The 114,563-nt window shown below is 48.2% G+C and carries 114 protein-coding genes and 1 tRNA gene (2 of these 115 only partly in view); 50 read left to right on the top strand and 65 right to left on the bottom strand.

Annotation, left to right across the window (positions count from 1 at the left end):
- The 7 genes in view from CWE22_RS01845 to CWE22_RS01815 are tightly spaced (at most 40 nt apart) and all read right to left on the bottom strand, a layout consistent with a single transcriptional unit that may run on beyond the window.
- Positions 1-1,170, bottom strand: the 5' portion of a protein-coding gene (locus CWE22_RS01845) for an SAM-dependent methyltransferase (RefSeq protein ID WP_169929700.1). The gene continues 69 nt to the left of window position 1, outside the view; only the first 1,170 of its 1,239 coding nucleotides appear in the window; the start codon lies at positions 1,168-1,170; its stop codon lies beyond the left edge, outside the window.
- 15 nt (positions 1,171-1,185) lie between these two features.
- Positions 1,186-1,938 carry a DUF1365 domain-containing protein gene (locus CWE22_RS01840; protein WP_169929699.1) on the bottom strand — a complete coding sequence of 251 codons (753 nt, stop codon included), beginning with the start codon at positions 1,936-1,938 and terminating at the stop codon, positions 1,186-1,188.
- On the bottom strand, positions 1,938-3,263 hold the full coding sequence (locus CWE22_RS01835; RefSeq protein WP_169929698.1) for an NAD(P)/FAD-dependent oxidoreductase: 1,326 nt from the start codon (positions 3,261-3,263) through the stop codon (positions 1,938-1,940). The genes CWE22_RS01840 and CWE22_RS01835 overlap by 1 nt, the downstream gene beginning before the upstream one ends.
- A gap of 15 nt (positions 3,264-3,278) precedes the next feature.
- Positions 3,279-3,995 (bottom strand): SDR family NAD(P)-dependent oxidoreductase, encoded by a 717-nt coding sequence (locus tag CWE22_RS01830; protein ID WP_169929697.1) that lies wholly within the window; start codon positions 3,993-3,995, stop codon positions 3,279-3,281.
- An 8-nt stretch (positions 3,996-4,003) separates the two neighbouring features.
- Positions 4,004-4,456, bottom strand: coding sequence for a nuclear transport factor 2 family protein (locus CWE22_RS01825; RefSeq protein WP_169929696.1), 453 nt, complete (start codon positions 4,454-4,456; stop codon positions 4,004-4,006).
- A gap of 40 nt (positions 4,457-4,496) precedes the next feature.
- Positions 4,497-5,912 (bottom strand): cryptochrome/photolyase family protein, encoded by a 1,416-nt coding sequence (locus CWE22_RS01820; protein ID WP_169929695.1) that lies wholly within the window; start codon positions 5,910-5,912, stop codon positions 4,497-4,499.
- Entirely contained in the window at positions 5,912-6,850 is a 939-nt protein-coding gene (locus CWE22_RS01815; RefSeq protein WP_169929694.1) for a YbgA family protein, read from the bottom strand. Before CWE22_RS01815 ends, CWE22_RS01820 begins: the two co-directional genes overlap by 1 nt.
- Positions 6,851-7,075: 225 nt before the next feature.
- On the opposite strand from CWE22_RS01815, the gene CWE22_RS01810 reads away from it, so the two are divergent.
- The 4 genes from CWE22_RS01810 (at position 7,076) to CWE22_RS01795 (ending at position 11,357) form a co-directional block, all read left to right on the top strand.
- Complete coding sequence (locus CWE22_RS01810) at positions 7,076-7,675, top strand: LON peptidase substrate-binding domain-containing protein (protein ID WP_244595928.1); 600 nt, start codon at positions 7,076-7,078, stop codon at positions 7,673-7,675.
- Between the two features lie 84 nt (positions 7,676-7,759).
- Positions 7,760-8,380, top strand: coding sequence for a sigma-70 family RNA polymerase sigma factor (locus CWE22_RS01805; RefSeq protein ID WP_169929693.1), 621 nt, complete (start codon positions 7,760-7,762; stop codon positions 8,378-8,380).
- Positions 8,373-9,044 carry a ChrR family anti-sigma-E factor gene (locus CWE22_RS01800; protein WP_169929692.1) on the top strand — a complete coding sequence of 224 codons (672 nt, stop codon included), beginning with the start codon at positions 8,373-8,375 and terminating at the stop codon, positions 9,042-9,044. The genes CWE22_RS01805 and CWE22_RS01800 overlap by 8 nt, the downstream gene beginning before the upstream one ends.
- A 153-nt stretch (positions 9,045-9,197) precedes the next feature.
- Positions 9,198-11,357 (top strand): S46 family peptidase, encoded by a 2,160-nt coding sequence (locus CWE22_RS01795; protein WP_244595927.1) that lies wholly within the window; start codon positions 9,198-9,200, stop codon positions 11,355-11,357.
- Positions 11,358-11,401: 44 nt separating this feature from the next.
- Here CWE22_RS01795 and CWE22_RS01790 read toward each other — a convergent pair whose 3' ends face one another.
- From CWE22_RS01790 to thrS, 7 genes are all read right to left on the bottom strand, one after another.
- Entirely contained in the window at positions 11,402-11,695 is a 294-nt protein-coding gene (locus tag CWE22_RS01790) for an integration host factor subunit alpha (protein ID WP_169929691.1), read from the bottom strand.
- A 5-nt stretch (positions 11,696-11,700) separates the two neighbouring features.
- Positions 11,701-14,088, bottom strand: coding sequence for a phenylalanine--tRNA ligase subunit beta (pheT, locus tag CWE22_RS01785; protein WP_169929690.1), 2,388 nt, complete (start codon positions 14,086-14,088; stop codon positions 11,701-11,703).
- 14 nt (positions 14,089-14,102) lie between these two features.
- Positions 14,103-15,083, bottom strand: coding sequence for a phenylalanine--tRNA ligase subunit alpha (pheS, locus tag CWE22_RS01780; RefSeq protein WP_169929689.1), 981 nt, complete (start codon positions 15,081-15,083; stop codon positions 14,103-14,105).
- 104 nt (positions 15,084-15,187) lie between these two features.
- Positions 15,188-15,541: a 50S ribosomal protein L20 gene (gene rplT / locus CWE22_RS01775; RefSeq protein WP_169929688.1), complete on the bottom strand. Its 354-nt coding sequence runs from the start codon at positions 15,539-15,541 to the stop codon at positions 15,188-15,190.
- 17 nt (positions 15,542-15,558) lie between these two features.
- The gene (gene rpmI, locus CWE22_RS01770) at positions 15,559-15,756 is read right to left on the bottom strand and encodes a 50S ribosomal protein L35 (RefSeq protein ID WP_169929687.1); all 198 of its coding nucleotides are present in this window, start codon (positions 15,754-15,756) and stop codon (positions 15,559-15,561) included.
- A gap of 85 nt (positions 15,757-15,841) precedes the next feature.
- Positions 15,842-16,384 carry a translation initiation factor IF-3 gene (gene infC, locus CWE22_RS01765; RefSeq protein WP_169930983.1) on the bottom strand — a complete coding sequence of 181 codons (543 nt, stop codon included), beginning with the start codon at positions 16,382-16,384 and terminating at the stop codon, positions 15,842-15,844.
- Positions 16,385-16,403: 19 nt separating this feature from the next.
- Complete coding sequence (thrS, locus tag CWE22_RS01760) at positions 16,404-18,320, bottom strand: threonine--tRNA ligase (RefSeq protein ID WP_169929686.1); 1,917 nt, start codon at positions 18,318-18,320, stop codon at positions 16,404-16,406.
- 143 nt (positions 18,321-18,463) lie between these two features.
- Between thrS and CWE22_RS01755 the strand changes: the two genes are divergently transcribed.
- Positions 18,464-19,369: a DMT family transporter gene (locus CWE22_RS01755; protein WP_169929685.1), complete on the top strand. Its 906-nt coding sequence runs from the start codon at positions 18,464-18,466 to the stop codon at positions 19,367-19,369.
- Between the two features lie 104 nt (positions 19,370-19,473).
- Positions 19,474-19,665 (top strand): CPXCG motif-containing cysteine-rich protein, encoded by a 192-nt coding sequence (locus CWE22_RS01750; RefSeq protein ID WP_169929684.1) that lies wholly within the window; start codon positions 19,474-19,476, stop codon positions 19,663-19,665.
- Positions 19,666-19,754: 89 nt separating this feature from the next.
- On the opposite strand, the gene CWE22_RS01745 is transcribed toward CWE22_RS01750, so the two are convergent.
- Positions 19,755-20,360: a riboflavin synthase subunit alpha gene (locus tag CWE22_RS01745; RefSeq protein ID WP_169929683.1), complete on the bottom strand. Its 606-nt coding sequence runs from the start codon at positions 20,358-20,360 to the stop codon at positions 19,755-19,757.
- A gap of 31 nt (positions 20,361-20,391) precedes the next feature.
- On the opposite strand from CWE22_RS01745, the gene CWE22_RS01740 reads away from it, so the two are divergent.
- The 6 genes from CWE22_RS01740 to CWE22_RS01715 all read left to right on the top strand — a co-directional run bounded on the left by CWE22_RS01740 (position 20,392) and on the right by CWE22_RS01715 (position 25,905).
- Entirely contained in the window at positions 20,392-21,447 is a 1,056-nt protein-coding gene (locus CWE22_RS01740; protein WP_169929682.1) for a DUF3080 family protein, read from the top strand.
- A 152-nt stretch (positions 21,448-21,599) separates the two neighbouring features.
- Positions 21,600-21,980: a DUF6746 family protein gene (locus CWE22_RS01735; RefSeq protein ID WP_169929681.1), complete on the top strand. Its 381-nt coding sequence runs from the start codon at positions 21,600-21,602 to the stop codon at positions 21,978-21,980.
- Positions 21,981-21,992: 12 nt separating this feature from the next.
- Positions 21,993-22,850 carry an AAA family ATPase gene (locus tag CWE22_RS01730; RefSeq protein WP_169929680.1) on the top strand — a complete coding sequence of 286 codons (858 nt, stop codon included), beginning with the start codon at positions 21,993-21,995 and terminating at the stop codon, positions 22,848-22,850.
- A gap of 12 nt (positions 22,851-22,862) precedes the next feature.
- Entirely contained in the window at positions 22,863-24,065 is a 1,203-nt protein-coding gene (locus CWE22_RS01725; RefSeq protein WP_169929679.1) for a vWA domain-containing protein, read from the top strand.
- Positions 24,066-24,146: 81 nt separating this feature from the next.
- Complete coding sequence (locus CWE22_RS01720) at positions 24,147-25,703, top strand: AbgT family transporter (RefSeq protein ID WP_169929678.1); 1,557 nt, start codon at positions 24,147-24,149, stop codon at positions 25,701-25,703.
- 125 nt (positions 25,704-25,828) lie between these two features.
- Positions 25,829-25,905, top strand: a tRNA-Val gene (locus CWE22_RS01715).
- 14 nt (positions 25,906-25,919) lie between these two features.
- Here CWE22_RS01715 and CWE22_RS01710 read toward each other — a convergent pair.
- Both CWE22_RS01710 and CWE22_RS01705 read right to left on the bottom strand, forming a co-directional pair.
- Entirely contained in the window at positions 25,920-26,369 is a 450-nt protein-coding gene (locus CWE22_RS01710) for an energy transducer TonB (protein WP_169929677.1), read from the bottom strand.
- 98 nt (positions 26,370-26,467) lie between these two features.
- Positions 26,468-26,614, bottom strand: coding sequence for a lmo0937 family membrane protein (locus CWE22_RS01705; RefSeq protein WP_169929676.1), 147 nt, complete (start codon positions 26,612-26,614; stop codon positions 26,468-26,470).
- Between the two features lie 290 nt (positions 26,615-26,904).
- Here CWE22_RS01705 and CWE22_RS01700 point away from each other — a divergent pair, with 290 nt between their 5' ends.
- Complete coding sequence (locus tag CWE22_RS01700) at positions 26,905-27,567, top strand: Crp/Fnr family transcriptional regulator (RefSeq protein ID WP_244595997.1); 663 nt, start codon at positions 26,905-26,907, stop codon at positions 27,565-27,567.
- Positions 27,568-27,641: 74 nt separating this feature from the next.
- Here the strand turns inward: CWE22_RS01700 and CWE22_RS01695 are convergent, their stop codons facing one another.
- From CWE22_RS01695 to CWE22_RS01685, 3 genes are all read right to left on the bottom strand, one after another.
- Complete coding sequence (locus tag CWE22_RS01695) at positions 27,642-28,475, bottom strand: BON domain-containing protein (RefSeq protein WP_169929674.1); 834 nt, start codon at positions 28,473-28,475, stop codon at positions 27,642-27,644.
- A gap of 82 nt (positions 28,476-28,557) precedes the next feature.
- Positions 28,558-28,893 (bottom strand): hypothetical protein, encoded by a 336-nt coding sequence (locus CWE22_RS01690; protein ID WP_169929673.1) that lies wholly within the window; start codon positions 28,891-28,893, stop codon positions 28,558-28,560.
- A gap of 119 nt (positions 28,894-29,012) precedes the next feature.
- The gene (locus tag CWE22_RS01685) at positions 29,013-29,291 is read right to left on the bottom strand and encodes a peptidylprolyl isomerase (protein ID WP_169929672.1); all 279 of its coding nucleotides are present in this window, start codon (positions 29,289-29,291) and stop codon (positions 29,013-29,015) included.
- 126 nt (positions 29,292-29,417) lie between these two features.
- Here CWE22_RS01685 and dbpA point away from each other — a divergent pair, with 126 nt between their 5' ends.
- From dbpA to CWE22_RS01660, 5 genes are all read left to right on the top strand, one after another.
- On the top strand, positions 29,418-30,809 hold the full coding sequence (gene dbpA / locus CWE22_RS01680; RefSeq protein WP_169929671.1) for an ATP-dependent RNA helicase DbpA: 1,392 nt from the start codon (positions 29,418-29,420) through the stop codon (positions 30,807-30,809).
- Between the two features lie 102 nt (positions 30,810-30,911).
- Positions 30,912-32,207, top strand: coding sequence for a flavin-containing monooxygenase (locus tag CWE22_RS01675; protein WP_169929670.1), 1,296 nt, complete (start codon positions 30,912-30,914; stop codon positions 32,205-32,207).
- The gene (locus tag CWE22_RS01670; protein WP_169929669.1) at positions 32,208-33,107 is read left to right on the top strand and encodes a bile acid:sodium symporter family protein; all 900 of its coding nucleotides are present in this window, start codon (positions 32,208-32,210) and stop codon (positions 33,105-33,107) included.
- Positions 33,104-34,039, top strand: a complete 936-nt coding sequence (locus tag CWE22_RS01665) for an SDR family oxidoreductase (RefSeq protein ID WP_169929668.1) — start codon at positions 33,104-33,106, stop codon at positions 34,037-34,039. The genes CWE22_RS01670 and CWE22_RS01665 overlap by 4 nt, the downstream gene beginning before the upstream one ends.
- Positions 34,036-34,836 (top strand): SDR family NAD(P)-dependent oxidoreductase, encoded by an 801-nt coding sequence (locus CWE22_RS01660; RefSeq protein ID WP_169929667.1) that lies wholly within the window; start codon positions 34,036-34,038, stop codon positions 34,834-34,836. Before CWE22_RS01665 ends, CWE22_RS01660 begins: the two co-directional genes overlap by 4 nt.
- Here the strand turns inward: CWE22_RS01660 and CWE22_RS01655 are convergent.
- Positions 34,833-35,279 carry a nucleoside deaminase gene (locus CWE22_RS01655; protein ID WP_169929666.1) on the bottom strand — a complete coding sequence of 149 codons (447 nt, stop codon included), beginning with the start codon at positions 35,277-35,279 and terminating at the stop codon, positions 34,833-34,835. The two genes, CWE22_RS01660 and CWE22_RS01655, sit on opposite strands and share 4 nt — an antisense overlap.
- 161 nt (positions 35,280-35,440) lie before the next feature.
- Between CWE22_RS01655 and CWE22_RS01650 the strand changes: the two genes are divergently transcribed.
- Both CWE22_RS01650 and CWE22_RS01645 read left to right on the top strand, forming a co-directional pair.
- The gene (locus tag CWE22_RS01650; protein WP_169929665.1) at positions 35,441-36,928 is read left to right on the top strand and encodes a protein adenylyltransferase SelO; all 1,488 of its coding nucleotides are present in this window, start codon (positions 35,441-35,443) and stop codon (positions 36,926-36,928) included.
- Positions 36,929-37,156: 228 nt separating this feature from the next.
- Positions 37,157-37,366 carry a cold-shock protein gene (locus CWE22_RS01645; protein ID WP_169929664.1) on the top strand — a complete coding sequence of 70 codons (210 nt, stop codon included), beginning with the start codon at positions 37,157-37,159 and terminating at the stop codon, positions 37,364-37,366.
- Positions 37,367-37,437: 71 nt separating this feature from the next.
- Here the strand turns inward: CWE22_RS01645 and CWE22_RS01640 are convergent, their stop codons facing one another.
- The 5 genes from CWE22_RS01640 to zwf are packed head-to-tail and all read right to left on the bottom strand — an operon-like array spanning position 37,438 to position 43,140.
- Positions 37,438-38,085 carry a bifunctional 4-hydroxy-2-oxoglutarate aldolase/2-dehydro-3-deoxy-phosphogluconate aldolase gene (locus CWE22_RS01640; protein WP_169929663.1) on the bottom strand — a complete coding sequence of 216 codons (648 nt, stop codon included), beginning with the start codon at positions 38,083-38,085 and terminating at the stop codon, positions 37,438-37,440.
- A gap of 13 nt (positions 38,086-38,098) precedes the next feature.
- Entirely contained in the window at positions 38,099-39,097 is a 999-nt protein-coding gene (locus tag CWE22_RS01635; RefSeq protein ID WP_169929662.1) for a glucokinase, read from the bottom strand.
- Between the two features lie 26 nt (positions 39,098-39,123).
- Positions 39,124-40,962, bottom strand: coding sequence for a phosphogluconate dehydratase (gene edd / locus CWE22_RS01630; protein WP_169929661.1), 1,839 nt, complete (start codon positions 40,960-40,962; stop codon positions 39,124-39,126).
- Positions 40,963-40,972: 10 nt separating this feature from the next.
- A complete protein-coding gene (gene pgl, locus CWE22_RS01625; protein ID WP_169929660.1) occupies positions 40,973-41,671 on the bottom strand; it encodes a 6-phosphogluconolactonase in 699 nt (232 codons plus the stop codon).
- Positions 41,668-43,140 carry a glucose-6-phosphate dehydrogenase gene (gene zwf, locus CWE22_RS01620; RefSeq protein WP_169929659.1) on the bottom strand — a complete coding sequence of 491 codons (1,473 nt, stop codon included), beginning with the start codon at positions 43,138-43,140 and terminating at the stop codon, positions 41,668-41,670. The genes pgl and zwf overlap by 4 nt, the downstream gene beginning before the upstream one ends.
- 112 nt (positions 43,141-43,252) lie before the next feature.
- Between zwf and hexR the strand changes: the two genes are divergently transcribed.
- The 4 genes from hexR to CWE22_RS01600 all read left to right on the top strand — a co-directional run bounded on the left by hexR (position 43,253) and on the right by CWE22_RS01600 (position 51,181).
- Positions 43,253-44,104 carry a transcriptional regulator HexR gene (hexR, locus tag CWE22_RS01615; RefSeq protein ID WP_169929658.1) on the top strand — a complete coding sequence of 284 codons (852 nt, stop codon included), beginning with the start codon at positions 43,253-43,255 and terminating at the stop codon, positions 44,102-44,104.
- Positions 44,105-44,262: 158 nt separating this feature from the next.
- The gene (gap, locus tag CWE22_RS01610) at positions 44,263-45,342 is read left to right on the top strand and encodes a type I glyceraldehyde-3-phosphate dehydrogenase (protein ID WP_169929657.1); all 1,080 of its coding nucleotides are present in this window, start codon (positions 44,263-44,265) and stop codon (positions 45,340-45,342) included.
- A 158-nt stretch (positions 45,343-45,500) separates the two neighbouring features.
- Complete coding sequence (locus tag CWE22_RS01605) at positions 45,501-48,158, top strand: glycoside hydrolase family 16 protein (RefSeq protein WP_169929656.1); 2,658 nt, start codon at positions 45,501-45,503, stop codon at positions 48,156-48,158.
- A 32-nt stretch (positions 48,159-48,190) separates the two neighbouring features.
- Complete coding sequence (locus CWE22_RS01600) at positions 48,191-51,181, top strand: TonB-dependent receptor (protein ID WP_169929655.1); 2,991 nt, start codon at positions 48,191-48,193, stop codon at positions 51,179-51,181.
- 120 nt (positions 51,182-51,301) lie between these two features.
- Here CWE22_RS01600 and CWE22_RS01595 read toward each other — a convergent pair whose 3' ends face one another.
- Together CWE22_RS01595 and CWE22_RS01590 are read right to left on the bottom strand one after the other, a co-directional pair.
- Positions 51,302-53,833: a glycoside hydrolase family 3 protein gene (locus tag CWE22_RS01595; RefSeq protein ID WP_169929654.1), complete on the bottom strand. Its 2,532-nt coding sequence runs from the start codon at positions 53,831-53,833 to the stop codon at positions 51,302-51,304.
- Entirely contained in the window at positions 53,833-55,065 is a 1,233-nt protein-coding gene (locus tag CWE22_RS01590; RefSeq protein ID WP_169929653.1) for a sugar MFS transporter, read from the bottom strand. The genes CWE22_RS01595 and CWE22_RS01590 overlap by 1 nt, the downstream gene beginning before the upstream one ends.
- 148 nt (positions 55,066-55,213) lie before the next feature.
- Here CWE22_RS01590 and CWE22_RS01585 point away from each other — a divergent pair, with 148 nt between their 5' ends.
- Genes CWE22_RS01585 through CWE22_RS01570 form a run of 4 tightly spaced genes read left to right on the top strand, consistent with a single transcriptional unit; the run spans position 55,214 to position 60,200 of the window.
- Positions 55,214-56,575, top strand: a complete 1,362-nt coding sequence (locus CWE22_RS01585) for a GH1 family beta-glucosidase (RefSeq protein WP_169929652.1) — start codon at positions 55,214-55,216, stop codon at positions 56,573-56,575.
- Complete coding sequence (locus CWE22_RS01580; protein WP_169929651.1) at positions 56,572-57,891, top strand: glycoside-pentoside-hexuronide (GPH):cation symporter; 1,320 nt, start codon at positions 56,572-56,574, stop codon at positions 57,889-57,891. Before CWE22_RS01585 ends, CWE22_RS01580 begins: the two co-directional genes overlap by 4 nt.
- Positions 57,892-57,911: 20 nt before the next feature.
- A complete protein-coding gene (locus CWE22_RS01575; protein WP_169929650.1) occupies positions 57,912-58,913 on the top strand; it encodes a LacI family DNA-binding transcriptional regulator in 1,002 nt (333 codons plus the stop codon).
- 27 nt (positions 58,914-58,940) lie between these two features.
- Positions 58,941-60,200 carry a DUF418 domain-containing protein gene (locus CWE22_RS01570; protein WP_169929649.1) on the top strand — a complete coding sequence of 420 codons (1,260 nt, stop codon included), beginning with the start codon at positions 58,941-58,943 and terminating at the stop codon, positions 60,198-60,200.
- Here the strand turns inward: CWE22_RS01570 and rluF are convergent.
- The 8 genes from rluF to CWE22_RS01530 all read right to left on the bottom strand — a co-directional run bounded on the left by rluF (position 60,197) and on the right by CWE22_RS01530 (position 70,239).
- Complete coding sequence (gene rluF / locus CWE22_RS01565) at positions 60,197-61,090, bottom strand: 23S rRNA pseudouridine(2604) synthase RluF (RefSeq protein WP_169929648.1); 894 nt, start codon at positions 61,088-61,090, stop codon at positions 60,197-60,199. The genes CWE22_RS01570 and rluF overlap by 4 nt on opposite strands.
- Before the next feature lies 1 nt (position 61,091).
- Positions 61,092-62,276 (bottom strand): 2-methylaconitate cis-trans isomerase PrpF, encoded by a 1,185-nt coding sequence (gene prpF / locus CWE22_RS01560; RefSeq protein ID WP_169929647.1) that lies wholly within the window; start codon positions 62,274-62,276, stop codon positions 61,092-61,094.
- Between the two features lies 1 nt (position 62,277).
- Positions 62,278-64,875 carry a Fe/S-dependent 2-methylisocitrate dehydratase AcnD gene (acnD, locus tag CWE22_RS01555; RefSeq protein WP_169929646.1) on the bottom strand — a complete coding sequence of 866 codons (2,598 nt, stop codon included), beginning with the start codon at positions 64,873-64,875 and terminating at the stop codon, positions 62,278-62,280.
- A gap of 38 nt (positions 64,876-64,913) precedes the next feature.
- The gene (gene prpC / locus CWE22_RS01550) at positions 64,914-66,038 is read right to left on the bottom strand and encodes a bifunctional 2-methylcitrate synthase/citrate synthase (RefSeq protein ID WP_169929645.1); all 1,125 of its coding nucleotides are present in this window, start codon (positions 66,036-66,038) and stop codon (positions 64,914-64,916) included.
- 119 nt (positions 66,039-66,157) lie between these two features.
- A complete protein-coding gene (prpB, locus tag CWE22_RS01545) occupies positions 66,158-67,036 on the bottom strand; it encodes a methylisocitrate lyase (RefSeq protein WP_169929644.1) in 879 nt (292 codons plus the stop codon).
- 1 nt (position 67,037) lies between these two features.
- Positions 67,038-67,733, bottom strand: coding sequence for a GntR family transcriptional regulator (locus tag CWE22_RS01540; protein WP_169929643.1), 696 nt, complete (start codon positions 67,731-67,733; stop codon positions 67,038-67,040).
- A 149-nt stretch (positions 67,734-67,882) separates the two neighbouring features.
- A complete protein-coding gene (locus CWE22_RS01535; RefSeq protein WP_169929642.1) occupies positions 67,883-68,734 on the bottom strand; it encodes a universal stress protein in 852 nt (283 codons plus the stop codon).
- 11 nt (positions 68,735-68,745) lie between these two features.
- The gene (locus CWE22_RS01530) at positions 68,746-70,239 is read right to left on the bottom strand and encodes a SulP family inorganic anion transporter (protein ID WP_169929641.1); all 1,494 of its coding nucleotides are present in this window, start codon (positions 70,237-70,239) and stop codon (positions 68,746-68,748) included.
- Positions 70,240-70,555: 316 nt separating this feature from the next.
- Between CWE22_RS01530 and CWE22_RS01525 the strand changes: the two genes are divergently transcribed.
- Positions 70,556-70,930, top strand: a complete 375-nt coding sequence (locus CWE22_RS01525) for a YchJ family protein (RefSeq protein ID WP_169929640.1) — start codon at positions 70,556-70,558, stop codon at positions 70,928-70,930.
- Here the strand turns inward: CWE22_RS01525 and CWE22_RS01520 are convergent.
- From CWE22_RS01520 to CWE22_RS01505, 4 genes are all read right to left on the bottom strand, one after another.
- A complete protein-coding gene (locus CWE22_RS01520) occupies positions 70,927-71,805 on the bottom strand; it encodes a mechanosensitive ion channel domain-containing protein (protein ID WP_169929639.1) in 879 nt (292 codons plus the stop codon). The genes CWE22_RS01525 and CWE22_RS01520 overlap by 4 nt on opposite strands.
- A gap of 99 nt (positions 71,806-71,904) precedes the next feature.
- Positions 71,905-73,092 carry a GGDEF domain-containing protein gene (locus tag CWE22_RS01515; protein ID WP_169929638.1) on the bottom strand — a complete coding sequence of 396 codons (1,188 nt, stop codon included), beginning with the start codon at positions 73,090-73,092 and terminating at the stop codon, positions 71,905-71,907.
- Positions 73,093-73,101: 9 nt separating this feature from the next.
- Entirely contained in the window at positions 73,102-73,683 is a 582-nt protein-coding gene (locus CWE22_RS01510) for a TetR/AcrR family transcriptional regulator (protein ID WP_169929637.1), read from the bottom strand.
- Positions 73,684-73,783: 100 nt separating this feature from the next.
- Positions 73,784-74,290: a fasciclin domain-containing protein gene (locus tag CWE22_RS01505; RefSeq protein ID WP_169929636.1), complete on the bottom strand. Its 507-nt coding sequence runs from the start codon at positions 74,288-74,290 to the stop codon at positions 73,784-73,786.
- 188 nt (positions 74,291-74,478) lie between these two features.
- On the opposite strand from CWE22_RS01505, the gene CWE22_RS01500 reads away from it, so the two are divergent.
- The 3 genes from CWE22_RS01500 (at position 74,479) to CWE22_RS01490 (ending at position 79,106) form a co-directional block, all read left to right on the top strand.
- Positions 74,479-75,066, top strand: coding sequence for a YceI family protein (locus tag CWE22_RS01500; RefSeq protein ID WP_169929635.1), 588 nt, complete (start codon positions 74,479-74,481; stop codon positions 75,064-75,066).
- Between the two features lie 5 nt (positions 75,067-75,071).
- On the top strand, positions 75,072-75,521 hold the full coding sequence (locus CWE22_RS01495; protein WP_169929634.1) for a GNAT family N-acetyltransferase: 450 nt from the start codon (positions 75,072-75,074) through the stop codon (positions 75,519-75,521).
- Positions 75,522-75,683: 162 nt separating this feature from the next.
- Positions 75,684-79,106, top strand: a complete 3,423-nt coding sequence (locus tag CWE22_RS01490; RefSeq protein ID WP_169929633.1) for a putative bifunctional diguanylate cyclase/phosphodiesterase — start codon at positions 75,684-75,686, stop codon at positions 79,104-79,106.
- Here CWE22_RS01490 and CWE22_RS01485 read toward each other — a convergent pair.
- The 6 genes from CWE22_RS01485 to CWE22_RS01460 all read right to left on the bottom strand — a co-directional run bounded on the left by CWE22_RS01485 (position 79,096) and on the right by CWE22_RS01460 (position 86,441).
- On the bottom strand, positions 79,096-81,132 hold the full coding sequence (locus tag CWE22_RS01485) for a BCCT family transporter (RefSeq protein WP_169929632.1): 2,037 nt from the start codon (positions 81,130-81,132) through the stop codon (positions 79,096-79,098). The genes CWE22_RS01490 and CWE22_RS01485 overlap by 11 nt on opposite strands.
- 71 nt (positions 81,133-81,203) lie before the next feature.
- Positions 81,204-82,559, bottom strand: coding sequence for an MBL fold metallo-hydrolase RNA specificity domain-containing protein (locus tag CWE22_RS01480; protein WP_169929631.1), 1,356 nt, complete (start codon positions 82,557-82,559; stop codon positions 81,204-81,206).
- An 11-nt stretch (positions 82,560-82,570) separates the two neighbouring features.
- Entirely contained in the window at positions 82,571-84,046 is a 1,476-nt protein-coding gene (locus tag CWE22_RS01475) for a phospholipase D family protein (RefSeq protein WP_169929630.1), read from the bottom strand.
- Positions 84,039-84,266 carry a hypothetical protein gene (locus CWE22_RS01470; RefSeq protein ID WP_169929629.1) on the bottom strand — a complete coding sequence of 76 codons (228 nt, stop codon included), beginning with the start codon at positions 84,264-84,266 and terminating at the stop codon, positions 84,039-84,041. Before CWE22_RS01470 ends, CWE22_RS01475 begins: the two co-directional genes overlap by 8 nt.
- On the bottom strand, positions 84,238-85,341 hold the full coding sequence (hemH, locus tag CWE22_RS01465) for a ferrochelatase (RefSeq protein ID WP_169929628.1): 1,104 nt from the start codon (positions 85,339-85,341) through the stop codon (positions 84,238-84,240). Before hemH ends, CWE22_RS01470 begins: the two co-directional genes overlap by 29 nt.
- Before the next feature lie 32 nt (positions 85,342-85,373).
- Positions 85,374-86,441 carry an alpha/beta hydrolase gene (locus tag CWE22_RS01460; RefSeq protein ID WP_169929627.1) on the bottom strand — a complete coding sequence of 356 codons (1,068 nt, stop codon included), beginning with the start codon at positions 86,439-86,441 and terminating at the stop codon, positions 85,374-85,376.
- Positions 86,442-86,617: 176 nt separating this feature from the next.
- Here CWE22_RS01460 and xthA point away from each other — a divergent pair, with 176 nt between their 5' ends.
- Positions 86,618-87,427, top strand: coding sequence for an exodeoxyribonuclease III (gene xthA, locus CWE22_RS01455; protein ID WP_169929626.1), 810 nt, complete (start codon positions 86,618-86,620; stop codon positions 87,425-87,427).
- 14 nt (positions 87,428-87,441) lie between these two features.
- On the opposite strand, the gene yfbV is transcribed toward xthA, so the two are convergent.
- The gene (gene yfbV / locus CWE22_RS01450; protein ID WP_169930982.1) at positions 87,442-87,843 is read right to left on the bottom strand and encodes a terminus macrodomain insulation protein YfbV; all 402 of its coding nucleotides are present in this window, start codon (positions 87,841-87,843) and stop codon (positions 87,442-87,444) included.
- Positions 87,844-88,079: 236 nt separating this feature from the next.
- On the opposite strand from yfbV, the gene CWE22_RS01445 reads away from it, so the two are divergent.
- The 4 genes from CWE22_RS01445 to CWE22_RS01430 are packed head-to-tail and all read left to right on the top strand — an operon-like array spanning position 88,080 to position 90,428.
- The gene (locus tag CWE22_RS01445) at positions 88,080-88,463 is read left to right on the top strand and encodes a Spx/MgsR family RNA polymerase-binding regulatory protein (RefSeq protein WP_169929625.1); all 384 of its coding nucleotides are present in this window, start codon (positions 88,080-88,082) and stop codon (positions 88,461-88,463) included.
- The gene (gene dapE, locus CWE22_RS01440) at positions 88,460-89,587 is read left to right on the top strand and encodes a succinyl-diaminopimelate desuccinylase (protein WP_169929624.1); all 1,128 of its coding nucleotides are present in this window, start codon (positions 88,460-88,462) and stop codon (positions 89,585-89,587) included. The genes CWE22_RS01445 and dapE overlap by 4 nt, the downstream gene beginning before the upstream one ends.
- A complete protein-coding gene (locus CWE22_RS01435) occupies positions 89,581-90,315 on the top strand; it encodes a M15 family metallopeptidase (protein WP_169929623.1) in 735 nt (244 codons plus the stop codon). Before dapE ends, CWE22_RS01435 begins: the two co-directional genes overlap by 7 nt.
- Positions 90,303-90,428 carry a DUF2897 family protein gene (locus tag CWE22_RS01430; RefSeq protein ID WP_169929622.1) on the top strand — a complete coding sequence of 42 codons (126 nt, stop codon included), beginning with the start codon at positions 90,303-90,305 and terminating at the stop codon, positions 90,426-90,428. Before CWE22_RS01435 ends, CWE22_RS01430 begins: the two co-directional genes overlap by 13 nt.
- Before the next feature lie 112 nt (positions 90,429-90,540).
- Here the strand turns inward: CWE22_RS01430 and purC are convergent, their stop codons facing one another.
- From purC to dapA, 3 genes are read right to left on the bottom strand one after another with little or no spacing between them, the layout of a single operon-like run.
- Complete coding sequence (purC, locus tag CWE22_RS01425; RefSeq protein ID WP_169929621.1) at positions 90,541-91,254, bottom strand: phosphoribosylaminoimidazolesuccinocarboxamide synthase; 714 nt, start codon at positions 91,252-91,254, stop codon at positions 90,541-90,543.
- Positions 91,255-91,281: 27 nt separating this feature from the next.
- The gene (bamC, locus tag CWE22_RS01420) at positions 91,282-92,349 is read right to left on the bottom strand and encodes an outer membrane protein assembly factor BamC (RefSeq protein WP_169929620.1); all 1,068 of its coding nucleotides are present in this window, start codon (positions 92,347-92,349) and stop codon (positions 91,282-91,284) included.
- Between the two features lie 13 nt (positions 92,350-92,362).
- Positions 92,363-93,238: a 4-hydroxy-tetrahydrodipicolinate synthase gene (gene dapA / locus CWE22_RS01415; RefSeq protein WP_169929619.1), complete on the bottom strand. Its 876-nt coding sequence runs from the start codon at positions 93,236-93,238 to the stop codon at positions 92,363-92,365.
- Positions 93,239-93,391: 153 nt separating this feature from the next.
- Here dapA and bcp point away from each other — a divergent pair, with 153 nt between their 5' ends.
- Complete coding sequence (bcp, locus tag CWE22_RS01410) at positions 93,392-93,856, top strand: thioredoxin-dependent thiol peroxidase (protein WP_169929618.1); 465 nt, start codon at positions 93,392-93,394, stop codon at positions 93,854-93,856.
- 21 nt (positions 93,857-93,877) lie between these two features.
- Here bcp and CWE22_RS01405 read toward each other — a convergent pair whose 3' ends face one another.
- Complete coding sequence (locus CWE22_RS01405; RefSeq protein ID WP_169930981.1) at positions 93,878-94,957, bottom strand: AI-2E family transporter; 1,080 nt, start codon at positions 94,955-94,957, stop codon at positions 93,878-93,880.
- A gap of 102 nt (positions 94,958-95,059) precedes the next feature.
- Between CWE22_RS01405 and bepA the strand changes: the two genes are divergently transcribed.
- A complete protein-coding gene (gene bepA, locus CWE22_RS01400; protein ID WP_169929617.1) occupies positions 95,060-96,499 on the top strand; it encodes a beta-barrel assembly-enhancing protease in 1,440 nt (479 codons plus the stop codon).
- Here bepA and CWE22_RS01395 read toward each other — a convergent pair.
- Positions 96,496-96,963 carry a TlpA family protein disulfide reductase gene (locus CWE22_RS01395; RefSeq protein WP_244595925.1) on the bottom strand — a complete coding sequence of 156 codons (468 nt, stop codon included), beginning with the start codon at positions 96,961-96,963 and terminating at the stop codon, positions 96,496-96,498. The genes bepA and CWE22_RS01395 overlap by 4 nt on opposite strands.
- Before the next feature lie 48 nt (positions 96,964-97,011).
- On the opposite strand from CWE22_RS01395, the gene arsC reads away from it, so the two are divergent.
- Genes arsC through CWE22_RS01380 form a run of 3 tightly spaced genes read left to right on the top strand, consistent with a single transcriptional unit; the run spans position 97,012 to position 98,355 of the window.
- Complete coding sequence (arsC, locus tag CWE22_RS01390) at positions 97,012-97,365, top strand: arsenate reductase (glutaredoxin) (RefSeq protein WP_169929616.1); 354 nt, start codon at positions 97,012-97,014, stop codon at positions 97,363-97,365.
- Positions 97,366-97,370: 5 nt separating this feature from the next.
- Entirely contained in the window at positions 97,371-97,952 is a 582-nt protein-coding gene (gene wrbA / locus CWE22_RS01385) for an NAD(P)H:quinone oxidoreductase (protein ID WP_169929615.1), read from the top strand.
- A 16-nt stretch (positions 97,953-97,968) separates the two neighbouring features.
- Positions 97,969-98,355 carry a DUF2069 domain-containing protein gene (locus tag CWE22_RS01380; protein ID WP_169929614.1) on the top strand — a complete coding sequence of 129 codons (387 nt, stop codon included), beginning with the start codon at positions 97,969-97,971 and terminating at the stop codon, positions 98,353-98,355.
- Between the two features lies 1 nt (position 98,356).
- Here CWE22_RS01380 and hda read toward each other — a convergent pair whose 3' ends face one another.
- On the bottom strand, positions 98,357-99,046 hold the full coding sequence (gene hda / locus CWE22_RS01375) for a DnaA regulatory inactivator Hda (RefSeq protein ID WP_244595924.1): 690 nt from the start codon (positions 99,044-99,046) through the stop codon (positions 98,357-98,359).
- Positions 99,046-100,131 carry a DUF2066 domain-containing protein gene (locus CWE22_RS01370; RefSeq protein ID WP_169929612.1) on the bottom strand — a complete coding sequence of 362 codons (1,086 nt, stop codon included), beginning with the start codon at positions 100,129-100,131 and terminating at the stop codon, positions 99,046-99,048. The genes hda and CWE22_RS01370 overlap by 1 nt, the downstream gene beginning before the upstream one ends.
- Before the next feature lie 168 nt (positions 100,132-100,299).
- Here CWE22_RS01370 and CWE22_RS01365 point away from each other — a divergent pair, with 168 nt between their 5' ends.
- Complete coding sequence (locus CWE22_RS01365) at positions 100,300-101,448, top strand: MFS transporter (protein ID WP_244595923.1); 1,149 nt, start codon at positions 100,300-100,302, stop codon at positions 101,446-101,448.
- A gap of 128 nt (positions 101,449-101,576) precedes the next feature.
- Here CWE22_RS01365 and pgm read toward each other — a convergent pair whose 3' ends face one another.
- Positions 101,577-103,217 (bottom strand): phosphoglucomutase (alpha-D-glucose-1,6-bisphosphate-dependent), encoded by a 1,641-nt coding sequence (pgm, locus tag CWE22_RS01360; protein ID WP_169929611.1) that lies wholly within the window; start codon positions 103,215-103,217, stop codon positions 101,577-101,579.
- Positions 103,217-103,729: a replication initiation regulator SeqA gene (locus CWE22_RS01355; protein ID WP_169929610.1), complete on the bottom strand. Its 513-nt coding sequence runs from the start codon at positions 103,727-103,729 to the stop codon at positions 103,217-103,219. Before CWE22_RS01355 ends, pgm begins: the two co-directional genes overlap by 1 nt.
- 102 nt (positions 103,730-103,831) lie before the next feature.
- On the opposite strand from CWE22_RS01355, the gene CWE22_RS01350 reads away from it, so the two are divergent.
- From CWE22_RS01350 to fur, 4 genes are all read left to right on the top strand, one after another.
- Complete coding sequence (locus CWE22_RS01350; RefSeq protein ID WP_169929609.1) at positions 103,832-104,617, top strand: alpha/beta fold hydrolase; 786 nt, start codon at positions 103,832-103,834, stop codon at positions 104,615-104,617.
- 70 nt (positions 104,618-104,687) lie between these two features.
- Positions 104,688-104,903 carry a DUF2788 domain-containing protein gene (locus CWE22_RS01345; RefSeq protein WP_169929608.1) on the top strand — a complete coding sequence of 72 codons (216 nt, stop codon included), beginning with the start codon at positions 104,688-104,690 and terminating at the stop codon, positions 104,901-104,903.
- Between the two features lie 63 nt (positions 104,904-104,966).
- Complete coding sequence (gene fldA / locus CWE22_RS01340; protein WP_169929607.1) at positions 104,967-105,491, top strand: flavodoxin FldA; 525 nt, start codon at positions 104,967-104,969, stop codon at positions 105,489-105,491.
- Positions 105,492-105,536: 45 nt separating this feature from the next.
- Positions 105,537-105,983, top strand: a complete 447-nt coding sequence (fur, locus tag CWE22_RS01335; RefSeq protein ID WP_169929606.1) for a ferric iron uptake transcriptional regulator — start codon at positions 105,537-105,539, stop codon at positions 105,981-105,983.
- Here the strand turns inward: fur and CWE22_RS01330 are convergent.
- Positions 105,980-106,228 (bottom strand): putative signal transducing protein, encoded by a 249-nt coding sequence (locus CWE22_RS01330; protein WP_169929605.1) that lies wholly within the window; start codon positions 106,226-106,228, stop codon positions 105,980-105,982. The two genes, fur and CWE22_RS01330, sit on opposite strands and share 4 nt — an antisense overlap.
- Positions 106,229-106,325: 97 nt before the next feature.
- Here CWE22_RS01330 and CWE22_RS01325 point away from each other — a divergent pair, with 97 nt between their 5' ends.
- Positions 106,326-107,609: a DEAD/DEAH box helicase gene (locus tag CWE22_RS01325; protein WP_169929604.1), complete on the top strand. Its 1,284-nt coding sequence runs from the start codon at positions 106,326-106,328 to the stop codon at positions 107,607-107,609.
- Positions 107,610-107,633: 24 nt separating this feature from the next.
- Here CWE22_RS01325 and glnS read toward each other — a convergent pair whose 3' ends face one another.
- The 7 genes from glnS to CWE22_RS01290 all read right to left on the bottom strand — a co-directional run bounded on the left by glnS (position 107,634) and on the right by CWE22_RS01290 (position 112,733).
- Positions 107,634-109,301: a glutamine--tRNA ligase gene (gene glnS / locus CWE22_RS01320; protein WP_169929603.1), complete on the bottom strand. Its 1,668-nt coding sequence runs from the start codon at positions 109,299-109,301 to the stop codon at positions 107,634-107,636.
- 124 nt (positions 109,302-109,425) lie between these two features.
- Entirely contained in the window at positions 109,426-110,379 is a 954-nt protein-coding gene (locus tag CWE22_RS01315) for a 5-oxoprolinase subunit C family protein (protein WP_169929602.1), read from the bottom strand.
- Entirely contained in the window at positions 110,372-111,061 is a 690-nt protein-coding gene (locus tag CWE22_RS01310) for a 5-oxoprolinase subunit B family protein (RefSeq protein WP_169929601.1), read from the bottom strand. The genes CWE22_RS01315 and CWE22_RS01310 overlap by 8 nt, the downstream gene beginning before the upstream one ends.
- Before the next feature lie 5 nt (positions 111,062-111,066).
- Positions 111,067-111,828: a 5-oxoprolinase subunit PxpA gene (locus tag CWE22_RS01305; protein WP_169929600.1), complete on the bottom strand. Its 762-nt coding sequence runs from the start codon at positions 111,826-111,828 to the stop codon at positions 111,067-111,069.
- 6 nt (positions 111,829-111,834) lie between these two features.
- The gene (locus CWE22_RS01300; protein WP_211618583.1) at positions 111,835-112,254 is read right to left on the bottom strand and encodes a hypothetical protein; all 420 of its coding nucleotides are present in this window, start codon (positions 112,252-112,254) and stop codon (positions 111,835-111,837) included.
- A gap of 25 nt (positions 112,255-112,279) precedes the next feature.
- Positions 112,280-112,564: a hypothetical protein gene (locus CWE22_RS01295; protein ID WP_169929599.1), complete on the bottom strand. Its 285-nt coding sequence runs from the start codon at positions 112,562-112,564 to the stop codon at positions 112,280-112,282.
- Complete coding sequence (locus CWE22_RS01290; protein WP_169929598.1) at positions 112,554-112,733, bottom strand: hypothetical protein; 180 nt, start codon at positions 112,731-112,733, stop codon at positions 112,554-112,556. Before CWE22_RS01290 ends, CWE22_RS01295 begins: the two co-directional genes overlap by 11 nt.
- Before the next feature lie 161 nt (positions 112,734-112,894).
- On the opposite strand from CWE22_RS01290, the gene CWE22_RS01285 reads away from it, so the two are divergent.
- Positions 112,895-113,836, top strand: a complete 942-nt coding sequence (locus CWE22_RS01285) for a pirin family protein (protein ID WP_169929597.1) — start codon at positions 112,895-112,897, stop codon at positions 113,834-113,836.
- Positions 113,833-114,300 carry a hypothetical protein gene (locus tag CWE22_RS01280; protein ID WP_169929596.1) on the top strand — a complete coding sequence of 156 codons (468 nt, stop codon included), beginning with the start codon at positions 113,833-113,835 and terminating at the stop codon, positions 114,298-114,300. Before CWE22_RS01285 ends, CWE22_RS01280 begins: the two co-directional genes overlap by 4 nt.
- Positions 114,301-114,303: 3 nt before the next feature.
- Here the strand turns inward: CWE22_RS01280 and CWE22_RS01275 are convergent, their stop codons facing one another.
- Positions 114,304-114,563 carry the 3' portion of an SDR family oxidoreductase gene (locus tag CWE22_RS01275; RefSeq protein ID WP_169929595.1) on the bottom strand. Its footprint extends 496 nt past the window's final position, so the window shows 260 of its 756 coding nt (coding positions 497-756); its start codon lies beyond the right edge, outside the window — the gene reads right to left on this strand; it ends in the stop codon at positions 114,304-114,306.

Raw genomic sequence — 114,563 nt, 5'->3', positions numbered from 1 at the left:
GCAATACGCTAAATAGTAGTTCCATAAACGACCGAAGCGGTCATCATAACCCGAAGCTTTTAATTCTGGATGCTTGGCATTAAATTGAACGCGCCAGTCTTTTAAGGTGCGCGCGTAATCAAAGCCAATATCGTCAATATGACGCATGACCATATCAGTGTGCTTGGTGAACATTTCTGACATCATCGTGATGGATGGCAAAAAGCCGCCCGGGAAAATATATTTCTGAATAAAATCGACCGAGTTTGCGTAAGATTTCATTCGCTGGTCAGCGATGGTAATCGCCTGCAACGCCATCTTGCCCTCAGGCTTCAACAACCGACTACAGGTCTTGAAGAATGTCGGCATGTAAGAACGCCCCACCGCTTCAATCATTTCAACGGAGACCAACTTATCGTAGGTTCCCGTCAAATCACGATAATCTTGCTTCAGTAGGGTGACTTGCTCAGTCAAACCTTCTTGCACCAACAAATCGCGGACGTAGTCATGCTGTTCGGTTGAAATGGTCGTCGTGGTCACCCGACAGCCATAATTCTTGGCTGCAAAAACAGCCAAGCCGCCCCAGCCAGTGCCGATTTCAATCAAATGGTCAGCCGCAGTAAGTTCTAGCGAATCACACAACCGTTTGAGCTTGTGTTCTTGCGCCTCGGCCAGTGTCGACTGAGCACTTGGATAAACTGCACTAGAATACTGCAGCCTTGGGTCGAGAAACGCCTGATACAAATCATTGCCCAGGTCATAGTGCGCTGAGATGTTTTCTTTGGCTTGTTGCTTACTATTACTGCGACGCCAATGCTGGAATTTCTGGAACGGCAATAGCAACCAACTGAATTTAGCTTCGAGCTCATCCAGTGCGCGAAGATTGCGCGCGAACACCTGAATCACCGCGGTCAAATCGGGGGTTTCCCAGGCTTGGTCAATAAATAGTTCAGCCGCGCCAATACTCCCTTTCAGCAACATCCGACGGTAGAACGAGAAATGAAGTACATTGACTTCCGCTACGAGCGAACTCGTTGCATCGCCAAAATCACCCAATAGTGTCCCCTGCTCTTTGATGACGAATCGGCCATGCCGAATACGACTCAGTAAATTTAAGACGAGTTTTCGAGCCATCCGGTCGAAGCTTGATTCTTGTTGTTGCTCTGCAAGCACAGTTTCACCCTTGTACATAACGCTTCCTGTGTATTAACTCGCTGGGTGGTCGTATATTGGTGTGCGTTTGAGGAATAGCTTTAACGCTTGCCAATAAATCGCCGCCACAGTCGTTACTGTGTTGATCGGATATCTAAGAAATACGGAACGAATTGCTCTTGGGTTCAATTCGACTCGTTGTAGTGCCAAACTGGCACGAAAATGTTTCGTCTCGCGCACCGCATCCAATTGAATCAGGGAACGTGCTTCAACGTGATTCAACGGTGGCTTGATACGCCATTGATAGCTCATTTCTAACGGATTAAACGGCGACACATGAAATGCTTTTGGATGCTCCGCACGCGTCGTTTCGGTCGCCGCATCAGCCATATCAATTGCATAATAATGCCGCTCATTCCACGGGGTATTACTGACTTCGGCAAGCATATAGCTGTAATGACCTGCTTCATCCTCGACGAAATAGCAGTTAATAGGACTGAAATATAATCCCCAAGTTCTTAAGTTACCGAGGAAAAATACCCGCCCTGTCACTTTATTTCCAGTCAGCTCAGTCAGCTTTTGGCGGACACAAGTAGCCAAGTCTCCTACCGAGCCACGTAAATAATCAGCCCGCCGGAACCACAAAGGCGCAAACCGTCTTGTTGACAGCAAATGGCTACATTGATGCAAGGTGTCTAACTCATCGAGAGCCAGCCACCATTGCGTCGTCGAATAATGGAATTGGTGTTCCGTCGGTCGGTAACGACGGTGAAATACCTGACCTTTCTGTAAGGCGCTACTGAGCATCAGGTTGTGGTTCCAGACTTTGGTTCCAAACCTGCACTGGTATCTAAATCAGTGCGCCAATCAGAACCCAGCATACGAGCGACGTCCACTGCACTGCGAACACCATCTTCATGGAACCCGTTATACCAGTACGCACCGGTAAAATAGGTTTGGCGATGACCATTGATTTCGTGACGACGTTGGCGAGCTGCCATCGAAGCGACACTGTAAACCGGGTGTGAATAGGCGTATTGACCAATAATTTTATCGGGTTGAATAGCCGCGGTATTATTCAACGTCACACAAAATGTGTGCGGTGACTCTACCCCCTGCAAAATATTCATATTATACGTGACTGAACTTGGCCGTGTCCGCGCCTGCTCGCCATGATGGAGCAAATAGTTCCAACTCGCCCAAGCTCGCTGCGCTCGCGGTAACAAGCGAGTATCCGTATGTAACACAACATCGTTCATCTGATATGGGATATTGGTGAGGACATCACGCTCAGCTGCATCAGGGTCTGCCAGTAAATCTAAGGCCTCATCACTGTGGCAAGCAAAAATAACCGCATCAAAGCTTTCGGGTTGACGATCGACAAACTCGATCAAAACCGAGTCCTGTTCTTGCTCGCGCCGCTGGACGCGTGAGATTTTACTGTTCAAACGAATCTGGTCAGCGAACCCGGCGGTTAACTTTGGAATATAAGCACTGGAACCACCGACTATCGTTGCCCACTGTGGTCGGTCCGAGATATTCAATAACCCATGATTATTGAAAAAGCGCAGGAAGAACCCTAACGGGAACTGCTCGGCTTCCTGTAAACTGGCCGACCAAATCGCCGCGACCATAGGCAACAAATAATAGTCTGAAACGTCTTGCGACAAATTCTGCTCAGCAATGAATTCACCCAACGTCACTGTATCTAACGCATCACCACCTTTCTCATACGCTGATTTTGCCGCTTTGTTGAACTGGACGATACCTGACAACAGACGATAAAAAGAAGGTTTAAACAAGTTACTGCGCTGGGCAAATAGTGTATTCAGATTATGTCCGTTATATTCAAGACCACTGAGTGGATCGCGAACACTGAAACTCATTTCGGTATCACGCCAATCTACCCCAATTTCCCGCATCAAAGCTCGAAAATACGGATAGGTTCTATCGTTAAAGACAATAAAACCAGTGTCGACGGCGTAGGCCTGACCATCTTTTTCTAAATCGATGGTATGAGTGTGTCCACCAATGTAGTCATTTTTTTCAAAGACAGTGACATCATGCTTGCGGTGTAGTAACCACGCGCTCGTTAATCCGGCTATTCCCGAACCAATAATTGCTATCTTCATTGCGCTCTTTCCGCCTTAGGCAATCCGTTTTGATACTGCAACTTGCCAGCTTTGTGGCAATCTGGAAAGTATTTTTAAAAACCAACCGAACACTCTCGGAAAGGTAATATCTGTTCGATTCGCTTTTATACCCTGCCGAATCGCTTTCGAGGCAAACTCCACACTTACGCGCATTGGCATTTCGAAGTCATTCGCGTCGGTCATGGGTGTTTCAACAAAACCAGGCGACACCGTCTGCACACGGATGCCTCTATCTGCCAGATCAACTTGCAGACTGCGTGCGATATATTGCAGCGCAGCTTTGGAACTACCGTAAGCTTCCGCTCTGGTGAATGGCAGCAAGCGTGCTGTACTGCCCACAAACACCAACTTGGCACCGCGCCGAAGATTTGGCAACAGTGCCTCGACACAGCGCAATGTACCGAAGATATTCACCTCATATACGCGCTCGAACATAGCTGTCGAGAAGGTCTCAATGTCGACATACTCACAGACACCTGCCGATAAAATAACGACGTCCAAGTCTAAATAAGTCTTCAATACATTTTGTGTGGCTTCAACATCAGTCACATCCAACTGTTGGCCAGCTATGTTGTTCGGGAATTGAGCAACCAATGCGGCTAAGGACTCTTGATTGCGCCCGCAGGCTACCACGTGGTGCCCAGCGGCTGCATAATCCAAAGCAACCTGCTTACCGATACCTGAGGTCGCTCCAGTGATTAAAATATTCATAGTGCCCCCTAGTCCTTCAGCACTAAACGTTGTTTCACTTTGTCGATCACAAAGCCAAGTAGTGCGATATGTTCGTAGAGCATGGCTCCGAGGTCGTAATAATCTTGTTGCTTGCGGATCTTATTATCCCGTATGTGTAATTCGCTAACACCAGGGACCACAATTTCTCGCCCTTTCGCTAACTTCGGATGGATGAGCCGCATTTGCCATGTTAAGAACTGCACTTCGTTGTCACCGCGCTGCTCGTCAAAGGCGAAATGACATTGAGATACACCGGCCATGGTATGCTTGAAATACGCTTTGAGATCGTCAAGGCCATTGGTTTGATGAATGGGGTCAATAAAAGTGACATCCTCTGTATAAATGTCACCTAACTTATCTAAACTACTTTCCGCAAATTCATCATAGAATTGTCGTAGCTTTTCGATGATAGGTGCGGCGTCTTTATTATTTGAACTCATATTCGCCTCCTTTACGTTGCATCAACGGTTACGTGCCTTATCAGAGTGCCTTGAATGCACTCAAAAATGCTTCTCTAGCCTCACTATGGTCGACCATGGGTGCGGGGTAATCACTGTTTCCGCTTGCTTGTAACCATAGCATGGGTGCATGAATCTGCTTGGTTGGACAATCCCTCAGTTCTGGAATCCATTTACGAATGTAGGATCCATCAGGATCAACCTTTTCGCTCTGGCGAGTGGGATTAAACACGCGAAAATAAGGGACTGCGTCGGTACCTGTTGAGGCGCTCCACTGCCACCCCCCGTTGTTGGCGGGGAAACTGCCATCTATTAGGTTCTGCATAAAGTATCGTTCGCCCTTGCGCCAATCAATACGCAGGTCTTTCACCAAAAAATTAGCAACAATCATACGCACTCGATTATGCATCCACCCCTCGTGTTTCAGTTGGCGCATACCAGCATCCACAATCGGAAACCCTGTTTGTCCGTCACACCAGCGCTGAAAATCATCTTTTGCGTCTCGCCACGGAAAGGCATCGGTATGTTGTTGAAATGCTTTGCCATAACTCAGCCGTGGAATATGACACATCAAGTGTTGGTAGAACTCACGCCACGCCAGTTCAGTGAGCCAAGTATCGGCACCCTGTTCCAAACCATATGGAAACTCTGGACTCAGTTTTTGGAGCGCACGCGCTGCCGTCACGGGTCCCAGACAACCTAATTCCCAATACGGTGATAACCGAGAGGTGGTATCTAGTGCTGGGAAATCACGCTCAGCATCATAGTCTTGGACATGTTCCTCGATATATCGTTGCAAAGCTCGTCGGCAATTTTCCTCCCCGACAACCCATGTGGAAGAATCTCGACGTGGTCCAGGACAGGTGGGCATCGGTTCTAACTGCAACGGCTGCGTAATCCGATTCCAACTTTTCAGAGGCGCGATGCCGGTAAGCGCCAGATGTTCGCGCCAAGCACGATTGAATGGTGTGAACTTTTGATAAACGTTCCCTTGCTGGGTTTTCACTACCGGTGGCACAAGTAATAGGCCGTGATGTAATTGCAGACTACATTCATTGTCAGTGAGCCATTTGCCAACAGCTCTATCTCGTCGTTGTTCATGCACTGGGTATTCAGCATTGGCGTGCACTTGACTGAGTTGATGACGTTGGCAGAATTGCAAAACCGTCTTCGGTGCGGCTCGCCAGTCATCCGCTATTTCAATATCAAGTAAAATTCCAAATTCAGCCAATTCCTGCCGAAATTGCTCAAGGTGACGCCACAACAAATCAATCTTGATGGGAGCCCAATCATGCAATTCCCATTGTTTCGGACACGCGATATACAAAGCATGCACTACAGCTTCAGAATCGTGTGCTCGCGAACTTTCAAGTGCAGCAGTAACAGCCGGATTGTCCAACCGCCGTAAATCACCTCGAAACCAAATACCTGTGTTCATTAGAGTGCATACCTTAGTTTTAAGTCGTTGGGATACGGGTCAATATATCGCTGTCTTGCCAAATAGGTGTTCGGATACTCACGCAGATAATGACGGATCAGCGTCAGTGGAGCTAACAACGGTTGTTCACCCTGTCGGTATGCCAAGATCAAGTCACTTAATTCCTGTTTTTGTGCGGCCGACAATTGGGATTTAAAATAGCCTTGGATATGTTGCAACACATTGGTGTGGTTGGCACGTGACGCCGGTTTACTCAGCGCCGTCATCACTTGCCTAATGTACGCTTCTGCGATGTCTTCTGTGATAGTTTGGCAATCGGCAACAAAACGTCCAAGTGCGCGATATAACGCTTGATCATGAGCTAACAGCAGCAGCTTTAAATCGGTGTGGAAATTTACCAAAGTTGCTTTATCAAGTTGTGTTTTAATGTTTTGCCATGCCGCATATACAAAAACACGTAATACAAAGTTTTCACGCAAATGGGAGTCATTGAGTCTGCCATCCTCCTCAATTGGTATTGCTGGGTGTAATTCCCGCAACCGGCGAACAAAAATCCCTTCGCCTTCTTTGCGGGCATGCCCCGTCTCAGGGTTATACAATTTCACCCGTTCCATGCCACAACTCGGTGATTTCGCGCACAGCACATAACCACTGATTTGGCGTAAGTGAGATTGCGCGCGGTCAGCAAAATCACGCAGCGCTTCAGTCACATCAGCTCCGGTTTTGGGGATGATGGCACGGATATCCTCGCCATGCTGTTCCAAACGAATGGTGGGTCGAGGAATTGGAAGTCCGATACCCACCTCAGGACAAAGCTTGATAAATTCGACATGTCGGCTCAATTCGTCCGCGCAAAATGCTGACTTTTTGTGACCGCCGTCGTAACGAACTAAATCACCGAGCAAACACGCACTGATTCCAACTTTAATCGCAGCCATAACATTCCTTGCCAACTGATCGTGACTTTCGACTTCAACAAATATAGACAGGTAACCATACCGCACATCCCAAGCCGTTTTAGCTTACGCAAAAATACCCGAAAAGTTCAGCTTTTCATTGAACCAAAGTCATTAAATCCGCGTAAGTTGGACAGTAAGTAATCAATTCGTTTGAACAGCTGCTGTATGAGTAGCTGTAACGCAGTACGAGTAGAGGCGTCATCTATGAGTCACGAACCCATGCAGGTTCCACTGTTTCCATTATCTGCGCATGTGCTGCCGGGCGGGCGGTTGCGTCTGCGAATCTTTGAAAGTCGCTATTTGCGGATGGTCAAAGAAGCTTGTTCAACTCAGCCTTCCGGATACATCGGAATGTGTATGTTTAACGACGCCGGAAGTGTAGAGCAAAATACGCACATTCATCCAATCGGAACATTGGCTCGCGTCATTGACTTCGAAACGCTCCCTGACGGTCTTCTTGGCATCACCGTTGAAGGCGAGCAATGCTTTAAATTGAGTGAAGTAACAACGGCCGCGGATGGATTGCGTATCGGTACCGTCGAAGCTCAAGCCTTGTGGCCGACGATGCCATTGACCCATGAAGACGCACTACTCGCAGAGCAGCTCGCGAAAGTATACGAGAGTTATCCTGAACTTGAGGGGAGTAAATGTCCCCAACAGATGCAGCAAGCGGATTGGATTTGTATGCGTTGGTTGGAGTTGTTGCCAATCTGTGCCAGTACCAAACAAGAACTTTTACAACAGAATGATTGTTCGGAAGCATTGAGTTTTTTACGCCAATTAGTTCAAGAAAGTGACCAATAAACATTTTTTTAAGCTATAGTGATCAAAGTTAGACAAGAAGGCGTAATAGACTTTACTTGAGGAAAAAATCAGCAGGTATAGACTATGCAGTCAGTGATTGAATCACCCACAAAACGGAAACCTATGTCCTCTGCGCAGCCAGATAGTGCTGAATACGCTGCTGAGCTTCTCTCTCGCATTGCAGCATCCAGAAGTCGTCAAGCTTTTGCGGAATTGTTCAAACATTTTGCCCCAAAGCTCCAGGCCTATGCTACCCGTCAGTTCGGTAATGAACAAACGGCCATGGACCTGGTTCAAGAAACAATGACGAATGTATGGCACAAGGCACACTTATTCAAACCAGATCGCGGTTCCGCTGCGACCTGGATTTTTACTATTGCACGAAACATTCGTTTTGATTTCTTACGCAAGAATAAACACCGGCAATATGATTTGAGCGCTGACGATTTATGGCCGGTATTAGCAGAAACAAACGAATCGCTAGATGACGACTACGCATTAGACGATGACCTGCTCTTGCAGCAGTTAGCTGTATATTGCGAAAGTCTCCCAATCGCCCAAAAAGAGGTGGTTGAACTCATTTATATCGAGGGCAAGTCGCAGCAAGAAGTCGCTGACGCACTCGAAATCCCGTTGGGTACAGTGAAGTCTCGTACTCGGCTTGCGCTTCAAAAACTGAAAGAGTTGATTAAGACTGATGATTAAATCACATCCTCACGAACAATTATTGGTGCAGTATGCTACAGGTGAATTGAACCCTGCCATGCTTGTAATGATTGGTACGCACGTTGATATGTGTCCACAGTGCCAGCAGCACGTTGCTGACATTGAAGAACAAATCGCGCTGAAAGTGCTCGGTGAACGAGTTACTGACGCTGCGTTGCCGAATACGGTGGTTGACTCCATGCTAGAGTCAATTATGAACTCACCTGCTCCGATCCAAGTCCGAGCAGAGGCAGCACGCGATTACATCTCTTTAGAAGGTAAGCGGTTTGCGCTACCAGCGACGTTAGCGCGTAACGAGCATCGCATTGGTCAATGGCACCACATGGTGAGCAAGTTGTGGCGTGCGCCAGTCGATATTGGTAACGGCGAAATGTTGAACTTAATCTACATGGCGGATGGTGCACAAGTTCCAGAGCACACGCACAAGGGTCGTGAAGCAACGCTAGTCATCAACGGTGTGTTCAATGACGAATTCAACGAGTATCGCGACGGTGACTTTATCTTGTTAGACGAACACCACAAGCATACTCCGCAAACACAAGGCGAAGATTGCTTAACGTTGGCAACGCTTGATGCTCCAATGCATTTTACAGCGGGTATCAGTCGCTTGTTGAATCCATTCAGCAGTCTATTCTTCCGCTAGACTGGTAACATATAAAACAAATGCCGACTCCACAGTGATGTGGCGTCGGCATTTTTGTTTCTGTATGTTTCTAGACCTGTGCTTTTGCTTTTCACACCCCAAGCAAATCGCTATAGTCGGAAGGTATTTACTAACCTTCCAGAGATAATAACTATGATCAAACGAACGCTTATCGCACTGGCGATTGTCAGTGCAACGGCTCATGCTAATGAAGGCATGTGGATGCCACAGCAATTACCTGAAATTGCCGCGGAATTAAAAGCTACAGGACTTGAACTTAACCCGAGTGATTTAACCAAACTCACTGAATTTCCGATGGGTGCGATTGTCAGCCTTGGTGGTTGTTCTGCGTCATTTGTATCACCACAAGGCTTGGTAGCAACCAACCACCACTGTGTTTATAACAGTATTGCGCACAACTCAACTCCAGAAAATGATCTGCTTGCGAACGGCTTTCTAGCAAGCACTATCCATGACGAATTACCCGCGGCTCCAGGCAGTCGTATTTATGTCACTAAAGAGGTGACACAAGTCACAGAACAAATTATTGATAGCGATACGGCTCAATTGGATGGTAAAGCGCGCTTAGATGCCATCGAAGCGAATCAAAAGCGATTAGTTGCCGAATGTGAAGCTGACGCTGGACACCGTTGTCGTGTGGCTGGTTACTATGGCAGCCTTGAATATTTTTTAATTAAACAACTGGAAATTAAAGACGTCCGTTTGGTTCACGCTCCAGCTGAGGGCGTTGGTAAATTTGGCGGCGATACCGACAACTGGATGTGGCCCCGGCATACAGGCGATTACAGCTTTTTACGTGCTTACGTAACTCCCGAAGGTGAGTCAGCTGAATATCACGAAGACAACGTACCTTATGCACCTGACTTTCATCTGGAACTCGCTTCAAGTCCATTAAATGAAGGCGACTTTGTCATGGCGCTCGGTTACCCGGGCAGCACCAATCGTCACCGCCTTCCTTCTGAAGTGGAATCAACCTTTGAGTGGAGTTACCCTAAAACGGTCGAGAATTTCACCACGCAGCTAGCGATTATTGATTCTGTAACAGCAACCAATAAGGATGCTGAACTGAAATATGCTAGCCGTGTTGCAGGCTTGAACAATTACCTGAAAAATCGTCAGGGAATGCTCGATAGTTATGGTGAAGGCGAAATGCTTGAGCGCAAGCGCGCAGAACATGCCGCGTTGACCGATTGGGTCATGAGCTCGGAATCAAATCGCGAAGCTTACGCTGATGATCTCGAAGCCATCGAATCGTTGCTCGCGGAGTCACAAGCACAGAGCCGCGCAGACTATTATTTAAATAACGCAAGCCCGCGACTGCTTGGTGTTGCGCGAGCATTGTATCGCCTCGCCGAAGAACAGCAGAAGCCAGATAGCGACCGTGACCTCGGCTATCAGGAACGCGACCTGCCGCGCTTTGAAGCGTTCTTGCGTGGTATGGAGCGCAACTTTGATGTTGAAGTCGAAAAAGCACTCGATTTTCATAACCTCAGTGCCTATGCAAACCTTCCAGAAGCAGAGCGGAATGCTGATTTTGATCAGCAAATGGGTATCAGTAATAACATGAGTGACGCGGATATTCGTAATCTCATCGATAGCTGGTATGCCAATACCACACTACTCGATCTTGAAGCTCGGTTAGAGCTACTGAAGCAATCACCCGCACAAATGGCGGATACCGACGATGCATTTGTACGCGCTGCAGTTGGGCTCTATGCATTTGATCGGGAACGCGAAGCGGAACGTGAAGAACGTGGCGGTAAAATTCAGCAAGCCTATGCTAGCTACATGCGCGCAAAAATCGCCTATATGAACAGCCAAGGTGAAGCCGTTTACCCAGATGCTAACAGTACTTTACGCGTTACCTTCGGAACTGTTGAAGGCCGCGGTCATGGTACCTATGACGGCACGGCCTGGACAGCTTTTACGACATTGCGTGGCATCACCGAGAAAGCTACTGGGGAGGGCGAGTTTAATGCGCCGGCCAATCAATTAGCTGCTATCGCTGCTAAAGACTATGGCGATTATTATGTCGAATCGCTTGATTCAGTTCCGGTGAACTTCTTGGCAACACTGGACATTACCGGCGGCAATTCAGGTTCTGCGGTGCTCAATAGTAAAGGCGAGTTTGTTGGGTTGGCCTTTGACGGCACACTCGACTCGATTATCTCAGATTGGGATTTCAATCTCGATAATACCCGCTCTATTCAAGTCGATTGGCGCTTTATGCTGTGGCAAATGAAGCACGTTGATAAAGCGGATAATTTACTCAAGGAACTTGGCGTCGAGTAACCTCGACGCCTTGCTTTTTGAGTTGAGAATAAAACGAGAGAGGATTAGTCAGGTTTAGCGCTACTCACGCGTTGTTTCAACTTTTGGCCGGGCCGAAAAGTCACAACGCGACGTGCTGAAATGGGGATGTCTTCTCCGGTTTTTGGATTACGGCCAGGACGTTCGTTCTTGGTCCGTAGCTCAAAATTTCCAAAACCAGACAATTTCACTGGTTCACCATTTTCTAACGAATGCCGAATGGCTTCAAAAAAATGCTCTACCAATTCCTTTGCATCACGTTTGTTGATACCGTGCTTGTCGAACAAACGCTCGGCCATTTCTGCCTTTGTTAGCGCCATAATGCTCACTCCCGTAGGGTTGCCCCAAACTCAGCTGTCAACATCTCCACCACTATTTTGATTGTGGCATTGATCTCTTGTTCTTCGAGGGTGCGCTCTGGGTGCTGTAATGTCAATGACAACGCAAGACTGCGATGCCCTTCTGCGACCCCAGGCCCCTGATAAACATCAAATAAGTTTAGGCCAACTAAATGATTTACGCCAATATTTTCAATGGCCGCAATCACTTCGCCTGCTGCAATCGATTGCTTCAACACTACCGCGATATCGCGTCGAATGGACGGGAACTTCGATACACCGACAGCCTGCGGTAAACGTCGCTCAGTCACCGCTGCTAATTCAAGTTCAAATACGTAAGTGCGACCATTCAGGCCAAGTTTCTTCTCGAACTGAGGATGAATAGCTCCCACCCAACCAATGCGCTTCTCGGCAGCAAAAATAGCAGCTGATTGACCTGGATGCAGCGCTGGGTGATGATCTTCAACAAAGCGGCACGTTCCTTCAATGCCTCGATTTGCCAACAGTGCTTCGACATCACCCTTGATATCGTAAAAGTCGACCGCCCGCTCACCTTCACTCCAATGTTCTGCCGCCGCTTTTCCCGCGCGAATACCGGCAACCATGGCTTGCTGATGCACACCGTTTTCTGCTTGCGGGTCCGGTACAAACCGAAGACCCGTTTCACAGAAGGCCAATACCGGTTGCTGACGCTTTTGGTTATGAGTGACTGCACCAATCAGACCGGGCCATAAACTCACACGCATCGATGACATATCTAATGAAATAGGGTACGGCAGAGTTAATGCTGCAATGTCGTCAAACAACATCGCTTGATGCTTAGGGTCGACAAAGCTATAGGTAATCGCTTCTTGGTAACCTCGGTCAATCAACAGACGCTTAACGTTATCAGCGCTACTGCGACGTTCTTGGCGCGGAATCATCCGTAATTGCGCCGCTGGTGCTGATGCTTGAATACGATGATAACCGTAGATTCGCGCCACTTCTTCGATCAGGTCTTCTTCAATACTGATGTCGAATCGGAACGTCGGCACAGTAACATCCCAACCAGCATCCGTAGTAACCACTTTGAAGCCAAGTCGCTCTAGAATTTCAGTGACTTCCTCAGCAGCGATAGTTATGCCTAGTACTTTCTGTAATCGTTCAGCACGCAAAGTGACTTGAGCTGGCTTAGGTAACTGCTCTGAGGCAACCGCTTCGACAATAGGGCCCGGCTCACCGCCACAAATTTCAATCAATAGTGCAGTTGCGCGTTCCATCGCGTCGCGCTGCAATTCAGGATCGACACCACGCTCATAGCGATGCGAGGCATCTGTATGCAAACCAAAACGACGAGCACGCCCTGCTATTGCGTTCGGGCTGAAGAAGGCAGACTCTAGAAATATATCTTGTGACGTGTCGCTCACGCCGCTGTCTTCACCACCGAAAACACCAGCCATAGCAAGCGCTTTACTCTCATCAGCAATCACCAGGACATCGTCTTGAAGGGTGACTTCTTGACCGTCCAACAAGGTTAACGTTTCACCTTGCAGCGCCATACGAACATGAATAGAACCGTCAATTTTAGCCAAATCAAAGGCGTGCATCGGATGCCCTAACTCGAGCAAAATGTAGTTGGTTACATCAACCACTGCATCAATACTGCGTACACCACTGCGACGCAACCGCTCTTGCAACCACAGCGGTGATGGCGCTTTTACATTAATCCCGCGCACGACTCGACCTAAATAACGTGGACACGCTGCAGGAGCGTCCAAGATAATAGCTCGTTCGTCATTAATGGATGGCTTCACCGCTTCAATAATCGGTTCAGTGACCGGTAATCGGTTGAGCACGCCTACTTCGCGAGCGATACCGCGAACGCCCAAGCAATCCGCACGATTCGGTGTTAAATCTACATCTAAAGTGACATCGTCTAAGCCTAAATACTCGCGATAGTCTTGCCCGAGCGGTGCATCTTTCGGAAGTTCCAAAATACCATCATGGTCATCACTCAAACCCAGTTCTGACGCTGAGCACAGCATGCCATTCGACGGCTGCCCACGTAATTTTGCTTTCTTAATTTTAAAGTCGCCCGGTAACACGGCACCAACAGTCGCCACAGCAACTTTAAGTCCGGCTCGGCAATTGGGTGCGCCACAGACGATCGTTTGCAATTCATCGGTACCAATATTGACTTCGGTCACTTGCAACTTATCGGCATCTGGATGCTGCCAACACTTCACCACTTCACCGACTACAACACCTGAGAAATGCTCTGCGACCGGCTCAATACCGTCAACTTCGAGTCCTGCCATGCTGAGTTGTTCCGATAACTCTAAGCTCGACAATGTTGGGTTTACCCAGGTCCGTAACCACTGTTCACTGAATTTCATTTGTTCACCTGGTCTTAGTTGAATTGTTTTAAGAAGCGGACGTCATTCTCGAAGAATGCGCGTAAATCATTCACGCCGTAACGTAGCATCGTTAGGCGTTCGACTCCCATGCCGAACGCGAATCCAGTATATTTTTCACTATCAATACCAACCGCTTGTAAAACACTCGGATGAACCATGCCACAACCTAATACTTCCAACCATTGACCGTCTTTACGGCGCACATCTACTTCAGCGGAAGGCTCTGTAAATGGGAAATAGGATGGACGAAAGCGCACTTCTAACGACTCCTCAAAGAAGTTCACCAAGAAGTCTTCTAAGATCCCTTTCAATTGAGTGAAACTCACATCTGTGTCGATCATTAACCCTTCGACTTGATGGAACATCGGCGTGTGCGTCTGATCATAGTCATTACGATACACACGACCCGGCGAAATGATCCGTAGCGGTGGTTGTTCTTTCTCCATAGTACGGATTTGGACACCGGAGGTCTGTGTACGCAGCATCGTATTCGCATCGAAATAGAATGTGTCGTGGTCAGCGCGAGCCGGATGATTCGCTGGAATATTCAACGCATCAAAATTATGGAATGCATCTTCCACTTCCGGTCCCTCGACCACACGAAAGCCAAGGTCACCGAAAAAAGCTTCAATACGCTGAATGGTTTTAGTTACGGGATGAAAGCCACCAACCTGACTACGACGTCCGGGCAAACTCACATCGATACGCTCTGCGGCCAGCTTTGCGTTAAGCTCAGCTTGTTTCAACTCGTCATTTCGCGCATTGATCAAACCTTGCACTTGTTGCTTGGCTTGATTGATGGTTTGACCTGCAGCAGGACGTTCCTCTGCACTGAGTGCTCCTAGGCTCTTGAGCTGCTCAGTTAAGCGCCCTTTTTTACCTAAATAATCGACCCGAACTTGATCCAGTGCTTGCGGCGATTCGGCAGCCGCTACAGCAGCTTCTGCAGCTGCTACGATGTCATTTAACTCCATGACGTTCCTCAGTGGTGGTCCATAGCTTACAAAGTCGCCTATGATAACGAAAATGCACAAAAAAAGGGAGCATCTCTGCTCCCTTTTTCACAACCTATACCCGCTTACAGAGAGCTTTTTGCTTTCTCTACCAACGCAGCAAAACCATTTTGGTCGTGCACAGCGATGTCAGCTAGGATTTTACGATCGATTTCTACAGATGCCTTTTTCAAGCCATTGATAAAGCGGCTGTATGACAAACCGTTTTGACGCGCTGCAGCGTTGATACGAACAATCCACAATTGACGGAATTGACGTTTCTTCGCACGGCGGTCGCGGTATGCGTACTGACCTGCTTTGATAACAGCTTGCTTCGCGACGCGATAAACGCGACTACGAGCACCATAATAACCTTTCGCCTGCTTCAGGACTTTCTTGTGACGCGCGCGCGCTGTCACACCACGTTTTACTCGTGCCATTTTTTAAATCTCCTTCCTTAAGCGTACGGTAACATACGAGCGACAAGTGGAACGTCAGCTACATGTACCATGCTTTTAGCACGGAGATGACGCTTACGCTTTGAGCTCTTCTTAGTCAGGATGTGGCGCAAGTGTGATTGCTTGCATTTAAAGCCGCCTGAAGCGGTTTTCTTAAAGCGCTTGGAAGCGCCTTTATTGGATTTCATTTTCGGCATGAAAATTACTCCGCATTGTTAATAAAAGTGTAACAGGGTGAGTTTGGTTATTGGTTACAACAACCGCCCTACTTGCGAACCACAGTTACTTCTTAACAGGGGCCAGCACCATAATCATCTGGCGACCCTCAGCACGTCTTGGGAACGATTCGACGGTCGAGATTTCTTGTAAATCGTCTTTAATACGATTCAACAAATCAATCCCGAGGTCTTGGTGTGCCATTTCCCGGCCACGGAAACGGATAGTGACTTTAGTTTTGTCACCTCCCTCCAGAAAGCGAGTCAGGTTGCGTAGTTTTACCTGATAATCGCCTTCATCAGTTCCAGGCCGGAATTTGACTTCCTTCACCTGGATCTGCTTCTGGTTTTTCTTTTGCTCTTTCTGGTTCTTCGCTTTCTCGTAGAGGAACTTGCCATAATCCATCAAACGACAGACAGGTGGTTCAGCGTTTGGACTGATCTCCACCAAATCAACACCAGCTTCTTCAGCCAATGTAAGAGCTTCTTGAATACTTACGACACCAATCTGTTCGGCTTCAACGCCAATCAAACGTACTTCGTTGACGCGAATTTCTTCATTAATCCGATTTTTGTCACCAGCTTTCTGAGTTCTTTTTCCGCCTTTAATGGGTTATTCCTCCAACAAGTTAACTAATCTTGCGTGTATTTACATCGTCTGTGAGTAGCTCAATAAACTCGTTGAGCCCTTTCACACCGTGGTCTTCGCCACGACGAGTACGTACCGCAACCGCTTGGTTTTCGACTTCTTTATCGCCGACAACCAATAAATATGGAACACGTTTTAAAGTGTGCTCGCGGATTTTAAAGCCTATTTTCTCATTTCTCAAGTCAGCTGTTGCTCTAAAGCCCAGTTTTGTCAGTTCTTTCACGATATTTTTAGCGTAATCCGCCTGATTATCGGTAATATTCATGACAACAACTTGGTTTGGCGCCAGCCACGTTGGGAAATAACCCGCATACTCTTCAATGAGAATACCCATGAAGCGCTCGAGAGACCCTAAAATCGCGCGGTGAATCATCACCGGCACGTGTCTTTCGTTGTTCTCGCCAACATAGGTTGCACCTAATCGACCAGGCAACGCAAAATCGAGCTGTACTGTACCACATTGCCATGCCCGACCGATACAGTCGTGCAAGGTAAATTCGATTTTAGGGCCGTAAAACGCCCCTTCTCCGGGCAAATACTCAAAATCGATGCCATTATTCTTCAAAGCTTGAGCCAAAGCGGCCTCAGAGCGGTCCCACGTGGCATCGTCACCCAATCGTTTTTCAGGACGAGTCGACAGTTTCACAACAATGTCGTTAAAACCGAATGTTTTATAGGTTTCATAGACCATTTTGATACAGCCGCTGACTTCTTCCTGTATTTGCTCTTCCGTACAGAAAATATGGGCGTCATCTTGTGTGAAACCACGAACGCGCATCAATCCATGCAAAGCACCTGACGGCTCATTCCGATGGCAACAACCGAACTCAGCCATGCGCAAAGGTAAATCACGGTAGGATTTCAAACCTTGATTAAAGATTTGTACGTGGCCTGGGCAATTCATCGGCTTCACTGCGTATTCACGGTTTTCTGAAGAAGTGGTAAACATCAATTCAGAGAACTTCTCCCAGTGACCAGAACGTTCCCATAAGACGCGATCCATCATTAATGGGCCTTTCACCTCTTGGTAACGATACTCACGCAGTTTTTGCCGAACATAGCGCTCCAACTCAAGGAAAATGGTCCAGCCGTTGTTGTGCCAGAACACCATTCCCGGCGCTTCTTCTTGCCAGTGAAACAAGTCTTGGGTTTTACCGATCTTGCGATGGTCGCGCTTCTCAGCTTCTTCCAAGCGTTGTAAATAGGCCTTTAATTGTTTCTTGTCGGTCCATGCAGTGCCATAGATGCGTTGCAGCATTTTATTGTCAGAGTCACCGCGCCAATATGCACCCGCTACCTTCATGATTTTGAAATGCTGACAAAATTTCATGTTGGGAACATGAGGTCCGCGGCACATATCAATATATTCTTCATGATGATACAGACCAGGGCGATCATCCTGGCTGATATCATCATCTAAAATTTCGACTTTGTAAGACTCATGTCTTTGTACAAAGGTTTCACGCGCTTCTTGCCAGCTGACCTTCTTCTTCACGACTTCGTATTCGGTCTTAGCAAGCTCTAGCATGCGTTGTTCAATGGCATTCAAGTCGTCTTGCGTTAACGATTTGTCGAGATCAACGTCGTAGTAAAAACCGTTATCAATAACTGGACCAATTGCCATTTTTACTTGTGGAAACAGCTGTTTGATGGCATGTCCTAACAAATGCGCACAAGAGTGACGAATAATATGCAGCCCATCTTCGTCTTTCGGCGTAATGATATGCAGTGTTGCGTCACTGGAGATTAGGTCACTAGCATCCGCAAGTTCACCATTAATACGACCAGCGACAGTGGCTTTTGCCAAACCGGGGCCGATATCTTGGGCGACGTCTAAAATGGAGACTGGGTTTTCATATGCGCGTTGACTACCGTCGGGAAGCGTTACTACAGGCATGACTTTATCCTTTAACAGTGGTGGCACCTACCAAGTGTCACTTGTGATTTTTAAAGCGAGTTTGAGTTCTCACGAATTAGCCCTCAACTATATCGTAGCCTGCGCATTGCTGCAATCCAAAATGGCCGCTAGAATAGCGCGCCATGGAAGCCTATATCGGTCATTTAGCCGCACTCACCGCTGCACTATTCTGGGCCATTGCCACGCTGCTATATAACCAAGCGGGTAGCTACCTGAATGCCGCACAATTGAACCTTGTCAAAGGCGCGGTCGCGTGTCCGTTATTATTCATCGCAGCATGGTTAACCGGTCAACTCTTGAGTTTTGACGGCAGCATTGCAGCATGGCTGTTACTGGCTAGTGGTGTGATTGGCATTACTATCGGCGATACCCTGTATTTTACTGCTTTGCGCCGGCTCGGCCCATGGCACACCATGCTACTGGAGTATTTGGCACCGCCTTTTGCGGCGTTGATTGCGTGGTGGTTCTTGAATGAAGGAATGGCTGCTGGCGAAATTATTGCTGCGCTGGTCATTATTGGTGGCATCGTCATTGTGCTTTCTGAACGTCAACCGGCCACGGTTACAAACGCTCAGTTGAGCCGTTCTGGCCTTGCAGCGGGTGTTGGCGCTGCATTGTGTCAAGCCATCGGCTTAGTCATGGCATTCCATGCGCTGACTGCCTTCGAAATGAATCCATTAAACGCCGCATTGTTGCGTATTTTTGCCGGTACCGTCGCACTAACGATCGCTTTGTTGGTGCTCAAACCCAGCCTTATTAGCTCAACTCGTTCTGCATTGCGTCATACATCGATACCATGGTTAGTGACAGCGATTGTACTGGGTACGTTCATTGCTATTTGGTTGCAACAAACCGCTATTGCTTTTGTGCACCCCGGCGTGGCGCAAACCTTGTTGGCAACCGCGCCGTTATGGTTGATACCTATTCAATGGTTTCTGCCAGCAGAACACGGTCGGCGCCGACTTTCGCTGCGCGCAATAGCCGGCGCATTACTTGCTGTTTGCGGAATTGCACTACTCTTCAATTAGTTAACTTTGTTAGCTTGATTACGGCAGGAAAATATCCAGTCCACGTACCATACTCACAAGTGAAAACTCTCAATAGGAAGGAGTTTAACTGAGGAGTACCTGTCATGAATGCTGAGAAATTACGTGATGCATCGGTACACTGCCCCATGTGCGGACATGCCGTGCATGTAATGCTTGACCCGAGTCAGGGCGACCAAGACTATCAGGATGAATGCCGCGCTTGCGGGCATGATATTCATCTACATCTCGAGGTCGATGAATTACACGATCAACTACGCCTCCGAGTGGAGGAATAACGAAAAGCGCAAAGCGATATTAGCTATTGGATATTAGTTACTCGCGACACAGGATCGAGTGTTTTCAAATAGCCAGTAACTAATAGCAATTAGCGACGCTCGAGGGTTCGTTCTACGGTGTCGACGATGGTGATTGTTTGTTGATCGAGTTCTAGATTCAGACGCGTTCCTACTTCGACGTTTGCTAAGTTGGTTAATCGCAGCGTTTCTGGAATTAAATGCAGCGAGAAACGATTGTCTTTAACCTGACCAATAGTAAGACTGGCGCCATTGACGCTGATGAAACCCTTAGCAAAAATATAGCGCATAAAATCTTCTGGAAATTCAATCCACATCGCCCAGTTATCATCGCTGATATCGAGTTGTGCAACCGTGCCGACACCGTGTATATGGCCAGACACATGATGCCCTCCTATTTCATCACCCACCTTCAACGACCGTTCGAAATTCACCACACTGCCCACGCTCAACTCACCGAGATTGGTTAAGCGCAAGGTTTCGTTAATAACATCGAAATTGACCGTTGTTTCGGTAAAGTGAACCACAGTGAGACAACAACCGTTTATGGCTATACTGGCACCGAGCTGAACGTTGACCAGAAACTGAGGTTCCACTTGCAAGCACAATTGGACGAACTCGCCACGCCGAGTCAGTGTTTTGACGGTGGCCTGCGTTTGGACAATACCTGTAAACATGAACCCATTCCATGAACGATGTGAGAGGACGATGATTGTAACCAGAACCACTCGATTTGGCTATGCATTCGGCCTACTTACACTGCTTTTCAGCCTAACTCTAAGCGGCTGTAGCGATACGCCGCCAGCACTTAAAGTTTTAGTCGATTATCGTGAACGCGTTGCCACACCACAAGATTTGCCGCTCCCAGCTTTGCAGTTACCTGCTGTAATTCGACCGCCAGAACCCCGCAAACTGCGTGTTGAAGTTCCGGATGTCACGGTTTCTCTGCTGGATTCGTTACGGTTAGATACCTGTGCTGCAGGCGCAAGTATCGTGCAGCGTAACTCGGCATTGGGGCGTTTAGAAACTGGTTTTCGACGTTACCACGGTGATTTAGAAATTATTGACCAATTAAATGACTGTTTAACCAGCTTAGATGATCCTAGTTCCGAACTCGGACAACGATTGCAGCAAGCACTCGCGGCTAAACGAGAGACTCTCCCACTGCTCAAGCAACGAGCTATCGCATCTGACGACGCATTACGACACGCCCTGACACCTGCTAATCAAAGTAGCGCTGACCTCTCGAATGAATCTCTGGCTGAGAGTTTGGATGCCTTTCAAGTGCTCCTGAATTTGCTTCAATACACCGAGGAGTCGGATCAAGTATTGATCAGTGCCGAGCGACTTGAGCGGGCCCTTGAAACCTTAGAACAAAATGAAGCACTCGGTTTATTGTGGCGCAATCAGCATGAATGGCTCCATGGGCTTGAGCAAAGTCACTCGTTAGTCATCGGTTCTGGAGAGCGCTCAGGCTGTTTGAGTGCTGGCACTCCGCAGCGTGCACAGGTACTCCGGACGGTCTTTAGTAAGTACTTTGCCGCTGAAGTGCAAGCACAAGTAGCACTCCTGATCGGCCATGCGTATCGCGTCAACCCGTTACTCACAGAGCTTCAAAAACACAGCAACCAAACGCTATTGGTTGATTATCTTACCGAGTTACAGGACCTATCGATCCAGTTGACTGCCGCGATTAAAACGCACGCCGAACATTGGCAACAATTCTTTCGTGACTGTGACTTCCAACCGGGCTCACAATCGTGATACTCTAATGCGAATGATTCTCACTACTTAAAATTAAAAGTGTTGTTCGTACGCTTCGCTGTTCGTTTTTCGACTAACGAATAACGAATAACGATTAACAAATAGCCATTAACCATTAGCCAGTAACCATTAGCATTCAATCAGGAGTTAATATGAAGTTTTTACCTTTAGTTGTCGCTTTAGCGCTTATCCCAGCAACCGTTGCATTTGCTGATGAAAAACGTCCTGATCACTTTGAAGGTGAGGCATCGCCAACCCTAGATGCAGCTATTGAAAATCTCAGTGTCTACAATGCGAAACTGCAAGCTATTATCGGCAAGTCAAACTTGACGGCCACCGATATGGCTGAAATTCATCAACTCACCTATACCATTGAGGTCGCTTTAGCTCGCTTAAATGAGGAAGTTGAAACCATGCAAGAGCAAGTGGAAGTAGTCCACTTGAGTTCTGAACGGATGGAATTTGACCAAGTACAAGAAACTGGCACCAACTACCTCGAGAATATTGCTAAGATTGCTCCACCGAAGCAGTAATAGAGACACGTTATGACACGCCAATCGTTTACCAGTACCGCCACATATATTGTGGCGGAAGATCTTAGCTTAGCCGTAAATGCCGCGGTAACATTGGAAAAGCCGCTGCTCTTAAAAGGTGAACCGGGGACCGGTAAAACTCGACTTGCGGAAGAACTTGCTGCCAGTCTCAATGCTCCCCTGTTACGGTGGCAGATTAAATCGACGACCAAAGCACAACAAGGCTTGTACGAGTATGATGCGGTATCAAGACTGCGTGATAGTCAGCTAGGTAGCGATAAAGTTCACGATATTAGCAATTACATCAAACCAGGTAAGTTGTGGCAGGCATTTACTGCTGAGCAGCGCCCGGTTCTGCTCATTGATGAAATCGACAAAGCCGATATTGAATTCCCAAATGACTTGTTGCATGAACTCGACCAGATGGAATTTCACGTCTACGAAACGGGCGAACAGATCGTGGCGCAGCAACGCCCGATTGTCATCATCACCTCTAATAACGAAAAAGAATTACCTGATGCCTTTTTACGCCGGTGCTTTTTTCATTACATCAAGTTCCCCGATGCCGATACTCTGCGCGACATCGTTCAAGTCCATTACCCGGATATCCAGAAGCAGCTCTTGAGCACTGCACTCGAGGTCTTCTTCGATGTGCGGCAGATGCCCAACGTTAAGAAGAAGCCCTCAACCTCTGAGCTAATTGATTGGTTGAAGCTTTTATTGGCGGAAAAGATCACTCCTCAACAACTACAGGAGACCAAGCAAAAAGGTGGTCTCATGCCCTTGTTCGGCGCCTTGTTAAAGAATGAGCAAGATGTCCAACTAGTCGAGAAGTTGGCATTTATGGCGCGTCGTCGTGATGGCTCGTAGCAACTCTCTCTTATGCTAATCGAATTCTTTCTCTGCTTGCGCAAGCACGGCGTTCCGACAAGCCTGACGGAACTCCTCGATTTGGTGAACGCCATGGAACGTCAACTGGTATTCGCCGATGTTGAGGCGTTTTACCATCTAGCGCGCTTGATTATGGTGAAAGATGAAACTCAATATGACCGGTTTGACCGCGCTTGCGCAGAGTATTTTGAGGGTGTTGAACAAATTGATATTGCGTCGAGCATACCCGCCGAATGGCTTGAACGCAGTATGCAAAAACACCTGAGTGATGAGGACAAAGCAAAACTAAAAGCCCTAGGCGGACTTGATGAATTGCTCAAAACCTTTCGCGAGCGTCTGCAAGAACAGCAAAAACGACATGCTGGCGGCAATAAGTGGATAGGCACAGGTGGCACGTCACCATTTGGCGCCTATGGCTACCATCCTGAGGGAATTCGGATTGGCCAAGATGGCAGTAACGCCCGTCGAGCCGTAAAAGTTTGGGACAAACGCGAATTCAAAGACTTAGATACCGACGAAGAGCTTAATAATCGTTCCATTCAATTAGCGTTGCGACGTCTCCGGAAATTTGCTCGAACCGGAGCGTTAGAAGAATTGGATTTGGATGAAACCATCCGCGCCACTTCAAAAAAGGCCGGCTTACTTGATTTGCAGTGGCAGCCCGAGCGCCATAATGCCATGAAAGTATTGATTCTCTTTGACGTTGGCGGCTCAATGGACGACCACATCTTTGCCTGCCAACAACTCTTTGCCGCTGCTCGAAATGAGTTTAAACACCTTGAGTTCTACTATTTTCATAACTGCGTATATGAATCCGTTTGGAAGCAGAATAATCGCCGCCACACCGAGAAGCTCTCAACACTTGACCTTATTCATCGCTTTGGTCGCGACTACAAACTGATTTTCGTCGGTGATGCCACTATGGGGCCCTATGAAATCGCCTACCCAGGTGGCAGTGTTGAACATTGGAATGAAGAACCGGGTGAAGTGTGGATGCGCCGTCTACTGAATCATTTTACCAATGCCGTCTGGCTCAATCCGCAATTACGCGAACACTGGCATTGGCATCACTCCATTGACATGCTGCACGAGATAATGGGCGGACGCATGTATCCTCTCACTGTTGCCGGACTCACCGAGGCGATTGCTGCGCTGTTGAAAAAGTCTGCTGCTACCGGCCTTTCGGTCGAATAAATAGTGGCGTGACACACCTATTTGAATTAGCTAGTATCGGTTTCTTAACAAGAAAAACGATACTTCAAAAGGAACATTTCGGTGTCACAACAATCCCCTTCTGCCGCTGAGAACGGCGGCTTTATTGCGTTTGTCGAACGTGTCGGACGACGAATTCCAGATCCCGTTATTATCTTTATTTACTTCCTAATCGGTGCATTAGTGCTGACCTGGGCAATTGGTGGCCTTACCTTTACAACCTATGGTGGCGATGGTCAGCCGATTAATTACGAAATTCGAAATATGTTGGCCGCGGAAAACGTCGTATGGCTTTTTGACAACGCTCTTCTAGCCAATTGGCTAGGTTTTGGTGGTGGTGTACTTGGCGTTATCTTGATTGTGATGCTTGGTGTCGGTGTCGCCGAACACTCCGGATTATTCGCGGCTATTCTGAAGAAGGTTTCGCGCGGACTCCCAATGAATTGGTTACCTTTGTTCCTGGTTTTCATTGGTATTATGAGTTCTATTGCCACAGATGCTGGCTACCTAATCCTCATTCCTTTAGCGGGTTTACTCTACGCCGGTTTGAATAAGAATCCATTGATTGGCATGGCTGCAGCCTTTGCCGGCGTCTCAGCTGGATTTAGCGCGAACTTGATTCCAGCGACGCCTATCGACGTCATTATCGGCGTCAATGCTAAAGTTTTTGCCGAAGCGCAAAACATACCTTTTGTGAATGCTGCGGGCGAAGCGCTGACTCCCGCCACAATGAACTACTACTTTATCTTGGCTTCAACCTTCGTTCTGGGAATTGTCGGTGCTTGGGTTACTCTAAAGTTTGTGCAACCACGGCTCGAACAAAAAGCTTTTACCGTGCCTGACGAACTCAAAATCACTGACTTTGACGTCACACCGGAAGAAAAGAAAGGCTTACGGGCAGCTGGTATAGGTTTGCTGCTCGCTCTGCTTGCCATTTATGGGCTTGCTGCAGGACCACTTGCACCTTACACCACCGCAGAAGGCACAACGGTAACGCCATATCTAAACAATGTAATATTACTCATCACCTTTGTTTTTATCGTGATCGGTATCGCATTCGGTGTGGCAAGTGGAAAATTTAAGGGCTTGCCTGATGTCGTCCGCGCTATGGTCAAACAGATGGATACCATGGGCTATATTCTGGTGCTCACATTCTTCTGCTACAACTTCTTGGGTGTGCTCAGTCACAGTGGGTTGGGCGCCTACATCACCTATCTCGGTGCCACTTTACTGACCAACCTCGGCTTGCAGTCTTATCCTGTGTTGTTATTACTTGGCTTTATTGTGGTTACCGCGCTGATCAATCTCTTTGTCGGTGGTTTAACTTCGAAGTGGATGTTACTGGGCCCTATCTTTATTCCGATGTTGTACCTAGTAAATAGCGAAATGACGCCCGATTTAGTGGCAGCTGCGTTCCGCTTAGCCGACTCATCGACCAACATCATCACACCGATGATGAGTTATGCAGGCATTATTCTTGCCTTTATGCGCAAATACAATCCGCAACTCACCTTTGGGGAAATGATTGCCATGATGCTGCCCTATTCTTTGGCATTTATGGTGGTCTGGAGTGCCCTGCTCGTCGCGTTCTTTACTTTAGGTATTCCATTGGGCTTTTAATGCTGGCTAATACTGCACACATTTCAAGCAAACAAACGGGTGTAGGTGAAAAACCACTTGCACCCGTACCGCCAAATGACTAATATAGCGGCCGTTCGCGCTTGCGAACTTCTGCTTTAGAATGTGCGTCCGTAGCTCAGTTGGTTAGAGCACTACCTTGACATGGTAGGGGTCGGTAGTTCGAGTCTACTCGGACGCACCACTTTCTCGCTTTATTTACCGACATTCCAATTTGGCTTGCGCTTCGCAGGCGGCAATAGCTGCGCTTTCATCACCGCGTTCCATGCAAAAATCGAGGCGAATAAGCTTAGTTTCTGCAGCATTAGGACGCTCGGTTCTGTTGACCCAGTCCCAACTACGAACCAACTTCGGTGCAGAAAACTTCATTTCACGACTCGGCACACCGCTAACCAGTTCAATCGCATCTGTAACACCGTCGCTATCCACTTTAACTTCTAATACCGCGCAGCCGGTAATGCCATCCATCGCCAATTCAATTGGATACGCAACTGGAAAATCCTTTTCGCGAGACCACAAAGCCTGTTCCGCAGCGGGGTCAAGCTGACTGAGTTTGACATGCGCGCTACCCGCAACCTGCGCATGGACCCCAGGTACAGCAATTAGCCCCAAGAATACTGCCGCAGTACTCAGCATTAATCGTTTCATTTAATCTGACCTTTTTGTTGATTTTCTGAGTCAAGATTATACGCCTGACTATTAATTATCAACGAGTGACTAAATAAAGATTAACAAATATCCTCAATTTAAATTCGTCGACCTTGTAGAACGCGAATCACGATAACGACCAGCGCTACAACTAAGAGAATATGGATAAAACCACCTAGCGTGTAAGATGACACCAGACCTAATGCCCATAATATGATGAGTAAAACAACAATTGTTTCTAACATAACGGCGTTCTCCAATGAATAAACTATTAACCCTCCGTAGTTTGCTCAACCTCTATGCTTTGTTCAGTGTGTTAACGCACATATAGATATTTTTTTAAGTAAGGTTTAAGCAAAATCGAAACCATGAATCTGTGTGCGTTAACGCACAGTTCCTGCTTTCCGCGACCTGTACTCTGATAAATTAAGACCTAGAAAGGATCGGAATTATGTCAGACTCCAATCGGTTAATTACGAATAAAACTAATGGCTTCCTCGGTATCCATTCTCCCATCGAGAATAGTATTCTGCAGATGCTCTCTGTAGACGTGCAGCAGCGAATTCTGCCCTATCTCGAACTCGTTGATATGCCATTGGGAAAAGTACTTTATGAATCTGGAGAGTTACTCCGCCATGTTTATTTCCCAACCAACTGTATTGTATCGCTCCTCTATGTTTTAGAAGACGGAGCATCAGCTGAAATATCAGTTGTCGGACACGACGGTTTGGTAGGCGTTTCGCTGTTTATGGGAGGCGGTAGTACAACCAGTCGTGCTGTAGTGCAAAGTTCAGGGTTTGCCTATCGATTGCCACGGCTCCGCATCAAAGATGAATTTAACCGACATGGTGAATTGATGTTACTGGTATTGCGCTACATTCAATCATTGTTAACTCAAATGGCGCAAACAGCTGTCTGCAATCGTCACCACAATATTGAACAACAACTCTGTCGGTGGTTGTTACTATCACTGGATTTACTCAAAGACAATCATTTGGTCATGACTCAGGAATTAATCGCCAATATGCTGGGGGTTCGTCGCGAGGGAGTGACCGAAGCTGCAGGTTGTCTGCATAAACAAGGTGTGATTGATTATAGCCGAGGTCATATTATGGTTACTGACCGTCCTAAGCTTGAACGTCTTTGTTGTGAATGTTACGCAGTCGTTCGAGCAGAAACCGCACGTTTGATGAGCTGAAAGTCGAATAACAGTAACAGCGACACCTAACTCATCAAGACTAGTTGCTCGCCGTCACTGTTATCGATGGTCTTTTAAAATACTAGACCCTTTGCTTCAACGCTATTGACACCGCGAACATGCTCAGCGAGTTCAATCGCTAACGCTTTCTCGATGCCACTACTTACTAAACCGTCGAGAGTAACCACACCCTTGTTGGTTTTTACACCGATATCGAAACCTGATACATTTCGCGAATAGAGCAGACTAGATTTGACCTTAGTGGTTATCCAGCTGTCCTCTATCATCGTATTATCTGCTGTTTTGTCTTTACCATAAGCATGCCCAGTCATAGTTTTTTCACTCACCTGAAGTTCATTTCGGACAGAGCGCACACCTTGGGTATCAAGAGCTAGCTTTTGAGCGAGCTGTTTCATTTGTTGAGTGGCAACATTACCGGTCAATTCAACATGACCATTTTCAGTCACAACAACCATATCCATACCGTCAGAATGTTTACTCCATAATAGTTTTGATTTAATTGCTGCGTTGATTTCCGCATCGCTAACAACGTCTGCATAATCACGAACATCATTAGAGCTCGGACGTTGGTAATTGCGATCGACAACAATACGGTTATCAACACTATCTACGCCATCAACACCATCAGCAATAGCGCCGGCGAGTTCTTTATGAATCTCATCAGAGACATTACCGGTCAGAATGGCTTTACCATCGAGAACTGAAACTTGAAGCCCATGCGTCTGTAAATATGGACTTAAAGCATAAGTCGTAGAAATCTGCGCTTCTTGGCGCGCGTTCATTAGTGATTCTTCGAGCGTGATCTTGTCAGATGCTTGAACGTTGCTAAAGCCAAGCGCTAGAGCTATTGCCGAAGACACTAATACATTTGTCGTTAAAGTACGCATACTATATTCCTCACCACTAGGGCCAAATATGCTGACGGCCCAAATATATGGCCATCAGCATCGAGCTAGACTGGGTCTAACCTTATTTATTTAGAAAACGATTTACTTGCGTTTCAGCTGCGGAATGGCTGATGTCATAACGTTTCTCAACCAAACCAGCTAGGCGCTTTGGATCACCATTTGATTGCAACAACTCAGCTTCACTAAGCTTTTTCCACTCAGTTTGAGCAGATGGCACACGCTGCTGCCATTGCTGTTTACTCGGGTTGGCTTGCTGCTTTACCTGAGTTTGTTGCGGACGGGTAGAATCAGCATTTTTCTGCGTGTCCGGCATACCAATAGTTTTGCCTTGAGCAGTTTTGCCGCTATGGTTTTCGTTAATATGAGAACCGTCTGGACGTTTATCTTGTGTTTTCATAACTACCTCTATCTTAATCAGCCGACACTAAAATGTGTTGGTTGTGGACAGAGTCTGCAGGATTATTGTGGGGAATTCGGTACGGTAACGCACATAGGATGTTTAGCTTGGGTAAAGTTCTAACTCCTCGAAAGTGTTTTAATGAGGTGCCAACCAAATTTGGTTTTCACCGGACCGTGAACTTCTAAGGTAGGTTTACTAAAGACAACTTTATCGAAAGCGGGAACCATTTGACCACGACCAAACTCACCCAGATCACCGCCTTTCTTAGCTGACGGGCACAAGGAATATTTGCGCGCTAGGTCCCCAAACTTGGCACCTTTTGCTAATTGCTGTTTCAGCTGTTCTGCTTCGGCTTGGGTTTTCACTAAAATATGTAAAGCGTGCGCGCGAGCCATGAGCTCTCCTAGAATCTGTCAGAACTATTGAAGTCTACACAAACCATCCGTCCCAACCAATATCTCTGATACAATGCCCGCAACTAAATGTAGCCAATACAAAGCCACCAATAAGTGATCGTAAGCATGTCTGATTCAAACACTAGTCCACGCAACTTCACTGAATTGAAGCTCTCGCCAGCCCTGTTATCAAGCTTGAGTGAAGCTGGATTTCAGCATATGACCGAGGTACAAGCATTGAGCTTACCGGTCATCTTGGCGGGCGAGGACGTTCTTGTTCAGGCAGAAACAGGATCGGGCAAAACAGCCGCCTTTGCACTTGGGATTTTGGCAAAACTCAACATCGGAATATTCGCACCGCAAGCGCTGGTGTTGTGCCCTACCCGCGAATTGGCAGAACAGGTCGCAGAAGCCATACGAACATTGGCCAAGTCAATGGCGAACGTGAAAGTATTAACGCTCTGTGGTGGCGTTCCGGCACGCAATCAAATAGCTTCGCTCGAACACGGGGCTCATGTGCTCGTGGGGACGCCTGGGCGAATCCTCGATCATGCGAATCTGCAGCGTATCCAATTCGATCAGATAGCTACGTTGGTTTTAGATGAGGCCGATCGGATGCTAGAAATGGGCTTTCAAGACGAGATTAACGCTCTGATTGCGGCAACACCAGCGTCACGCCAGAGTTTATTATTTAGTGCCACCTATCCAAACAAAATTGAACAGTTGACGGCTCGTGTCAGCAAGAACGCGCGATCCATTCAAGTCGCCTCGACTCAAGCCGCTACGAGAATCACTCAACGATTTTATGATTTAGCGGATACCGCCGCTGCACAAGCAGTCAACCAACTGCTTCTTGATCAGCAACCGGGTAATTGTATGGTGTTCTGTAACACCAAAGCAGAAACGCAGGCAATCGCCGATAAGCTGCACGGCAAAGGTCACAGTGTGCTTGCCTTGCATGGTGATTTGGAACAGAAAGATCGTGACCAAACGATGGTGCAATTCACCAACGGTAGCGCTCGCGTTTTGGTTGCAACCGATGTCGCTGCACGCGGCCTTGATATCGCCGAACTCGATTTAGTGATTAGTGTGCACATGGCTCACGACACCGATACCCATACCCACCGTATTGGTCGTACCGGACGTGCAGGTGCTGAGGGCCTTGCGGTTACCCTCATTGGCCCACAAGACGACTACAGACTGCGCTTACTCGAAGATACCTTCGCCGAGCCCATCAAACTGCAGCCACTGCCACACCCAGCAGCCGGACGCATACCGTTGCAAGCAGAACTCGTAACGCTACAACTCAGTGGTGGCAAGAAAGACAAATTACGTCCTGGTGATATTGTTGGTGCACTCACTCGCGACAATAAACTCACCATGGCCGACATCGGCAAAATCAAAGTTCAAAGTCAGTGGGCGTTTGTCGCTGTCAAAAAGTCTTCTGCCAAGCATGCGTTGACCCTAATCAACAACGACAAAATCAAGGGCAAGCGCTTTCGCGCCCGCGCGCTGTGATTTTGCATGTATGGGATTCTCCGAAAACTGTTTGAAAACTAATGTCATCGGTGGCGGTGGTTGTTATTATCAATACCAGTTTATGTTGATAAGTAGGTCGTTATGAATCCATGTGTGGTGATTGGCGCGGGTCCCATGGGACTGTGCACGGTGCGTCGACTGAAGGAACAGAACCTTGATGTGATTGGGCTGGAAGCGCATACAGATGTGGGAGGTTTGTGGGATATCGATAGCCCCACCAGCACTATGTATGACTCGGCGCATTTGATTTCATCAAAGCGTATGACGGAATATAGCGACTTCCCAATGGCGGACCATGTCGCGACCTACCCTAAACACGACGAATTGAAGGCCTATTTTCAAGATTACGCACGTCATTTTGGCTTGTATGAGCATTATCGCTTCAATAGCACGGTAGAGAGAATTGAGCCACAAGACGATCAGTGGTTAGTCACCTATCGCCAACACGATGACGTTCATACCTTGTTAGCAAGTTCAGTTTTACTCGCAAACGGTACCCTGCACAATCCAAACCGGCTAACGTTGAAGGGTGATTATCGTGGCGAGATGATGCATAGCTGTGATTACCGCAGCGCTGATATTTTTGCTGGTAAACGCGTATTGATCATCGGTTGCGGTAACAGTGGCTGCGACATCGCGGTTGATGCTGTGCACCGCGCCAAAAGCGTCGATATGGTCGTACGCCGTGGCTATTACTTCCTCCCGAAATTTGTGGCAGGTCGCCCCATTGATACGCTCGGCGGCAAAATTAAGCTACCGATGCGCCTAAAGCAAGTCATCGATGGATTGTTAGTGCGACTACTCACCGGCAAACCCAGCCATTATGGACTGCCCGATCCAGACTATCGGATGTATGAATCACATCCGGTCATTAACACCCTGTTCTTGCATCATATTGGTCATGGTGACATTAAAGTTCGCCCAGCTATTGAGCAACTCACAGACAGCGGAGCAACATTTAAGGATGGCGAAAGTGCTGATTATGACCTTATTTTGCAAGCGACTGGCTACAAGCTGCACTATCCATTTATCGAAGCAAAGCATCTGAACTGGAACGGCCATGCTCCGCAGCTTTATCTGAATATCTTCAATCCCCAGCAGCATAATTTGTTTGTGATGGGAATGGTTGAAGCGGCTGGTTTAGGTTGGCAAGGGCGTGACGAGCAAGCTCAGTTAGTCGCTGCGGTTATTCGTCAGCAACGAGATAACCCGCAACGAGCGAGAACCTTCTTTCAACGAGCACAAGAACATGTGCAACAACGTATTGACGGTGGTATGCACTATCTCGACCTTGAGCGCATGGCGTATTACGTGCATAAAGACACTTATCTCAAAGCGCTAGCACAAGAAATGAAGCTGATTGGACACGAGGCATAAATGTCTGCTGCATCATTGTTTGTCTTGAATGCTGTACTAGCATTGATGATGTTTGGCATCGCGTTAAGTTTAAAAGCAGACGACTTTAAACGTGTAGCTCGGGCGCCAAAGGGGCCGCTAGTCGGATTAGTTGCACAGTTTTTACTCTTACCTGCACTCACCTATGTGGCCGTCTCGCTGATTTCTATGCCTGCCGAAGTGGCGCTCGGTTTGCTTTTAGTGAGCTGCTGTCCCGGCGGTAGCTTCTCCAACTTAATGACATACTTAGCCAATGGCAATACCGCCATGTCGGTGAGTATGACTGGTATTGCTAGCTTACTGGCCTCTGTACTCACCCCTCTGAATTTCATGTTCTATGCAAGTTTGAATCCGCACACGGATGCGCTTTTAAAAGCCATTGATGTCTCGACCTGGGATATGCTCACTATTGTTGTCTTAGTGCTAGCGATCCCACTAACTCTGGGGCTTCTGTGTGGTCGTCGATTTCCACATTTCGCGGCCACCACCGAGCAATTTTTTCGAATCGTTTCGCTTATCGCATTGCTGGGATTTGTCGCCATTGCACTGTGGTTAAACTGGGATAAGTTCATTGCTGGCGCAAGCATCTATTTGCTTTTCGTTGTTGCCCACAATGCACTAGCGTTAAGCCTAGGATGGGCTTCTGCTCGACTACTCGGGTTGCCACAAGCAGATCGCCGTGCCATCAGTTTAGAAGTTGGTTTGCAGAACTCAGGTTTAGGACTGGGAATTATTTTCACGTATTTTGCAGCCCAAACAGAGATGGCCATCATCGCGGCCGCGTGGGGAATTTGGCATCTAATTTCAGGTCTAAGCTTAACTTTCTTTTGGCAATGGCTGGATCGTCGGCATGGAAACGCATCAAGGACAGCAACGAGATGACACTCAATATCCTGATCACAGGTAGTGAAGGCTATATTGGCCAAGCTTGTATTGCTCGTCTGCAATCACAGCACCAGGTTGTTGGCGTTGATATTCGCCCAGCGAACGCACAGCCCTACCCTTATTATCGGGAGGATATTCGTTCAGCGCGACTTGCCGATATTATGCTGCAACACCAAATCACACATGTCATTCATTTAGCCAGTGTCATGCAAGCCAGCGACAATCGTGAACGCGACTATGACATTGATGTGAATGGCACCCAAAATGTCGTCGAATCCTGCGTGCAAGCCAATGTTCAGCATCTTACTGTCACGAGTAGTGGCGCCGCTTACGGATATCATGCCAACAATCCAATGTGGTTAAGCGAATCCGACCCATTGCGCGGTAATAAGAGCTTTGCTTACAGTTATCATAAGCGTCTAATCGAGGAAATGCTCGCCGATTATCGGTTAGAGCAACCGCAGTTAAAACAGCTCGTATTACGCCCAGGGACTGTTCTTGGTGCCCAAACGAAGAATCAAATTACCGATTTATTTGCCAAACGACGTTTGCTTGCCATTAAAGGTTCAGAGTCGCCATTTGTGTTTATTTGGGACCAAGATGTCGTCAATATCATTCATGACGGCGTAACCGCGAGTAAAGAAGGTCAATATAATCTTGCCGGTGACGGCGCCATGACCATCAGCGAAATCGCTGAAGCGCTGAACAAACCGTTACTGACATTGCCACCCTGGCTGCTTAAATCTGCACTGCGGCTCGGCCACAAAGTTGGCCTGACGCAATACAGCGCCGAGCAAATTGATTTTTTACGCTATCGTCCCGTGTTAGCCAATGAACTTTTGAAAGCGTCGTTCGGCTATACACCACAAAAAACTTCAAGAGAGGTATTTGCTTTCTTTCTTGAACACAATCCTGAGTATCGCTCATGACACCCCCTGACTCGAAACCCATAGCGCTGATTACAGGCGCTGCATCAGGGTTAGGATTGGCATTGGCGCAGCGATTAAGCGCTGATTACTCCCTTGTTTTAGTGGATATCAATGCTGCAGCCTTGGAACAACATTTCAGCGACGGAACAGCCGTCGCACTACACGCGTTAGATTTATCAGACCGCGCTGCAGTCGCCACTTGGTTGAATCATCAAGCCAGTGAGCTTCCGCGTTTAGACCTGCTGATTAATAATGCTGGAATTACTCATCGTTCGTTAGCAACAGCAACTCAGCTCGACGTCATTGAGCGAGTGCTTGCGGTCGATTACCTCGCGCCGGTGCAATTCACGCAAGGGCTGCTGCCTTTGTTGCAGAAAAGCAGCGGCAAAATCGTCAATATGGGATCCATGGCAGGTTGGATGCCAGTATTAGGTCGAGCGGGCTATTGCGCAGCTAAATCTGCTCTCACTCAGTATTTTGAAACGTTGCGCGCTGAAATCGCTGATACACCCGTATCTATTTTGATGGTTTATCCGAGCTTTGTGGATACGCCCATTGAGCACCACGCCCTTGATGGGCAAGGTTTGGTCGCCAAGCATCCACGCTCTATGGTCGGTAACATGCGCAGCACTGAATGGATGGCCGAGCGCATCGAACGCGCTATCTATAGCAACCGCCAACGCCTATTCCCCGATCGCTTTACCTATTTCGCAAGCTTGCTCTACCGCATCACTCCGAGTCTTTATCTTCGACTCATGCGTCGCCGTTTGCGTGTTGAGCTCGAGCACAAGCACTAGACACCGATATCTTCATTCCATAAGTCGGGTCGCGCCGCAATAAAGTCTTTCATGAGTTGAATGCACTCAGCGTCCTGCCTCACTTCAACCTCTATGCTTGCATCTCGCAAGCGTTGTTCGGCGCCCATAAACGTCTGATTTTCACCGACAATGACTTTACGTATACCGTATAACTCAATCGCTCCAGAACACATGCAACATGGAGACAACGTGGTGTAAATGACACTATCTCGATACACCTGAGCACTCTGTCGCCCAGCATTTTCTAGTGCGTCCATTTCACCATGCAAAATGGGACTGCCCTGCTGCACACGGCGATTGTGTCCACGGCCGATAATCTCACCTTGGTAGACCAACACCGAACCTATCGGAATGCCACCTTCGGCAAGGCCTTGCTTTGCTTCTTCGATAGCCGCCTGCATAAATAAATCTGTATCACTCATCAATGTATAGTCCTTACAATCATTCGTTACGAGTCAGTAAACAAGAGTTCGTACAATTGAGTACAACACGACCGGGCTTTTTTGCAACTACTTCAATTCATAGGGACAGGTTATACCTGTTACACTAATCCTATAAATGAATCGATGTTGTGAGCGCTTCTATGCAAACCGACAATAGCTATGCCAATACCTTTGCCACGGATAGTGATGCTGAGCTGGTGCTACCAAGCCATCCTGCCCAAGCACGCGAGCCGCAGTGGTTAGCATTTAATGCCGAGTTGGCAGGTCAGTTAGGTATACCTGAATCACTGCATACCACGGCAGCGGGCTTGGGGTTGTATAGTGGTACCGAACTACCTGATTGGATTCAACCTGTGGCGTTGGGTTATGCAGGACATCAATTCGCCAACTTCGTCCCTCGCCTTGGGGATGGTCGAGCGCTGTTGCTGACCGAGATTATCGCGCCGGATGGCGAGCGGTTTGACCTGCAACTCAAAGGCTCTGGCACAACACCCTTTTCTCGCGGCGGTGATGGTAAAGCACCACTGGGTCCTGTCATGCGTGAATTCCTCGTCAGTGAGGCTATGCATGCCCTTGGGGTGCCAACCACGCGTGCATTAGCAGCAGTCGTCACCGGTGACTGGGTTCAGCGCGACGAGGCGCAGCCAGGAGCCATCATTACGCGCGTTGCAAAAAGCCACCTCCGCATTGGTACCGCACAATTTGTTGCGCACAAGATTACCCAAGGGGCCGATGAGTCCTTGCGGCAGGCATTTGCAGATTATGTGATTGCACGACACTATCCACTATCGAAGGACCGTAAGCATCCCTATCGTGCACTGTTGCGTCAAATCATTGATCAGCAAGCCCATACGGTAGCCCTGTGGATGAGCTTAGGCTTTGTGCATGGCGTAATGAATACGGACAATATGACGCTCAGTGGTGAAACTATTGATTATGGCCCCTGTGCATTTATGGAAAACTACGATCCAAATGCGGTCTTCAGCGCCATCGACCGAGCTGGCCGCTATGCTTACCAAAATCAACCCGGCATTGCGCTTTGGAATTTGGCACGACTGGCAGAGGCATGGTTACCGTTATTAGCGAAGTCAGGAGAATCACAGCAACAGCTAATCGAAGCGGCAACCGAGTTAGTGCATGAATTTCCAATCCGCTACGAAGCTTACTACGATCAAAAAATGGCTTTTAAACTGGGCTTAAATAGCGTTACTGCGGAAACTCAAGCGCTCACGCGTGATTGGCTTTCTTTGCTTCAAGATCATGCTTTGGATTACACGCAGTCATTTCGTCAGTTAGCTGATACGCTTGAGACCAATGTGGAGCACTTCGAAAAAATGCAAAGCTGGGCGGCTTGGCAACAACGTTGGCATAAATTACTCACGCTACAGGGGGACTCAGACGCTGTCGTCAGTGCGCGTATGAGACAACATAATCCAGCAGTTATTCCACGCAATCATTGGGTTGAGGCGGCCATAAAGCAGACTGTAGCTAGCGGGGACCTTACTATTTTCAATGAGCTTACTCAGGTTCTTCGCACGCCTTATGACGTCGTTCCGCTGGAATTGTCGCGCTATGCGGAGCCAGCAGCTCCCGAGAAACGCGTGACGCGTACCTTTTGCGGAACCTAGTTCACACCAACGCGAGAGAGATACTTTTGAAATAAGTTTGACTTCGCTGCGAATGAGCGTACAGTGGGCGGCGTTGGTTAAGAAACAGCAAGTTAAATCTCCTCTACGTCGCATTACTAGCAGTAAATCTTCGTCCTGTAGCTTTAAATTTCCATTTTTTTACCCGCATGATCCCGTTCACAGCATTGGCTATGGCGGAAAATTTTTCAAAGAATACAGGATATTATTATGTCTACTACAGTAACTGGCGTTGTAAAGTGGTTTAACGAAGCAAAAGGTTTTGGTTTTATCGAGCAACAAGGTGGCGCAGACGTATTTGCTCACTTTAGCGCGATTGCTAGCAGCGGGTTCAAAACCTTAGCTGAAGGTCAACGCGTATCGTTCTCAATCACTCAAGGCCCTAAAGGCCCACAAGCTGAGAACATCGTCGCTCTGTAATTCGCGCTCTCTTCGGAGAAACCAAACGAATTCAAAACGATGAAAAAGGCCGTGCATTGCACGGCCTTTTTTTATGCTTTTGCTGTGGTTACCGCAGCTCGGCTCACAGCTGTGACTCTCGACCAATCTTTCTGTTGAATTGCGTCTTTGGGTAAGATCCAAGAACCACCCACACAACGAACATTGGATAACTTCAGGTAGTCCATAAAGTTATCTTGATGAATGCCACCTGTCGGACAAAACTGAATATCAGGGAAAGGTCCGGCTATGGATTTCAGCATAGCAGTACCACCTGCCGCCTCCGCAGGAAAAAACTTTAACGCTTGATAGCCCATCGAGCGCGCTAGCATCAGCTCTGAAATAGTCGCAATGCCTGGAATCAGAGGAATGTCACCTTGCGCTCCAGCACGCAGGAGATCTGCGGTGATGCCTGGACTAATCGCGAACTTAGCACCAGCAGCGGTGACCGCCGCCAATTCGTCGGGATTCGTGACAGTGCCAGCACCGACGACGGCTTGCGGTAATGCCTCACTGAGCAGTCGGATCGCCTCCAGCGCAACCGGTGTGCGTAGGGTTACCTCGAGAACTCGAATATCCGCGGCCAGTAACGCATTAGCCAGCGGTAGCGCATCCGCCAAATCATCAATCACAATTACGGGTACAACAGGACCTAATGCAAATATAGATTCAGATGTCCGTTGCCACTGTGGAAAACTCATCGCCGACTCTACCTTATTCTGAATGTTGGAGGGTTTGCTTCAAATATTGTGCGACACCGCGCAAACCAGCGTGTTCGGCAGTAATCACAAAGCAAGGAATGGCCTCTGCCACTTGGCAAAAACGCCCTTTATGCTCAAAGCGCGCACGAAAATTCGATGTTGCCATTAAATTCAATAGTTTCGGTACGACACCGCCGGCAATATAAACACCACCATAAGTATTTAGGTTCAACGCCAAATTACCTGCAAAACTACCCAAGCTCGCAAAAAATTGATTCACGGTTTCCAAAGCAAGGGTATCGATACCGCTTAACGCACGCTGTCCAATTTTTGCAGCACTTAACGGTACGACGTTGCGACCGTGGTAGTCAGCTAACGCCAAGTACACTGTTTCCAATCCAGGTCCGGACAGCACACGTTCCGCAGAAACACGACCAAAACGATTGTGAATAAAACGATGAATGATCCACTCTTTCTCGTTCGTTGGCGCCCAGTCAACATGCCCGCCCTCGCCCGGCAGTGGCATAACTCGACCATCTGGCATGGTAATCAAATGCCCAACCCCAAGGCCTGTGCCTGCACCCAACACAGCTTTCGGTGCCTTGGGCTTAATCTTACCCCCACCAATTTGTTTTAACTCACTGGGTTTCAGCGTCACGATACTCATCGCAGCCGCCGCAAAATCGTTCAGTACAATAAAGGTTTTCAAACCCATACTCTTACGTACACCACGAATCGAGAATTGCCAATGGTGGTTGGTCATATTGATTTCATCGGACTCCACCGGACACGCAATCGCAATCGCGACATGTTCCAACGCGACATCTTGTGCCGAGCTGTAGGCGCTCATCACATCTGTTAGCGTCGGATAATCAGCACATTGAAAAACCTGAATTCGGTCCAGCTCAAAGGTTTCCAGATGAATCCGACAAAATCTCGCGTTAGTGCCACCAATATCTGCGACTACCGCATAGGCATCGCTTTTCAGTTGTTTGGTATCTGTTGTGACCATAATTTTTATTCTTATGTGATGAATTTCTAGGATGAGTGGTCGGGAAATGGAACTGGTTCAAACAGGGCTGAAGCGCCCTGTTCTGCACCGCTGAATTGTTGCCGGAAACCACCAAATAGCTCTCTTCCCATACCAAAGTGACTCTCAGTTAAATCAATTTTGGCAACTTGGCGCTGTGCTAATACGGATTCATCAACCAATAGTTCCAGGGTGCCACTATCTGCATCAACACGAATCAAGTCGCCTTCTTCAATTTTCGCAATCAAGCCACCGTCGACAGCTTCCGGCGTAACATGAATGGCCGCTGGCACTTTACCTGAGGCCCCTGACATTCGCCCATCAGTGACCAAGGCCACTTTATAGCCACGCTGCTGCAATACACCCAGCGGTGGTGTGAGTTTGTGCAGTTCTGGCATGCCAATCGCTTTCGGCCCCTGGAAGCGCACCACAACCACGCAATCGCGATCCAATCGTCCTGCTTTGAACGCTGCATCGAGCTCGTGTTGACTCGAGAAAATAACGGCTGGAGCCGTGACGGTTCCAGCGCCCTCTGGCAATGCCGAGGTTTTTAAAATGGCTCGACCTAAATTGCCACGCAACAAACAAAGGCCTCCGTGCGAACTGAATGGTCGCTCAAAGCCCCGAAGAACATCTTCATCGAGTGATGCCGATGGCCCTTCAACCCAAGTCACTTTACCATCGTGCAATTCAGGTTTCTGGGTATAGCGGCGTAAGCCTGAGCCTGCAACCGTCTCGACGTCTTCATGCAGTAAACCTGCATCCAGCAACGTTCGAATTAAAAAGGCCATACCCCCTGCCCGTTGAAAATGATTGATATCGGCCTCGCCATTCGGGTAAATCCGCGTCAGCAATGGCGTCACGTCTGACAACTCAGCGAAATCAGTCCAGTCAATCAGGTAACCCGCAGCTCGAGCCATAGCGACTAAATGCATGGTGTGATTGGTAGAGCCACCGGTGGCAAGCAAGCCGACAATACCGTTGACAATGCTCTTAGCATTGACGATTTGACCGATTGGACGATAATCCGTGCCCAGATCGGTGATTCGAGTCGCTTGTTGTGCCGCAACTCGGGTAAGCTCCTCACGCAGGCCTGCTCCAGGATTCACGAAGGATGAACCTGGTAGTTGTAAGCCCATGATCTCAATGACTAATTGATTTGAATTCGCGGTACCATAAAAGGTACAGGTACCTGGACTGTGATAGGAAGCAGCTTCGGCTTCAAGCAGTTCATCTTTACTGACTTTACCTTCAGCATATAATTCACGCACCCGTGCTTTTTCTTTGTTGGTGATACCTGAGGGCATTGGTCCGGCAGGAACAAAAATAAACGGTAAATGACCAAAACTTAGGGCTCCGATCATCAAGCCAGGAACAATTTTGTCGCAAATACCGAGTAATAAACCACCATCAAACATATTGTGGGATAAGCTCACCGCAGTTGCCATAGCAATCACATCGCGGCTAATTAAGCTAAGCTCCATTCCCGGTTGACCTTGTGTCACCCCATCGCACATAGCGGGCACACCACCGGCTACTTGAGCCACACTGCCCACGGCACGAACCGCTGATTTGATCTGCTCAGGATAAGCATGGTACGGCTGATGAGCCGACAGCATATCGTTGTAAGCTGTAACGATCGCAATATTGGCTTTCGTTAGACTCCGAAGCTCACCTTTATCGCCTTTGTCGCAAGCTGCAAAACCATGGGCTAAGTTGCCGCACGATAGCGCGCCACGATGCGGCCCCTGCTGACGTGCTTGCTCCATGCGCTGTAAATAGTCTTGGCGTAACTTCTTGCTACGGGCTTCTATGCGTTGCGTGACCCGTTCAATAACCGGATGCATGATAAAACTCCTATCCTGCCAACAGAACCGATACGGGAACTTGCGTTTGTTGCAACACAGCTCGAACCGGCATGGCTAAGTGATTCGTGTCTTTGAGCGCGCGCGCAAGCACATCGGCCTTTGCCGCGCCACTCAAATGAAAATAGATTTGGCGACTGTCTAACAAACGCCGTAAGCTCATTGAAATGCGCTGATGAGGTGCTGTTGTCGGTGTTACCACCAACGCTGCAGTTTTAGTTGTTAAGCCCGTCTCAAGCTCTGCGCTGCACGGGAATAATGACGCCGTATGACCGTCTTCGCCCAGCCCCAAAATGACCACATCGAAGGTTGGCAATTGGGCTAACTTTGATTCAGCAGATCTTGCCGAAGCCGCCGCCCCCACCGTCGAGTCGAGCAAACTCACAAACTTAGCCGCCGCCGCTCGGTGTTGCAGTAAATGCATGCGCACTAAACATTCATTACTCGCCGCATCGTCCGCTGCCACCCACCGTTCGTCGGCCAAAGTGATCGTAACCCGCGCCCAATCGAGAGGCTGTTGTGATAATTCGGAAAATAATTTAATGGGCGTTCGTCCGCCGGACACAACCAAATACGCCTCTCCACGTTCCGCAATTGCTTGGCTCAATTGCTTGCAGAGGCGCTCAATAAACCGTTGAACAAGTTCAGCATCGGTGTCAAAACGGAGCAATTCGACGGGTGCAATACTCATGATTCGTCATCCCATTGTCGACCGTCATGGGCCATTAGGCTAACCGATGCGACGGGTCCCCAGGTACCTGCTTGATAGCTTTTTGGTGATTCAGCAGTATCACTCCAAGCAGCCAAAATACCATCAATATAACGCCATGCATGCTCTACCTCTTCACGATGCACGAACAGATACTGATTCCCTTCAATGGCCTCGAGCAAAAGTCGCTCATAGGCATCTGCAATTCTTTTATTTTCAAATGTTTCGTAAAAACTTAAATCGAGTGTGGTGGGCTTCAACTGCATTTGCTTACCCAAGCCAGGCACTTTGTTCATCATTTGGATCTCGACACCTTCATCAGGCTGCAAACGAATAATGAGTTTATTGGGTGGTAGCTGACTGAGCGTCTCATGGAAAATATTGTGCGGTTGAGGTTTAAACGAGATCACCACTTCGGTGCGCTTCTGAGGCATGCGTTTACCGGTACGAATATAAAACGGCACGCCCGACCAACGCCAGTTATCAATGTGGACCTTCAGTGCGACAAATGTCTCCGTAACACTTTTACTTTTGGCTCCGTCTTCATCCAAGTAACCGGGCACTTTGGAATCGCCAACAAAACCGGCGGTATACTGACCTCGCACTGTATCATCGCGAACATTTTGTGAAGTAATAGGCCGCAATGACTTCAATACTTTTAGTTTCTCATCCCGAATACTATCGGCATCCAGTCGAGTGGGCGGCTCCATCGCAATCAACGACAACACCTGCAATAAATGATTTTGCACCATATCGCGCAGTTGACCCGCATCATCGTAATAGCTCCAACGACCTTCAACACCAACCTGCTCAGCCGCGGTAATTTGAATATGGTCAATGGTGCTGTGGTCCCAATGTGATGAGAAAATCGAGTTAGCGAATCGCAAGGCGAGCAAATTCAAGACCGTCTCTTTCCCGAGATAATGATCAATTCGGTAAATCTGGGACTCATCGAAATAGCGGCCAACATGCTGATTAATTTTGCGCGATGAGATGAGGTTATGACCGAGAGGCTTTTCTAATACGACACGCGCTGGCGCGGTGATTAAGTTAACACTGGCAAGACCATCACAAATAATCGGAAACAATGCTGGAGGCGTTGCAAAATAGCTAATGGGTGTGCGTTTTGTTGGATCAGTGATATCACCGAGTGCGCTGTACGCTTCAAGGTCGGCCAAATCAACCGCACAATAGACCAATTTGGCACTGAAGCGCTGCCAAACCTCTTCATCAATCGATTCTTTTGTCACAAACTGTTGTAAACTTTCACGCACGCGTGTGCGGTAATCGTCGGCCGACATTGCATCTCTGGCTACACCGATGATGCGTGAATCCTGATGCAGTAATTCGGCCTTTTCCAATTGATAAAGCGCTGGAAGCAGTTTTCGCCGTGCAAGATCACCTAAAGTGCCGAATAAAATGAGATCGCAACAAGTTGCCGCTGTGGTCATGGTTTGCCTCATGATTATGTAACTTTACAACAAATCGGTTAAGATGCTATCAGTGAAATCGATTCAAATCCAATAAATGTAATTAAATTACAAAATATACCGGATAGCCCGTATGAACATACTTGAAAAGTTGCATCAAGAAGTCTCACATTTAAGTAAATCCGAGCGCAAGGTGGCTGAAGTCATTCTTGCGGATCCTCGTGCCGCTATTCACAAGAGCATCGCCGTCTTGGCTAAACTAGCTGACGTCAGCGAACCTACAGTGAATCGATTCTGTCGACGGCTCGATACCAAAGGCTACCCGGACTTCAAACTGCTATTGGCACAGAGTCTTGCCAAAGGTACTCCATTCGTCAACCGCCATGTCGAGCAAAACGACACCATCGATGACTATACGGCAAAGATATTCGAGTCGACTATGGCGGCACTAAATGTCACACGCAAGAACATTGATGTTCGTGCGCTCGAGCAAGCGATTGACGCACTGAGCAACGCTGCAAAAATTTCTTTCTTTGGTTTTGGCGCATCAGCCTCGGTTGCACACGATGCACAAAACAAATTTCTTAGATTTGATACGCCCGTGTATTTCTCGGACGATATTCTCATGCAACGTATGGTCGTCACAAATGCGCGACCCGGAGATGTCATTGTTTGCATCAGTCACACCGGCCGCACCAAAGCGATTGTTGAAATTGCAGGAATAGCGCGTCAAACCAAAGCAACTGTGTTGGGTATAACCGCCGCCGCAAGCCCACTCGCCAAAGAGTGTTCGATAGTCCTGTCGACACAGGTTCCCGAAGATACCGACGTGTATATGCCAATGGCATCTCGTATCGCTCACTTGATGCTGATTGATGTACTCATTACTGGCTATACCCTGCGCCGTGGACCCGATTTCCGCGACAACCTCAGACTTATTAAAGAGAGTCTGCGCGACTCTCGTTATATGAAACCGGAATCCTAAACTCCAACGAGCCTAAAACTCGATACAAAATGTAATTATTTTACATTTTTGAACCAAATCACTTGATCAAATCGTATCTTAATGTAATTTTATTACATAAATAGAATGTGCGGTTACCTGCTTGATCGCACACATGATGTACAAGTGAGGTAATAATTATGAGTATTCGAGTAGCTATCAATGGCTTTGGCCGCATCGGTAAAAACATTGTTCGGGCTTGGCAAGAGCGCGGATTAGATGACCAAATCGAAATTGTTGCGATCAATGATTTAGGTGATCCAGCTGTTCACGCGCACTTGCTCAAATTCGACTCCGTACATGGCATCATGCCCAGCGAAGTCTCTCAGCAAGGCACGACACTGAAAGTTAATGGACATTCGATTAAGATGTTCAGCGTTCGAGATCCCGAGCTACTCCCTTGGGGCGCACTGGATATTGATGTTGTCTTTGAGTGTACTGGTTTATTTACAGAACGTGAGAAGGCCAGCGCTCACCTGCGAGCCGGTGCTAAGCGGGTGTTGATTTCTGCGCCTGCTAAGGGCGCTGATGCGACTATTGTTTACGGCGTGAATCAGCACCTTTTCGATGCTGACATGAAAATCGTATCGAATGCCTCCTGTACAACCAACTGTTTGGCTCCTATCGCATTACCTTTGCAGCAAGCATTGGGCATTGAGTCTGGTTTGATGACCACAGTCCATGCCTATACCAATGATCAGAACCTGACTGACGCGTATCACAGTGATATGCAGCGAGCACGCGCAGCTGCCTCTTCGCTTATTCCGTCCAAGACTGGCGCTGCTGCTGCCGTTGGTTTAGTGATTCCTGAGTTGCAAGGGCGATTTGACGGTTTAGCCGTGCGTGTGCCCACGCAAAACGTGTCTCTGGTGGATTTATCTTTTATTGCACAACGTGATACCACTGTGGACGAAGTGAATCAGATTATTCGCGACGCAGCGCAACAGGAGCCGCTCAACCAAGTACTCACTATTAATGAGCTCCCCTTGGTATCCGTTGATTTCAATCATAATCCAAGTTCATCCATTTTCGATGCCAAACAAACCCGCGTGAACGGTCGTTTAGTGAAAGTGATGGCTTGGTATGACAACGAATGGGGCTTTAGCCAACGCATGCTGGATAATACTTTGGCATGGATGGATGTTGTAAAAAACACATCTAATCAAGAACATGACGGTAAAAAATTCGCTGAAAAACGTGCCATGGCTTTTGCGATTTAAGGAGTTTTTATGCTGAGATGATTGACGCTCAGAATTTCTTGTTCTATGGTATGAAAGCGCTTACATTTACAGAGTGGCTCGGTATGCGCAAAGACAACCAGACTTAAAAACAAAGAACAACAAGAGAATTACGCGAGTAATCAATCAGGAACTCAGCTATGCACAACAACAACATAAAAAGAAGCCGCATTTCGGCTCTCTTTATCACGCTAGGACTGGCCGGTTTCGGTTTATCCGCATGCGGTGGTGGCGACGTGAAGACCAATTCAGACTTCACTACTGTAGACCCCACCGAACCGGTCAGCGACTGGCAATTGGTTTGGAGTGACGAATTCGACGGTAGCACTATCGATACTCGAAAATGGAATTTTGAAGTCAACTGCCAAGGCGGCGGAAACCAAGAAAAGCAGTGTTACACCGACAGTTCTGAAAATGCTTTTGTTTCCGATGACACGTTAAAAATTGTAGCCCTCCCCGCCGCTGAAGGCGCTGAACAGCCTTACACTTCGGCACGATTAAACAGCAAAATGAAGGGTGATTTCACCTACGGTCGCATTGAAGTGCGCGCCAAAATGCCATCAGGTCAAGGTACCTGGCCTGCGGTCTGGATGATGCCAACCGATGAAGTTTACGGTGGCTGGCCAAAATCTGGTGAGATTGACATTGTTGAAGCCGTCAATTTAAAAACAGAAGACGCAGAAGGCAACGTTGAAAATCGTGTGTACGGTACTTTGCATTACGGCCGCGACGCACCGAATAACTCGTCATCTGGTAAAGCTTATGCCCTGCCCGACGGCGTCAACCCAGCCGATGATTTTCATACCTACGCTATTGAGTGGCAGGAAGGAGAATTCCGCTGGTATGTTGACGATTATCTTTATGCGACACAAATGCAGTCGCAAGTTCGATTCAATAGCCGCGGCGAACCCGTTGGCTTGCGCCATCGTGGTTGGTTTGCAGAGTTCTTTAATCAAGCTACTGGTGAGTTGGAAGTCAATTACTCTCCAGCTCCCTTTGATGAGCGCTTTCACCTAATCATGAACCTCGCGATTGGTGGTACTTGGCCTGAAAACGTGAATAACTTAGGCATAGATGCTGACGCGTTAGCAAACGGCCAAACGTTTGAAATAGACTATATTCGCGTGTACGAGTGTGCTCAGAACCCGAATACCGGTCGTGGTTGTGAAACCATCCGCGCTGGTTATAAAGACGAAGAAACCTTGGTCGAAGGTGATGCACCCATTCCTTCACCGCCTTCTGACGGTGTCGCTCGTAACTTAACCATTTTTGATGGTACGCCAAATCCAAACTGGCCGGCATGGGATTGTTGTGCAGGTTCTTCACCAGAGTTAGTGGAAGATCCTGAGCGCGGAAACGCTTACAAGTTCGTGATTGGACCACAACCAACGGTGATGGGCTTCATATCCCGTGCTGCATTTATTACGGATCCAAATGGTGTTCCCTCACCGTTTGACGCATCACCGATTATCGAAAACGGTGCTGTCAGCTTTGATATGAAAGTACTCTCACCGCCTAGTAATCCTGATTCGACGTGGTTGTTTAAAATTGAGAGTAACGAAGCGTCTACGTTTGCAGAATTACCACTTTCAGCCAGCGCTGAGGGTGTTTCACCTGCAGTTGGTGAATGGCAGACCTTTACGTTCCCACTACAAATGCTCGCGGATGCCGGCTTAGATGTGTCTGGAATCGATGTCGTGATGGTGTTCCCTGCATGGGATACCGGTAACGGTGCTGAGTATCTGTTAACAAATGTTGAGATAGCTGCACCTGAAGGTGCGTCCCCTGAGCTGGTTCTGTTCGGTGATGAACAAAATCCGGATTGGCCAATGTGGGATTGCTGTGGCGGAACGACGCCAGTTGAAGTGCAGGACGAAGAGCATGGCAACGTTGCTGAATTCAGCATCGGCGCAACACCGACGGTGATGGGCTTTAAACCACCAGATGGCAGCGGTATCCAATTTGATGCTTCAGCACTCTTGATTGAAGGTGTTGTGCAGTTCGACATGAAAGTCGTGAATGCTCCAACTAACCCTGATTCAGTCTGGAAATTCAAAATTGAGTCAGATGGTGCCTCAACGGCAGTTGAAGTCGACCTCACGACAGGCAGTGGCGGTGTTGCCCCAGTCACGGGTGAGTGGGCAACCTATACGTTCCCATTGCAAACTCTCGCTGATGCCGGTTTAGACGTTTCAGCCATTGATGTGGTGATGATCTTCCCTGCTTGGGATACCGGTAACGGTGCCGTATATCGTGTCGACGAAGCACGTATCTACAACCCAAGTGCGGGTGGTAACGACAGCATCACTATCTTCGAAAACAACATTACTAGCGGCTGGTCATTGTGGGATTGTTGTGCAGGCACAACACCACAAGTCGTCGATGCTGGTGCCCCATATGGCTCCGTAGCCCAATTTGAAATTCCGGGTTGGCCAGAGACTGTTCTTGGTTTCTTAGCTGATGAAGGCGTTTCAGTTGACGCATCGCCCATGCTTGCCAACGGTGCAATTAGCTTTGATATGCGCTTGGTCAATCAACCAACCGCGGGTGAGACCACTTGGTTGTTTAAAGTTGAATCAACCGGTGCTGCAACGGCTGTCGAGTTACCTTTAATTTCTGGTAACTACGATGCGCCTATTGTTGCTGGTGAGTGGGCAACTTACAACTTCCCACTGCAGGCGTTGTTTGATGCAGGTCTCGATATTAGTGACATCAACGTGATTATGGTCTTCCCTGCATGGGGAACTGGCCAAGGTACAGTGTACCAAATCGATAACGTTGAAATTGCTAACTTCTAAGCCAGTACGCTACGAGAAACGGATAGAACACTATGAAAAATAATAAGTTTATAAAAAGTCCTGTAGCGGCAGCAATTTCAGTCGTACTGTCAGCAGGCATCATGGCACCGGTTTATGCGCAGGATACTTCTGCGCAAAACGCCACTGCTGTCGAACAGACTGAGCAACAAGCGGAACAAAACGATAACGTTGAGATTATCAGTGTTAAAGGTATCCGCGGCAGTTTAGCGCGCTCATCGGACTTTAAACGCAATAGCAATGGTATTGTGGATGCGATTTCTTCAGAAGAAATGGGGAAATTTCCAGATACTAACTTAGCTGAATCGTTACAGCGTATAACGGGTGTATCGGTGAGCCGAGTGAATGGTGAAGGTAGTCAGATCACGGTTCGTGGTTTTGGCCCTGAGTTTAACCTGATCACCTTGAATGGTCGGCAAATGCCGGGCACCGGTTATACCCGCTCTTACAACCTCGAGAACTTATCCTCAGAAGGCGTAAGTGCGCTTGAAGTGTATAAAACCGCGCGGGCCGAAACGCCCAGTGGTGGTTTGGGTGCAACGGTTAATATCGTGACTCTTCGTCCACTTTCAACGTCAGGACAGCGCTTTGCCATCATGGGTAAAGCACTGCATGACACCTCTGTAGAAGTGGGTGACGATGTCACGCCTGAAGTCGCAGCAGTCTACAGCAATACCTTTGCGGATGATCGTTTTGGTGTGGCATTCAGCGTCTCGCAGAGTCGTCGTGACTTCCAATTACAACAAGCGAACATTCAGGGCTGGCAGGCTAACGTCGGCCTCCCGACTCTCGATGAATCGCTCGCAATTGACCCACGTCCAATCGGTGAAGATGGTGAGCGCATTGGTAACCATTTCTTTCCAAAAGATATGAACTATGGAATTGAAGACGTTGCCACCGAGCGCACCAACGGTCAATTAACGCTGCAGTTCAACCCAATTGACGATTTAGTATTAACCGCCGATTACACCACCAGTCGTGCACTGACTGGTCGTGACAGCATTGGTTGGGGTATCTGGAACGAGTTTGGCGGGAACATCAATGCCTATGAACTCGATGAAAATGGTACCGCAATCTACGCCGACATAAGCGGTAATGATGGGTCATTCACCACCAATAAAAGCACCACCGAAGTTAAAGCACAATCCATTGGCTTCAACATCTCCTATGACGCGCGTGACGACTTACGGTTCTGGTTTGACGTGCATGACTCGAGCAATGAAACCGATAATGGTGCTGATCCGGGTAGTATGAACGCGGGCCAAGTGATTTTGGGCTCTGATCAGTTGCTGACCAAGATTTACGATTACCGCAACGGTGAAATTCCGCAAGCCAGTATTCTGTGGGCTAACGGTACGAATATGCTCATGCCAAGCGAAATTGACTCAAACTTTGGTCAGTTCATTCGTTCACCCGGTGAATCGAACATCAAGCAATATCAGTTCAAAACCGAGTGGTTTAACTACGGTACCTTTGATCTACCATTGACCAAGATCACCGCTGGCTTGTCTCGCACCGATCAGGATATGGGCGGTTACAATGCTTGGAGTGGACTTCGCGGTGGTCCAGGTTTCAACCCTGCTTTCACCGAGATTTTCCCTGATGGCATGTTCGAGCTGCGCAGTACTGGCAACTTTCTCGACCAGTTCGTTGGTGGCGGTAATGATTTAGCATCGCCCTACTACTACTGGTATGACTTTGACGAAGCGGTCGCCCGTCAGATGGCTTATTTAACCGAAGAGTTAATGGGTGCCGATGCGTTCGTTCCAGATGCGTTCTATGACGGTATTGACAGCGAAAGCTACGTCACTGAAGTCACGGATGCCATTTTCGTTCAATCTGATTGGGAATTTGAAATCGGTCGCTTCCCTGCGCAGCTGAACGTTGGTGTTCGTTATGAAAAAACCGATGTGACTAGTACGGTTCGTCAACGTGTTGAACGTCAGGTGAACTGGGTCAGTGCATCAGAGTGGATCATGCAGTACGAACCGCAAGGTGAAGGTAGCTTCCTGACACTCACGGGTGATCATGATGTCCTGCTACCTATGCTCGATTTACGGGTTGATTTCACTGATGAGCTGGTGGGTCGTTTCTCAACCGGTAAGACCATTGCTCGTGCTCCTCTTGGTGCATTAGCGGGTGGTCGTAGCCTCAGTGGTAGCCCGCGTCCAGGCGCTCGTAGTGGCGGTCAAGGTAATACCAACTTGCTGCCGTTCGAATCAACCAATATTGATTTGAGCTTGGAGTACTACTACGCACCGGGCAGCTATGCGGCAATTGGCTATTTCCGTAAAGACGTCGACAATTTTATTCAAACGACTATTACCGACATTACCATCGAGGGCTTACGCGACATTTTCAATGGTCCACGTTATCAACAAGCTATTGCTGATATCGAGGCGCGTGGGGAGCAAGCAACCAGCACCGCTATTTTCGAGCAAATGTTGGCAAACGGTCATGGTAATGAAGATGGCGTCATTGAACCAAATGCGGATGATCCTCTGATTGTTTGGAGTATTAGTCAGCCGCAGAACACGGACAGCAAGAGTGTGGATGGCTTTGAGATTGCAGGCCAGCACATTTTTGGCGAGACCGGCTTTGGCTTAGGTGCAAATGCCACTATTGTTCAAGGTGATGTCGAGTTTGACGTAAACAGCTTAACGCAACAGTCGCCATTAACCGGCTTGAGCGATTCAGCTAACTTCCAAGCGTTCTATGAGAAAGATGGTTTAAGCGTTAAAGCGACTTACGCATGGCGTGATAGCTATCTGATAGGTGTCGGTCAGGCACAAGGCTCATCAGATGCACCACCGCAGTTTGCAAAAGCTTATGGCCAATGGGACTTAAGCGTGAACTATGCAGTAACGGATAACCTAACTGTGTTCTTTGAAGGGATTAACCTGAATAACGAGACGGAACAAGGTTATGGCCGGTTTGAGGAGCAGTTCTTGTTCGCTCGTCAATACGGTCCGCGGTACACCGTAGGAGCACGTTACAGCTTCTAACCGCAACCCGAGATCTTCCTGGATCCTTTTAGTGCCTGCTTGCAGGCACTTTTTTTAGACAAAAAAGAGCGCCAGTAGCTATTGGCTAGTAGCTGCTGGCGCTCTTTTTGATGTTTACCGTCAGTTCAGGCAGATGCTGGGGGCTGTGGTATCCGGTTTAATGCGAATATCATTGATACTGATTGTCATCGATTCAGCGGACTGAATTCCCACTACACTCGCAACTTGAGCCAGCTCAAGTCCCTGCTCTTGCAAACAAGCCATACTGAAGCGCAGCGTTTGCCACTCATCTACGGGTAGTGCAGCAAAATACTCAGCGATATTTTCAGAAACCAAACAATCGTCACCACAATGAATCGTTAATCGGACATCTTCAGGGCTAGCGCTTTCGCGGCGCACCGACAGTTCCAAAGTGCTGGTATCATTCGCGTAGGCCCGTAAATCACGGGGGAATGGACTCACGAATGCAAACCCGCTGACTTCCTCACCGCTGAGGGTGAAACGTCGAGCATCTTCCTGAACTTGATCGTCAAAGGTCCGTGTCGTTATGGCTCCCAGTGCTTGAATACTGCTCTCGACCTGACTACGGCTCTCGCCACTTTGTAGTTCAAGCAACCATGGCGCCTGAGGTGCACGTTCAAAAATGACGAGTGGTTGAACTTCTTCAGTCATACCGGCGGTTTCAGACAAATTCTCAGGCAACAAATCGGCGTCACCATACTGTAATCCTGTACCCAATGGCAGCAATGGCGAATAATCGTCGTTATCGACATTTAAGACCGCTTGCTGCGGCGTTGCTGGCCAAGAGAATGGCAGTTTGCCTTGAAAATCATACTGTACAGAACCATCCGGCTTGCGCAGAATCACATCCGCAACACCGCCCCCCTCGCTACCCGGCAACCAAACGGCTACAAACGCATCAGACGCGTTTATTTCTGGATTTACCCACAACGGCCGACCGCTGATAAATAATGCAACGACAGGAATGCCTTGTGCTTTTAATCGTCGCAGCAATTCCAGATCAGCTTTATTACCGCGCTGATATTCGAGATTGTCGATATCACCATTACCCTCGGCATAAGGTTGCTCACCGAACACCACAATTGCGACATCGGGCTGCTCTGAGAACTCACCCGATTCGTTAAGCTCAACGCTGCCACCTGCAGCCGTAACTTGCTCGGCAATGCCTGCATAAATTGAGGTGCCACCCGGGAAATCTTCATTGGTATTGCCCGTGCCTTGCCAGCTAATGGTCCAGCCACCCGATTGTTGACCGATATTATCGGCGCCCGAGCCCGCCAGCAAAATACGCTGATTAGGCTGCAACGGCAGCAATTGTTGGTTATTTTTCAATAAAACTAAGGATTGCCGCACGGCATCACGCGCTACCGCACGGTGTTCTGCCGCGCCGATGAGCTCAGTTCGTCCAGCCAGGGGGCGTTCCGCGGGGCTTGGCTTGGCAAACAGTCCAGCCCGCATTTTGACTCGCAATATGCGCCGGACCGCATCATCGACGCGTGATTGAGCAATGACACCATCACGAACTTGTTGAATGAGGTTTTCATACAAAGGTTTCCACGCATCGGTTGGAACCATGTAGACATCGAGCCCTGCATTCGCTGCTTGTGGGCAATCGTCATTGGTGCAACCGGGAATTTGACCATGGCCATTCCAATCACCCACCACAAACCCATCAAATTTCATTTGCTCTTTGAGGACATCGGTCAACAGGTACTTGCTGCCATGAATTTTTTCACCATTCCAGCTGTTAAAGCTAGCCATGACTGTCTGCGCGCCAGCAGTTAAACCGCCGACATAACCTTGACCATGAACGGTAAACAATTCCTCCTCACTCACTTCGGTATTACCTTGGTCAATACCGTCCGTGGTGCCGCCGTCGCCAATAAAGTGTTTGACGGTGCTGATGACCTGTTGGTCACCTAGGAAGTCTTGTCCAACCTGACCTTGCAACCCTTCAACGATGGCTGCTGAGTAGTCACGGACAATAGCAGGATTTTCTGAGTAGCTTTCATAGGTTCTGCCCCAACGCACATCGCGAGCAACGGCAACTGTAGGTGCAAATACCCAATCAATACCGGTGACCATTACTTCACGTGCTGTCACGTTAGCAATTTGTTTTATTAAGTCTGGGTTATTCGCGGCGCCCAAGCCGATATTGTGCGGAAAAATAGTCGCACCAATAACGTTGTTATGACCATGAACGGCGTCGGTTCCCCACATAGTCGGAATGCTACTCCCATCAAGACTGTCATCGACTGAGGCTTGATACATAGCTTCAGCTAACGCAATCCAGTCTTCAGGGGTTGCATACTTATCATTATTGGGGAAAGCACCGCCACCGTTGAGGTAGGAGCCAAACCCATACTTACGCATGTCTTCAACTGTGATATCGCGAATTTCAGGCTGAATCATTTGGGCAATTTTCTGCTCCAGAGTCATCTCATCCATTAGCTCAGTGATCCGCTTTTCCATCTCGGCATCCTGAGTTACGGGAGATTGAATGACTGGCCAAATCGATTCTTCCGTTTCACTTTTTAGTTTATTCTCTGGCTGACTAACAGGTGCACACCCTGCTAGTACCGCCAAACAAACTGCACTTAACAAAAATTTTGGGGTCGTTCGGGATTCCATCAACCAGCCTCCTTAGTTGATTTGAATGCGCGCGGAACGTAACCACGCATACCATAGTAGGCAATATACACATAGCAAACCAATGGGATAATAAAGGATAATTGCACGCCAACTTGATCGGCTAAAAAGCCTTGAGCTAGCGGAATAATGGCGCCACCGACAATCGCTAAACAAAGAATTCCGGAACCCTGTCCAGTACTTTGCTTCAAATTCGCAATGGCGAGACTAAATATGGTCGGGAACATGATCGAATTACATAGACCAACCAGTAGCAATGACCACATGGCGAGCTTACCACTGCTGAGTATAGTGGTTGCAACCAGTAGAACTGCCGCTACGGCATTGAAAGCCAGCACACGATTACCGAGCATCGTTTGCATGACAGCCGCGCCAATAAAGCGTCCTACCATGGCCCCACCGAAATACCACGAAATGTAATGCGATGCCTGCGAGGTCGTCATCCCGCCAATTTCAGGCATCGATAAGTAAATCGCTAAGAAACTACCAATACCCACTTCTGCACCCACGTACACGAAGATACCCAAAGCGCCCAAAACCAGATGCTTTTGTCGCCAGGCTTCGCTACCTACTGGGAGCATTTCGGTTGGATCCACTTTGCCCATATCGGGTAGTTTCAACCGCATAAAGATGACAGCCATCAACACCAAAGTAGCAGCCAAAATAAAGTACGGTAAGGTGACTGTATCTTTGGAAACACCGGTTACTTCGGGATCAGCAACACCACCGAAGATCAGCCAAGCACCAAAGAAAGGTGCGACGGTGGTCCCGAGTGAATTAAAAGCTTGAGTCATAGTGAGTCGACTGGGTGCCGTTTTCGGGTCTCCCATCACGCTCACATAAGGGTTAGCAGCAACCTGCAAAATCGTTATGCCGGAGGCCAGTACAAATAATGCGAGTAGAAAGAGGCCATAAATCTCGGCCTGCGCGGCCGGATAAAAAAGCACACAACCCGCTCCAGCAATCATCAAGCCGGTCACAATTCCAGATTTATAGCCAATTTTTCCAATCAGCATGCCTGCAGGTACTGAAATAATAAAATACGCACCAAAAAAGCAGAACTGAATCAACATCGACTGTGCATAACTCAGGTCGAACAGTAAACGTAGGTAGGGAATCAAAATATCATTCAAGCAGGTAATAAAACCCCACATGAAGAATAAGGAAGTTAACGCTGTTAGCGCGAACCTGTAATTAGTTGTCTGTTGGGTCATGTTCGCCTCAATCTTTATTATTTTTTGACGATGTGTTTATTTATAGCCTATGATGTAAGCGCTTTCATTTATAGCATACTTGAGTTTTATCGCAATCTTTTCGCGGCGGCTTAAGTAAAATCTCGACAGCAAGAGAACTGATTCTAAGATGACTAAAATAAGCCTACCGCAACACTCAAAACTACTGCAGCGCGATTTTATATTTGGCGTAGCAACTTCCTCATTCCAAATAGAAGGCGATGCGGCTGGTCGCGAACCCAGTATTTGGGATACGTTTTGCGCGCAACCGGGGCGGATAAAAGACGGTTCTGATGGCTTGGTTGCCTGTGAACATGTGCATCATTGGCAGGCCGATCTCGCGCTCATTCAATCACTGGGAGTCGATGCGTATCGTTTTTCGGTTGCTTGGGGACGTGTGATTCGAGCAGACGGCAGTATTAATCAGCAGGGACTCTCTTTTTACGTTCATCTTGTCAATGCGTTGCATGATGCTGGCATCCAATCTCACGTGACCTTATATCACTGGGACCTGCCGCAATATCTGGATGACCGCGGTGGTTGGTTGAATCGTGCTACCGCCTATAAATTTGCCGAGTATGCTGATATCGTGAGCCGCGCTTTAGGAGATAAAGTAGCGAGTTATGCCACCATCAATGAGCCTTTCTGCAGCGCCTATTTAAGCTATGAGGCGGGCATCCACGCGCCAGGTCACAAGAATCGTCGTGAAGGTCGGCAAGCCGCTCACCACTTGCTGCTTGCGCATGGGTTGGCTATGCCCGTTTTACGTAAGAATGCGCCAACTGCGCAACACGGTATCGTTCTCAACTTCAGTCCGTGTCATCCAGCAAGCAACTCCATTGAAGACGAAAGTGCCGCAAACCTCGCTCATGTTTATCATAACTTATGGTATCTACACCCATTACTGACTCGTGAATACCCATCATTACTCTCCAAATTAGCAGCAGAGGATCAACCAACCATCGAGTCGGGCGATATGGATATTATTGCGCAGCCTCTTGATTTCTTGGGGGTGAACTATTACACCCGTACAGTATTCCGTAATAAAAATAACTGGTTCTCTGATGTGCCTCCGACACAGCCACCGTTAACCTGTATGGGTTGGGAAATTTACCCACAGGGGCTCACCGAAATTTTAGTCAATCTACATAAAAGCTATCCAAACTTGCCGCCTGTTTACATCACTGAAAATGGTGCAGCGTTTCCTGATATTGTCGAGGACGGCTCTATTCATGATGTACAGCGCACTGACTATTATCAGGAGCATCTGAAAGCAGTGCACAACGCCATTGAGTCTGGTGTCGATATTAAGGGATACTTTGCGTGGAGTTTGATGGATAATTTTGAATGGGCCGAAGGCTACACGAAACGTTTTGGTATTGTGTACGTTGACTTTGACACGCAAGAACGGCTATTAAAAGATAGCGCCAAGGCGCTGCAACAATTCTGGTTAGAAAAGAAATCCCGAATGCACGCTGTGGAGGCGTTATGATTTCTCGTCGCGAGAAAATCGCGTACGGTTTAGGGGACACTGCGAGCAATATCGTCTTCCAAACCGTGATGCTATTTTTAGCCTTTTTCTATACGGATATATTCGGTATATCAGCAGCAACTGTCGGTACCATGTTCCTGGTTGTTCGGCTGATCGATGCAGTTACAGACCCGATGATGGGATTGATTACGGATAAAACTCGTAGCCGTCACGGTCAGTTCCGTCCCTATTTATTGTGGCTCGTCATTCCATTTGCAGTAGCCAGCGTCATGGCCTTTACCACACCCGACTTCGGCCCCACCGGCAAAGTCATTTATGCTTATTTCACCTACACGCTCCTGATGTTGGCCTACACCGCCATCAATATTCCTTACTCTGCACTGGGTGGCGTGCTCTCCAGTGATCCGAATGAGCGCGTCTCGGTGCAGTCGTATCGATTCGTTTTCGGTATGTTAGGCGGTTTATTAGTAACTCTTTTCACTTTACCTTTAGTCGATTGGTTCGGCCAAGGCGACCGTGCTAGCGGTTATCAACTCACCATAGCAGTGATGAGCGTATTAGGTGTGATCTTGTTCCTACTCTGCTTTGCCGGTACCAAGGAACGCGTCTCGCCCCCAACTGACCAGCACTTAACGCTCACCTCTGGACTGCGGACACTCTGGAAAAATGAGGCGTGGCGAACACTTGCGATTGCTGCAGTACTGTTACTCATTGGTATTGCAATTAAGAACACACTGGCCATCTACTACGTAAAGTATTATTTGTTGCGCGAAGATTTAATCACCGCGTTTATTTCACTCGGCATGATTGGCAATATTCTCGGCTGTGCGGTTGCTAATCCACTGACTCGACGTGTCGACAAAGTCAAAGCTTATCGAGCCCTACAATACATTGCCGCTGCAGTCTGCTTAGCCGCGTTTTGGGTGCCGGCAGATCAAGTTGCGTTGGCTTTTACTCTATATTTTTTGTGGGGCTTCTTCCTGCAAATGGCGACGCCAATGTTGTGGGCGAAAATAGCTGATGTGGTCGACTTTGGCCAGCAGCAATCCGGCATTCGTGCCACTGGACTCGTCTACTCATCGGTGGTCTTCTTTATCAAAGTTGGTATCGCCATTGGTGGCGCTATCGCGGGTTGGTGGTTAGCGCTATACGGCTATCAAGCAGACCAACCCCAAACAATGGAAGCTCAGCTCGGCATTCTCATCGCTTTTACTGTATTGCCGGCAATCGCGTCATTGCTTGTGGCGTGGGTCATGCGCGGGTACACTTTAACTCAGCAACGAGTGGTGAAAATCGCACAGGATCTCGCGCAATAACAGAATAAATCAAGGAACGCATGGCCACTATTTACGAAGTATCAAAATTAGCAGGTGTATCGCTTGCTACCGTATCCCGAGTGATTAACAGTAATGCTCCGGTGCGTGAGGCTACGCGTAAGAAAGTAGAGGCTGCTATGGCGGAACTCGGTTACCGTCCGAATTCCGTTGCTCAATCACTTGCATCCTCGCGTTCAAACAGCATTGGTATTCTCGTCTCCGAGTTGAATGGTCCCTTCTACGGAGTTCTATTGAGTCGCATTGAGGCCGAGTTTAGAGCCGCTGGTAAGCATGTCATCATCGCAGCAGGCCACAGTAACGAATCGCTAGAACGCGAAAGCATCGAATTTCTGCGGAGTCGTAACTGTGATGCTCTCATTCTGCATGTCGAAGCCGTATCCGACGACTACCTTATTGAATTATCGGGCAAAGGCTGTGCCTTCGTTTTGATTAACCGTTATGTCGAAGAACTAGCAGATCGCTGTATCACACTGAATAATCATTACGGTGGTTACTTAGCTACGCGTCATCTGCTTGAATTAGGTCATCGCGATATTGCTTATGTCTCTGGTCCCATGTGGAAGCACGATGCGCAAGAGCGTTATAACGGCCATCGTGAGGCATTAGCAGAGTTTCATATTAATGTAGACCCCGCATTGGTATTTGAAGGTGACTTTCAGGAGACTGGCGGCGAACAAGCGCTTGCTCACTTTCTTCAGCAGAACCTTAAATTTACTGCATTAGTCTGCGCCAACGATGAAATGGCCTCTGGTGCGATTACCTCAGCACATGATTTAAAAATAAAGATCCCCGAGCAATTATCGGTCATTGGTTTTGACAATGTTAACTTTGCCCACTATATCTATCCGAAGTTGACGACCATTGATTACCCCATTGGTGATATTGGCCAAATGGCTGCCCGCTGGGTTATCAAAAATGTATATCAACAACCGAATACAGCAATACAGGAAGTTTTTGAACCGCGCGTTGTACAGCGGGATTCTACTCACGCCTGTAGCTAACCCCGCTACAGCACACGAGGACAGCTTATGACAACGCTCACCCACCCCGTCCGCGGCAGCGAACGGGTGAAAACCCTTGATATTATCCGTGGTTTCGCTCTCTTCGGTATTCTCATGATGAATATCGAATACTTTCAAAAGCCTTTAATAGCCATGATGCTTGGTATCGATACCAGCTTGAGTGGGCTAGATTTTGGTGTAGCTTTATTCGTCTTTACCTTTATTCAAGGTAAATTTTACACCATGTTCTCACTGCTGTTTGGTATGGGCTTTGTCATTTTCCTCGACCGAGCCATGCAAAAAGTCGAACATCCCAAACGACTCTTCTTTAGACGATTATTTATCCTTAGCTTGTTCGGTGCTGTGCATCTGTTCTTCATTTGGGGTGGCGATATTCTCTTGAGCTACGCCATTTGCGGCGTATTTCTGCTGCTGTTTGCCAAAACGAAACCGTCTAGACTCTGGAAATGGGGTGCCTTCTTTATTATTTTGCCAATTTTGCTGGCATGGTTAGGTGCATTTGGCATTCAAGCTGCAATGTCTGATCCAGCTCAAGCTGCTGAAATGGCTGCGGAGTTTGAAACAAACGAAGCTTCCATGCGAGCAGATATTGTTAAAGGAGCTGCCATTTACGCAACTGGCACCTACTGGGAAATTGTGCAGTGGCGTGCTTACGAGGCTAGCTTTCTCTATTTGGGTGGCGGCTTAATCTTCTTTCTACCAACGTTGTTGGGTACCTTTCTGATTGGTGCGTCATTTGCACGGGCCGGTATTTTCACATCGGCTTCAGAGCATTTTAGCGTTTATCGGCGCATGGCTATTTTGGGACTGGTGATTGGTATTCCTACCGCGGTTTATTTTGGCTTATTCGCTCGCAATATGAATATGATGATGCCGACCGTCTTTGGTGCACAGATGACGACCATCCAAACTATCGCCAATCTGGCACTGTGTTTAGCTTATATGAGCATTATTGCGCTGGTCGTGCGGCGCGCGGAGGGTCGTAATAAGAAGCATTGGCTCCACAATCTCGCTCCTGCCGGACGTATGGCATTGACCAACTACCTCACCCACTCGATTGTTTTTACCACACTGTTTTACGGTTATGCCTTCGGTATGTATGGAGAGATTGGGCGTGCAACGGCTACTGGCTTCGCAATTTTACTTTATCTGGCACAAATTCCATTCAGCCGTTGGTGGATTGAACGGTTCCACTTTGGTCCGGCTGAGTGGCTCTGGCGCACCCTCACCTACGGCAAACGCCAACCATTCAAACGCAGTGCTTAGGAGCGGCGTTGTTTCGGACGAGAATTTGAACGAGATTTTGGACGAGAATTGGCTGGTTTGGCGCCTTTGTGAGGCGGCTTACCAGCCGATTTAGAGTTCGTATTTTGCCCCTGCGATGATCGAGCTTTGTTCGCCGGTTTACGCCGTTTTTGGCCAACTGGTGCTTCGGATGACGAGTGCGCGATCGACTGCATCAGCTCGCTTAATTCCGCCTCGGTCAAGTCACGCCAATGGCCAACAGGCAAACCACTCAATCGAACATTCATAATTCGCACCCGCTCGAGTTTGCGCACATCGTACCCGAAATACTCGCACATCCGTCGGATTTGCCGATTCAAACCTTCAATTAAGGTAATGCGGAACACATTGTGTTTCACCTGTACGACTTTACAGCGCTTGGTACGCGTACCCAGTATTGGCACTCCGTTCGCCATACCGTGCAGAAAATCTGGTGTGATGGGTTTATCCACCGTCACGACGTATTCTTTTTCGTGTTGATTCCCTGCCCGCAGAATCTTATTCACCAAATCACCATTGCTGGTTAAGAAAATAAGACCTTGTGAATCTTTGTCGAGTCGACCAATTGGGAAAATACGCGTTTTGTGTCCAACAAAATCTTGGATGTTATCGCGTTCCGCTGAATCCGTCGTGCTCACAATCCCGACCGGTTTATTCAACGCAATAAAGACAAATTTCTCTTTGTTCTGAGGCTTAATGAGCCGACCGTTCACTTTCACCGTGTCGCCCGGCCCTACTTTATCCCCCACAACGGCCTTGCGACCGTTGAGGGTGACCATACCTTGCTCGATCAGTCGATCAGTTTCGCGACGCGAGCATAATCCACTCTCGCTAATAAACTTATTCAGACGAACCGATTCACGCTCTTGCATATTAGTCCTGTGGCACTCGCACCCAGCCTTCCATGAGTACCCGCGCTGAGCGACTCATAATAGCTTTGGTGACCGTCCACTGCCCATTCACCTGTTTCGCTACAGCTCCCACTCGCAAGGTACCAGACGGATGCCCAAACACGACCGCTTCCCGATCACCGCCACCGGCAGCCAGGTTCACCACCGTACCGGGAACCGCAGCAGCGGTGCCTATCGCGACGGCGGCAGTGCCCATCATGGCATGGTGTAATTTCCCCATTGACATGGCACGAACCAATACATCAATATCACCCGCTCGCACGGGTTTACCGCTTGACGAAACATAATTAGCCGGTGGTGCAACAAACGCTATTTTTGGCGTGTGTTGACGTGAGGCTGCTTCTTCGATGTCATTAATCAAGCCCATTTTTAGCGCACCATAGGCTCGTAAGGCTTCAAACTTCAATAATGCTTCCGCATCTTCATTGATTGCACCTTGCAACTCAGTACCGGTGTAACCAATATCAGCAGCATTCACAAAGATGGTCGGAATGCCGGCATTAATAAAGGTGGCTTGAATGGTTCCAAAGTTGGGTACTTCGAAACTGTCGACCACATTCCCTGTCGGGAACATCGCGCCACCCTCACCATCTTCGTCTGACGCCGGATCCATAAATTCGATTTGCACTTCAGCCGCTGGAAACGTTACGCCATCGAGCTCAAAATCACCGGTTTCTTGCACCGAACCATTGGTAATAGGTACATGTGCAACAATCGTCTTCTGAATGTTAGCCTGCCATATTCGCACCACCGCAGTACCATTTTTAGGGATGCGTGAGGCATCCACTAAGCCATTGGTAATCGCGAATGAACCTACGGCTGCGGTCAAATTGCCACAGTTACCACTCCAATCGATAAAAGGCTTATCAATTGAGACTTGTCCAAATAAGTAGTCGACATCATGATTAGCTTTGTCACTGCGCGACAAAATAACCGTTTTACTCGTGCTCGACGTAGCGCCACCCATACCATCCGTGTGTTTGGCGTAAGGGTCTGGACTGCCAATCACTCGTAACAGCAGCCGATCGCGTTCTACGCCCGGTTTTTGCGCGAACTCAGGTAAGTCATCAAGCTTAAAAAACACACCCTTTGAAGTCCCACCACGCATATACGTGGCGGGGATCTTTAATTGTGGTGCAAACGTCATATTAACGCGCCTCACTTTCTAAAAAGTCTTGAGCGAATCGCTGCAAAATACCGCCTGCTGAATAGACCGACACTTCTTCGGCAGTATCGAGACGACATTTAACCGGAACCTTATCAACATCACCATTCTGGCGATGAATGACTAGGGTCATGGTTGCACCCGGTTCAATAGTCCCCTCGACATCAAAGGTCTCGGTGCCATCAATCTGCAACGTCTTACGCGTCGTACCGGCTTCAAATTCCAACGGCAGCGCTCCCATTCCCAATAAATTGGTTCGGTGGATACGCTCAAAGCCTTCAGCGACAATACATTCCACGCCAGCTAAACGTACACCCTTAGCTGCCCAGTCACGAGACGAACCCTGACCATAGTCAGCACCAGCGATAATAATCAACGGCTGTTTGCGTTCCATGTAGGTTTCAATCGCTTCCCACATGCGCATCACTTTGCCTTCGGGTTCAACCCGCGCCAGCGAGCCTTGAATGACTTCGCCCTGCTCATTTTTAACCATTTCGTTAAAGACTTTCGGGTTCGCCAAAGTCGCACGTTGTGCGGTTAAGTGATCGCCGCGGTGGGTTGCGTAACTATTGAAGTCCTCTTCAGGCAATCCCATTTTCGCTAGATATTCACCTGCTGCACTGTCAGGCAAAATCGCATTGGAGGGCGATAAATGGTCAGTGGTGATGTTGTCACCTAAAACGGCCAACGGCCGCAATCCTTTTAACTGATTGGCAGCGACCATATCGCCTTCCCAGTATGGCGGACGGCGAATATAGGTGCTTTTTTCACGCCACTCATAGAGCGGGTTATTTTTCTCACCATAATCGACATTCAATGTGAACATAGGGTCATAAACTTCACGATATTGCTCAGGCTTAACCGCTTGTTTCACAATCGCATCAATTTCCTCGTCACTCGGCCAAATGTCTTTGAGTGTGACAGGCTTACCGTCGTGGTCATAGCCAAGGATATCTTTCTCAATATCGAACCGAATGGTGCCCGCTATAGCGTAGGCAACGACCAAAGGTGGCGACGCAAGAAACGCTTGTTTCGCATACGGATGAATCCGGCCATCAAAGTTCCGGTTGCCAGACAGCACAGCAACTGAGAATAAATCGCGTTCGATGATCTCTTCCTGAATTTTTGGATCCAGTGCACCGCTCATGCCATTACAGGTGGTACAGGCGAAACCAACGACACCAAAACCAAGTTCTTCGAGTTCAGGTAAGAGATTCGCGTCTTCTAAATACATTTTGACGGTCTTGGAACCCGGTGCAAGTGACGTTTTCACCCATGGCTTACGCGTCAAACCCAAGCGATTCGCATTGCGAGCAATCAAACCCGAAGCAATCATGTTGCGCGGGTTACTGGTGTTCGTACAGCTCGTAATAGCGGCAATAATCACCGCACCATCAGGCATTTTACCGTCTTCTGGCTGTTCCCATGCAGACGCAATACCGCGTGAGCCTAACTCGGAAGTTGGCAACATTGCGTGCGGATTCGACGGACCTGCCATGGTCATGGTCACTTTAGACAAGTCAAAGCGTAAAATACGTTCGTATTTCGCTTTCTTCATGCCATCAGCCCATAACCCCGTATGCTTCGCATAGGTCTCTACCAGCGCCACTTGCTTGTCATCACGTCCGGTGAGCTTCAGATAATCAATCGTTTGGTTGTCGATGTAGAACATGGCGGCCGTAGCACCATACTCGGGCGTCATATTCGAAATCGTAGCACGGTCACCCACGGATAGAGCGTCGGCACCTTCACCAAAGAACTCAAGATAAGCACCAACTACTCGCTCTTTACGCAAGAAATGAGTAATCGCTAACACGAGGTCAGTACCGGTAATGCCAGGCTGCAACTTACCGGTCAATTCGACCCCGGTAATCTCTGGTAGTCGCATGTAGGATGCACGACCCAACATCACACTTTCAGCTTCTAAACCGCCCACACCCACCGAAATAACGCCTAACGCATCTACCATCGGGGTATGACTGTCCGTACCAACGCAAGTATCAGGGAACGCCACATTGTCACGCACCTGCACTACCGGAGACATCTTCTCCAAGTTGATTTGGTGCATGATACCGTTGCCCGGTGGAATCACGTCGACGTTCTTAAACGCAGTTTTGGTCCAATTGATAAAGTGGAAACGATCATCGTTACGACGATCTTCAATAGCCCGGTTTTTCTCAAAGGAATCCTTTTCAAAACCAGCATGTTCAACGGCTAATGAATGATCAACGATCAACTGCGTGGGCACTACTGGATTAACTTTGGCAGGATCACCGCCCTGCTCTGCGATGGCATCACGCAAACCGGCCAAATCAACTAACGCGGTTTGACCAAGAATGTCATGACAAACCACGCGTGCTGGATACCAAGGAAAATCGAGATCATTTCTGCGCTCAACAATCTGAGTTAAGCAGGCGGTAAGATCGTCAGGGTTACAACGTCGCACCAGTTGTTCAGCCAACACTTTCGAAGTGTAAGGCAACTCATCATAAGAACCTGGTTTAATGGCTTCTACCGCAGCGCGCGTATCATAATACTGCAGCGTGGTACCCGGTAACGGCTTGCGAAATTGGCTATTCATATGCCACCTCCATCATGTTGCAAGTGAAGGCAAATCGCTTAACGATTTGCCAATGCAGGTACTTGGCGAGGTGCTGGCCCAATGTAATCAGCACTCGGGCGAATAATACGGTTGTTAGCGCGTTGCTCTTTCACATGCGCGGTCCAGCCAGTGACCCGTGACATCACAAAAATTGGGGTAAACAATTTGGTTGGAATACCCATGTAGTGGTAAGCCGATGCGTGGAAGAAGTCGGCATTGGGGAATAATTTCTTTTCCCGCCACATGACGTCTTCACAACGTACAGATACATCATATAAACGACTATCACCAAATTCTTGTGCCAGTTTTTCAGACCAGCCTTTAATAATGTCGTTACGTGGATCAAACTCACGATAAACGGCGTGACCAAAGCCCATAATCTTTTCTTTGCGCTCCAACATGCCCATCAACGTGCGCTCTGCTTCGTCTGCATCTTTCATGTCACGAATCAAATCCATAGCAGCTTCATTTGCACCTCCGTGCAGAGGGCCGCGCAATGAACCGATAGCACCGGTGACACAGGAAAATAAGTCCGATAATGTCGACGCACACACGCGCGCAGTAAATGTCGACGCATTGAATTCATGCTCAGCATACAAGATCAACGATGTATTCATGACATCGGTGTGCAATTTGGATGGCTTCTTATCATGCAGGAGGTGCAGGAAATGGGCGCCTATGGAATCGTCATCAGTCTCCGTTTCAATGCGCACGTTATCGTGAGTAAAACGATACCAATACAACAAAATACTCGGGAATGCAGCCAATAGCCGCTCAATCTTAGCATCCGCTTGGCTGAAATCTTCCTCTGGCTCGATATTGCCGAGGAATGAACAACCGGTCCGCATCACATCCATGGGGTGGGCATCAGCAGGAATGCGCTCTAATACATCTTTCAGAGCCTGCGGCAGACCGCGTAAAGTTTTCAAACGAGCTTTGTAAGCATCTAGTTCGGCTTGTTTTGGAAGTTCTCCGTTGGCTAACAAATAGGCAACTTCTTCAAAGCTCACCTTCTCGGCTAATTCTTTGATGTCATAACCATAATAAGTTAATCCTGAACCACTTTTACCTACTGTGCATAGTGCTGTTTCGCCAGCAACCTGTCCGCGCAACCCAGCGCCACTCAATTTCTTATCAACCATAATTCCCTCTCAATTTCTGTTACTCGCTACTAGCTATTTGCTATTAGCTAATCGTGATAGCTCTAGCGCTTTGGTTTTGGTTTTCACTAATAGCTAATATCCAATAACCAATCGCGCACTTATTTTTTAAACAGTGAGTCGAGTTTTTCTTCGAATGCGTGATAATTCAGGAAGTCATAGAGCTCTGCGCGTGTCTGCATGCTATCAACCACTGCTTTCTGATCACCGTTCTCCAGAATGCTCTCATACACGTTTAATGCCGCTTTGTTCATCGCACGGAACGCGCTCAATGGATACAGCACCATACCCACACCAACGTCCGCAAGTTCTGCTTTGTTAAAGAGTGGTGTTTGGCCGAATTCAGTGATGTTCGCCAACACAGGAACATTCAATGCTTTAGTGAATGCTTCGTATTGCTCAAGCGTGTGCACAGCTTCCGCGAAAATGGCGTCGGCTCCGGCATCCACACAGGCTTGCGCGCGCGCAATCGCTGCATCAAGACCTTGTTGTTGCAACGCATCGGTACGAGCCATGATAAAAAACTGCTCATCCGTACGTGCGTCAACAGCAGCTTTAACACGATCGACCATTTCCTCTTGTGTCACTATCTCTTTATTTGGACGATGACCACAACGTTTCTGCGCGACCTGATCTTCAATATGAAATCCTGCAGCGCCTGCGCGCGTCATTTCTTTGACCGTTCTCGCAATATTGAAGGCGCCGCCCCAACCTGTATCGGCATCAACCAGCAACGGCACTGATGTGGCAGCAGTAATTCTGCGGATATCCTCACACACATCATTTAATGAAGTCATGCCCAAATCAGGTAAGCCGAATGATGCGTTCGCAACCCCTGCACCGGATAAATACAAAGCTTGATGGCCAACCCGTTCAGCCATCATGGCCGTGTAGGCATTAATAGTTCCAACAATTTGAAGCGGCTGATTAGCGGCAATAGCTTGTCGAAATCGTGCACCCGCACTCGTTACTTGCGTCATGTTACTTCCCTACTTGTTGCAGTTGTAGTTCGATATTTCGACGCGACGCACTTATATGACGACGCATCAGTAAATCGGCTAGTTCGCCATCGCGATTGGCAATGGCAGCTAATATGGCTTTATGTTCGTCGAATGCCCGTGAGACGCGAGGACCGTTCATACCCAGTTGGACGCGGTACATTCGGACTAAAAAATAGAGCTCATCACATAGCATGTTGATGAGATAAGGATTGTTTGATCCTAAGATGACACGGTAATGAAAATCGAGATCACCCGCTTCTTGATAATAACTTTCACCCTCACGCACGCGTTGCGACGTCAGATGCTGATCGAGTAACTGTTGCAGCGCGCGGATTTCTTGCTCTGGCATTTGCTCTGCGGCAAGCCGACAGGCTAAACCCTCGAGTTCCTCACGAATCTGATACAAAGCAACCAAACCGGTAGTCGACAATTGTACCACACGCGCACCTGTGTTCGGTGTTCGTTCGACTAAATGACACCGTTCTAAGCGTGCCAGCGCCTCGCGGAGTGGCGCGCGACTGACTTGAAAGCGTCGCGCAAGTTCGGGTTCACTCATTTTACTGCCGGCGGAAATCTCGCCCTCAACAATCGCCCGCTGCATTTCGACGAGTAGACGATCAGCCGCAGTAACCGGTTTGGTCAGTAGCGGAGAGAGTTGGCTGGCAGTCGCTGTCATGAGAGTTCCTCGAGCGTCGTCACTAAAGTGCGTCGTAATGTCGACAAGATGGATCAAACGGAATAGACAAGAGCCCTAATTTTAGGAGGAAATCTTGGGATGATCAAGAGTGATCACCCCAAATTGTCGACAATATTTGATGAGGCGTCTTATCTCAGGATAAGTACTGGGCGTGTGCTGGTTTGCAGCATCGCAGTGGTCGTACTGCCAACCAAGAACTGACGCAAACGCGAATGACCATAGGCTCCCATCACCAAAACATCAATATCTTGCTCAGTTTGATAGCCGTGTAACGTTGGTTCCACTTCACCCGCACGCAAAACAGTTACCACCTGATGTCCGTGACTCTTCAGCAAGTTCTCCGCCCACATCAATTTCTCTCGATTGTCGACAGTATCGACGTCGACCATGACCACATGAACAGGCATGCCTTTGAATAAAGGACTTTGTGCCATCATTTGCACGCCTTTCTGAGTTGTCGCGCTGCCATCATATGCAATCATTACACTACCGGGTTTTTGATAACTAGCTGGAGTGAGCAACAACGGCCGCTGAGCCGTCCGAATCACTGTTTCGACATGACTACCGATCAGTTGTGGGTTAGCACTACTATCTTTACCATGCAGGCCTAACACGACCAATCGGGTATCACCTTCAAGATCCTGTAGTGATTCAGTTAAGTCACCATGACGTTGACGCATTTGTACGGTTGCAACACCGTCCTCTCGAGCTCTCGCTTTGGCGCTCTCGAGCATGCCATGACCTTGTTGGAGAGCAATCTTGGCACGCTGCTCATCCAAAGCCGCTAATTCATCCAGTAGCTGTTCACGGCTGCCCAAGCCAATATTACCACTCAAATCGGTCGCGGTAGGATAACGCTTGTCGTCCAATACATGGAGAAGAAGTAAAGGCGCATCAAGCTGCGTAGCAGCCCATGCAGAATAATCACAAACGGCGACTGTTGCGGCCGAACCATCAATACAAGCAATCACTTGACTCATGTTCTTTCTCCTTATGAATGGCCACTCATGATGCGGTCTGCCGCATCGGGCTTATCGTGGACGCCAAAACGATCGACAATAGTTGCACTCGCCTCATTCAGACCGCGCACTTCAACTTCAGCGCCTTCGCGACGAAACTTGATGACCACCTTATCAAGTGCCGCAACAGCGGTAATGTCCCAGAAATGCGCTCGGGTTAAATCAATGATGACCTTATCAACAGCTTCTTTAAAATCAAAAGCTTCGACAAACTTGTCTGCAGAGCTAAAGAAAACTTGCCCAATGACATCATATTGACGCTCGGTGCCATCATCATTGATGTGCGCTGAGATGTGCATGAAGTGTCCAATTTTATTGGCAAAGAACATGGCAGCCAATAGTACGCCAACGCCGACACCCAAGGCCAAGTTGTGAGTAGCCACCACAACCACGACAGTACTCACCATGACAATGTTCGTGGACAACGGATGTTTTTTAAGATTTCGAATCGAATCCCAACTAAAAGTCCCAATCGATACCATAATCATCACGGCAACAAGCGCTGCCATAGGTATTTGCGTTAACCAATCATCGACCACCAGAATGAGAATAATCAGGAACAAGCCCGCAGAGAACGTTGATAATCGCGTACGCCCACCCGATTTCACATTAATCACCGATTGACCGATCATGGCACAACCCGCCATACCTCCCAGTAGGCCAGCACCAATATTGGCAATACCCTGCCCTTTACATTCTTGATTCTTATCGCTTGTCGTATCAGTCAGATCGTCAACAATGGTTGCGGTCATCATAGACTCAAGTAACCCCACTACCGCCAAAGCTGCAGCGTAAGGAAAGATAATCATCAAGGTTTCGAGAGTCAGAGGCACATCTGGCCATAGAAATATGGGTAGCGTGTCGGGCAGTTCTCCCATATCGCCAACAGTGCGGATATCAATACAAAACCAGATTGCAACTATCGTTAACCCGACAATACAAACCAGCGGTGATGGTAATAACTTGCCAATAACGGGTAGATACGGAAAGAGATAAATAATCCCGAGACCTGCTGCTGTCATGACATAGACATGCCAAGTCACATTCGTGAGCTCTGGTAGTTGAGCCATGAAGATCAAAATCGCTAAAGCATTCACGAAACCAGTGACCACGGAACGAGACACGAATCGCATCAAGCTGCCGAGTTGCAAGTAGCCTGCGATGATTTGAAGAACACCGGTTAACAACGTTGCTGCTAGCAGGTATTCGAGACCATGTTCGCGCACCAAAGTCACCATGAGCAGAGCCATGGCTCCCGTTGCCGCAGAGATCATCCCAGGTCGGCCACCCACAAATGCAATAATCATCGCAATACAAAATGAGGCGTACAGCCCTACTTTCGGATCGACTCCTGCGATAATCGAAAATGCGATGGCCTCTGGAATGAGAGCCAGAGCAACAACCATTCCGGCGAGAAGATCGCCACGAATATTCGAAAACCATTGGTTTTGAATTGTTTTCAACATTGTTTAATCACTTCTACGAATGAATATAAAACTAAAGATAGTCAGCACTGTGCTCTTGCACATAATCTTGCACATAATCTCGCGCACAAGCACTCACATGTCGGGATGACATGCTCAGTTAGATGGGAAACAGCTAGGGTGGCGTGAGTTGAAACATTGCAGCTCTCTATATATGAAGCCGCGCATGCTACCGCAAACTGGCATGCGGTTCAAATCAAAGCGAACGGTATAAAACTATACGGCAGAAATTTTTTGGTTTACATTCAAAATCGACCGTGGCTTTTTGTCAGTCTCAAATCATGGAGATACGGATATCATGACTATTCAAGACCCTTGCCCATGTGGCAGTGAACTCGAGTATGAAGACTGTTGTGGGCAGTATCATAACGGTGCCGTGGCGCCGACCGTGGAAGCGTTAATGCGTTCTCGGTACAGTGCCTTTGCACTCGATGATGCGGACTATCTGTTTCAAACTTGGCATCCAAAAATGCGTCGGCATGACTTTGAATTAGATGACAATCCTGAGTGGGTACAGTTACAGATTATCTCTGCAAACGAGCAGGATGATCATGGTACCGTTCATTTCCGCGCATTTTATCGCGAGGGGCGAGCCATCGATATGCTTGAGGAAGAATCTGAATTCGAGCGTATCGATGGCCGTTGGTATTACGTAGATGGCAAAATTAGCTAGCTATTCTCAGTGTTTCCTATTGGTTTTTTCGCAGCACTTAAATCATGTTGAGTGAACACATCAGTCAAAATTTGTTGTTCGATAAAACTACGTTGGGTTTGCTTCGCAGGGAAACGAACAATTAAATGCACTTCCCCCGCTGTCGGCACCTGCAAGGTCACACGCGGATCGACGGATGGAATTTCAAAGCCACTGTGATCACTCATGCGGCGCATGTATTTTCGCGCTTGCTCGAGGTAAGGGGAACAGTGCTTCTGTGCGGCCTCCAATAGAACTTGCTGCGCCAATTTCCAATTTTCATCTCGTTTAAACGGCACTGTAAACACATGCAGCACATAATCATGGGTATAGCTCTCATTCACAACCGGTTCAGACACAAATAATGCGTTGGGCACGACAATCATTCGACCAGTACGTTGGTGAGTTAGCTTACCTGGACCAACTTCTAATATCGTCGTAGCCAACAAGTTCTGGTCAATCACGTCACCCCGAAAATCTTTGATTTGAATACGATCACCGATCGTGAACGACCGAGCACCCGACTTTATCAACGATCCGGTTAAACACAGGATCAATTCTTTCGTTGCCACCACAAAAGCGACCGCAATCGCAACAATCGATAGTGCTAAGGTTCGCAGTTCATGAGCCCAAATCATCACCAGTCCGAGAATCATCAGCAGCAACAAACCATTGCGGATTTGAGTCAACCAACGGCGACGCATCTCACTCGACTGAACGCTGCGTCGAATAAAACGCCACAACATCGCACGTAAAATAATAACCACGAGAATCAGCACAGCTGAGCTGATCAACATGCCAAGATAAGGAGCTGGAACGGTGACGTTCTGGAGTAATTTATTAAAAAAGTCTGCCATGACCTACTTTCAAATTAGTTCGGTGAGAATAGTCGCAACTTTAGCACAGTGCCGTGACCAGAAAGAATAGCGACACTATCATTTATTACGTCGCGGCAGCTAACCCGTTCGGGCTTGAAAGCGCCAGCCGCAAACGGAATCCCGACCGTTTGCTTTGGCCTCATAGAGCGCATCATCCGCTTGCATCATTAACCCATCGAACTCATGACTGCAGCTGGAATCGGTAACACCAGCACTGAAGGTGATATGAATACGTTTGCCACGGTGTATGAATTCTTGGTTGGTCAGTTGATGTTGTAAGCTTTCCAACTTTTCTTTCGCTTGAGCCATTGACGCATTGGGTAGTATTAAAGCGAACTCTTCGCCACCTATCCGTGCAAAAACATCGATATCTCGGCACTGCTTCTGCATGAATTGACCGAACTCCGTTAAGATCCAATCACCCGTTTGATGACCATGCATATCGTTGATTTGTTTGAAGTGGTCGAGATCGATCATTGCTAACGCAAATGAGCTTTGACCGCGTTCAAAGCGCGATATCTCAAGCTTTAACTCCGTATCGAAATGGCGGCGATTGAACAATCCTGTCAGTGGATCACGAATGGTTAAATCTGCCATCAGTCGGTCCGACTGCTCTTTTAATAATAAAATGAAGCCAATCCCATTGAGTAACAACAACACATAGTTCCATAGAAACATGAGTTCATTAGTAAGCACAGGCGTGACAAAGTTGTGTCCGTCAATAATCACGGCATACCAGGCTCGAATAGCAGAAATGACGAAATTCATGAAATTCACAGCAATCAGAATCGCCACATAGGCCGACCGATGGGTTTGTTCAGTACTCCAACGAAACAGGACATATGCGGCGCCTGCCGACATGACGCCAAATGATAACGCAGCCGTAGCAGCCCAATATTGGCCCTGCCATGGACTTTCAAAAAAGCTACCTGCTAAAAACACCAAGGAAGCGAGCGCACCTAAGCAGAGTGGCACTAGATAAGGGCGTTGGTGTTTGGTGTAGACTTGATAAGCAGCAAATTCGAGCGCAAAACCGAAAATCAGGAAGAGGTTAAAACCAATACGTATGGGCGTATTTTCGAGCGTAAAGGCAACCAAGACACCAAACGCACCAAGCGCTTTTAAAGACTGCGCTACGGTCCAGACTCGTACGGCTCGTTTCGAGGTCACGGGTGATTCATGCAGCATCAATAAGATTGCGAGCATTAAATAGCCAAGTATCAACAATACTAACAAGGTCATAATGTCTAATCGGAATTCAACCATGATGATTTCCTACTTGGCTAACGCTATTGCTAACTCGTCGATTAAAGTTGCACTGTTAGGCGCGTCATTCACTGCTATCGCCACCAATAATCCATTGTATACCGTACTCAGTATTTCTGCGCGCGCTCGAATCTGGCGCGGACTTAAAAATAGCTTCCGCGCGTGATAGTAAATTTGCAGGAAATCAACGAGCGCGGTCTTGATTTGCAATCGTTGCTGTTTAAATTGCTCCTGAAGCTCTAAATCAACCGACGCTTCGCTCGCAATCGACAACATCATGATTCCTAGTTGTTGCGCATTCGCTTGTTGGATATCACCGAAAAACAGACGAACAAGCTTTTTTAGATCACCGCGAGCATCCGTAGACAGAATTCTTGCCGTGACAGCCTCACTATCGGCTTGCGCGAGCGCAGCCAAAATCGACTCTTTACTTGGGAAATAGTGATAAACCGCGCCGGAGCTTAGTTTCGCCTCAGCGAGCACATCACGCATGGTCGCGTGATAGTAGCCCTTCGCAGAAAAACAGCGGGCAGCCGCACTGAGAATGTGCTGTTTACGTTTGGTTAGTTCTTCGGCAGGTAATTTGGGCATGCGCTCACCTTGGTTAAAATATACTCAAGGGTAGAACGAATGTTCGATTTTACAAGAAAAAAGCCCACAAAAATGTGGGCTTTCAGGTAATTCTTAACTCTTATTGAATTGAAGGCGGTAAAATGACCGAATCAATCACGTGAATAACACCGTTGCTTGCTTTGATGTCTGCTTTGATGACATTAGCGCCACCGACAGTCACACCATCAGTTGCGTCTACTGCAACTTCTTCACCTTGCACGGTAGCTACTGACAATTCTTTACCAGCGATGTCTGAGCTCATGACTTTTGAACCTAACACGTGATAAGTTAGTACCGCTTGCAGCTGTGCTTTGTTCTCTGGCTTGAGCAGGTTTTCAACTGTTCCTTCTGGAAGCTTTGCAAACGCATCATTGGTTGGCGCGAATACGGTGAAAGGCCCTTCACCTTGTAAAGTTTCGACAAGGCCAGCTGCTTGCACTGCAGTAACCAAAGTTGAGAATTGTGCATCACCGCTAGCGATGGTTACAATGTCGTCAGCTTTCTTACCGTGATTGTGAGCAAAGGCTGAAGTAGCGATGAAACCCGCTAGCAACGCCGTAGCGACTACTTTAATTGAACGTAACATCGTAAATCTCCTCGTTGTGAAAAATGACTAAGCTTTTTGCCTAGCTCGGTAAGGAATACGCCAAAACATCACAACAAGTTTAAATGGGTGTGCTAAATATTTGTAAAGACGCGATGAACCTAACAAATGTGATCATCAATACAGTAGATGCCGTACTGCTATGAGTGAATTAAAACAGGAGGTTTAGTATGAAAACATTAATGCTTACAACGGCTTTAACCACGCTGATGAGCTTAAGTATTGCAACAGCGCATGCCGATACCTGGCAAATTGATGCTGATAGCTCAGTCTTAAATTTTGTGTCAGTGAAGAACGAAACCGTTGCAGAAACACATCGCTTCACCGAGTTAAGTGGTGCAGTGACTGATGGCAACTTAGAAGTGTCCATTCCGGTCGCATCTATTGATACTCAGATTCCAATTCGGAACGAGCGGATGTTAAAGCATATCTTTGCGAGCGAAGAGTATTCGACCATAACAGTCACAAGCGAACTCGATATGTCATCAGTAGACGCAATCCCTGCAGGCTCTACCCTGCCGTTAACCGTCGACCTTGATGTGTTTTTAGCAGGAACCACGGGAACCGTAGAGGCTAACCTCCAAGTGACCCGATTAGACGCGGATGAGTTGTTGGTCACAACAACATCGCCTGTGCTTATTAGTGCGAACGCATTTAAATTCAGCGAGGGTGTTGAGCAATTGCGAACCATCGCAGGACTCAAATCCATTGACCTAGTGATTCCAGTCACCTTTTCAGTGCAATTGGCGCTAGATTAGTCTCAATGACAACTATTCGTCTCGCTGAGATAGCTGATATTGCAGCTATCTCAGAGATTGAAAAAGGCTTCTACGGAGCTGACGGTTATCCGTCAGCTTTCTTTTATCAAGCTCTCTCGCAATGGCCACAGTGGTTCTTGTGCGCAGAACATGACCGCCGCATTCAAGGTTATCTGCTTGCAGCTCCAAGCAACAATTGCTCAGAACTTTGGTTAATGTCGTTGCTAGTTGCATCATCAGCGCGTGGACTGGGTATCGGAAATCAATTGGTAACATCTTTTCAGAATCACTGCAGAGAGGACCGTGTCGTTCATCAGGTGCATCTCTCGGTAGCTCCCGACAACATCTCCGCCCAACAATTGTATTTTAATCATGGCTTTCAGATAACCGCGACTAAATACGACTACCTAGGTCCAGGACAAGACCGTTTACTTTTAACATGGACCTGTATATAAATTGCGTTGACGCGATAAGCGCTTTGACTCTATAGTCGGATGACTTTCATAAAGAAGTAACATTCCAACATGCTACTCCAGCGCATTAATCCGCACGTTGTTACAGCCAGTCTATTCGCATCGATTAGCGCCACATTTGTAATTGGGCTGATTGGCCTTGCTATGAACTGGTGGACTCAGCCAGAAACGGCCTTTGAACGAGTGATTTCTACGACTTCTGGTGTCGTTGCGCTGACGGTGAGTGTTGCTTTAGCTGCCATCGTTCTCAAATGGCGAAAAATACAACTGATTGCAGCATTTTTAGTTTGTTTGCTGGCACTACATAGCTTGTTGGTCACTTTTTCAATCAACCACATCTTTTTTCTGGGTTGGTTGTCGCGAATGGATGCCTACTTCTACCCGCCTGTTGCTATTCTATTTATTATTCTAGGCTCCTGTTTAGCTATGTCACCTGAGCAACGTTTGCAACGCTTGTGGCAACGTGCGTTAGCGCTAGTGATGCTTGCGGTCGCATTCCTATTTCTCGTACTCCACATTATTCCAAATGGCTTTATGCTGCTGGGGCCTCACCCAGCGGTTACGAGTATCGCCGGACTCGTCATCTTTCTCGTCAGTATTTCGCTTTTGTTGGTATCGCTCATTCCTACCAAGTTAATTGCATTCCCCAGTCCTAAAGCCATGTGGTTAGGCTTTATCGCTGTATTTCTGACCTGCGGAACTTGGTACTACTTGAGCTATGAGAATATTCGCTCCGTTCAACTTCAGGCACAGACCGATCTCGACAAAATAGCTCGTGCGCGACAGCAAATGGTCAGCGTGAATATCCAACTGATGGAGCGGATGGTCGAACGCTGGCAATTAAACGACCTCAAGATGCTTGACGACGCGCAAAAGAACGACATCAACTCGTATTTACGCGACATACCGCACCTACTCAATCTAACGCTATTAGACCAAGAGAGACAACGCCGCTGGCAACAAGGGAATGACAACTCTAATGTCAGTAGCAGTCACTTTGGTTCACCTGAAGTGCAAAATTGGCTGAATCAGCCACATCAAACCACCGAGCTTTTCATTCCGGAGTCAACCTTTCGGGGCATGGCCACACCGCTTGCTTATATGATATTGCCCGTCGATTACAGCGATAGTTCGAATGGATACCTCTTAGCGACGTATGATTTTAATCGACTATTGAATCCCGACACGCGGATGTTACCTGAGTCACTAAAAATTTATATTCAACTATCGACGGATGCGGTCACTAGCTTCGATGAATCCAAGCCTTATCATAGAAATGAACTACGCTTAGCAAAAACGGTTCTGACGCTTCCTCAAGGTCCGTCTCTACCCATGTTTGCATCGTTATATAGTTTCGATGATCTGGTAGCCAACGCCAATCTGCGCATCATGATTGCGTTTTTAGGGCTCACGTTCAGCCTGCTGTTTATGTTGATGTACGAGCAAAACCGGCAACTGCAGGTCCATAGTCTGCGTTTACAAGACATTCAGCGGCGTTTGCGGACTCAGCGCCATGCGCTTAAAACGAGCGAGCAACGTTATCGCAGTTTGTTTGAGCAGAATCCTGATGCGGTATTTTCACTGGACCCTGACGGTCATTTCGTTGCGGTGAATCAAGCCGTTGTAGAACTTTTAGATGCCTCAGCAGAAGAAATTATTGGCGTTCATTTCCAGCGGTTTGTTGAGGACGATGATATCGAGCGCATCGGCATGCTATTCCAAAACGTTCTAGCCGGTCGTTCGCAACGCTATGAGGCGCGCTGTCGCGATATTCACGGCATCCACCTAGACTTAGATATCATTAACCTGCCCATTGTGATCGATGGTGAAATCATAGGTACCTACGGTATCGCGAAGAACATCACCCAACGCAAACAACAAGATGAACACCTCCAATTGCTCCAGCGCAGCGTTGACCACAGTGTTAACGGCATTGTCATTGCCGATGCGGTTCAAGCTGATATGCCTATCGTCTACATTAATAAAGCATTCGAACGAATGACGGGTTATAACAAAGTCGATGTGATCGGTCGCAATTGTCGTTTCTTGCAGGGATCAGAAACCAGTCCAGAAGCTGTGCAAGCGTTAAGACATGCTATTTCGCGGCAAGAAGAAGTGCGAGTTCAATTAATCAACTACCGCAAATCTGGCGAACGATTTTGGAACGAGCTTTTCATCTCGCCGGTTCGCAATGATCAAAATGTTGTAACGCATTACATCGGTGTTCAACACGACGTGTCTCAGCAAGTAGCGAACAAAAAGAAGCTAGCCTTCAACGCGACTCGTGATGGCTTGACCGGTTTAGCTAACCGTAATGCTTTAGAGACAGCTATCGCAGATTTAGTTAAGCAGCATCGTGCGGATCTCGATGAGAATATTCTAGCGACACTCTTCATCGATCTAGATGGCTTTAAGCCGGTGAATGACACTCTGGGATTGGAAGTTGGTGATGCCATATTGATTGAGGTAGCACACCGTCTACAAAGTACTTTTTGCCATCAAGAGGTGATTTCACGGTTCGGCGGAGATGAATATGTGGTGGTTATCAGTCATCTGCAGAAAATTACCGATTTGACCGAACTCGTTTTTGAAGCTCTAACCAGTATCGGCGAACCTTATGAAGTCACTGCAGGACAAAAAATATACTTAACTGCAAGTATCGGCGTTGCACTCTATGAACCCGATGTAAAGTATCCCCTAGAATTGATTCAGCGCGCTGATATTGCGATGACACGAGCAAAGCAGTACGGTCATAATCACTTTCAGTTTTATTCAGCTGACGCGAGCGCTCGTTTTCAGGCCGATATTGTTTTACGCAGTCAATTCCAACAGGCGTTAGATGATGAAGAGCTTGAACTTCACTATCAGCCGATATATCAACTTGCGACTGGCAGAATTGTTGGTGTGGAAGCCTTGATGCGCTGGCAATTAGCTGACGGCCGAAATGTATCGCCAGCAGAATTCATTCCCTTAGCGGAGACAACCGGGCAAATAATTCCAGCTAGTGAATGGGCATTAGATCGTGCTTGTCGCGATAGCAAACGACTCCAAGAATTTGGCGATCTGACGGTAGCTGTAAACGTATCAGCACTGCAATTCCATCGCGCGGAATTCCTAGACTACATCATGGAAACACTGCAACGTCATGACCTCTCTCCGCGCACGATTGAACTTGAACTGACTGAAAGCGTGCTTATGGACAACACTGACTACGCAATTGCATTGTTGCGTAAACTCCGACAAACCGGTCTACAGATTGCATTGGATGATTTTGGCACAGGCTTCTCTGGACTCAGTTATCTCAAACAGTTGCCAGTCACTAAGCTGAAAATTGACCAAGCCTTTACCCAGGGTATCCACTCGCACGAGAGCGACGAGGCCATCACTCGCGGTATTATTGCCATGGCGAAACAATTAGGTATTACTACCGTAGCTGAAGGAATCGAAAACGCCGAGCAACAACAAACGCTGCTGGAGCTCGGCGCCGAATTGGGTCAAGGTTACTATTTTGCTCGACCTATGCCCTTTGACCAATTGGTCGAATTTATCAAGTCAGCTAATCGCTAGCCGACTTGAGTTCATCATCATGCTTACTTAAGTCCCAAGGCAAACTATTGGGGAATATATGCATGAAGTGAAGATAGTTTTCGAACTGATTAATGACATCGTTAATGATGTCACTACTCTCGTATCCATAAAGGTCATAGGCTTGTCCGCCCTGCCGTAAGAACACCTCTGCACGATAATAGCTATCATCATTGCGTGGGTTCACCGTAAATTGTGGACGCTGGTATTCGCGCAGTCGTACTTCATAAAAGAAATCAGCACCTTCCGAGTTTTTCAAAGTCAGAATGGCTCGGCCATTTTCGTCTTCATAACTCACCTGCGATTCCCATTCAGTCTCTTTCATTTCTGTCGCGACATCATCCAGACAGCGAATCACACGTTCTTTAATAAAGGCCTCTACTTCGCCCTTTTCGGGAAACTCAATGACGCCGGCTAAACGCTTCTTCCAATAGGCAGGGCCCGCGTCAATGCCACGACGATGGGTTCGCATCGCACTCTTCAAACTTGAGTACTGATGCCCTTCAATCACCAACGCGCGCCACATTCCTATGGCCGCAATCAAAATAATCACAGCAAAGGGTAAGGCGCTGGCTATAGACGCGGTTTGTAACGCACCCAGTCCACCAGCAAGTAATAACACAGCGGCAACGATACCCTCTGAACTTGCCCAAAACACGCGCTGCCAAACAGGCGTATTCGGATTCCCGCCCGATGCCAAAGAGTCGATAACCAGTGACCCTGAGTCTGATGAAGTAACAAAGAATGTCACAATCAGGATGACCGTTAAAAAGGATAAAATATTGGTCAGTGGCAGTTGTTCATACAATTTGAATAAGGCAATGGCCTCATTATTCTGAACCTCGCCAATGAGGGCGGTATAGCCGTCGTTCATGATCATATGCAAGGCTGTATCACCAAATACCGCAAACCAGAAGAATGTAAAGAATGTTGGTACTAACATGACTCCCAATACAAACTGACGAATCGTTCGACCGCGACTGATTTTGGCGATAAAAAGTCCAACAAATGGCGCCCAGGCAATAGTCCAACCAAATATAAATAGCGTCCAATTGCCAATCCAATCACTGCGTGAATAAGCTTGGAGATTAAAGGTTCGCTCAACAATATTGCTTAAGTATGAGCCCGTATTTTGTAGATAGGTCTCTAAAATATGAACGGTCGGACCGGCGACAAATACGAAGGTCAGAATAATCAGGACCAGTGCCATATTGACAAAGGACAATCGCTTGACGCCCTTATCCAAGCCGGCCACAACCGAAACAATAGCCAGCAACGTAATCACAACGATGGCAATCAATTGAACAGCAGTTCCGACTGGAATAGCTGGCCACAGATAATTTAATCCGGCATTGATCTGAATCACCGATAAACCCAGTGTTGTCGCAATACCGAACATGGTGCCGAGAATGGCGAAGGTATCGACCGCATGCCCCATTGGACCGTGGATTTTCTCACCAATGAGCGGATATAAAGTCGAGCGCATCGATAGCGGTAACCCATGGCGAAAACTAAAATAAGCAAGGACTAACCCGACTAAACCGTAAATAGCCCAAATATGAAAGCCCCAGTGGAAATAAGCGATTTGCATTGCCTGTTTCGCAGCATCTACTGTTTCAGCTGCGCCAACTGGCGGGCTTGCGTAATGGAGTACTGGTTCTGCCACACCGAAGAACAATAGAGCAATACCGTAGCCAGCCGAAAATAACATCGCAAACCAAGCCGGAAAGCTGTATTCAGGGTCTGCGTGATCAGGACCTAACTTTATTCGTCCCCACTTCGACAAAGCGATAATGACGATAAATACTAAGAAAATAGCAACCGCAAGCATGTAAAACCAACCAAAATCAGCGGTTATCCAGGCGAGTACATCGCTAAACAGGTCGCCCGCACGCTCGGGGTTAAATAAAGTACCTATTACAAATAATGCAATAACCACAACGGCAGGTGCGAATACAGGGATGAGAATTGCAGAGTGCCACTTCGGTTTCGACTCAACTTCAGCCATGTTGTTCTCCTTTTGGGTTTAAGTAACCCTAGGCATAAATGCTTGAATTTTCAAACCGCTTGCCAACCACACTACCAGTGTTCCACTCCCATGTAGGGCGCTATGCTGATGTCAAATCGAGTATTTTGCTTCAGGTAGTCAGAAAGTGACTCTAGAGCATCAGGTTCGCCATGAACCAGTTGTATTTTGGTTTCAGGGCGTAACTGACTCGCTGCTAGCCAATCACCTATTTCGACAAAATCTGCGTGCCCCGATAGGCCCTCTAACTGTCTTAACTTGGCGCGAACCTCGATCCAGTCGCCATGTACCTTAATTCTCTCCGCTCCTTGCAGCATTTTGGCTCCACGGGTACCGCCTGCCTGATGTCCAGAGAACAACACTGTGGCGCGATGATCACTGAGCCAACGTTTAAAATGGTGCAAGATACGTCCGCCTGTCGCCATCCCACTGCCGGCAATAATAATGTGCGGTCCATGTTGGTTGGCAATCGCCTTCGACTCATCAACACTGTGACAGTAAATCACCTGACTTTCTGCTGCATCACATTGTGCCGCTGACAATCGATGATATTCGTGATGCCGCTGATAAATGGATGACGCTCGAATTGCCATGGGGCTATCTAGAAATATCGGCAATTTGGGAATTCGCCCTTGCGCCATCAGTTCTGTCAACATGTGTTGTAGTAGTTGCGCTCTGCCGACCGCAAAACTGGGTATCATTAAAACGCCACCCGCCTGCGCTGTCTCTAAAACCACGGCTTGCAGTTGCTCCCATGCATCTTCTGCCGCGTGTCGTTTATTGCCATAGGTAGCCTCTAGCAATAAATAGTCAACCTCAGGGAGCGGTCTGGGTGCTTTCATCAGAATATCGTCGGGCCGTCCCACATCGCCACTAAAGCCAATACGCTTGCCCTCAGCAGTCACGATGACACTCGCCGCTCCAAGAATATGGCCGACTGGCTGCAGAACGATATCAATATCACCAATTTGAAACGGTTGATCGAAAGCCACCGGCTCCAATAATTCCAGTGCGGCTTTCGCAGTGGCCTCATCGTAGAGTGGTTCGGGATTCTCATGCTTACTCAGCCCATGCTTCTTGTAGAACTTAGCGTCTTCCTCTTGAATACGTCCACTATCCGGCCACAAAATTCCACACAAGTCAGCGGTAGCCTCATGAGTATAAATGCGACCGCGAAAACCATGCTTGTAGAGCACAGGTATGAAACCGGAATGATCCAGGTGCGCATGGGTTAATACAATGCCATCAACATCTTGAATTCCGAGAGGCAGCGGTTGCCAGTTGCGTTGCCGGAGCCACTTGTAGCCTTGGAATAGGCCGCAATCCACTAAGATCCGCGTCGATGCCGTTTCCAGCAGGTATTTCGAGCCCGTCACTGTCTCCGCACCACCTAGATAAACTAATCGCATTCGTGTAGTCCTTATAACAACCAATCGATGGGTAACCAACTCAACACAATTGAACTCAGCCGCCGCCAAATAGAGGCGCCCGGCTCACGTGTATGCGTAATGGTGGAATCTCCAAGAAACTCAATCCATTCTAGTCGCTTTCCATTTAATCTAAGTTCATAGGCGTACCGAGCAACTTCCTCATGAAAGCGCTGGTGAATTCGTTCCGCCAGTGAGCGACTATGAATAACAACCCCCAACTCCGTATTCAATTGCATCGAGCGCGGGTCAAAATTAAAGGAACCTATAAACACGCGTATCTTATCAACCGTAAAGGTTTTCGCATGCAGACTCGATGCGGCTTGACCAATCCGCTCTTTGCCTTTAAGTCGTTCTCGTCGCTCTTTACGGCGCGCGCGCGGCGACAAAACAGTCTGGCGCTGCAATTCAAATAATCGAATTCCGGCCCTTAACATGCCTTTGCGCCACTTTGCATAACCTGCGTGAACAATAGCAACGTCGGTTGCCTCCAACGAATTCGTAAGAATAGTCATATTCACGCCAGCCTGAGCTAACTTTTGTAATTCTGAGAAACCCGCTAACGTCGGCACAAAATAAGGAGACACTAAGGTGAGTTGCCGCTTTGGAATGCCAATCGCGCTTTGCAACTGGTTCGACAACAATTCACGACCATGCACCTGCCCCAAGCCTTTAGCTGGATCGTCACTGACGACGTTAACTTGCGCCCAGGTAAACTCAACACGGCGATGAATCAGATCATGTAGTAACGGTAATCGCTGAATCGCTTGAATATATTTCTGTGCTGCCGGGTCCTGTTCAACAAGCTGGGCTCTTTGAGAGAGTTCATCCAAATGTTCAGGCTTACGCAACGTAAATAATTTACGCACAGACGTGGTCGCTGGGCTCCGCCAGTACTCTTCAAACTCAAAGTGAATCTGCTGAACTGCCTGGCCAACCATGAGTGCATCTAAATCAGCAAATAAGAGTGCATCAGCTGCACCAAAGTATTCGTCACCGATGTTACGCCCGCCAGTAATCAGCACGCTTTCGTCAGCAATAAACGCCTTATTATGCATACGCCGATTCGCGCGATTGAAATTGGTCAGATAATTGAACGCACGTGGCCAGCGAATACGAAGCGGATTGAATAACCGAACTTGGATATTGGGATGGCTCTCCAGACCAATCAACAAGGGATCCATTCCCGCAGTATTGTGATCATCCAAGAGAAGCCGCACGCGAACACCGCGCTCAGCTGCAGCATGGATAGCTTCAAAGAGCAGTGTCCCCGTGCGATCGTGACGCCAAATGTAGTATTGAATGTCGAGCGTGTGTTGAGCTTGTTGGGCTAACAACATCCGCGCAGCAAAGGCATCCTGACCATCATCCAACAAATAGACTCCGGTTTCATCAGGATGTGCGTTAGAAGCGGCCCGAGCGGCCGCTTGTAATGATCGGTCCAAGTCTGCAGCGACTGGTTTAGTCATGGTTAGTCAAGGTATTCGCTTGTTCTCGTGCGGCTAAATCAGTATCACCTTCCCCGGGCTCTTGTGGAACAATAGCGCCTTTACACAAGCGACATTCACCATTTTCGGCAGCTGCAGACATCTCAACATAGCGCAGTTTATGCTGAGCGCGATGCCGATTTGCCGATACCGCATACGTGCGATCTCGCGCGTTAGTTGGATCGCCCTTTTCGTTGCTCATGCTCTGTCTCCATAGCACTGGCTAATGCGTGACGTTGGTCTTCATTATGATCAAGATGCCAGTCTTGAAGATTACTTTCAATCAATTGGACTAAAACGTCAATATGTTCAGGAGTCGCGTTGAGAGCTGGGATATAACTGTACTCTTTACCACCCGCTTCCATGAAGTACTCACGGTTTTCTTCACCGATTTCTTCAATGGTCTCTAAACAATCCGACGAAAAGCCTGGACAGACGACGTGGATCGAATGAACGCCCTGCTCAGGCAAGTGTTTTAATGTTTCGTCGGTATAGGGCTGCAACCATTCCTCACGACCAAAACGTGATTGGAAGGTGGTCATGTAGGCATCTTTTTCCAATCCCAAATGCTCAGCGATCAAACGCGATGTCTTGTGACATTCACAATGGTACGGATCACCTTTCAAGAGATACTTAAGTGGCACTCCGTGATACGACAAGATCAGCTTTTGCGGCTTCCCATGCTCGTCCCAATGCCGCTGAATGCTCGTAGCTACCGCTTTGATGTAGGCAGGATGGTCGTGGTAGTGATTAATAAAACGAAATTCTGGCAACCAGCGACGTTGCGTAAAGTCGTGTGCAATGGCATCGAACGTTGATCCGGTCGTCGCTGCTGAGTAGTGCGGATACAAAGGTAACACCACTAACTTGCGCGCCCCCTGATCAAAGAGGGACTGCAATCCTTTAGAGATGGACGGATTGCCATAACGCATCGCAAATTCGACTACCACATCATCACCATATTTGCGTTCTAACGCAGCCCGAATACCGGCAGCTTGATCGGCTGTGTGGTATAAAAGTGGCGAGCCTCGCTCCGTCCACACAGTCCGATATGCAGCAGCAGAACGCCGCGGGCGGATCCGCAAAATAATCAAATTTAAAATGAGCCACCAAATGAATCGCGGTACTTCGACCACCCGAGGATCGGATAAAAACTGTCTTAAATAGGCTCGCAAAGCTGATGTCGTTGGTGCGTCCGGGGTTCCTAAATTCGTGACTAGCACGCCAATTTTATCGCATTGATGGTGAGTAAATTTGGGACTACCTTGGTACGCCATTATTGTTCCTTAAACATCGTTGGATACACGGATTACAGCCACAGTTTCGTTTTTTCCCGAATGGCATCGGTCGCAATCCATTCATGCAATTGCTCGGCCATTCGTCGCCCTTGCTCAACCGCTTTCGTCCAATAATCAAAACGTGTTTGAGCATCCAACTTGGCAAAGTCGGTACGGTCTGGAATCTTGCCATAGGGCAGTGACTCAATAAATTCGCGACTCGGCGTCATAAAGATCACATTAGGCCAGTGTTTTCCTGTGGTTCTACGCCAGGTTAGACGCTTATCAAACCAACCCGGTACCACTTCACGATGAAAATGGGGATACAGCACCAGGCCATCCACTGCACTCAAATCAACGTCAAAATGATAATCTGTAATGCCGCCATCGCGATACATACCTGGCGGCGCCCCCGGAATATTCTCAACACCAGCAATCACCATTGGAATTGAGCCAGTCGCCAACAACGCCAATTTAAAGTTGTCCTGACTCAATGGTACATAAGACGTGGGCATATCCTGCCAGCCGCGGCTAAAGGCGGCAGTAGACTGCGGATGATGAAAGATGACTCGCTCATAAAACCGTCCAAGCCAGCGACGGTTCACGGTATTTGCTGCAGCGGAACCCAGCAACCCCAGCAGTTGGCGGCGTCCCTCAACGGCAGTCAAACCGTTACAGCGCGCGACAATCATATGATGACGGAATCGATCTTGCTGCAGAATAGCTTCAACTTGTCTATCCGGAACATACTCATGCAGGAGCTTGCGCGCTTCATCAGTAATTTCTTGCACATCTGGCTTTTCGCTATACGTCTGCGAACTGTATAGCCGAACAAATAAGTCACTCGCGGCTACTGGGTCCAACTGCCCCAAGCTGGCAAATCGCCAGGCACCGGCGGACGTGCCCAGCAAATCTAAAGGTTGTTGCCGGTCGGCAAAAAACTCACCGAATAAGTACCTATCGAGTCCTTGTAGAATAAACCACTTAGGTCCACCGGATGCTCCCATTAGCAGTTCAATGGAGTTAGGGAGAAGTCCTTCTTCCTGAATTCGCTCATAGGCTTGCCGCCCTGCTCTAATTTCAAGCCAATCGCTTGCCATGCTCTCATCCCACAGTTAGTGCACGTACTGCTTTGTTTTGTATGGGTTGAGTATACTTAAATAGAATCAGATTGGCAGCCTCTTCCACCGCTTGAATAGCGATCTTGAGAGTCGCACCGCTGCCGTCTATTTGTTATGCTTAAGCATCGTTAAATTCCTATCAATTTGAGCATCAAATGAAAGTAATCTCTTTTAACATCAATGGTATTCGCGCTCGACTGCATCAACTTCAGGCGCTCATCGATAAACACCAGCCAGACATTATTGGGCTGCAAGAAATCAAAGTACACGATGATCAATTTCCATTAGCGGATGTTGAAGCGATGGGCTATCACGTATTGCACTTCGGTCAAAAAGGTCATTACGGTGTGGCTCTGCTGAGCAAAAAGCCTTTACGCAATGCGCAATATGGCTTCCCGACCGATGATGCCGATGCTCAACGACGGATGATCATGGGAGACTATGTCACTGACAATGGCGATACCGTGCGTGTTTTGAATGGCTATTTCCCACAAGGCGAAAGTCGCGACCACCCGACCAAGTTTCCTGCGAAAGAGAAGTTTTACGCTGACCTCATGAACTATGTTGAAAGTCATCTAAAGCCAACGGATCCGGTCATTGTGATGGGCGATGTCAACATCTCTCACCAAGACTGTGATATTGGCATTGGTGAAGACAACGCGAAGCGTTGGCTGCGAACCGGTAAATGTTCATTCCTTCCAGAAGAACGAGAGTGGTTGAATAATCTTCTTGCTTGGGGATTGACCGATACCTACCGGCAGTTTGTGGCAGAGCCGAAAGAGGAATATAGCTGGTTTGATTATCGCTCACGAGGCTTTGACGACAATCGCGGACTCCGTATTGACCTTATATTAGCCACTGAAACATTAGCGGCAAAATGTATCGATAGCGGTATTGATTACGATTTGCGCGGTATTGAAAAACCTTCCGACCACGCGCCAGTTTGGTCGACATTTAGTGCCTAATCGATAGCAATGACTTAATGCTGGTCAGGCGGCAGTTCATCCAGAGCGCGCTTGACCATTTTCGCCAAGTCCAAATAACACGGTTCTGGTTTTGGTTGCAACTGGAGCTTACGTGTCAAATCTGTATACCAAGCTCGCAATTGCGGCGTCAGTGGTGAGCGTGACCGCCGACCGAGCCAATACCAGCCTTGTAACGGTAGCGAGAGCAGAAACAGCGATGTCACTATGGCTTGCGGCAAGAGCTCCTGCCCTTGTAGTTGCCACTGCACCATAAAATTGATCACGGCAAGTGCGGGCATCCAACGTGTTGCCATGTGCACGGCTGGAATTACGGTAGATTCGGTAAACGCTGCAACCACTGCATGGCGTGGCCAAACTTTGGCGTAGTGTTGCCCATCTTTGAAGGTTCGAAACATCACAAATAATTCACCAATAATGACTTGACAGATGCACAATTGAACAAGCTGAACACTTCTCAATCAACTCAAATATAACTAATATTTTCATGCATTTAGCGCACTTAAACCAGCTAACCCACAGAGTTATCCACATAAACTGTGGAGAATTCACAGTGGTTTTGTCACAATGCAGGGGTGCCTCTGCTTGAGGCTTAACTCTATCACAACCAATTCACGACACGAGCATTAGTCTAATGGTAGTAAACACCTCTCAACCAATACTATATGGAATACCAAATTGTGACACGGTGAAAAAGGCCGAGCGTTGGCTGAACCAGCATGGTATCGCCTATAGTTTTCATGACATTCGCAAACAACCACTGAGCAAAGAGCAATGGCAGGCATTAGTCACTTTGGTTGGGTCTGAAGCTATTATCAATAAGCGGAGCACGAGCTGGCGCGGACTCAGCGAGTCGGAACAACAACTCGCATCGAGCGAGGCTGTTGTGAACTTGCTGCAACTGCATCCGACATTGATGAAACGTCCATTAGTGACGCCTATTGCAGCAACTAAACCAGAGACATTTGTCATCGGCTTCAAAGAAGCCGTTTGGGCGCAGGAGTTTCAAACTGCATGAGTGATGTGATTCAACTCGCTCGCGAACTGATTCAGCGGCCATCGATAACACCCGTCGATGAAGGCTGCCAGACGTTAATCGGCGCTCGGCTCAGCACTGCAGGCTTTGAGTTAGAGTCGATGGTGTTTGCTGATACCACGAATTTATGGGCCCGCAGAGGTACCCAAGAGCCCGTGTTTTGTTTTGCTGGCCATACTGATGTAGTGCCTGTCGGTGATGAACAGAGTTGGCAGTATCCTCCCTTCGCAGCCGAATTGGCTGATGGGTATCTCCATGGACGTGGAGCTGCCGATATGAAAGGCAGTCTTGCCGCGATGGTTATCGCCACAGAAAATTTTGTCCGAAAATACCCAAATCATAAAGGCAGTATCGCGTTTCTTATCACCAGTGATGAAGAAGGGCCATTTATAAACGGCACACCCAAAGTTATTGAAACCCTCGAAGCGCGCAAAGAGAAAATCACGTGGGCTTTGGTCGGTGAACCATCCAGTACTGCTGAACTGGGTGACTCAATCAAAAATGGCCGCCGCGGAAGTCTCAGTGGTGAGCTGAGTGTTCGAGGTATTCAAGGTCATGTCGCCTACCCTCACTTAGCAAAAAATCCGGTACACCAGGCGATGCCGGCGCTCAGCGTGCTTGCAGGTGCGCATTGGGACGATGGTAATCGCTTCTTTCCACCCACCAGTTTTCAAATCAGCAACATCCATGCTGGAACAGGCGCTGGCAATGTCGTCCCCGGGACACTGAAGGCTAGTTTTAACTTTCGCTTTAGCACCGAAGTCACAGCACCCGAATTACAACAACGTGTCATTGATATTCTTGATGCGCATCAGCTGGATTATGCTATTGACTGGAAGTTGAACGGTGAACCGTTCATCACCGGGTCTGGTGAGTTGCTCGAGGCAACGCAAACGTCCATTTATGAGGTCACTGGACGACACACAGAGCTATCCACAGCAGGCGGAACATCCGATGGTCGTTTCATTGCACCCACTGGCGCACAGGTCATTGAGCTGGGCCCAGTGAACGCAACCATACACAAAGTTGATGAATGCGTACGTGCCGCCGACCTCGAAGAACTGGCGTTAGTCTACGAGCGAATCTTGGAGCATTTGCTATGTTAAGCACTCGCCAATTGACCGGTCTGGAGGATACGCACGTCGTCACGATTGCTGATGACGAACCGAACCCACGTTTACAACCCATTGTAGTGACTGCATGGCAATCAATGCAGCAAGCAGCTGCGGAATCAGGCGTGACAATCGCCATTGCCTCTGGCTTTCGAGACTATGCACGTCAGTTAGCCATTTGGAATCGTAAATATCGTGGCGACACACCGCTTTACAATGACCGCGGCGACCGATTAGATGCCAGTCAAATGAACTCTGGTGAAAAGTTAGAAGCGATTTTGACGTGGTCGGCCTTGCCGGGTGCTAGTCGTCACCACTGGGGTACCGACTTTGATGTGTATGATCCTCGTCCTTTTGCCCAACCCGATCATCCACCTTTAGAGCTAACCATTGCGGAATACAGCGAGGGTGGTCCCTGTTTCAGCGCTTACCAGTGGCTAGTCCATCATGCCCGAGACTTTGGTTTTTTCTTTCCTTACGCTCGCTATCTCGGTGGAGTCGCCAGCGAACCTTGGCACCTCAGTTACGCGCCGTTAGCGCTGGATTACCTTCCTCAGCTAACAACTGAAACATTAAAAGAAGCAATGACTGCGGCGCAACAAATGGGACTTGAAATGGAAGGTTATGACTATGTAGTGGAACGACTCGATGACATAAAAGAGCGTTACATTGATGCAATTTGCCACCCTGATAGCACAGGAAATGATGTATGGTTTGGCTAATTTTAGCATTGGTATTTGGTGTGGTGATTGGCAATATCATGCTCCTCAAACACACCGCACATATGAAAATGCCGTCACTGAAGCAACGGCATCCGGAAGACAAAAACGATTAGCTACTAGCTATTGGCTGCTGGCTACTGGCTACTAGTTATTGGCTACTAGCAAATATCGCTTCTCTAGTAACTAGTAACCAGTAACCAGTAACTAGTAACTAGTAACGCTGTTTTACAGTGGTACCCCAATCCGAGCGGCTACCTCTTCGTAGGCCTCGACCACACCACCTAAACCTTGACGAAAACGATCTTTATCCAATTTCTTACGTGTTTCTTTATCCCACAAGCGACAACCATCAGGGCTAAACTCATCGCCGAGGACAATCGTACCATCAGCGTCGACGCCAAACTCTAATTTGAAGTCCACCAGCATCATACCGCCAGCATCGAATAATTTGCTTAATACGTCGTTCACACGCAGCGTCAGTGCTTTCATTTGAGCGAGTTGTTCGGCTGTCGCCCAACCAAACGAAACCACGTGGGAATCGTTTATCATTGGATCGTGGAGCGAATCATTCTTCAGGAATAGTTCGAAAGTCGGTGGATTCAACGCTTGCCCTTCAGTCACACCTAAGCGGCGTACTAATGAACCGGCGGCGAAGTTTCGAACCACACACTCGACTGGAATCATAGTTAATTTTTTAACTAGGGTTTCCGTGTCGCTGAGCACTTGATCAAGCTGCGTAGGTATACCAGCGGCTTCCAGTTTGGCCATAATAAAATTATTAAATTTATTATTCACCATACCTTTTCGATCCAGCTGCTCAACCTTCTCTCCATCGAATGCGGAGGTGTCATTCCGGAATTGCAATATTAAGCGTTCCGGGTTGTCGGTCGTAAAGACTGTTTTAGCTTTTCCCCGGTACAATTCACTACGTTTTTCCATGAGCGACTTAATCTCCAAGCAGACGATTTATAGGCTATTTTGACGGCGTAACGTGGCAGCAACTGGCGCATAGATGCGATTCACTTCGGCAGCTGACAACGGCTCGTCATTATAGTGGAAAGTTACCGTAGTTGTCTCATTATCTCCGGTCACTCGCACCATATAATCACCGTCAGCGATATCTAACTTGCCTTCCACTTCATCACGCCAGAATGCCAAGCTCGACATCCCTTTTGCACCTTTTGAGTACTCAGTGAAGTACTGACCGGTCGATTGATTCAAGTCATCAATACTAAAACCCAATTCAGGCAGAGACTGGCCCATTAATGCCCAAACGGTATCAAAATCAGCTTCAACAACAATGGCTGGGAAGCCATCCGCATTGAATCCTGCAGTTGCATTAATTTCTTGGTTAGCACGATTAAAGATTCGGTTTTCCTGCTGCGCAATCGCAATTTCATTGACAATATCGTTTAACAGCATCGCAGCTGCATTTCTATCCGCAATCACAGACGGTTGGCGACCTGCGCCAGCGCCAGATTCGCGGCTCTCAAGGACAGTCACTTCGATAGCGGTTGTACGACCGTGATCAGGTGTTTCTTGCGTGATCTCAAATTGACGTTCCGTAACGAGCATTAACTCATCTTCCGAGACTTCGCGTTCACTGCGCACCGAACCTGTGACCAGACGTTGCTCTGGCACTGCCGTAACAACAGGAACACCGCGCTGATTCAACGCTTTGGTCACACCTTCCCATACGAATGAAGACAAATTCGACATATCTTCGAGCTCGTCAAAATAAATACGAACACGTTGCTCCGATTCATCAATTCGACTCCCTGCAGCCGTTGGACGGACTAGCACAGGGGCTTGGATATTAACCTGAGGGCCGACTGGCAAATTACCGTCAACATCGGGAACTTCAAAACGGTTGCTCGGTGCAGGCAAACCTTTGTTGGGAGCCGGTCTTAACCCGTTCGTCAATTGCGCTTCAGTATACTCAAAACCGCCGTCTGCTTGTTCTTGCGGGGTGAAACTACACCCACTCGCAACGACTACACTCAGGCAAGTTAAAATACGTACATACTCTTTCATTACGACTCCGCGGTTATAAAATTCCGGCTTGTTTTAGTGTGTCTTCGATGTGCTGTTGCTCTGGAAGTTCCGGCGGCGTCATCGGTAATCGGTAATTGGGTTGCATTTTTCCCATTAATGACAGCGCCCACTTAACAGGAATTGGATTGGCTTGTACAAACATCGCTTCATGCAGAGCAGCTAACTCTGCATCTAATGCTGTTGCAATAGCCTGCTCACCGGCGCGAGCAGCATCCACCATCGCTTTCATTTTTCGTGGCGCAACATTCGCTGTCACACTGATCACTCCTTGGCCACCACGCAACATAAACTCGCATCCGGTTGGGTCATCACCACTGAGCAAAATAAAGTCAGGGCCACACACACGCCGTAATTGCTCAACTCGGCTCAAATCACCCGTCGCTTCTTTGATCCCGACAATATTGGGAATGCTCGCGAGTTCCGCAACGAAATCAGGCGTCACATCTGCCGCCGTACGACCCGGAACGTTGTAGAGCAGTTGGGGTTTATCGCTGGCTTCAGTGCAAGCTTTATAATGTTCAATGAGTCCGCGCAATGACGGTTTATTGTAATAGGGATTTACGTTGAGAAAACCTGCCAACGGCAAATGATTCATTTGTTCGGTTAGATAGACTGCTTCCGCAGTGGCATTCGAGCCGTTTCCGGCAATCACCGCTATGCGCCCTGCTGCCAGCTCAGTTATCGCACTCACCACTTGAACATGCTCTTGATGACTCATGGTTGCCGATTCACCGGTCGTGCCCATGGCCACTATTGCGTCAGTTCCCTCAGCCACATGCCAATCTACGAGTTCATGTAACTGCGTGTAGTCGACATTGCCTTTATCCGTAAACGGCGTCACGAGCGCAACAATACTGCCTGTTAACATGCTTTCCCCCATCTCCCAATAAGTCCACAATGGTACTTTTACCGTACTCTAAACACAAGGGGCAAACCCGCAGAGTTACTTGGCTTTGCAAGCGGTTTACAGATTCCCTATGATCGATGCACTGAATTGACCTTAGTTTGGACAGGAGTTGTTATGAAATTGCTCGAAGCGGGTGCTCAAGCACCGCATTTTGAATTACCCAATGCTGATAGTGAAAACGTCGCTTTAACCGACTTGCTGAAACAAGGACGCGTGTTGGTCTACTTCTATCCGAAAGCCATGACACCTGGCTGCACCGTTCAAGCGCAACAGCTTCGCGACCACGCGCAGGCGTTCGCTGAACACGGTGTGCAGATTGTTGGCATTAGTCCAGATGAACCCAAGCGCTTAGCAAAATTCACAGAACGCGATAACCTCAATTTCACCCTACTTAGTGATGTTGATCACAGTGTTGCGGATGCGTTTGGCGTCTGGGGTCCGAAAAAATTTATGGGTAAAGAATACGATGGCATTCATCGTATTAGTTTTCTCATCAATCAAGATGGGACGGTGGCTGAAGTCTTTGATAAATTCAAAACAAAAGATCACCATGAAGTAGTGCTGGCAGCACTCGCGTAGCGACCTCAATGCAGGGCGGTGTTATTCACCGCCCTGCGCAGTTGTCGATTCTTTTTTATCGCTCGATAACGCCGTCAGCACTGCTTTTACGAGGCTAGCTAAAGGAATTGCGAAAAATACGCCCCAGAAGCCAAATAAGCCACCGAAAATCAATACTGCCGCAATAATATAGACGGGGTGTAAACTCACCGCCTCACTGAAGAGTAGTGGCACTAATAAGTTTCCGTCTAACGCCTGAATGATCAAATAGGCAATCATCACATACGCAAACATCGCACTCCAGCCGAACTGGAATAGCGCCACCAGGAATACCGGTAAGGTCACGACTGCGGCACCGATATAGGGTATGAGCACAGATAAACCGACCAAAACCGCGAGTAAAGCTGCATAACGTAAGTCGAATGCTGCGAAAGCGATATAAGTCACTACGCCGACAATAACCACTTCAATCGCTTTACCGCGAATGTAGTTCATAATTTGCAAGTGCATTTCACCGCTTACCTGCGCAATTAAGCGGCGATTGTAGGGTAATACACTACTTAAATGGCGGAGTAATTGGTGCTTATCTTTCAGCATAAAGAATATCAACAACGGCACTACGATTAGATAAATCAGCAGTGCCATGACCCCGATCAAACGATTCAATGATTGACCAAGGAGAGTCTCGCCGAACAATAACGCTCGATTCGTCGTGGTTTCAACAAACTCGGCGATCTGCTGTTCGCTGACATAACCAGGAAAGAGCTCCGGCAGTCGATTGAGTAGCAACTTAGCTTGCACGAACATTTGCGGTAATTCACCCAATAAAGCCACCGACTGCTGCCAAATCACCGGCATTAAAAATAAAATTAAGGCCACATTCAGAGCAATGAAAACTGCAAATACCGTAGAGACTGCGGTCAGTCGTGGCATTCCCGCTTTCTGCAGACGCAAAACGGGCCAGTCAAGTAAATAGGCTAGGGAAATGGCGACCAGAATGGGAGCTAAGATGCCACTGAACAAAATAATCAGTAAAAACGTAATAGCGAGTAACAAAAATAACGTGACCGCATCAGGGTCAGAAAATTTTCGCTGATACCAGTTCTTGAGATATTCCCACATGACGCCAGAACTCCGTTGTACATGGCAAATGGATGTGCACATAATAGGGAACCTTTGACCAGAACGCTACTCATAAGAAGACCAATTCGGAATGGTTCGGGCATGCAGTACACCTCACTAAAAACTCTCATTGGCGCAGTTTTATTGGCAATCACCTTTGCCGCTGTCGCAACTCCACAAAACCGTCTACCGGACATCGGTACAGCAGGGTCTAGCGTGGTGACCGTCGATCGCGAACAAGCCATCGGCGACATGTACATGCGCCAAGTTCGCGCGACTGCCCCACTCGTCAATGATCCTGTACTTGATGAATATCTGCGTGACCTAGGCTTGAAGTTGGTTCGTGAATCGAATGATGTCCGATTTCCGTTCACATTCTTTTGGGTGAATCAAAACGAAATCAATGCGTTTGCCTTTTTCGGCGGGTATGTCGGCATGAATACCGGGCTGATGGTAGAAACACGGACCGAGTCTGAATTAGCCTCCGTAATCGGTCATGAAATCGCTCACATCACCCAACGCCATTTAGCCCGCAACATGGAAAATATGCAGCAAGGGTCGGCAACCTCAATCGGTGCCATGATCGGCGCTATTTTGCTTGGGATGGTGAGCCCTGACTTAGGTATGGCAGCATTATCAGGAGCTATCGGCGGATTGCAGCAAATGCAAATAAACTACACTCGCCTATTTGAACAAGAGGCGGATCGAATCGGTCTCAACGTATTAACTCGCGCCGGCTTTGACCCTCAGGGGGCACCAGATTTTTTCGGGCGCTTAGCTGAAAAATATCGGTACTCAAGTCGGCCGCCAGAAATGCTACTAACGCATCCGTTGAGCGAATCGCGAATCGCTGATACGCGCCAGCGAGCAGACCAACTGCCCAGTCCTCTCAATCGTGATGAGAGTCATTACTGGTTGGCAAAATACCGCATTCAGGCACGTCACTTAAAGAACATGTCCGCGAACGCATTTACGACACAGTTAAACCATAGCAACAGCGAAATTGCCAATGCCGCGCGTTATGGGCTCGCGATTGTGCAACTGGATAACAACGAGCCTGAAACCGCAGAAAAGACCTTAGCACCTCTGCTTGCAGCGCAGCCCATGAATACGTTTTATCTAGATGTTCAAACCGATATTTTACTGGCACAGAAACGTTATGATGAGGCACTGGCATTGCTTGAAAAAGCTTACATGCGGATGCCAAACGAACAGACGATCACGATGAATTTCGCGAATGCTGCACTGACCGCCGACAAAACTGATTTAGCGATTCAATTATTGCGTGAGTATTTACGCCGAGATCCTGACAACGTGACGGCAATCGATTTACTCGCTAACGCGTATCAGCGTGTCGGCGACTCCAGCGGTATGTATGAGCAACGTGCTTATTTATATGCGCTGTATGGAAACTTTGATGAAGCCATTAACAACTTACACAATGCGCACAAACAAAACAGTACCGACCTCGAGCGTCGCCGCTTGCAAGCTCGAGTGGAACAACTCATGGCGAAGAAGCGCGAATTAGAGTCAATGCGCTAGTCGAGCTCCGTCACTCGCTTCAGACTGGTTAAAGTTTGCTCACCCAGTAATGGACCTTTCACCTGACCTGCGGGCGTTACGATGTATGTTGCAGGTAACATTTGTGGCTGAGCAAATGGCAAATTCGGGAATGGTTCGTTTTGAATCAACGGAAACTCGATACCTTGCTCAGTCCTCAACGTTGCCAGCGCCTCATTATTTAAACCGTCAAAACTAACACCGAAGAGTCGCACTGAATCACCGTATTGATGGTGAAACTCATTCAATTCAGGTAGCTCGCGTAAACAAGGAGCACACCATTCGGCAAAATAGTTCACGACAACATATTGGCCTTCGAGTTGATCCCATTGTTGCGGTCCGGCGGTATCTGTATGAAAGTCGGCAGCGGGGCTACAACCCATCACCCAAAGACAAGTCGCTGCGGTCAGCCAATTTCGAGAACCGCGTACAAATCGACATTGCATAGTGAATCCCTTAAGCTACATAAAAGACGTTAGATAGGAATCAATAGCATGACCGAAGTAACGATTTATCACAACCCACGCTGTTCAAAAAGCCGACAAACCCTGCAGTTATTGCAAGAACACGGATTTGAACCTCAAGTGATTGAATACATGAAGCAACACTTCGAAGCCGACGCTATCAAAACACTGTTAAACCAACTTGGTTTTGTCTCTGCTCGGGAGCTAATGCGCTCAAAAGAAGACGAGTTTAAAGCACTCAACCTCGCCACTGAGAACGACGAAGATAAACTTATTCAAGCAATGATTGAACACCCGCGTTTGATCGAACGGCCCATTGTTGTGGTTGGTGATCAAGCTCGACTTGGGCGACCGCCCGAAGCGGTTCTAGAACTGGTGCAGTAACGCCGATGAGCAGTCGTATTCTGATTCTTTACTACAGCCGCAACGGTGCCACTCAGCAACTGGCTGATGCCATTGCTCAGGGCGTGGAAAAAGCTGGCGCAGAAGCGGTTCTAAGAACCGTTGAAGGACCTGGCGAGCCAAAAAGTAGCCGCGATCTTACTGTTGATGTCGATGACCTTAGGACTTGTGATGGCCTGATACTGGGCAGTCCAACCCGATTTGGGCACATGGCGGCGGCGTTGCAACAATTTTGGGAACGGACTTCGACGGAATGGCTGCGTGGTGTCTTGGTCGATAAGCCGGCAGCAGTATTTACCTCGAGTTCCAGTATGCATGGGGGGCAAGAATCGACTCTACTCTCACTCGCTGTTCCACTGCTGCATCACGGTATGATTCTGTGTGGAATTCCCTACACCGAACCCGGCCTGCAACAAACATCAGGAGGCGGCTCTCCATATGGCGCTAGCCATGTCGAGCACGCCGATAAAGTGGGATCAGGCATCAGTGCAGTGGAGCGTGACTTAGCTGTTGCTCTGGGAACTCGAGTGGCGCGGATAGCCCGACAACTTCAATCACGTTCTGGATAATACGAGATCAGCAAACATGCCTAACAAAATTCAACTTTTTCGAACGTTAGCAGTCAGTAACTTCTTTGGTCTGCTTGGTTTAATGCTCGTTTGGCAACTCATCTGTAATGCCGGTAGTGACACCAGCGTTTGGTTCCGCTTGGGACTTTGGGTAGTGCCACTGCTCTTTCCTCTGCCAGGATTATTGCGCGGCAAACCCTACACCTTTGCGTGGGCCAACTTCATTTTGATGTGGTACTTCTTGCACGGCTTTACCATGCTTTATATCGAGCCAAGTCAACGAGGACTCGCCTTGGTTGAAATACTCTTTACTACGGCAGCGTTTATTGGTTGCACGGCATTTGCTCGCTTGCAGGGCCGAGCACTAGGTTTGGGATTACCCAAATTAAAAGACCAGCAATAAATTAGATATCGAGTACTTGTTTGACAAAAGGGATTGTGAGCCGTCTTTGTGCGGCCATCGAGGCGCGATCCAGTTGTGCGAGGGTCGCCATCAACTCCGCCATATCACGTCCTAAACGTTGCACCATAAATGAGGCCGTTTCATCGCGTAATTGCAATCCCAAAGCAGCTGCGCGTTGACGCAGAGCTTGAGCCTTGTCAGCGTCTTGCAGCGCCTTGATCTGTACCGCAATCCCCCATTGCAAGCGTGATTGCGTGTCGGGAATCGCCGCAGGCAGTTGAGTTGGAGACATGGCGGCGGTAACGAGCAATCGTGTTTGCCCGCGGTCTTGAATGCGATTAAAAAGAGCAAATAGTTCAAAGCACCAATCATGCTGATTCACTACGGCGTCAAGATCGTCAATACATACCAAGGAAAATTGCTCAAGTCCCCGTAAAATTGAGGCTTCCACTTGTTGCTCCAACAGGTCTCGCAGGGGCACATACATGGCAGTCGTATTAATATGGAGTTGTGCGCACATGGCATGCAACAAATGGCTTTTGCCAACGCCATGCGCGCCCCATAAATACACAAATGGCTCAGTACTTTCGCGTAACAACGCCAAGACTTCTTGATTTTCACCCGTTACGTATGTGGCGAATGTGTGTGCGTCGGGAAGTTGCATTGCCAGCGGGAGTTGCTGAAGATTCATCAATCCTCGATCCATCGGTAAAGCGGTATCATGGTTGCCGCATCGAGCGACTCTTCAGCGCGATCTTGATTTACTGGACGCAAAGACTTACTCAAGTCTATGGCTTGCATGATCCGTGCGGGAGCAGTTTGTAACAATAGTTCAAACTCCGCTCGGTGTTGCTGATAACCAACTAGTTGTGCTGATTGAACAGCCGGTAAACTCAGCAGCAATTGTTCGACCTGAATCGCTTTTTCAAGGGAATTCACGCCATCAACAGCAAGCCGCCAGCGATTTGTTTCCTCAACGCTCGAGTCAATTCGATAACGTTGCGCCAGCTCTTGAGTGAGTGCTGCAATAATTAATTCACCCATCTCATCACGGTCATCACTAAACACTTCACCGCGCCATTTAAGCTCACCAAGATCTAATGACCAGTCAGCTTGCCAACGCCCCTTTTGTAAAGTTGGATCTGCTTGGTAGACGCGCGCAATAGCAATACCATCGGGAAGATAACGTGCACTCGCGAATTGGACTCGATCGTCAAACCGCGCCCACACATCCACCACTTCAACAGTCATCGTATCGTTCAAATCCAATAGCGGTAGACGAATGGGTAAGCCGCGCTCTTGCGCTGCGTTGCGTAATTGTTGTGTCAAAATAGATTCGTCGGAACTACCAATCAGTTCACGTCGGAGTTGCTCATCCTCACTGACCAACCAAACCAGAATCAACGGGCGTAAATTACTCCACACACCCGAGCCCGACTGTTGCAATAACCGATTAATTTTCTGCGCGTCGAATTGCACCCACAGAACGAGTTGCTCGTCCTGTTGGTAGCCGTATTGAACCACATAATCGCGCACGTTGTTGAGCGCGGAGCGCACCGCTTCGTGTTTCAACGCTTGCGTGTCGCCCGAAACCTTTAGCAAGGTCCCCTTCAGTGCCGCTTGCAGAGCATCTGTGCGCTCACTCGCATTTTGAGTGGTCACCGGAACACTCTGTTGGTAAAGTTGCGTGAGCTCAATTGCTGCCATGCTGGAGCTACTCCAAAGCAACAGCAACGCTAACAGGAGAGTCTTTAAGCTGGTTTTTAATTGCATCATGCTTAACTTCATTATCCGTAGTGGCAAGCTTTCTACGCTCATCATAAACAGCCCCATCTACATGGGCAAGTAACAAGCTGTGGATAACCGCGTATTGCATTTAAGAAATGGTCAAAGCGTGCTACCATTTTCGTTCATTGCCATTCACGATTCATTGGGACCGACACCATGCTGAGACAACAGCTACGTGCAATCAGTTCTTTGCTGACAAGTATTACTCTGATTGGCATTTGTGTCGGCATGACGAGTACCCTACTCAGTCTGCGCGCCACCATAGAAAATTTTGGGACTTTAACCACCGGCATCATCATGTCGGCCTACTTTATCGGGTTCCTCTTTGGCACCACTCGTGCTCCTAAAGATATTCGTCGCGTTGGTTACGTTCGGGCTTTTGGCGGGCTAGCAGCGCTTGCCGCCGCATCTATCCTCATTCAAGCCATTTGGATAGATCCTACAGTTTGGTTCATCATGCGATTCCTCACCGGCTTCGCGATTTCGGCCATTTTTGTGATCGTCGAATCGTGGCTGAACACCATGGCTGACAATAAGAACCGCGGTACGCTGCTGTCAGTTTATTTAGTGCTGATTTATGGTGGTTTAGTGGTCGGCCAGCTCGTACTTGGGGTCGCAGACCCATCAGGTTTCGTCGCCTTTGCTTTGGTTGCTTTATTAATCAACTTAGCATTGATACCTATTTTAATTAGTGTTTCGGTCGAGCCCACCACACATGAACCCCGTAAAGTACCCATCTGGGGCCTGTTTAAGCTGGTTCCGCTGGGCATTGTGAACGCATTTATTATGCAGGCGTGTTACGCCATGTTTTACGGTATTGGGCCTATGTACGCGACTTACATTGGTCTCAGTATTGCTCAAGTGTCGCTCTTTATGGCCTCGTTTATTCTCGGTGGGATGCTCTCCCAAGCGCCAATTGGCCTACTCTCAGACCGTTTCGATAGACGCGTGATTATGGCGGGTTGTGCCGGCACAGCAGCCATCATGGCGTTAATATTATCGCAACTCGGCTCTGAATTGGTCTGGCTTATCTACCTTTGTGTTGGACTCTTTGGAGCTTGTGCGTTACCCCTGTACTCACTTGGCATGGCGCACACCAATGACTTTCTTGAGAAAGATCAAATGGTCGGCGCAACGGGTGCCATCATCAAGGTGGGCGGTATTGGTTCTATTATCGGCGCGCCCGCGGTTGCGGCGCTGATGGAATTTGGTGGCGTAAATTACTTCTTTTTACTGATTGTAGTGATGACCAGTGTGGTCTGTGTCTATTCGCTTTATCGTGTTACCAAGCGCGCGGCCGACTGATCAACCGCACAGCAGCTATGCCATGTTATCGCCAGGGCAAACTTCTGATGAACTACTCACCGCATTGGCTGAAGAAGATCAAGACACTCAAGACGAGCTTGAGCGTCAACAAGCTTAACAACGTCGCCTTAAGACTGCAGCCACTGGCTGACCAGCATTTGCGCTTCGTTCAGCAGCAACGATAAGTGATCTTCGCTGACGAAGCTCTCGCAATAAATTTTGTAGATGGGTTCAGTACCCGATGGGCGCGCTGCAAACCAGCCATTCGCCGTACAGACCTTTACGCCACCGATCGACGCACCATTTCCCGGTGCTTGGGTCATCACACTCTGAACCGCATCGCGTGCCAAGGTCTGTATTTGCAGCTGAGCCGGCTGTATCGCTTTGAATGCTTGATTCATTGCGGCGCTGGACGGCACATCCTGACGCTTGTAGTACGCGGTACCATGCTGTTCGCAGAGTTGCTGATAATAAGCACTTGGATCCTTGCCCGTCGTTGCACAAATTTCAGCCGCAAGTAACGCCATAATGATGCCATCTTTGTCCGTCGACCATGCCTTCCCGGAACGGTCCAAAAAGGTCGCTCCTGCGCTCTCTTCTCCCGCAAATGCGGTTGCGCCCGCTTGCAGTTCACGAGCGAACCACTTAAAGCCAACTGGCATTTCACGTAATGTCCGCTGATTTGCCGCGACCACACGATCGATCATCGCACTCGAAACCAGTGTTTTGCCAATCGCCGTCTCTGCAGCCCAAGAACGATTCTTGCAGAGATAATCAATGGCCACTGCTAAATAATGATTCGGATTCATCAACCCTTCAGTTGGAGTGACAATGCCGTGCCGATCATAGTCTGGGTCGTTCCCGACTGCGATATCAAACTGATCTTTCAGCGCGACCAATGAACGCATGGCATAGGGCGACGAGCAATCCATCCGAATTTTGCCGTCTTTGTCGAGACTCATGAATCGGAATGTGGCATCCACATCAGCCTGTGTGACCGTTATATTCAATCCATAGTGCTGGGCTATCAACGGCCAATAGCTGGCGCCAGCACCACCCATAGCGTCGACACCAATTGATAGCTTCGCCTTGGCTATAGCTTGCATATCAATGATGGTGTCTAAATTTTCTACATAGTTTTGCCGCCAGTCCACTTGATGCAGATGCTTACTGGCTAATGCTTCGACGTAGCTCACCGCTTCCACACCCAATAGCTCAGCCGATAAAATAGCGTTGGCATACTTCTCAATGACTGCAGTCGCGTCAGTATCCGCTGGACCACCATGCGGTGGATTGTATTTGAAGCCGCCATCTTCCGGCGGATTGTGAGACGGGGTAATGACAACACCATCGGCAAGCCCTTGGGTACGGCCCTCGTTGTAGCGAAGAATTGCATAGCTGATGACAGGTGTGGGGGTGTAACCGTGGTCCACTTGGACATGCACATCAACACCGTTTGCAATAAAAACCTCAAGCGCCGTCATATAAGCAGCTTCGGACAATGCGTGGGTATCGCGACCCAGCATCAACGGTCCGGTAATACCCTGCTCTTCGCGATAGCGCACAACCGCTTGACTGATAGCTAAAATATGCGCTTCGTTAAACGAATTCTTAAAGGCAGACCCACGATGTCCGGACGTACCGAAGGACACCAATTGTTCGGGTTGACTCGGGTCAACATCATTGACGAAATAAGCACTGACGAGTTGTGCGATATTGGTTAAGTCGCTCGCTTGTGCCGGCATACCAGCCCGTGTATGTAGTCCCATTACAAAAAGTCCCTAATTTTCTCAGCTTCTGACTGTGAGTACCCGAGCTCCAGAGCCACCTGTGTCAGCATAGATTTTTTCCGCGTCGTGTTGTTGTTGGTCACGACAAAGTAGGGTGCGTCAGGTATTTGCTTCGGATTGGTGCTAGTACCACTCGCTTCGAGCGCCTCGGCACTGGTGGCAAAATATTGTCGGTCACGACCGCTAATCTCCAACACTTTCTTAAAAGACTGACTGTGGCAGCGGTGGAGCATGCTAAGGATGGTTAGAAATCGTGCAACGACACTGCGTTGTCCGGCAAGATCAATGCGTGACATGACATCAAATACCTTACGTTCAGCCGCAGTTTGTTCGGGTTCAGACGTGACCAAAATGGGCTTACCAGTGACTTTATCCGCAGCTTCTAGCCCCAATAGACGGCGCAGTATTGCAGATGCACTTTCACCGATATGTTGTGTATGCCCAGCTATAAAACGGTATAATTCATCATCAATTTCAATTCGTTTACTCATGATGCTGCAACTTTTTCATCGTCTAAAGGTATCATGCTGATTATTATACCTATCCCATAGCCTGGGTACAGAAAATCAACCCAACACCAGTAGAGGTCCAGTATGACAGCAACAACTTTGCTCAATTATGAGCGTTTTGGGAGCGGAGCTCCGGTCGTTCTCATTCATGGTTTATTCGGTGACTTGGATAACCTGAAGCGTTTGGGCCGTGAACTCGAAAATGATTTCGAGCTGATTGCAATTGATGTACGCAATCACGGCGATTCTTTTCACTCGGACACCATGTCTTATGAAGCTATGGCAGCTGATCTCGCCAAGTTACTCGATGACCTTAACATTGAACGCACGCACATTGTTGGTCATTCCATGGGTGGCAAGGTAGCCATGGAGTTTGCGCTGCGCCACCCTGAACGTGTCATCAGCTTGGTTGCAGCCGATGTGGCGCCAGTCGCTTACGATCCAAAACATCGACATATCCTCGATGCACTCGAACAACTCGACCTCACGCAAGTAAAAAACCGCAAAGACGCTGACAAATTACTGCAAAAGGCCATCGATACCCATGGTATACGCCAGTTCCTGCTGAAAAATCTCAAGCATACCGAAAATGGTTATGAATGGCGGCTCAATCTACCGGCTCTCGACGACCATTATGCGGCTATCTCTGGGGCAGTTTGTGAAGGTCAATTTGATGGGCCTATCCTCTTCGTTAAAGGGGGCGATTCCGACTATTTAAAACCGGAACATGAGTCGGCTATACGTGATCGATTTACCCAAGTTGACGTAAAGATAATCGAAGGCACAAGCCATTGGTTGCATGCAGAAAAGCCACGTATTTTTAACCGCTTAGTACGGGAGTTTTTGGAGCAACAAAGTCGCGCCGAGTAAGCCTGCGTGTTATAATCGCCAGCTGTATTTGTGAGATAAAGCTATTCAAGCGCACCCATAAGAAAGAGTTATGCTGTCTGAACATTTTGAATTGATTGAAACATTGGGTACTAACTTTGCAATCGCAATTTTATTTTTGTTGATTGGCCTAGCGATTCGCGATGTGTTGAAGAAAGCTGAAGTACCCAAGTTCGGACAATGGTTTGTGTGGTTGGTATTATTTTTAGGCTGTGCAGGCTTTATTGCAAAAGGTATTATTCAAGCCTTCTTTGAATCTGGAATTTAGAATCAGTTTTTTGGGTCCTTGTTCCGAACGAGACAACGTTTAAACGAGAGGTAGTAACCAAACATGGCAAGTGTAGGTATTTTTTTCGGCAGTGACACAGGTAATACCGAAGCAATCGCTCAGATGATCCAGAAAGAACTGGGCAAGAGCTTGATTGATGTATTCGATATTGCCAAATCATCGAAAGAAGACATCGCCAATTTCGACCTCATTCTGTTTGGAATACCGACTTGGTATTACGGTGAAGCACAGTGCGATTGGGATGATTTCTTCCCCGAGCTTGAAGAAATTGATTTCACTAATAAACTTGTGGCTATTTTTGGTTGTGGTGACCAAGAGGATTATGCTGAATATTTTCTCGATGCGATGGGTACTCTACGAGACATCATTGAGCCACGTGGAGCCATTATTATTGGACACTGGCCGACAGCCGGCTACCAATTTGAAGCATCTCGCGCGCTGGTCGATGACAGCCACTTCATTGGGCTAGGTATCGACGAAGATCGACAACCTGAATTGACAAAAGAACGGGTGCAGCAGTGGTGTGCACAAATTCGCGAAGAAATGGGACTAGCTGAATTAGCGTAAACCCATTATTCTGATGACCGATAACCTCAACACAGCGAAAGAACAATGAGCAGCAACGGCGAATTACAGTTAAAAAAAGCGGGCCTCAAAGTCACTTCTCCGCGTGTCAAAATTCTGGAAATCTTAAAAAACCCAGATAATCAGCATATTAGCGCTGAAGACGTGTATAAAATCCTGCTAGAAAAGAACGAAGAAATTGGCTTGGCGACCGTGTATCGGGTGTTAAATCAGTTTGATGATGCGGGTATTGTCACGCGTCATCATTTTGAGGGCGGTCGTTCTGTATTTGAACTCAGCGCCAAAGACCACCATGATCACTTGGTGTGCCTGAACTGCGGCCATGTATTCGAATTTGAAGATGATTTAATTGAGCAACGCCAATTAAAAGTTGCTGCTGAAAACAATATCAAGCTCACCAACCATAGTTTGTATTTGTATGGTGAATGCAAAAATGTCGGTAGTTGCCAGCACAATGTAAATGGGGACGATTAGTCCTCATCAACATCAATCGTGTCGGGCGTGGTGAAGTCACCACGCTCGTAGCCTTCGATAATATCCCGCGCCGCTGCCTCATCATCGTCACCAACAAACACATTGGCTATACCGACAGGTGCAATATCGCCTACAGCGCCCTGCAAATAGTGACCTCCGGCATGAGCAGCAATACCTGACTGTTCAAGAAGTCCCACGAGCAGTTGTGCCTCAATAATCGTATCGGCTCTGTATATGAGTTTCATTGTTGTCTTCACTCCTGTCACATGGCGAACTCTTTTGCTACTAGAGCCCTTCTACTGTATGCTAGCGCGCTTGCCCTAGAAGAGAAACACAATCTGCATGAGCTTTACCAATCTCGATTTACCTGAAAGTATTTTAAGCGTTCTCAGCGAACAAGGTTACACAGAACCTACCCCTATACAACAACAAGCCATTCCCTCGATTCTTGCTGGCCGTGATGTCATGGCCGCTGCCCAAACCGGCACCGGGAAAACGGCGGGGTTCACCTTACCGTTGTTGACCAAGTTAAAAGATGGCCCGCGCGCCCGAAGTAACCATATTCGCGCACTCATCATTACGCCAACACGCGAGCTCGCAGCACAAGTTGCTGACAGTGTTGCCACTTATGGTCGTAATCTAAAATTATCCTCTGCGGTGGTATTTGGCGGCGTGGGAATCAATCCACAAATGATGAAACTGCGCAAAGGCGTCGATATTCTGATTGCGACGCCAGGTCGTTTACTCGACTTGCATCAGCAAAATGCGGTCAAGTTTAATGATGTCGAAGTTTTAGTGTTAGACGAAGCCGATCGAATGCTCGATATGGGTTTTATTCATGACATCAAACGAGTGTTAAAACTGCTTCCAGCAAAACGCCAAAACCTGCTGTTTTCAGCTACATTTTCTGACGACATTCGCGCGTTAGCCAAAGGCTTAGTCAACGATCCAGTGGAAGTATCCGTCGCGCCTGCGAACAGCACCGCAGATAAAGTGGAACAGTCGCTGTATGGCGTTATTCAAGGCCAAAAAACCGCTCTACTCTGTCAATTATTACGTGACCGTGGCACGCCACAGGCGTTGGTGTTTAGTCGCACTAAGCACGGTGCAAATCGGCTGGCTAAGCAGTTGGAGGCCAATGGTTTTCTGGCCGCAGCCATTCATGGCAATAAGAGCCAGGGTGCGCGTACCAAAGCACTAGATGATTTTAAACGTAATCGCATCAATGTGCTGGTAGCAACAGATATCGCTGCACGGGGTATCGACATCGATTTGCTACCACTGGTCGTCAATTATGATTTGCCACACGTTGCTGAAGATTATGTCCATCGAATTGGCCGCACAGCGCGTGCAGGTGCGAGCGGTCATGCTTTCTCTTTAGTGAGTCCTGAAGAGACCAAGCAGTTGCGGGGCATTGAGAAATTGATTGGTCAAACGATTGAGCGTTTAGAAGCTCCAGGCTTCGCACCAGTCGATTTGACCAAACGGTCTCCTGCAGCTGCGAAACCTCAGGGACGTCAACCATCGAAGCGTACCAACCGCTCTGCAGCTGGGAAACCCAATGGCAATCGTGCTGGTCAGCCTGGCCGTCGTTCAACAGCCAAGCCAAACAATCGTCAAAACTAATAAAGCTGCTGGCGAGGTGACGCGTTAGTTCGCGTCACCTTCACTCCATACGTCACGTAAACCAACCGTTTGATTAAACACCAGCGCTGTTGCGCTGCTATCCTTACTATCCGCACAGAAGTAGCCAATTCGCTCAAACTGGTACGCTTGTTCCACTTGAATGTGCTGCAAGCTTGGCTCGGCATAACCATGACGCACCACTAATGATTGCGGGTTCAATGTGCTAAAGAAATCTTCCTCAGCACCTGGGTTAGGCACTTGGAATAACCGGTCGTATAAACGAAACTCTGCTGGTAACGCAGTTGCTGCCGCAACCCAATGAATAACGCCTTTTACTTTGCGTCCATCCGCAGGGTCTTTGCCTAACGTATCTGCATCATAGGTGCAGTAAACCGTCGTCACATTGCCCTCGGCGTCTTTGTCGCAACGTTCCGCTTTAATCACATACGCATTGCGTAAGCGCACTTCTTTACCGAGTACCAAGCGCTTGTACTTCTTGTTGGCTTCTTCACGGAAGTCTTCCGCTTCGATATAGATTTCACGACTGAACGGCAACTCACGAACACCCATGCTCTCGTCATTCGGATGATTCGGCGCTGCGATGGTTTCTGACTCACCATCCGGGTAGTTTTCAATCACTATTTTGATCGGGTCAATGACAGCCATCGCGCGCGGTGCTTGATGGTTTAACTCGTCGCGAATACAGGCTTCGAGCATACTCATCTCAACTTGGTTGTCCATCTTAGTGACACCAATACGATGACAGAACTCGCGTACGGAACTCGGTGTATAGCCGCGACGACGCATCCCCGCAATGGTCGGCATCCGTGGATCATCCCAGCCGCTCACTTTGCCCTCTTCCACCAATAAATGCAGCTTGCGCTTGCTCATGACGGTGTATTGCAAATTGAGACGAGAAAACTCAATTTGTTGTGGGTGACAATCGATACTGATGTTATCTAACACCCAATCGTATAAGCGACGGTTGTCTTGGAATTCGAGCGTACACAACGAGTGAGTGATGCCCTCAATAGCATCGGAGATACAGTGTGTGAAATCGTACATCGGATACACGCACCATTTGTCACCGGTTTGATGATGGTGAACAAAGCGTACGCGATAAATGACTGGGTCACGCAACACCATAAATGGCGATGCCATATCAATTTTTGCACGCAAACAGACTTCACCGTCTTTATATTTACCGGCAGTCATATCTGCAAAAATCTGCAAATTCTCAGCTACACTCGTATCTCGATACGGACTATTCACACCTGGCTCTTTCAAGGTGCCACGCATTTCCCGCATTTTCTCTTGCGTGCTGAAATCTGCGTAGGCCAAACCTTTCTCGATGAGCTCTACGGCGTAGCCGTGCAATCGGTCAAAGTAATCTGAAGAATACTTTGGCTTACCTTCCCAATCGTACCCTAACCAGCGTACGTCCTCTTGGATCGAATTAACGAAATCGACCTTTTCTTTTAACGGGTTGGTGTCATCAAACCGCAGATTACACGTGCCTTGGTAGTCTTCCGCGATGCCAAAATTAAGGACAATCGACTTAGCATGACCAATATGTAAAAAACCATTTGGCTCAGGCGGAAAACGAGTATGCACCTGCTGGTGTTTACCGCTGGCTAGGTCTGCATCAATGATATGCCGGATAAAATTACTACGGGGCGCGTCTGCTGCCATGAATGCGTTAACTCCACATGGGTCGTTGGTTCAAAAAAGATTCGCTATGATCGCAGTTTATTGCGGCACTGGCAAGGGTTTGGGGTGGTACCGACAAACTTAACAAAGGCTGCATTGAGAGAAACTATGCTGAGCCAAAAAACCGTTGAAACTGGCGCCATTCGTTTTGTGCTGCAGCCAATGAAACCCTATTGAAAACTAATTCCGTGCCTGCCGTAGCCTGCCCCAGCAGACAGCGCGAACGCCAAGTTACTGTGCCTATTTTGGGGTATCCTCCTAGAGTTTGACGGTCGACCAACATAATTATAGGTTGACCATCTGGCGGAATCTGTATGGCGCCTACAGGCAGTGGTTCAGAAAGAATTTGGTCATGTTCCCAGCTGAGTGATTTGGGTCCTTGTAAACGCATTCCCATTCGGTCTTGAGCTGCGGTGACTTGATAGGTTTGTGAGCAAAACTGCTCGCGTGCTTGCTGCGAGAAACGCTCATACTGACCGGCCGCGATCACGTCAATGGTCAGTGGTTCGTTCGCCGGTTGCGTTTGCAAGAGATCGGTCCGTGGTCGGCGCGGTAATAATGCCGGCGCTGAAAGAACTGGCGCGGTCAAAACATCACCTGCCGTCAAAGCGCTACCATCACCGCGCAAACCACCCAATTGATCACGCTTCACGGTTGCCATGCTGCCAAGTACTGCCTCAGCTCTAAATCCGCCGCGTACGGCCAAATAACTTCGAACCCCACGCGGGGCAGCAGCAATGGTTAATACATCGCCTGGCTCCACGTCGAATACCAGCCAAGTTGGCAAACGGCGACCATTCAGAGCCACCTGCATAGGTGCGCCGCAGATAACCATTTGCGTGCGACGCAGCAGATTCGCTTCGAAACCTCCGAGCGTCACTTCTATTTGTGCGGCATCAGCTGGATTGTCGAGGAGCTTATTTGCCCATAAAAATGCATATTCATCGACCGCTCCGCCGGAGGTAATTCCAGCAGCAAGATAACCGCTGCGACCGCGATCTTGCAGCGTCGCCAGCAGCCCCGGTTGCTTAATTTCTAATACTGGAGAGATCTTAGCCATGGCTTACTTCTTGTCTGCGTCGCTTAAACGTATCCAGATCAATCGCGATAAAACGCACTTTATCGCCTGCCTTAAGTTGCGGCAGCTCCACAACTTGCCCAATCAGATTCCACCCACCCGGCGACTCCATGGGGTATACCGAAGTCTGTTGATTGGCGATGGCGACACTCAAAGCGGGAACCTTCTGCCGCGGTGTTTCTAAACGCGGACAGCGAATTGCTGCCGGAACGTCACCCAGATATGCAAAGCCCGGAGCAAAGCCTAACGCATAGACGTGGTACGTAGGTTGTTGATGCTGAGTGATTACCTCTGCAACAGTCAATCCAGCGTGTTGGGCTACACGCTCCAGATCAGGTGCAACCACCGTGTCATAACACACTTGTATTTGGTGCTCTGACTCTGAGTTGGTGGTCGTTTGCCGGTGTTGTTTTTGCCAATCCGATGGAGGTTGAATACGAGCAATAAAGGTCGCCTCATCCATATTCATCGCATCGTAGTAAATCAGTATACTGGCGTAACTCGGCACGACTTCAACGATGCAATCATGATGTTGGTCGAGCAGCCAGTCTGCTAAAGCATGCAGTTGCTCGTTGCAAGCAATGGATAAAGGCGAATTTCCCTGCTCATCAATGAGACTCAGCATCACCGCATTTTCGGCCGCGGTGGACATCTGAATACGCATTGACATCACACCGCCGAGCCCTGAATGCGTTCTAGCGACTGTCGAATGGCAGCTACCGTGGCTACCGCCGCGGGGTTATCACCATGTACACAGAGCGTATCAGCTCGAATTGATAAGGACTCACCTTCTACTGTGGTGATGGATTCGCCACGCGCAAAACGTTCCGCTTGGGTGATAATCGCCGTTTGGTTATCCAACACTGCATCCGCATAGTCACGTGACCGCAGCCGGCCATCGTGGGTGTAGCGTCGATCCGCAAACGCCTCAAACCAAAGTGGAACTTGGTAGCGCTCCGCAATGGCGACATAGGGTTGTGGATCGCTCGTCGCTAAAGTCATCAACTTTAATGGCTCAGGCCGCCACCGATTCTCAGCAGCGACCACTGCAACAACCTGTTCAAATAGCTCTAAATTAGCCTGCATATCGTTGTACAAAGCACCATGCGGCTTCACATACTGAAGTACAGCGTGTTGTGCCATGCACAACCGATCGATACTCCCAATTTGAGCATGCAATACGGCGCTTAATTGTTGTTCCGAGAGCACCATAGACTTTCGTCCAAAGTTCTCGCGGTCAGGGTAGGAAGGATGAGCACCAATGGTGACGCCAAAATGACGCGCTAATTCTATTGTTGCGGCCATAGTTGGCGCACTGCCCGCATGATAACCACAGGCGATATTTGCCAAATCGATATAGGGAAATACCTCTTGATCGCTAGCGACCAATGCTAAATCTTGACTCTCACCGACATCGCAATTTAACAGCATATGTGCCTACTCTTGGGGCGATTTGGCCGATTTTTTATCAGCTTTTTCTTGTGCTCGGGCCGCTGCAAAACGCGCGTACCCATACACAAATAGGTACAAGCCCAAGCCCATACTTGCCAACTGCAAAGGCGGTAGCATCAATCCCGCTATTTGATGCGCGCCGAATACAGCCGCAGCACCAGTCAAGCCCATAGTAATTACGCAACCGGCAATATAGGTCAGCGGTACTAACCAGCTGTCAAAAATACGTACGCCGATTAGCGTCACAAAAGCTCCCAAAATAAGGCCCCAAGCAACTGGGACACCGAGTTGGTACCAGCCTAGCCCATAATCAATAATAACGGCTGTTAATTGCGCCTGGGTGGCGTTATAGAACAATAACCCGACCAAGCCGGCCAAGATAACTAATCGTAATTGCAGTGACATAGACTGTCCCACCGTCTCTCTTCAGTTAATTGACTAGCCACGCACTAAGCGCCACGACAATAATAATGATGGGTAACCAAAGTATCGGCGACTGCGCCAACGTAATGGGTTTGGTTTCTTCACGCTCCACGCTGGCGTCAACGGGTGCGCTCGGTTGACGAATAAGCCATACCGTTCCCGCTATCAATAGACCAACACCGATATTACGCCATAGACCGGAATCGTCGCCGGCGGGTGTCAGTACCGCCAACAGGAGTCCCGCAATGATCAGAGCTATAGCCCCTAAACGTTTTACAATACTACTGTTCATGGTTATTGATTTTTCCTTGTTTAGCGGTTTTACGCCAGTTTATAAAAAAGACCAACCAACCCGCGAACATCAAAACGATGCCGATGATAATGGTCACCCAGTTTTGCTCCCAAACGCCGCTTAAGAGCGCAGCAAAACCGATTACAACGACAAGTAATGGAATAAGCATACCGATACCCTCGCGTTGAATTTCCTACACATTACCGAATTCATGGCTACGAAGAAAGTGCCGCAGCGCCCTATTCGACTATTGTCGCGCTCAATGCCATACTAATTGGCAGGAACTGAGGTCAGAACGAAATACCAGATACCAAATACCGAGAGTCCAGTATGAGCCGAACGCCCGATGACAATGTCCCAGAAACTTGTGAATCCGAGCATCGACATCGCGATAGCAGAGTGTTAGTGGCAAAACCACGGCCGTTAACGCCCGCCTTAACGGTCTATCGGATCCTGCCACAAAAACAATTACGCATGGTGGGCCCGTGGTGCTTCCTTGATCATTTTGGCCCGGTTGCTACTGCAGACTACCAACAATTCGATGTCGCCCCGCATCCTCATATAGGCCTGCAAACCATTACCTGGTTATTCTCGGGTCAATTGGTTCACCAAGACAGTTTAGGTTATGAACAGCCCTTGCGCAGTGGGGAATTAAATTTAATGACCAGTGGCGAAGGCATCAGTCATGCCGAAATTGCAGATGCACAGCTCAGTGACCCCTTGCATGGCTTACAGCTCTGGTCTGCGCTGCCACCGCTACATGAACGCACTGAACCGCGCTTTGATCATTATCGTCAGGTGCCTCAGTTCACCATTGGCGATTGCACTGCAACTCTACTGGTCGGCGAATACCGCCAACAAGGTCAACACTATCAATCACCAGCACTGACCTTTCACCCATCACTGGCGCTGATTATCAGTACCGCTCGAGCGACGGCTACCGACTTACATCTGCAGACCGAGTTTGAATATTGTATTTACGTCTGCCGCGGGCGATTAGACTGCGCAGACGCCACGGTACGCGAGCATGAAGTTATTCAACTTGGCGCAAACCGCTCTGAACTGTCCATCGAACTGAGTGCCGACACCACACTCTTAGTACTAGGAGGTGAGGCTTTTGAATTGCCCGTAAAAATGTGGTGGAACTTTGTCAGTAGTGATTTAGAGCGTGTGAAACAAGCACAGCGGGACTGGAATGACGGACATCCGCGCTTCGGTGAGGTCGCACACTATCAGGGCGAGCGGTTGCTGGCTCCGGAGTATCCACAATGATTGCAGCATTTGTAAGAATGACACGTCGACTCGGACTCTGGTTTTTGGCTGCAGGTATTACCGTCGCTATTATTTTTATTTCGGTATTTATTTATAAGTACACCGTGTTCGAGCCCGATCCGCCGCCGCTAGCCGCATGCGAATCCTTACAAGTTGTATTGACCGCTGATAATGGTGCAGAAGTACAGTTGCACGAGTGCAAACGCGGAGATGATAGCTGGCAAGGCTATGAGGTATGGCTCCACGAACCACATAACCAATATTGGCAACGCTTGCTCACTGCTGAATTAGACGGTTGTATGACACTTGGCGTGGCGGATAATGCGGCGTTGGAGGTTTTTCATAGTGCCGGGCGTGGACATTTGAACGTTGCTCGAAGTTCGGTCATTTATCGCGATGTCGATGGCAATCCACATACATTGAGTATCAATGCCGAACGTGTTGTGGATTGCCCTCTCGATTAGCAATCAGCCCAATTTCATGACTATCTTCAGTGGTAGTCGTTTCATCAAAAAGGCCACCAAAGTCCACGGCCAACCCGGTACATAGGCTTGTACCGGCTCTTTTTCGATGGCTTTAACCAACGCCTTACAGCCCGTCTCGGTATCGACCATAAAGGGTGTATTCTTCACCTTTTCATTGATTTCAGAGCGAATAAAACCTGGCAATATCGTACTGGTTTTAATCTTCGAACGAGATCGAATCAAGTCCGCTCGAATCCCCTCCG

Source organism: Pseudidiomarina aestuarii (assembly GCF_003987355.1).
Taxonomy (GTDB): Bacteria; Pseudomonadota; Gammaproteobacteria; order Enterobacterales; family Alteromonadaceae; genus Pseudidiomarina; species Pseudidiomarina aestuarii.
Note: the sequence above shows the minus strand (reverse complement) of the source record. Positions and strands in the feature narration are given on the sequence as shown.

What these genes read in the sequence shown, in the direction of transcription:
- CWE22_RS01840 (WP_169929699.1), bottom strand. Translation starts at nt 1,938, where the DNA reads ATGCTCAGTAGCGCCTTACAGAAAGGTCAGGTATTTCACCGTCGTTAC.
- CWE22_RS01835 (WP_169929698.1), bottom strand. Translation starts at nt 3,263, where the DNA reads ATGAAGATAGCAATTATTGGTTCGGGAATAGCCGGATTAACGAGCGCG.
- CWE22_RS01830 (WP_169929697.1), bottom strand. Translation starts at nt 3,995, where the DNA reads ATGAATATTTTAATCACTGGAGCGACCTCAGGTATCGGTAAGCAGGTT.
- CWE22_RS01825 (WP_169929696.1), bottom strand. Translation starts at nt 4,456, where the DNA reads ATGAGTTCAAATAATAAAGACGCCGCACCTATCATCGAAAAGCTACGA.
- CWE22_RS01820 (WP_169929695.1), bottom strand. Translation starts at nt 5,912, where the DNA reads ATGAACACAGGTATTTGGTTTCGAGGTGATTTACGGCGGTTGGACAAT.
- CWE22_RS01815 (WP_169929694.1), bottom strand. Translation starts at nt 6,850, where the DNA reads ATGGCTGCGATTAAAGTTGGAATCAGTGCGTGTTTGCTCGGTGATTTA.
- CWE22_RS01810 (WP_244595928.1), top strand. Translation starts at nt 7,076, where the DNA reads ATGAGTCACGAACCCATGCAGGTTCCACTGTTTCCATTATCTGCGCAT.
- CWE22_RS01805 (WP_169929693.1), top strand. Translation starts at nt 7,760, where the DNA reads ATGCAGTCAGTGATTGAATCACCCACAAAACGGAAACCTATGTCCTCT.
- CWE22_RS01800 (WP_169929692.1), top strand. Translation starts at nt 8,373, where the DNA reads ATGATTAAATCACATCCTCACGAACAATTATTGGTGCAGTATGCTACA.
- CWE22_RS01795 (WP_244595927.1), top strand. Translation starts at nt 9,198, where the DNA reads ATGATCAAACGAACGCTTATCGCACTGGCGATTGTCAGTGCAACGGCT.
- CWE22_RS01790 (WP_169929691.1), bottom strand. Translation starts at nt 11,695, where the DNA reads ATGGCGCTAACAAAGGCAGAAATGGCCGAGCGTTTGTTCGACAAGCAC.
- pheT (WP_169929690.1), bottom strand. Translation starts at nt 14,088, where the DNA reads ATGAAATTCAGTGAACAGTGGTTACGGACCTGGGTAAACCCAACATTG.
- pheS (WP_169929689.1), bottom strand. Translation starts at nt 15,083, where the DNA reads ATGGAGTTAAATGACATCGTAGCAGCTGCAGAAGCTGCTGTAGCGGCT.
- rplT (WP_169929688.1), bottom strand. Translation starts at nt 15,541, where the DNA reads ATGGCACGAGTAAAACGTGGTGTGACAGCGCGCGCGCGTCACAAGAAA.
- rpmI (WP_169929687.1), bottom strand. Translation starts at nt 15,756, where the DNA reads ATGCCGAAAATGAAATCCAATAAAGGCGCTTCCAAGCGCTTTAAGAAA.
- thrS (WP_169929686.1), bottom strand. Translation starts at nt 18,320, where the DNA reads ATGCCTGTAGTAACGCTTCCCGACGGTAGTCAACGCGCATATGAAAAC.
- CWE22_RS01755 (WP_169929685.1), top strand. Translation starts at nt 18,464, where the DNA reads ATGGAAGCCTATATCGGTCATTTAGCCGCACTCACCGCTGCACTATTC.
- CWE22_RS01750 (WP_169929684.1), top strand. Translation starts at nt 19,474, where the DNA reads ATGAATGCTGAGAAATTACGTGATGCATCGGTACACTGCCCCATGTGC.
- CWE22_RS01745 (WP_169929683.1), bottom strand. Translation starts at nt 20,360, where the DNA reads ATGTTTACAGGTATTGTCCAAACGCAGGCCACCGTCAAAACACTGACT.
- CWE22_RS01740 (WP_169929682.1), top strand. Translation starts at nt 20,392, where the DNA reads ATGATTGTAACCAGAACCACTCGATTTGGCTATGCATTCGGCCTACTT.
- CWE22_RS01735 (WP_169929681.1), top strand. Translation starts at nt 21,600, where the DNA reads ATGAAGTTTTTACCTTTAGTTGTCGCTTTAGCGCTTATCCCAGCAACC.
- CWE22_RS01730 (WP_169929680.1), top strand. Translation starts at nt 21,993, where the DNA reads ATGACACGCCAATCGTTTACCAGTACCGCCACATATATTGTGGCGGAA.
- CWE22_RS01725 (WP_169929679.1), top strand. Translation starts at nt 22,863, where the DNA reads ATGCTAATCGAATTCTTTCTCTGCTTGCGCAAGCACGGCGTTCCGACA.
- CWE22_RS01710 (WP_169929677.1), bottom strand. Translation starts at nt 26,369, where the DNA reads ATGAAACGATTAATGCTGAGTACTGCGGCAGTATTCTTGGGGCTAATT.
- CWE22_RS01705 (WP_169929676.1), bottom strand. Translation starts at nt 26,614, where the DNA reads ATGTTAGAAACAATTGTTGTTTTACTCATCATATTATGGGCATTAGGT.
- CWE22_RS01700 (WP_244595997.1), top strand. Translation starts at nt 26,905, where the DNA reads ATGCTCTCTGTAGACGTGCAGCAGCGAATTCTGCCCTATCTCGAACTC.
- CWE22_RS01695 (WP_169929674.1), bottom strand. Translation starts at nt 28,475, where the DNA reads ATGCGTACTTTAACGACAAATGTATTAGTGTCTTCGGCAATAGCTCTA.
- CWE22_RS01690 (WP_169929673.1), bottom strand. Translation starts at nt 28,893, where the DNA reads ATGAAAACACAAGATAAACGTCCAGACGGTTCTCATATTAACGAAAAC.
- CWE22_RS01685 (WP_169929672.1), bottom strand. Translation starts at nt 29,291, where the DNA reads ATGGCTCGCGCGCACGCTTTACATATTTTAGTGAAAACCCAAGCCGAA.
- dbpA (WP_169929671.1), top strand. Translation starts at nt 29,418, where the DNA reads ATGTCTGATTCAAACACTAGTCCACGCAACTTCACTGAATTGAAGCTC.
- CWE22_RS01675 (WP_169929670.1), top strand. Translation starts at nt 30,912, where the DNA reads ATGAATCCATGTGTGGTGATTGGCGCGGGTCCCATGGGACTGTGCACG.
- CWE22_RS01670 (WP_169929669.1), top strand. Translation starts at nt 32,208, where the DNA reads ATGTCTGCTGCATCATTGTTTGTCTTGAATGCTGTACTAGCATTGATG.
- CWE22_RS01665 (WP_169929668.1), top strand. Translation starts at nt 33,104, where the DNA reads ATGACACTCAATATCCTGATCACAGGTAGTGAAGGCTATATTGGCCAA.
- CWE22_RS01660 (WP_169929667.1), top strand. Translation starts at nt 34,036, where the DNA reads ATGACACCCCCTGACTCGAAACCCATAGCGCTGATTACAGGCGCTGCA.
- CWE22_RS01655 (WP_169929666.1), bottom strand. Translation starts at nt 35,279, where the DNA reads ATGAGTGATACAGATTTATTTATGCAGGCGGCTATCGAAGAAGCAAAG.
- CWE22_RS01650 (WP_169929665.1), top strand. Translation starts at nt 35,441, where the DNA reads ATGCAAACCGACAATAGCTATGCCAATACCTTTGCCACGGATAGTGAT.
- CWE22_RS01645 (WP_169929664.1), top strand. Translation starts at nt 37,157, where the DNA reads ATGTCTACTACAGTAACTGGCGTTGTAAAGTGGTTTAACGAAGCAAAA.
- CWE22_RS01640 (WP_169929663.1), bottom strand. Translation starts at nt 38,085, where the DNA reads ATGAGTTTTCCACAGTGGCAACGGACATCTGAATCTATATTTGCATTA.
- CWE22_RS01635 (WP_169929662.1), bottom strand. Translation starts at nt 39,097, where the DNA reads ATGGTCACAACAGATACCAAACAACTGAAAAGCGATGCCTATGCGGTA.
- edd (WP_169929661.1), bottom strand. Translation starts at nt 40,962, where the DNA reads ATGCATCCGGTTATTGAACGGGTCACGCAACGCATAGAAGCCCGTAGC.
- pgl (WP_169929660.1), bottom strand. Translation starts at nt 41,671, where the DNA reads ATGAGTATTGCACCCGTCGAATTGCTCCGTTTTGACACCGATGCTGAA.
- zwf (WP_169929659.1), bottom strand. Translation starts at nt 43,140, where the DNA reads ATGACCACAGCGGCAACTTGTTGCGATCTCATTTTATTCGGCACTTTA.
- hexR (WP_169929658.1), top strand. Translation starts at nt 43,253, where the DNA reads ATGAACATACTTGAAAAGTTGCATCAAGAAGTCTCACATTTAAGTAAA.
- gap (WP_169929657.1), top strand. Translation starts at nt 44,263, where the DNA reads ATGAGTATTCGAGTAGCTATCAATGGCTTTGGCCGCATCGGTAAAAAC.
- CWE22_RS01605 (WP_169929656.1), top strand. Translation starts at nt 45,501, where the DNA reads ATGCACAACAACAACATAAAAAGAAGCCGCATTTCGGCTCTCTTTATC.
- CWE22_RS01600 (WP_169929655.1), top strand. Translation starts at nt 48,191, where the DNA reads ATGAAAAATAATAAGTTTATAAAAAGTCCTGTAGCGGCAGCAATTTCA.
- CWE22_RS01595 (WP_169929654.1), bottom strand. Translation starts at nt 53,833, where the DNA reads ATGGAATCCCGAACGACCCCAAAATTTTTGTTAAGTGCAGTTTGTTTG.
- CWE22_RS01590 (WP_169929653.1), bottom strand. Translation starts at nt 55,065, where the DNA reads ATGACCCAACAGACAACTAATTACAGGTTCGCGCTAACAGCGTTAACT.
- CWE22_RS01585 (WP_169929652.1), top strand. Translation starts at nt 55,214, where the DNA reads ATGACTAAAATAAGCCTACCGCAACACTCAAAACTACTGCAGCGCGAT.
- CWE22_RS01580 (WP_169929651.1), top strand. Translation starts at nt 56,572, where the DNA reads ATGATTTCTCGTCGCGAGAAAATCGCGTACGGTTTAGGGGACACTGCG.
- CWE22_RS01575 (WP_169929650.1), top strand. Translation starts at nt 57,912, where the DNA reads ATGGCCACTATTTACGAAGTATCAAAATTAGCAGGTGTATCGCTTGCT.
- CWE22_RS01570 (WP_169929649.1), top strand. Translation starts at nt 58,941, where the DNA reads ATGACAACGCTCACCCACCCCGTCCGCGGCAGCGAACGGGTGAAAACC.
- rluF (WP_169929648.1), bottom strand. Translation starts at nt 61,090, where the DNA reads ATGCAAGAGCGTGAATCGGTTCGTCTGAATAAGTTTATTAGCGAGAGT.
- prpF (WP_169929647.1), bottom strand. Translation starts at nt 62,276, where the DNA reads ATGACGTTTGCACCACAATTAAAGATCCCCGCCACGTATATGCGTGGT.
- acnD (WP_169929646.1), bottom strand. Translation starts at nt 64,875, where the DNA reads ATGAATAGCCAATTTCGCAAGCCGTTACCGGGTACCACGCTGCAGTAT.
- prpC (WP_169929645.1), bottom strand. Translation starts at nt 66,038, where the DNA reads ATGGTTGATAAGAAATTGAGTGGCGCTGGGTTGCGCGGACAGGTTGCT.
- prpB (WP_169929644.1), bottom strand. Translation starts at nt 67,036, where the DNA reads ATGACGCAAGTAACGAGTGCGGGTGCACGATTTCGACAAGCTATTGCC.
- CWE22_RS01540 (WP_169929643.1), bottom strand. Translation starts at nt 67,733, where the DNA reads ATGACAGCGACTGCCAGCCAACTCTCTCCGCTACTGACCAAACCGGTT.
- CWE22_RS01535 (WP_169929642.1), bottom strand. Translation starts at nt 68,734, where the DNA reads ATGAGTCAAGTGATTGCTTGTATTGATGGTTCGGCCGCAACAGTCGCC.
- CWE22_RS01530 (WP_169929641.1), bottom strand. Translation starts at nt 70,239, where the DNA reads ATGTTGAAAACAATTCAAAACCAATGGTTTTCGAATATTCGTGGCGAT.
- CWE22_RS01525 (WP_169929640.1), top strand. Translation starts at nt 70,556, where the DNA reads ATGACTATTCAAGACCCTTGCCCATGTGGCAGTGAACTCGAGTATGAA.
- CWE22_RS01520 (WP_169929639.1), bottom strand. Translation starts at nt 71,805, where the DNA reads ATGGCAGACTTTTTTAATAAATTACTCCAGAACGTCACCGTTCCAGCT.
- CWE22_RS01515 (WP_169929638.1), bottom strand. Translation starts at nt 73,092, where the DNA reads ATGGTTGAATTCCGATTAGACATTATGACCTTGTTAGTATTGTTGATA.
- CWE22_RS01510 (WP_169929637.1), bottom strand. Translation starts at nt 73,683, where the DNA reads ATGCCCAAATTACCTGCCGAAGAACTAACCAAACGTAAACAGCACATT.
- CWE22_RS01505 (WP_169929636.1), bottom strand. Translation starts at nt 74,290, where the DNA reads ATGTTACGTTCAATTAAAGTAGTCGCTACGGCGTTGCTAGCGGGTTTC.
- CWE22_RS01500 (WP_169929635.1), top strand. Translation starts at nt 74,479, where the DNA reads ATGAAAACATTAATGCTTACAACGGCTTTAACCACGCTGATGAGCTTA.
- CWE22_RS01495 (WP_169929634.1), top strand. Translation starts at nt 75,072, where the DNA reads ATGACAACTATTCGTCTCGCTGAGATAGCTGATATTGCAGCTATCTCA.
- CWE22_RS01490 (WP_169929633.1), top strand. Translation starts at nt 75,684, where the DNA reads ATGAACTGGTGGACTCAGCCAGAAACGGCCTTTGAACGAGTGATTTCT.
- CWE22_RS01485 (WP_169929632.1), bottom strand. Translation starts at nt 81,132, where the DNA reads ATGGCTGAAGTTGAGTCGAAACCGAAGTGGCACTCTGCAATTCTCATC.
- CWE22_RS01480 (WP_169929631.1), bottom strand. Translation starts at nt 82,559, where the DNA reads ATGCGATTAGTTTATCTAGGTGGTGCGGAGACAGTGACGGGCTCGAAA.
- CWE22_RS01475 (WP_169929630.1), bottom strand. Translation starts at nt 84,046, where the DNA reads ATGACTAAACCAGTCGCTGCAGACTTGGACCGATCATTACAAGCGGCC.
- CWE22_RS01470 (WP_169929629.1), bottom strand. Translation starts at nt 84,266, where the DNA reads ATGAGCAACGAAAAGGGCGATCCAACTAACGCGCGAGATCGCACGTAT.
- hemH (WP_169929628.1), bottom strand. Translation starts at nt 85,341, where the DNA reads ATGGCGTACCAAGGTAGTCCCAAATTTACTCACCATCAATGCGATAAA.
- CWE22_RS01460 (WP_169929627.1), bottom strand. Translation starts at nt 86,441, where the DNA reads ATGGCAAGCGATTGGCTTGAAATTAGAGCAGGGCGGCAAGCCTATGAG.
- xthA (WP_169929626.1), top strand. Translation starts at nt 86,618, where the DNA reads ATGAAAGTAATCTCTTTTAACATCAATGGTATTCGCGCTCGACTGCAT.
- yfbV (WP_169930982.1), bottom strand. Translation starts at nt 87,843, where the DNA reads ATGTTTCGAACCTTCAAAGATGGGCAACACTACGCCAAAGTTTGGCCA.
- CWE22_RS01445 (WP_169929625.1), top strand. Translation starts at nt 88,080, where the DNA reads ATGGTAGTAAACACCTCTCAACCAATACTATATGGAATACCAAATTGT.
- dapE (WP_169929624.1), top strand. Translation starts at nt 88,460, where the DNA reads ATGAGTGATGTGATTCAACTCGCTCGCGAACTGATTCAGCGGCCATCG.
- CWE22_RS01435 (WP_169929623.1), top strand. Translation starts at nt 89,581, where the DNA reads ATGTTAAGCACTCGCCAATTGACCGGTCTGGAGGATACGCACGTCGTC.
- CWE22_RS01430 (WP_169929622.1), top strand. Translation starts at nt 90,303, where the DNA reads ATGGTTTGGCTAATTTTAGCATTGGTATTTGGTGTGGTGATTGGCAAT.
- purC (WP_169929621.1), bottom strand. Translation starts at nt 91,254, where the DNA reads ATGGAAAAACGTAGTGAATTGTACCGGGGAAAAGCTAAAACAGTCTTT.
- bamC (WP_169929620.1), bottom strand. Translation starts at nt 92,349, where the DNA reads ATGAAAGAGTATGTACGTATTTTAACTTGCCTGAGTGTAGTCGTTGCG.
- dapA (WP_169929619.1), bottom strand. Translation starts at nt 93,238, where the DNA reads ATGTTAACAGGCAGTATTGTTGCGCTCGTGACGCCGTTTACGGATAAA.
- bcp (WP_169929618.1), top strand. Translation starts at nt 93,392, where the DNA reads ATGAAATTGCTCGAAGCGGGTGCTCAAGCACCGCATTTTGAATTACCC.
- CWE22_RS01405 (WP_169930981.1), bottom strand. Translation starts at nt 94,957, where the DNA reads ATGTGGGAATATCTCAAGAACTGGTATCAGCGAAAATTTTCTGACCCT.
- bepA (WP_169929617.1), top strand. Translation starts at nt 95,060, where the DNA reads ATGCAGTACACCTCACTAAAAACTCTCATTGGCGCAGTTTTATTGGCA.
- CWE22_RS01395 (WP_244595925.1), bottom strand. Translation starts at nt 96,963, where the DNA reads ATGCAATGTCGATTTGTACGCGGTTCTCGAAATTGGCTGACCGCAGCG.
- arsC (WP_169929616.1), top strand. Translation starts at nt 97,012, where the DNA reads ATGACCGAAGTAACGATTTATCACAACCCACGCTGTTCAAAAAGCCGA.
- wrbA (WP_169929615.1), top strand. Translation starts at nt 97,371, where the DNA reads ATGAGCAGTCGTATTCTGATTCTTTACTACAGCCGCAACGGTGCCACT.
- CWE22_RS01380 (WP_169929614.1), top strand. Translation starts at nt 97,969, where the DNA reads ATGCCTAACAAAATTCAACTTTTTCGAACGTTAGCAGTCAGTAACTTC.
- hda (WP_244595924.1), bottom strand. Translation starts at nt 99,046, where the DNA reads ATGAATCTTCAGCAACTCCCGCTGGCAATGCAACTTCCCGACGCACAC.
- CWE22_RS01370 (WP_169929612.1), bottom strand. Translation starts at nt 100,131, where the DNA reads ATGATGCAATTAAAAACCAGCTTAAAGACTCTCCTGTTAGCGTTGCTG.
- CWE22_RS01365 (WP_244595923.1), top strand. Translation starts at nt 100,300, where the DNA reads ATGCTGAGACAACAGCTACGTGCAATCAGTTCTTTGCTGACAAGTATT.
- pgm (WP_169929611.1), bottom strand. Translation starts at nt 103,217, where the DNA reads ATGGGACTACATACACGGGCTGGTATGCCGGCACAAGCGAGCGACTTA.
- CWE22_RS01355 (WP_169929610.1), bottom strand. Translation starts at nt 103,729, where the DNA reads ATGAGTAAACGAATTGAAATTGATGATGAATTATACCGTTTTATAGCT.
- CWE22_RS01350 (WP_169929609.1), top strand. Translation starts at nt 103,832, where the DNA reads ATGACAGCAACAACTTTGCTCAATTATGAGCGTTTTGGGAGCGGAGCT.
- CWE22_RS01345 (WP_169929608.1), top strand. Translation starts at nt 104,688, where the DNA reads ATGCTGTCTGAACATTTTGAATTGATTGAAACATTGGGTACTAACTTT.
- fldA (WP_169929607.1), top strand. Translation starts at nt 104,967, where the DNA reads ATGGCAAGTGTAGGTATTTTTTTCGGCAGTGACACAGGTAATACCGAA.
- fur (WP_169929606.1), top strand. Translation starts at nt 105,537, where the DNA reads ATGAGCAGCAACGGCGAATTACAGTTAAAAAAAGCGGGCCTCAAAGTC.
- CWE22_RS01330 (WP_169929605.1), bottom strand. Translation starts at nt 106,228, where the DNA reads ATGAAACTCATATACAGAGCCGATACGATTATTGAGGCACAACTGCTC.
- CWE22_RS01325 (WP_169929604.1), top strand. Translation starts at nt 106,326, where the DNA reads ATGAGCTTTACCAATCTCGATTTACCTGAAAGTATTTTAAGCGTTCTC.
- glnS (WP_169929603.1), bottom strand. Translation starts at nt 109,301, where the DNA reads ATGGCAGCAGACGCGCCCCGTAGTAATTTTATCCGGCATATCATTGAT.
- CWE22_RS01315 (WP_169929602.1), bottom strand. Translation starts at nt 110,379, where the DNA reads ATGGCTAAGATCTCTCCAGTATTAGAAATTAAGCAACCGGGGCTGCTG.
- CWE22_RS01310 (WP_169929601.1), bottom strand. Translation starts at nt 111,061, where the DNA reads ATGCGTATTCAGATGTCCACCGCGGCCGAAAATGCGGTGATGCTGAGT.
- CWE22_RS01305 (WP_169929600.1), bottom strand. Translation starts at nt 111,828, where the DNA reads ATGCTGTTAAATTGCGATGTCGGTGAGAGTCAAGATTTAGCATTGGTC.
- CWE22_RS01300 (WP_211618583.1), bottom strand. Translation starts at nt 112,254, where the DNA reads ATGTCACTGCAATTACGATTAGTTATCTTGGCCGGCTTGGTCGGGTTA.
- CWE22_RS01295 (WP_169929599.1), bottom strand. Translation starts at nt 112,564, where the DNA reads ATGAACAGTAGTATTGTAAAACGTTTAGGGGCTATAGCTCTGATCATT.
- CWE22_RS01290 (WP_169929598.1), bottom strand. Translation starts at nt 112,733, where the DNA reads ATGCTTATTCCATTACTTGTCGTTGTAATCGGTTTTGCTGCGCTCTTA.
- CWE22_RS01285 (WP_169929597.1), top strand. Translation starts at nt 112,895, where the DNA reads ATGAGCCGAACGCCCGATGACAATGTCCCAGAAACTTGTGAATCCGAG.
- CWE22_RS01280 (WP_169929596.1), top strand. Translation starts at nt 113,833, where the DNA reads ATGATTGCAGCATTTGTAAGAATGACACGTCGACTCGGACTCTGGTTT.